This is a genomic window from Alteromonas sp. ABH4_454, from assembly GCF_056311775.1.
On record NZ_CM149972.1, the window covers coordinates 4,210,012 to 4,325,354 of the forward strand.

A 115,343-nucleotide genomic window follows, 5' to 3' on the forward strand; every position below is an offset into this window, starting at 1 on the left:
ACGTTTAAGTTCTGACGCTAATTTAATGCGCTGCGCCTCGCCGCCTGATAATTCAGTAGCACTTTGCCCCAGAGTTAAATAGCCAAGCCCTACATTCATTAGCGTTCGAAGCCCCCGCGTAATGACTTGATTACTCTTGAATATAGATAGTGCTTCTTCAACCGTAAGCGATAGTACGTCAGCGATAGAGTGTTCGTTGTAACCAACTTCCAGTACGTTATCGTTAAAACGCTGTCCGTTACAAACGGTACAGGGGGAATAAACACTCGGCATAAACAGTAGTTCTACCGATACCACGCCCAAGCCTTCACAATGTGGGCACCGCCCTTTTGCGACGTTAAACGAAAAATGACCCGCATCGTACCCACGGGCTTTCGCTTCTTCGGTTGAAGCAAATAAACTTCTGATTTGATCAAATATGCCGGTATAGGTTGCCAATGTTGAACGAGGTGTCCTGCCGATGGGAGACTGATCTACCACAACTATACGACTTAACTCATCAAGCCCGCTTTCAACATAGCCTTGCTGCGGCTCAGTTTCATGAGAAAAAGCGTCTTGAGCAAGGAGCGAATTGGCGTCAGTAAGCAGTTCTTTCGTTTTTCTCGTCTCTTTCGTTTCTTTCGCTCGCTTCTCTTCTTTCTCGACTGTACTTAAACCATCTTTGACTAACTCAACTAATGCTTGGCTAATCAAACTCGACTTTCCAGAGCCGGAAACGCCAGTAACACAGGTCATCACGCCAAGTGGAATATTAATATCAACATGGCTGACATTATTTTTGGAAACGTCTTTTAAACGCAATGCCTTTGATGATTTGCGTTTGCTACGCTGGCTTAGGGCTTTATTGTTAAAAACGTAGTCTGCCGTTGGGGAGCTTTTATTGCTTGCCAGTTCTTTAACCGGCCCACTATAAACCAGATCACCTCCGTTCACTCCCGCTCGCGGCCCTACGTCTACAACCCAGTTAGCGCCTTTGATAACATAAGGATTGTGCTCGACAACAAGCAACGAATTTCCCGTTTCGGTAATAGTGTGAAGCGCGCGAATAAGCCCTTCTACATCGCGAGGGTGAAGACCTGATGAGGGTTCATCCATCACAAATACAACGCCAAATAAGTTCGATTTAAGCTGGGTCGCCAGACGCAATCGCTGTAGTTCGCCTACTGAGATACTTGTTGTACTTCTATCTAACGACAGGTAATGAAGCCCAAGCGCTATTATCGGTTTCACTCTTTCAATAATGTCGCCCGTAATATTGCGTATTACCTGACCACGCTCTGAAGTATCGCCGTCGACTGACTTTCTTAACGCCTGAAGCTTTTCATGAACTTGCTGTAGTGGCAGCCTTGAAAAATCAATAATATCTAAGCCATCAACTTTCACTGCCAGCGCTTTTTGCTTAAGCTTTTTTCCACGGCAAACTGGACATGCTTCAACAGATATGAAGGGAGCGATTCGCTGCTTCATTTTCTCTTTTTGAGACGTTTTGAAGGTGTCGAGCACATGACGCCGCGCGCTGATAAACTTTCCATTGTAGCTAGCAGGTTCACCTTCTTGTTGTGCTTTACGAGTTTGCGCTAGATTGTAATTTCGATAGACGGGTACCTGTGGCATTTCGTCGGTATACAGGATCCAGTCGCGCGTTTTTTGAGGCAGTTCACGCCATGGAATATCAACATCAATATCAAGCGATAACAATACCCTTACTAGGTTTTTGCCCTGCCACGCCCCAGGCCAAGCTGCCACAGCGCCCTTCCGTATAGTAAGGCTATCGTCGGGTACAAGGCGATGAGCTTGTGTGTCAAAAACTTTTCCAATACCGTCACAGTGTTCACATGCACCTTCAGGCGTATTAGGAGAGAAACTGTCTGCGTAAACAATGTTCTGCCCTTCGGGATAGTCGCCTGCCCGGGAATAAAGCATTCGCAGGCTATTAGATAGCGTGGTGATACTGCCAACAGAAGAACGAACGGAAGGTGCGCCACGGCGCTGATGGAGGCCCACAGCAGGAGGTAGGCCTTCAATCGCGTCTACGTCAGGTTTCTCCACCTGCTCAATCAACCGCCGGGCATAAGGTGATATTGAATCTAAATAGCGGTGCTGAGCCTCGGCATAAAGCGTGCCGAAAGCCAAAGAAGATTTTCCTGAACCAGATACACCGGTGAACACCACCACTTCATTTCGCGGTATATCGATACTAATATTCTTTAAGTTGTGTACACGGGCACCGCGCACCGCGATATGCCCTTCGTTTATTTGCCCTTTAATCTGTTGCCTTTCATTATATTGCACCTACACACCTATTTCATTTTGCAATTAGCAGTTCTACCTTGTAGACACAAAGCTGTTAAATATAAATATGTGTAGGTTAAAAGCCGTTTTTCCGATCAATTATTTACACAGAAGTAGTCTTCACCGTTTAATCGGTAAAGTTCATACTTATACAGGCTATGCCTGCAGACACTTCAACATTTCGTTTTCGATTTGCGCCCAGTTCAAAGGCTCAGTGCTGATGATCTCAATGCGACTGTCTCGTCTATAGGCAACCTTATCGAAGTCATGCTCATCTTTTACGCGATTGTAAAATACCCAAACATTACCTATCTTTATTACCCCTTTGATACGGCTTATATGTTTAAGCTTGTTAAGCACGGTTTCAAGCTGCCAGTAGTCAAAGCAGTCGTTGCGATGGAAAACCCAGCCACAACTGTATAACCCATTCCCGTTACCCGTTTTACGCAAAGGTTTACCCGGCGCCGCTATATCATTGTAAGCGTCGTGTGAATGGCTATTTCTGCTCGACTCGTGGCTGCGTTGACTGGACTCATGGCTATGTTTACTGAGCTCATGGCTGTGCCCATGGTCGTGGTGATGATGTTGGTGAGCTTCTGGAAACTGCGCTTTGAGTTCCCCATTTCTTACTACATCAAGTAAACCAATATCAAATGCAGCACGCGTTACTCGACCAATAAACTGCTTGGGAGGAAACATTGCGTTTAAACTGTCTTCGGTGGCGGTAATCTGAGCTTCGCTTGCCAGGTCACACTTATTGATAAGTACCACATCGGCAAGGTTTAGTTGGTCGTGAAATGTTTCGTTATTGATTACCTCTGGCTCTCCCAGCGAACGAGGATCCAGCAAACAAATAGTCGCCCGTAAATCAAGCTTCCCACGAAACGCTGGCCCGCTTAAAGTATCAATAATACCCTCAGGATGACCTATACCTGTTGGTTCGATAATCAGCCGGTCGGGCCTAGCTTGTTCAATTAAGGCGCGCACTGTTTTACCTAGTGAAGCCCCTAAGGCACAGCAAATACAGCCTCCAGCCAACTCTTTAACAAAAAGGCCGTTTTTATCGGGAAACATTTCTTGATCAACGCCAACTTGGCCAAATTCATTAACGAGAATAGCCCAGTTTTCCTCCTCCGGCTTATTGCTTAATAGTGTGTTGATGGCTGTAGTTTTACCCACACCTAAAAAACCGGTCAAAATATTGGTGGGAATTAATGATGCATTCTGGGTCATAACTACTCTCTTACTAAACGGTAATTCACTGTCAGAAAAAAGGGTTGCTAGTTAGGCAATCTAATGATGATCAGCAACTAATATTAGGGGCTGTTAATCTATGCTGTATATCAGAGTTCAACAGACCCAAAGTATGTTATAACAAATGAGAGACATTCATCATTACACAATCTGTAAAATACTATTACTAAATAGATAACAAGCTCCCACTCACTCACTGACTCCCTTGACTTCAATGGGCATTAATATCAACAAGCATGGAAAAATCCAAGCTGAGCAGTGACTTCTCGATAAGTGTTCGATAGGTGTTCGATTGGGGCGGTTGAAAACATTGTAAATTTTACGTTGTACTGCTTGATAAGTGCCGTTAATATCACCTCCCCCTTTAGAAAAGTGGTACTAAAAAATGCTAGAAAATGTACATCAGGGTGTGGTGGATGCGTACCAAAACGCACTTAGCGCGCGAGAAAACTCTTACTCACCGTATTCTCATTTTAAAGTTGGTGCAGCAGTAAAATTTAAAGGTGTAGAGCAAATCTTTTACGGTTGTAACGTTGAAAATGCAAGCTATGGTGCAACGATTTGTGCCGAGCGAAATGCTATTTGGAGCGGTGTTGCCGCGGTAGGTAAGCGAGACATGGAGTACCTCATTGTTGTCGCCGACCAAGAAAATCCCGTCCCGCCATGCGCTCTATGTTTACAAGTAATATCTGAGTTCTATGATGCTGAGATGCCAATTTATTTAGGTAACCTAGACGGGCTACAAAAAATGTATCGCCTCAAAGAGATTCTACCTGTACCGTTTAACACTTTTGTTGCGTAATAGCGCACAGTATTAAGTGCTATTATCAGCGTGCGCGGGACTGACTATATTGTTAGTAAATTATGAGTTAACCAACTCAACTATCTGAAACAATATGCTGAGACAAGAAATCTACGAGTAATCTAATTTTTGGTGCGACATTTCGATTTGAAGGGAACACTGCCCAAATGGCTTCTTGTTTGTCCTTATATTGAGGGAATATCTCAATAAGTTCGCCCCTAGCCAACGCTTCGCGAACATAGAACCCTGGCAATTGGACAATCCCTAAACCGGCAACGGCAGCACTACACAGTGCGTTACCACTGTTGTAACGCACTCTTCCTTGAACCGGGATACTTTGTATTTCCTTATTCACTAGAAAACGCCAATACGGCTGCGATCCTATCAATAGAGCGTGGTCTTTAAGTTCTTCTAATGACCCTGGTTGGCCATTATCTTCAAAATAACTGCTGCTGCCACACACAAACAAGTGACGTGTCGCGAGTTTTTTAGCGACAAGCGTGGAGTCTTCAAGTTTACCTATTCGAATAGCCAAGTCGAGTCCCATGTCAACAATATCAAGCTTATCGTTAGAAAAAGTACACTGCACGCTAATACCTGCGTATTTGTGCATAAAATCATTGAGCAAAGGCGCTATAAATGCTTCTCCGAATGCCACTGGTGCCGTAAGTTTAATAAGACCCTGTGGAGAATCTTGCAGTGCACTCACCGAGAGACTGCGCATCTTCTAGCGCTTTTAGGGCTGGCAGCGCTTGCTCAAAGTACAGAGCGCCGGCTTCGGTAAGCGAGACACTGCGCGTTGTTCTTTGTAACAGCTTTACACCTAACTGCTTCTCAAGCGATGCTACCTTACGGCTGATTTGCGCTACAGATGTATCAAGCTTGTTTGAAGCGCCAGTAAAGTTGCCTACCTCGGCAACCGCACAAAACTCTGCAATACCCTCTAAATACTTCATCTTATTACCTTTCTATGCAGCTATGCGAAATGCTTCGCTGTTTGTCACTTTTAGTTAGCTTACGCTACCATAAATTATTACAGATATGAAAAACTGATTTACTTAATCTGTATTTATTATTTATCCCCCTTCTCCTATACTTTGGGCATAGATTATCTATATTCATTAATAATTACGGAGTCAGTATATGGCGTTCAAAGATTCATTACAGAAAGGTCAAACGCACATTAAGTCAAAAGCTGCGGTTGCTTGGGGCCCTGGTGTACCATTAAAGATGGAAGAGGTTGACGTAGAGCTTCCAAAGAAAGGTGAAGTCCTTGTACGCATCGTAGCAACAGGCGTATGCCACACCGACGCATTTACACTATCTGGCGATGACCCAGAAGGTGTATTCCCTTCGATCTTAGGTCACGAAGGTGGCGGTATTGTTGAAATGGTGGGTGAAGGCGTTACTAGTGTAGAGGTTGGCGATCACGTAATACCACTTTACACCGCAGAGTGCGGCGAATGTAAGTTCTGTAAATCAGGTAAGACTAACCTTTGCCAAGCAGTGCGCGAGACGCAAGGTAAAGGCCTAATGCCAGATGGCACAAGTCGTTTTTCTAAAGATGGCGAGCCAATTTATCATTATATGGGCTGTTCAACATTTTCTGAGTTCACGGTTCTGCCTGAAATATCGCTGGCTAAAGTTAACAAAAATGCACCGCTCGACGAGGTTTGCCTACTTGGTTGTGGTGTAACTACGGGTATGGGTGCAGTACTTAAAACAGCAAAAGTACAAGAAGGCGACACGGTTGCTATTTTTGGTTTAGGTGGTATCGGTCTATCTGCCATTATAGGTGCACGTATGGCGGGCGCTGGTCGCATTATTGGTATTGACCTTAACGAAAGTAAGTTTGACCTGGCGAAGCAGCTTGGCGCAACTGACGTGGTAAATCCACAGAATTTCGACAAGCCTATTCAGGAAGTGATTGTTGAAATGACTGACGGCGGCGTTGACTACTCATTTGAATGTATTGGCAACGTGAACGTTATGCGCTCTGCGCTTGAATGCTGCCACAAAGGTTGGGGTGAATCAGTAATCATCGGTGTTGCAGGCGCAGGACAAGAAATTTCAACGCGTCCATTCCAGTTAGTGACAGGTCGTGTATGGCGCGGCTCTGCGTTTGGTGGAGTTAAAGGTCGCTCAGAGCTACCAGGAATTGTTGAACAATACCTAAACGGTGATTTTGGCCTTCAAGAGTTTATCACTCATACCATGGGTCTTGATGAAATAAACGAAGCCTTTGATTTAATGCATAAAGGCGAAAGTATCCGCTCCGTTGTCCATATGGATAAATAAGCGTTAGAACCAAAGCGCAGATATTTTTTGAATGTAAAACAAAGGCCCGCATAAATGCGGGCCTTTTCGTAATTACTTCATATGTGAATTTACTTGGCTCTCTTGCGTCTTATCAGCGCCAAAGCCGATAGAGGTAGCAATATTGCTAAGCTTGCTGGTTCAGAAACAGAAACGCTGGAAACGCTCGCAGTAAAGCTAGGCGCTGCAGTTACCACGATATCGTCAACAAAATTGCCATAGGTTCCTGTATTAATGGTAGAGAAACGAATGGTAGTTAGAGCAGTTTGTGCAACAAAATCACCGTAGAACTCAGACCAGCTTTTAATGGCATGGTCATCAAACACCTGGCTGTATAAAACGCTATTGGTATCACTAAGTATGTCTAACTGGAAACTTTCTCCACTGCGTCGTGCTGCATAGGCAAATGACACATCGTAAGTATTTCCGGCCTCAGTAGAAAAAGTCTGAAAAATAGAATATCGACCGCCGTTTCCATTAGCATTTAGTTCAGCGTATTGGCTACCATCAAAAGCGTTTAAACGTTGAAAGTTATCCCATAACTCCATATTCGTGCCGCTCCAACCCTCTACGGTTCCAGAGGTAAAGGCTTTCCAGCTGTTACTTCTGATATCGTTATCTTCAAAACTACCATTTAATATCAAGTTAGCATGAGCGGACGTACTCACACCTAAAACTAAAAATAGAACTGTTAACCACTTGCTCATGTACTTCTCCAAAACCACGCGCGATTCTATAAGTATATTTTATCAAGTGGTCCAACCTGTGTATCTTATTCTTTAGCATGTCGTATAAAAGTATAACTAAATAACTCGGTGCTCTAATGCTTTGAGCACGGCTCTTGTTCTATCTCTCACGTCAGTATTTGATCTTCAACTGAAATAAGGCACCGTCTTTAAAGCCTAAGGCGGTAAAAAGCTGAGGGCTTAATCCAAAATATAACGGCAGTTATCTATGCTAGTGTTTTGGTCTTGTCGACCTTTATTTAAAATCAAAGGTCAACTAGCCCTAATTACAAAAGGGTGGCTTTACCGTTTGGACAACACGCAATCAAGTGTGTAACGTAAGACGTGGCAACATTGCCACCTTTAAACAGTGTCAACATTGAGCGCTAAATTATGAAAAAGCCCCAGCCAGCAGTAGATACAAGAATGAAAAAGTCACTATCGTTTAAAAAGCCTACATTTAGTTTTACTGTTACCGCTGCTTGTATCGGTCTAGGGCTAGGTTTAAGTGCACCTATGAACGCTCACGCTACAGCATCGAAAACAAGTGCCGACACGCAGGTTGAGACCACACCTACCCTTTCAACGCTCACTAACTACCAAAAAAACGCGCCCTTTATGTATTCTTCAGGCTTGCCTGATGCCTCTCATCTTTCTTTGTTAAAAGAGGAAGGGGTAACACACGTTATAGATTTGATCCCAGGAAATCGAGCGAGTGAGATTTTAACTACCTCAGAATTAGGCCTCGACTACTTTAATGTGCCCGTTGATTGGGAAGGCCCAACGCTCGCTAACTTTTTAAATTACGCAGCATTTATGCAAAGCGTAGATGTTAAGGAAGACAAGGTACTCACTCACTGTAAACTGAATTGGCGGGGTGCTGCTTTTACCTACCTTTATAGAATTAACGTACTGGGTGAAAGTGAACAAACCGCAAAGAAAGACCTTATGGCCATTTGGCACCCCAACCCTACATGGTACGCCTTTATGAACGAAGTTATCATCCACTACAATGGGGTAAACGGCAAACAAGTAGCGATGTCATTTGAGGCCGCCGTTCCTGAAAGCCAATAAAATTAAGCGCTTCCTTAGTTAGCTTTTAAACCACTTCATTTCTATTACACATATATGAAATTTCAGATGCGTTATTGACACATACGAAATTTCATATACGATATATCACATACGAAATTTCATATGTGATGTTTTTTATGTCGAATTGTTGTGAACCTGCGCAGTTAGCGCCCCTAGCATTTTTTAAATGTCTGTCGGAAGACACTCGCTTGAAGACGCTGCTTATGCTTAGTGTAAAAGGCGAGTTATGCGTGTGCGATCTCACCGATGCGCTCCAATTAAGCCAGCCAAAAATTTCGCGACATCTTGCAGATTTACGAAAATGCGGTTTAGTGCTCGATACCCGCAAGGGCAAGTGGGTGTATTACCAACTTCATCCTGACTTACCTGCTTGGGCGCTAGAGGTTATCAAAAACACGGCGTCGAATAATAGTGCATACATCGAAGAGCCATTAGCGAACTTACCCTGCGAGAATTGCTAACGCTCACATACTTTGATGTACATCACTAAGGTGGTTGCCCTTAGCACATTGCAAGCGGCTTACTTTTTAACTTTTTCAACTTTTTGATAGCTATTCAGAATAGCGTCAGCCATTTAAATAAGGTTTTTATATGAAGATTTTATACATTTGTACGCACAACCGTTGCCGCAGTATTCTTTGCGAGGCCATCACTAATGCCTCTAACGGTAATGTAGAAGCGCGCAGCGCGGGCAGTCAGCCTGTCGGTGAAGTTCACCCTCTCTCTCTTAAATACCTTGCAGAGCGCGGATTTGAGACCAACGGGCTTCAAAGCCAATCGTGGGATGAATTTGAAGATTATGGCGCTGACCTCGTTGTAACCGTTTGTGATTCAGCGGCGGGTGAGTCATGCCCCGTTTATTTCGGCAAATCGCTTAAGGTGCACTGGGGCTTAGAAGACCCGTCTAAGTTAGAAGGTAGCGAGCAAGAAAAAGCTGAAGCATTCAACAACACCATCAATATTATTGAAAAGCGTGTAGCGGCATTAGCAGAGCTTGCTGAGAAAAACTTAGATAAAGCAGCGCTTAAAGAGGCGCTATCAAAATTAGGCGCCCAGTAATGAGCAAAGGTCAATCAATGGAACAGGAAATAACAACAGCTGAAAGCCCCTCTGATAACGCAGTAATGGAGCAAATGCACAAGCCCATTATGGCAAACTTTGCAACAAGGTTTTCAGACCACAAGCCGCGCATTTTGTTGCTTTACGGTTCGCTTAGAGAACGCTCTTACAGCCGTCTAGTTATAGAAGAGTCAGCGCGTTTGCTTGAATACTTTGGCGCAGAGGCCAAAATTTTTGACCCTCGCGGTTTGCCGCAGCCCGATACTGAAGATGAATCACACCCAAAGGTTAAAGAACTGCGCGAGCTTATGATGTGGTCTGAAGGCCAAATTTGGTGCTCGCCAGAGCGTCACGGTAGCATGACCGGCATCATGAAAAGCATGATCGACTGGGTACCGCTTAGCCTTGGTGGCGTGCGCCCTACTCAAGGGAAAACGCTGGCCATTATGCAGGTATCAGGCGGTTCACAATCGTTCAATGCGGTGAACCAGATGCGCGTTTTAGGCCGCTGGATGCGCATGTTAACCATCCCTAACCAGTCTTCTGTGGCAAAAGCGTTTCTAGAATTTGAAGACGATGGTCGCATGAAACCATCACCTTACTACAACCGAATTGTAGACGTAGTTGAAGAACTGGTGAAATTCACATTGCTTACCCGCGACAACAAAGACTTTTTAGTTGATCGCTATTCTGAGCGCGTTGAAAGCGCAGAAGAAGTAAGCAAACGTGTTAATCAAAAATCGTTGTGAAATTAAGACAAAGGTGAGTAGAGATGGGTTTCTTTGAACGTTATTTATCAGTGTGGGTTGGCCTTTGTATTATTGCAGGGGTCGGCCTAGGCTATGCCTTGCCTGGCCTATTCGAGTCTATTGCAGCGCTTGAATATGCACACGTAAACCTTGTAGTGGCTGTACTTATTTGGCTAATGATATACCCAATGATGGTGCAAATAGACTTTGGCTCTATTAAAGATGTGGGTAAAAAGCCAAAAGGTCTGGTGCTAACCCTTGTGGTTAACTGGCTTATCAAGCCTTTCACTATGGCGCTATTAGGCTGGCTATTCTTTAAAGGTATTTTTGCCGACTGGGTAGACCCGCAAACCGCCACTGAATACATTGCAGGTATGATCTTACTTGGCGTCGCTCCTTGTACTGCCATGGTTTTTGTATGGAGCCACCTTACCAAAGGAGATGCTAACTACACCCTGGTTCAGGTATCAATTAACGACCTTATTATGGTCGTTGCCTTTGCACCGCTTACCGCCATGCTGTTGGGTGTAACAGATATCACGGTTCCTTGGGACACCCTGCTACTGTCTGTAGCGCTCTATGTAGTATTGCCGCTGGTAGCGGGTTATATCACGCGCCGCCACTTGGAAAACAAAAACGACAGCACACAGAAGGCAGGTTCAGGAAATAACGCGGTCGACGCGCTAGTAAGTAAATTTAAGCCGTTTTCCGTAATTGGGTTACTGCTGACAATTGTTATTTTGTTTGGACTTCAAGCAGAAACGATATTATCGCAGCCCCAAGATATCGTACTTATTGCGATACCCCTGCTTATACAAACTTACGGTATTTTTGCTATTGCCTACTTTGCCGCAAAGCGCATGAAACTGCCGCACAATGTAGCTGCACCAGCATGTATGATTGGTACGTCTAACTTCTTCGAGTTGGCGGTAGCCGTAGCCATTTCACTATTTGGTTTACACAGCGGCGCAGCACTTGCCACTGTGGTTGGCGTACTAGTTGAAGTGCCCGTTATGCTTTCGCTAGTGTGGTTTGCGAACAAAACGCGCCATTGGTTTGATTAAGCAGTGTTACCCCAGTCTGCACTGGTGACATTGCAAAAATAAAAAAGGGCGAGCCAATGGCTCGCCCTTCTCATTTTTTACATTATTAAACCGCAATGGGCGCTTTGTAAGTATCGGGAAGAATGAAACCAAAGCGTTGTAGAACCGACGTAAGTTCGTCGCGCTTAATTGGCTTTTCAATAAAACCTAATGCGCCTAATGACATCACTTTTTCTTGCATCAATGGCTGTATATCACCTGAAATAACAATAACAAAAGTCTCAAGTTTACGGCGTTTAATTTCGCTCAAAACGCTGAGACCGCCCAGCACAGGCATTGTTAAATCTAGTAATACAAGGTCAATAGTATGATGTGCTAATACTTCTAGAGCGTCCATACCATTTGACACTTCATAAATAGCTTCAGCGAACCCACTAGGCAAGTTACTTCTGGCCATTTTCCGTGCAAGTGCTGAATCGTCACAAATTAGAATATTAAAACCCATCAACTACAATCTTATAATTGGTTACTAATCAACCATTAGAATACATTAAACGAAAGTATAAGAAAATAATAAAAACATTGAATTATTGGCTACTTACTCGATAACTACACCAAACTCCCCTCTCTTAATAGCATGTTTTATGGTAGATATAAGGCGAAATAAAAAAGGAAAACATCCCTATGCAAGAGTTAGCTGCAAGCCAAGACAAAAACTTGGTGAGAAAAGTTGCCTATCAGATCCTGTCTCATTTCGATAAGAGTTACCGGTGGTTCACCCGAATTACACGGGGCGCTCAGGAAAGATTTGAAAAGGGTAATTGGAAAGAAACCCAGCTAGCCTCTAAAGAGCGCATTACCATTTATGAACAAAGCCTGTCAGATGCGGTTGCCGAAATTTATCAACTTACTCAGGTCCACCAAAAAGATGATGCTTTCTGGCAAGAGCTTAAAAAAGTGTTTGCGCTACAGCTAGAAGGCCACCCGCAGTTCGAATTGGCCGAAACCTTTTATAACTCAGTAATTGGCCGTTTGTTTAAGCACAGAAAAATAGACAACGACATGATGTTTGTCCTGCCTAGCCGCTGCTTTTTGCCGGGGCAAGACAGAGACAAAGTAGTCAATAGCTTTGACACCACCACTACCGTACGTGAAATGTACGAGTCGATATTCAAAATTTACCGATACAATATTCCGTTTGAAAACTTTGAAAGGGACTTACAAAGCCTTGAGACGGCCCTACGCGCTCGACTGAATAAAGAGCAACTAGCCAGTGTACAAGCCGTTGAGATCCTAAAGCCTACTTTTTTTCGTGGTAAAGCGGCTTATTTGATTGGTCGCATTTGTATGCCCGATGAAACCCTGCCGTTTGTCATCGCCATGCGAAGATACAACGAGCCACATATGTTCGTTGATGCCCTTCTGACCGACCGCAAAGACCTAAGCGTCATTTTTGGTTTTGCTCGTAGCTATTTTATGGCCGACACGCAAAACCCGGCCGAGGTTGCCGCTTTTTTACAAGAGTTATTGCCGAATAAAAAACACTTCGAATTATATATGTCGATGGGGCATTACAAACACGGCAAAACGGTTTTCTATCGCAACTTTTTAGCACACATGGACGAGACTGATGACAAGTTCGAAGCTGCGCCGGGAATTCGCGGCTTAGTGATGATGGTTTTCCATCTGCCCTCTTATGGCGTTGTTTTTAAAATTATTAAAGATGAATTTGCAGAAAGTAAGAAAATCACTCGTGACCACGTTAAGGAATGCTACAAGCTAGTAAAAATGTCAGACCGTGTGGGCCGAATGGCTGACACCCATGAATACGTTAATTTTAGGTTCCCGTTAAATAGGATTGAGCCTGAGCTTATTAGAGAGCTAAAAGAAACATGTGCATCGAGTTTAGAATTTACTGAGACAGAACTTATCATCAAGCACATGTACATTGAGCGGAAAATGACGCCGCTTAATATATATCTTCAAGAAGAAACCGACGAAGAAAAAATAACGCGTGCGCTCGATGAGCTTGGCTTATGTATTAAACAAATTGCTATGGCAAACATATTTCCTGGCGACATGCTACACAAAAACTTCGGCATTACCCGTCATGGTCGCGTGATCTTCTATGACTATGATGAAATTTGTTTAATGAACGAACGTAATTTCAGGGAGTTGCCAAAATCTGATGACCCCTATGCCATTGATTCACTTTCAGTAGCGCCTAACGACGTATTTCCCGAGCAATTCGAGCACTTCATCGTTGGTAAGAGAAAGTTCAAAGATATACTTAAGTCATTGCACGGCGACTTGATGACACCTGAGTACTGGCATGGTGTACAAAAGAAGTGTGCCCGTGGAGATGTGCAGCATTTTACCCCTTATAACCCGAGCATGCGCTTTGACAAAGGTGAATAGACTGGATACGTGAATAAAAAGCATCCTCCGTATCACCTTAAACTAACGTTCAAAGGGACATAGCGCTATATAAATAAGGACAAAATTTAGCTACATGCGAAAAAGCTTAAAAGTGATCGTTTTAAGTCGTATAGCTCGTAAAAGAGGCAAAGCGATATCGCTTTTTGACTGCTTGTTCTCGCTTGCTGTTTGTTAAATACCGCATATCGGTATCAGCAATGCCAAACAAGTGTGTGAATGTAGATAAATAGAAGAATCCTGATAATGAAAGTGCTACTTGTAGAAGATGATCCAAAGGTTGCCTCGCACATTGCAAATGGACTGTTGGGTGAAGGGCATGAATGTATTACTGTAGGTGATGGAACATCAGGCTACCAACAAGCCGCTAGTAACGAACTAGACGCGGTAATTTTAGACGTAATGTTACCCGAACTCGACGGTTTCACTGTGCTTGAGAAGCTTCGCGAAGAAGGTAACACGACCCCTGTTCTATTACTAAGCGCCAAGAGCCAAGTTGAAGATAAGGTTAAAGGCCTTCGCACCGGCGCTAACGACTATCTAACTAAACCCTTCGCCTTTGAAGAGCTGCTTGCTCGCGTTGAAGGTTTGGCTGGTCGCAATAAAGACGGCGATGACAAGACCTTGATAAAAGTTGGGGACCTCACGCTAGACTTAGTTAACCGTAAAGTATTGCGTGGCGATCAAGAAATTGATCTTCAATCAAAGGAATTCCAACTACTTGAATGTCTACTTCGTCATAAAGGTAAAGTTGTAACGCGGAGCATGTTGTTGGAGCAGGTTTGGAATTATCATTTTGACCCGCAAACTAACGTGATTGATGTTCACATTAGCCGTCTACGTCAGAAAGTGGATAAAGCGTTTAATGTTCCACTTATTGAAACCGTAAGAGGCACTGGCTACCGCATAGCGGACGAGCTTGCATGATAGCAATACGCGACTTTACGCGTAGTTCTAGTTTTCGCGTAGGCGTATTGCTCACCACCCTAGCTTGTATTGCCATTGTTTTAATTGTTTACTTTTGGCGATTAACGAGCAGTGACTTGTTTATTTCCGAGTCGAATGCTGCCGTTAATGCCAAAGCAAACGCGCTCGTAACTCTCTATGAAAACCTTGGTATTGATGCCGTTAAGTCGGCCATTGTAAACGATAATAACCACAACCGTTCTAGCGCGAAAACTCCCTCTCATTCATTCGAACATTTGCGATCCTTTGTCGTTCTGAGCAAAGATGAGCAAGTAGTTGCGGGGAACTTAGCATCTATCCCACTGGTATTAGAGCGGCACAAAGGGGCTAACTTTGATACTGCAGAAATTGTTATTACTCGGCCTAACAGCTCATCAAGGAAAACTTTGCGCCAAGCATTGATGAGGGAAGATGTACTTGGGGACTATACCCTCTATGTTGGGCGTGGTATCGATGACTTATATAGCGCGCAGTGGTTTGGCAAAACCTTTAGCTGGATCATTGTCGTGTTGCTTTGTGCCTTAAGTATTCTAAGCTTTGCTATTGCCGTGTATGTGGTCAATCGAATTAACCGCATGTCTCAAACTGCTGATAAGATTATAAAGACTGGCAACCTCGAAGAACGGCTAGAGATTGATAGCAATTGGGACGATCTCAGCAGTCTTTCCTTCGTTTTTAATCAAATGCTGGATACCATTGAAAGCTCGGTTAATAACATCAAGTCAGTCACAGACAGTATTGCTCATGACCTGCGCACACCGCTTTCAAGGCTTCGTAATACGCTAGAAAGAATTGAAGACGATCAGCTTCGAGAAGACACTACACAAGAAGCAGATAACCTGCTGAATATGTTCAACAGTTTATTGCGCATAAGCGGTCTTGAGACCACGAACAAAAAAGAGGGTTTCTGCAGTACCGATGCCCGAGCTATTGTTGAAGATGTGGTCGACCTTTACCACCCCCTTGCCGAGGAGCGCAATATTCAGCTGTCCAGTCAGCTTGAAAGCGTGACTATGCTTGCTGACCCTAACTTACTTTTCCAAGCTGTAGCCAACGTATTAGATAATGCTATCAAGTATTCAAATGAAAATAGTATGGTTGCGGTTCAGCTAATTACCACGGAAAAACACATCGTTATTGCCGTCAATGATGCAGGCATAGGCGTGGGTGAACACGAGATATTAAATCTAGAACGCCGCTTTTATCGCGCTGATGGCAGCAGAACGAGCAAAGGCAATGGGCTAGGCTTATCACTTGTCTCCGCAATAGTGAAGCTTCACGATGGGCAAACTTGGTTTGTGCACGACCCGCTAATGCAAGGACATGGTCTGGGTGTTGTTTTTTGTTTTCCGATTAATCTGCGTCAAAATCAGCTAGTCTGAATCAGCAAGTTGCAGGCACTATCTAGATATCGGGTGCGCTAAGTTGTACTCTCTAATTTTATTTTTCTGAATGCTGACCTATGGATGGTACAGGTCAGCAAACTTTCCAGATTTATATCTGTAAATTATCAATCAATTTGCTTTTGCATAAAGATAGTAACTTCTGCCATCACAATACCGAACTTACGAATGTACGAACGGTTCATCATGGTAGTGTCATCGAAAGCCCAAAACCAGTCATCAAATGTTACTGAATAAGTAGTATCATCTACCGGCAAATCCATCTGGTAGTGAAAATTGAAAGCGTTACCATAGCTCGTACCTTTTGCAGGACCATCAATATCACCCGCGTTACCGACAAAAGTGTTATCGCTTTGCTTTACTATTTTCCAAGTCCGAGATTCAGGCCCTTCACCTACGCCATAATCAAACGTTTCATCAAGTGTTAGGGTATTCCCCACTATTGAGCCATCAATGTTTACCACAAACCTTTGTACCACCTCACCTGAGCGGTTTTGTACTATGCCCCATGCCTTAACGTTTCCATCGAAAAACTGCTCAATATCAAAAACCGGAGATACCGACTGATAATCTTCACCATCGACCGACACAGAACATCCAGAAAGCCCTGCCATGGTCAATGCTGCAAACCCCACTCCTAAACACAACTTCATCATATTTTTTATCATTTTACTTATCCTGCTCAACTAACCCTGCTTGGGCTTTATATCTATAAAATCACTAAACTAATCTTTTCCGAGTAGCTTTCTTCTAAACTTAGGTTCCGATGTTTCATCACTTAACCAGATATCGAAAAAACGCTGCGTAAACGTTTTGTCACTTATCTCATCCGCTTTTTCGCCATTTACGTAAAACACGCTTGTGCCTTCTTTCGTTGCAATCCCTGTAATTACATCGCCCTCGCTAACGTCAGGAAAGATACGCTCCATTAGCGACAGCCATTTATCAGCATCATCGGCAGCGATATCTCCTTGCTTTTTCATTTCATCAATAGAGCGCTCGGCAATCTTTTTTCCTTCAAGATCCCGTTGGTAGGTCAAACGAAGTGCAAAAGGAGGCTGATCAGCGTATCTACCTTCAGAAGCAAAAAGCTCACCGGTATATACGTCCCAAAAGTAGTAAGAAAACATGCCTTTCCCCACTAGTTTCGCATTGGGAACATACTCATTAATGTTTTCTGAATCATACTCTTGCGCATAGGCGTTTTTTGACATGATGACAGCGCTCAGTGATATGGAAACAAACATAGCAAAGGTAAATGCCGCGGCTATTTTATTAACGTGAGACGTAAAAGAAGTGCTAGCGTTTTTTACGTAATGAAGAAAACCTGATGGGGTGTAAATCACAGGTTTTCGTAAAATAAAGTTTTTCTTAGTAACCATAAAAATGCTCTTATAAAGCGTAATAAAAATTACAGGTCTTTTATTGAATTTCTATCTGGTTATACTCTTGCCAATGTCCAATTGATCAACTGTCCCTAGGCTCTCATCGTGCTTTCCCTTGATGAATTTAAAACGTCACTCACTCTTCCCTCGCCTCTTATTCCTTTCAAACCGAACTGGGAGGGCGCAAGCAAGGTATCGCTTTATGTTAAGCGTGACGATGCTATTCACCCTGTGATGTCAGGAAACAAATGGCGAAAGCTAAGCCATGCACTAACTAGCCCTTTGCCAAACGCCGTCATCAGTTTCGGCGGCGGCTTTTCTAACCACCTTCATGCGTTGGGGTTTGCTTGTTACAAACTTGGAATTCCCCTTACCGCCATTATTCGCGGGGACTACAGTGCTTCACCATCGCCAATGATTAAGGACTTGATGCAGTGGAAGACTCGCATTGAATATGTAAACAGAATTACCTACAAAAAGCGTAACGATAGCGTCTATTTAGATGAACTAAAGCTGCAGTTCCCCAATGCGATCATCATTCCTGAAGGTGGAAGCCAGGCCCTGGCGCTTCAGGGGATAAAAGATATGGCCGATGAAATCGAGGTAGACTTTGATTTTATCGTTACGCCCGTCGCAAGCGGCGCGACATTGGCGGGAATTGTAAATGCATTAAATAAACGTAATAGTACAACGGCTACTGACTTTCGTTCTCGTTACAAAGCCATTGGCATAGGTGTACTAAAAGGTGAAGGCTATCTAGAGGGGTTGGTTGAGCAATTTCTTCCAATAACTAACCAAGCAAATTGGCATATTGATCATAGCTACCATTTTGGTGGCTACGCCAAAGCGCCAAGTGAGCTTCAAACCTTTTGCAACGATTTCAATAACACTATGGATTTTGAAATAGAGCCAGTTTACTCGGGCAAAGCTTTCTGGGCCGTTAAAGATATGCTGGCTAAAGGCAAGTTTGAGGACGGTTCACGCATCGTCGTATTGCACACGGGTGGTTTACAAGGTTCAAGGTAAAACCTTGTTATAAAAAAGTATTGTTTTAACTATGTATGAGTGATAAAACTAAATTCGTGGGCATGCTCACATCACTCATGAATAATAAATCAACGATAACAACAAGAAGTTTGTCGCAGGACGCGGCATAAAATTTAAAGCTTGCTACCTGCAAACTTCATCAAGGAATGATTATGAAAGATATTTTCTTCTTCGACTCAATGCTCACCCCTAAAATTATCACTTTCGTGTACTGGCTATTGCTTCTAGCGTCAGTGGTAAGTGGCGTAACAACAATGTTTGTAGGTTACGACGCAAGCTTCTTATACGGCCTATTTATTATCGTGTCTGGCTGTATTGGCGCAAGAATCTGGTGCGAACTACTTATCGTTCTCTTCAAAATTCACAGCAACCTTCAAAAAATTGCAAATAAAGAGTAGTGTTATGCGAATGCTATCGCTTCTTTAAATAGCGATAGCATTCCGTTTATCACTTAACTCAGACCTTTAATTCAATTTTCAACAGGATAGCCAAACAGTCTCTTAAACTTTGCTTTTACTCCTTTTGCCTGCTGAAGCTGTTCACGCAGCACGCCTAATTGACTGAAGTTGGCGCTGAGAGGATCGTCCTTAGGCATTTTTCCTACAATGCCGTACTTTATCGTTATCGTTTTGTCCTCTTTAGCGAAAGTGCCGAATAACTTATCCCATATAATAAGTACGCCGCCATAGTTTTTATCAATATAAGGCTTATTGGTTGCGTGATGAATGCGGTGATGAGTAGGCGTATTGAAGATATGCTCTACCCAGCCTAAATGACCAATCGTTTGCGTATGTACAAAAAACTGATAAGCAAGATTTATTGCGACAATGGCAAAGACCAGGCTCGGAGAAAAACCAATAAGTATCATTGGTACCCAGAACAGCCACATGCCCACAAATGGGTACAAAATACTTTGTCTAAACGCTGTGGTGAAATTCATTTTAGTTGAGCTGTGGTGCACCACATGGGCCAGCCAAAACCAGTGTATGTTGTGTGAAGCCCGATGAAACCAGTAGTACAAAAAGTCTTGTAGGATAAAACCCGCAAAAAGCGATACTGCCGTAAGTTCTATGTTAAATAAAGAAAACTGGTGCAGCCTAAGAAACAAAGGCATCAACAGTAGCAACACCAGAGCGTCAGAGCCCTGATGAAGCAGTGCAAGCAAAGCATTGTTCACACTGTCTTTTACATTATAGAACTGCCGTGCCTTTTTGAACTCCACAAAAACACACAGTAAAAAAACCGGGCTTAAGCCAAGTAAAATAAGTTCAACGGGGATCAAAACGTGCTCCTAACTTATTCAAACATTGCTCTACGTCGTTTTGTAAAAGGCGTGTCAGTAGCCAGTTGGGTATATACCAAGGCGCGCAACAGCTAATGCGATAAGAAACTTTGGTTAGGCTACCCTGTGCGGAAAACCTGATAACTCCCCGATGATCTTTTACTGGAAAGTCGTCAACAACACGATATTCAATACCATCTGTGTCTGCTTTCACAATCTCTTCTTTAAAGCTGACGCCTAGAATATTCACTTCTCTCACACAGCCCACTCCGCCACTGACTTCAGTATTATTTGCTGCCCTTAATACCTTAAACGAAGCGTTAAAGAAGTCGCTTAAATTTTGGTGGTCAAGCAGCGTATCGCGAAGCTCTCGTGGCGTTGCATTAATAACTTTCTGATAGTGAACGTCAACCATTTACAATGTGTCCTTTTCTTGTGGCTATTAGCATAAATTGACATTCATATATGATCTTGCGTTAATACGTCATGATTTTTGTTATTTTGCGACATAACCATGCCATCAGTTTCTTTTGCTTATATCCAAAGTATAGAAAGCTTTTTAATTAGCTTAGAGGTTGATGCAAAAGAAATGTCGCGACTCACGCAAAAGCATAGCTCACTTCCAGGTTCATCCCGTGTTTCCATGGAAGCCTACGTCGAGCTGTTAAACCAAGGTGCATCGCTCACCAACAATGCATTATTTGGGTTTGAGTTAGGCAAACATATTCAGGCAAAAGATTATGGAGTGTTGGGTTACCTCGTTGAAAGTTGCGAAAATTTAGCTCAAGCTATAAAGGCGCTTACTCGGTTTGATGCGCTAGTCGCTGATATCGGCACAACAAACGTACTTTTTGAGTCTAACAATGCCCGGGTTGAATGGGTGCCTAAAAGCCCAGATAACAAACAAATGGTGTTGCGCAATACCACTGCTTGGGTAGCAACCGTTTATAAAATATTGGGTTCAGCCTGCAAATTAAATGCTATTACCTTTACTTTCCCCTTAAGTACATTGGAAAAAAATACGTTAGCGCAGTGGTTTAACTGCGAGGTGATTGATTGCGCCCGCGCCAACGCCATTACCTTCCCCCTACACTTACTGCATGTGCCGTTTACCAGTGAAAATAAGGCTATGTTCAGCGCGCTTATAGAAGTGACAGAAAAAGAGATGAGCGAATGCAAAGGGGAACGATTTGCTCAAACTAACAAGCGCCATTTTTACCCTAATCCACGCGAAGATATCGCTCACAAAGTCGTTGCACTTTTAAAAGCCAACCCAACGCTAAAGGGGTGTGATCAAAAGCGTATGGCCGAAGCGCTATTCATAAGCCCGCGCACCCTGCAGCGAAAGTTGAAGCAAAGCAACACTAGTTTTCAGCAAATTCTTGATAGTGAGCGCAAATCTCGTTTAGACGACCTTCTTAAACAATACTCTATTGCCGACACCGCAGATTTATTGGGGTTTCAAGAGCAATCATCATTTACCCACGCGTTTAAAAAGTGGTTTTCCACCACACCGCTTAGGTATCAAAAACAGCTAATATCAGAAGAATAACCGTATTTCGTTATTAACCTTGCCGCACGCGTAATTGCGGTTTGAGAAAGGTGATGTGACTTATAATCTTTTAGTCTGAATAGGCAATTTTTTACTATCAAAATTTTGATTATTAAACTAATGTGACTGAGAACGCGTAGGTATTATCAGGTGTACAGCAACGCTAACTCACAGGAGATACGCTATGATCGACCGTCCAGTTACATTGCCAACGCAGTTAAATGCACTCGTGTCAAAGTCACTAAATCTATGTGAGCTTATGTTACCCGTGTGTGATGTGTTTTATCCTTTTGCTGCTATTTACGAAAATGGTCGCATCGGTTGTATTTTTGCCGACGAGTCTGGAACTAAAAAGCGCGAGTCACAGCTTATTGAACAGCTTCAGTGGCGAATAATCGATACCACAACAGATACAAATAGTTACAGTGTCTTAGTGTATGCTGCGGCAGTTAATACTCAAGACAGTAAAACCCTTGATGCGATTGCCATTGCAACTGCCACACCAAATCATGAAGAACGGCTCATACTTTATCCTTACTACAAGGTAGATGACAAAGTAGTCATTTCTCCGCCTATAGATACGGTAACGCGTTAGTGCAATACGGTAGTGAAAGCATTGTATTTCAAATTACCTAGTACAAACCGTGATCGGTTATTACAATAGCCTTAAGGTAGGTTCGCCAGTGCGTGCACTACCTTTTACATTCGTTGTTACGATTAAAATTTTTTGTCCTTTCATAGGCTGTCTTTGCTTGCCAAATCCCATTGGTCTGCTAGCATTCAGCCCAAAATTCATTAGCAAAATTAGGGATTAGTTATTATGTCTCGCGTTTTAATTATTGGTGCTGGCGGAGTTGCGTCGGTAACTGTGAAAAAATGTGCACGTTTACCGCAACATTTCGACGAAATTTACTTAGCAAGCCGCACGGTATCTAAGTGTGAAGCACTACAACAAGAAGTAGGTGCAGATCGCGTTAAGGGTGTTTTCGCTGTTGATGCTGACAACGCAAAAGAAGTTGAAGCACTTATTAACGAAGTAAAACCAGACCTAGTAATCAACCTAGCGTTGCCATACCAAGACCTGCCTATTATGGATGCGTGTCTTGCGACTAACACAGATTACTTAGACACTGCCAACTATGAGCCTAAAGACGAAGCGAAATTCGAATACTCGTGGCAGTGGGCTTACCAAGACAAGTTTAAAGACGCGGGCATTATGGCCCTTCTTGGCAGTGGCTTCGATCCAGGTGTAACGAACGTTTATACGGCGTACGCGGCAAAGCACTATTTTGACGAAATTCACTACCTTGATATTGTGGATTGTAACGGCGGCGACCACGGTCAAGCTTTCGCCACTAACTTCAACCCTGAAATCAATATACGTGAAATTACTCAACGCGGTCGTTTTTGGGAAAACGGCGAGTGGAAAGAAACCGATCCGCTAAGCGTACGTGAAGACCTAGATTACCAAAACATTGGGGTTCGTGCGTCTTATCTGATGTTCCACGAAGAGCTAGAGTCTATTGTTAAGCACTTCCCTACTCTGAAGCGCGCGCGCTTCTGGATGACCTTTGGTGATGCTTACCTTAACCACCTGCGCGTACTTGAAGGCATTGGTATGACTAGCATTGAGCCAGTTGAATTCCAAGGCCAGAAGATTGTGCCTCTAGAGTTCTTGAAAGCAGTACTGCCTAACCCAGGCTCACTTGCTGAAGGCTATAGCGGCATGACGTGTATTGGCACTTACATCACAGGTATTAAAGATGGCAAAGAAAAGACTATCTTTATTTACAACAACTGTGACCACGCGAAATGTAATGAAGAAGTGGGCGCACAAGCCGTATCTTACACCACAGGTGTTCCGGCGATGATTGGCGCGGCGCTTATGCTTAACGGTACATGGAAAGAGTCGGGCGTTTGGAACATGGAACAATTCGACCCAGATCCATTCATGGATATGCTTAACGAGCACGGTCTTCCATGGCACGTTCTTGAATGTGAAAGCAGCCCTTTCACCAAATAGTAGATACCCGGGCGCTTAATTCAAGCGCCCTTTTTTATTAACGCCACAGTTTAAACTAGACCAAATTATACGAACGTGTTATTCCGCGTAGTTTTGAGCTATGACATGTAATGTAATACATTGGGCGTTAGATAAATGTTGAAAGCAGTTTTATTTTTTGGAGCTTTACCCATTGACCGATTTAACTCAACGCACTGATATCCCTTCTCCTTGTTACGTGCTGGAAGAAGCAAAATTAATTAAAAACCTTGAGCTAATGAAACGGGTTCAAGATGAATCTGGCGCCCGCATTATTTTGGCGCTTAAAGGCTTTTCAATGTGGTCATGCTTCGACATTATTAAACAGTATTTACACGGTGCAACAGCAAGCTCGGTATGGGAAGCGAAACTTGCTGCAGAGATGGGTAAAGAAGTTCACGCTTATTCACCAGCGTATAAAGTTAATGACGCGAAGGAATTAGCGAGCCTTGTTAATCACCTGTCATTTAATAGTCTAACCCAGTGGAATACGCACAAAGAAGTACTAGCGGACGTGTCGTTAGGCCTTCGCATAAACCCTGAGCATCAAGAGGCTGATACGCCACTGTACGATCCAGCAGCGCCAGGCTCGCGCTTAGGCATACGCGCCAGTGAACTAGAAGGCGTGGATCTGACAGGTATAGAGGGTTTCCACTGCCACAACCTCTGTGAATGTGATTCTTTCGCTACTGCACGTACCCTTGAAGCTATCGAAAAGCGCTTTGGTAAATGGCTTGGTCAATTGAAATGGTTGAACCTAGGCGGTGGACACCTTATGACCCGTGAAGGTTATGATGTAGAGCACCTTATTAAAACGCTAAAAGACTTTAAAGCGCGTTACCCGCACTTAGACGTTATCTTAGAGCCAGGCTCTGCGGTTGCGTGGCAAACAGGCCCACTAATTTGTGAAGTGGTAGATATGGTAGAAAACGATGGTGATATTGCTATTCTAGATATCTCGGCTACCGCTCACATGCCGGACGTTTTGGAAATGCCTTACCGCCCTGCCATTTTAGGTGCAGGTATGCCAGATGAAAAAGCGTGTAACGTGAAGCTAGGCGGAAATTCATGTCTTGCTGGCGATGTTATTGATGTCTATTCATTTGACGCACCGTTAAAAGCTGGCGATCGTTTACAGTTCGAAGATATGATGCATTACACCATGGTAAAAACCACGTTCTTTAACGGTGTAGAGCACCCTGCTATTGGTATTTTACGAACTAATGGCGATTTCGAACTAGTTCGTGAGTTCAGTTACGAAGACTTTAAAGGCCGTTTGTCTTAGCCTTAACCCTTCACTAAAAAGTATACCAAAAGCTAATTGATCAATATTTGATCAATTAGCTTGTTCCCAATCTGCTCTAGTGCTATTTTGAGATTGTTGAGTAGTCAAAAGGGAATTTCGACCTACCAGTCCTTTCTGAGGTGAGTCCTTAATCTCCGTCGTCTTTTGTTCAACACCGAATTCAGGTGTTGTATCAAACCATCAAAAATTGCCTGTCTCGGTTATATCTTATCTTTATCAGAGGAATTGATCGTGAGAAGGAATAATCTAGGCTCAAACTGTGCAACTCAAGTACACACATTTGCCAAACCTATTGTATCTGCGCTTAGTGCGCTACTTTTAACCACGGCCTGTATGTCGACAACTCCTTCTATGGGAGGTGGAAGTTCAGGCGCAGTAAGTGGTGGCGCCGGCGGCGCTACGGCTTCAAACAATAATGCGCAATTAGAGAATTGTGACGAAACACTCGGTACATTAAGTGTTTTTGAAGATACAAGTTTGCCCTGGTGGTCAGAGTATCGCAGAACTTACCCAAAACTCGGCAGTACCATCCCTGTTATCAGGTTAATGATTCAACAGTCTAACTGTTTTGTCATTGTTGAGCGTGGCCGCGCTATGAATGCAATGAACACCGAGCGTCAGCTAATGCAATCTGGGCAACTTCGCTCTGGTTCAAATATTGGGGGCGGCCAAATGGTAGCAGCTGATTACACGCTCAGCCCATCTGTACTTTTTGCCGAAAAAACCCAGGGCGGTAAAGCCATAGCCGGTGCACTGTTTGGCACATTAGGCTCTATCGTTGGCGGAGGTTTTAGCAAGAATGAAGCGGCTACCTCGTTACTGCTTATAGATAACCGCTCCGGTGTTCAGGTTTCTGCTGCAACAGGTAGTGCTGCGAATCACGACTTTAGCTTGTTTGGCGGCATGTTTGCTGGCGCAGCAGCAGGTGGCGCTGGCGGCTTCTCAAAAACACCTGAAGGTAAAATGCTGGTCACTGCTTTCGCCGATTCTTTTAACCAGATGGTGGTCGCACTTCGCTCTTACAAAGCGCAGGAAGTTGAAGGGGGGCTAGGAAAAGGAGGAAGGTTAACAGTGGGGGGCGCTGATGATGCCATGCCAGATGCTACCGATGCGCCAGCGATAACTACCTCAACAACAACTACTGCCGTCTATGTCGACAACACCCCTTCTAGGGTCACCGTTTCAGACCGCAGGTCTTACAATTTTGACGTCGATGAATACGATGAAAAAGCCTTTAATAGGTACTATGACTGGCTGAAAAACTATGGCCCGTTAATGACTGCATTTGTTTCTTTCGACCCAGAGAATAATAACCCTAATTGGCCTGGCGGCATGTCCATGGCGGCAGCTGCTACTATGCTTTTAACTCAGCTAGACTCTCATCGCATTGAACTTGAAGCGTGGCCATATGAGGCTAGGGTGCAAGCATGGAGAAAAATGGGAAGAAGGTTGGAAAGCCACACTGAACTGTTTGAGCGAAACCGGACATTAGCGCTTCGAAATGAAAAACTTGACGACGAAGTTCGTCAAGTTATTGAAAGCATACAGGTAGTAACAAAAGAAAGTCTGTTCCCAGAGGGTATTTAGCTATTAGAACATTGAACCCGAAGCCGCAAATTGCGGCTTCGGCTCTCAATACTTTTGATAGTAGTAACACGTTATAGCTATACCACACCACTACCCGAAGCAGCTTCAGATTTGTCAATCTCTCCTTCAGCAAGGACATCATTACCTAATTCTATTTTAAAGGTTGTGCCAGGCTTCCCCTGCAAACTGTAGCGAAAGCCGTACATCTCACCTTCGTTCAATGAGACTTCTGTCACATCATTTGGATGGATTAAATCGTAAACGCCAGAGTCATTCGTTTGAGAGAATATATCTACCAGCCATTTGCCATCAGACATAGTGATTTTAAGAGTCTTTGTCATCTGCGCCTCCTTTAGTAACCAGCCCATTCATCTTGGACTGTCATACAGTGTACTACTTTGTATTTCGCCGATGACGCTTAAGATCAATCTTTCTTAGAGCAAATTACGCTTTTGCATCTAGCCCTGCTTGATACAGCGCATTCTTTTTCAAGTCATAATGACTTGCTACCACAGCCGCTGCTTTTTTCAACGGCATGTGCTCGCACAAGGTATTTAGGAGTGACATTGCTTCACTGGGTATTGCTTGGTCACTTACCTTAGCGGGACCAATCATCACAACGAACTCCCCTTTTTGGTGGGCGGCGTCCACATTGAGATAATCAATCACATCTTGTGCGTTACCACTTACATAGGTTTCAAAGGTTTTAGTCAATTCTTTAGCCACAACAATGTGGCGTTCGCCTAATACACGCTGAATGTCGGTAACTGTGTCTAGAATTCTACGAGGCGCTTCATAGTAAACCGTGGTGAAAGTTCTATCTAATAGCGCTGATAATACACCTTCACGCGCTTGGGTTTTAACTGGCAAAAAGCCTTCAAATGTAAATTTATCTGTAGGCAGTCCTGACGCGCTTAATGCAGTAATTGCGGCGCATGGTCCGGGCAAAGCACTAACTGGAATGCCTTGCTCACGGCATTTACGCACTAAAACAAAACCCGGGTCGCTGATAAGTGGCGTGCCCGCATCACTTATCAAAGCAACAGATTCACCACCTTTCAAACGTTCACAAAGCATAGCTGTACGCTTATCTTCATTATGCTCGTGAAGTGAAAGGGTCTTAGTTCCAATACTAAAGTGCTGTAGAAGTCGCGCGCTATGACGGGTGTCTTCGGCAGCAATCCAGTTAACTTCACTTAATACGCGAATTGCTCTAGCACTGATGTCATCTAAGTTGCCAATAGGCGTAGGAACAATATAAAGAGTGGCGGTGTCTGTCATAACAGTGGTTAAGTCTTACGTTAAATTGAAAGGTTATGCGTTAAGTGTATCACGCCATTAGTCCAGATTATGCTGGCAAGCGTAGATTTTCACACTGGTTAAGATAAACTTGACCAATAACGATGTAAAAGGAATGAAACTGTGCGTCATATCGGACAATCTGGAAAAATTTTTACGCTATCAGCCATTGCTACAGTATTGGTACTATCGGGTTGTGGGAGTACTCCAAAAACTCAGTCGAAACCTGTGGTAGTGGAACCGACTCCAATTGAAACCACCCAGGTTGAAGAGAACGTCACACCTTCGCACAAACTCCTAGAAGCTAAGAAGGTATGGGAACGTACCCGAGATAAAGAACAGCGTAATAGCTTATTACTGCAGGCCGCTGATTTATACCTTCAAAACCAGCAACCTGTATTAGCGCAGCAGGTGTTGTATGAAGTTAAAGAAGATGGTGTGTCAGAACGTAACTACTCGTACTATTCTCTTTTAGTTACCAAAGCCTATGCGGGGATGCCTGATGCGTCAGCAGACGAATTGCTGGCAATGCTCGATGGTGTAATGGGCACAGGGGAAACTGCATTCCAAAAAGCAGAACTTCAAACTCAGCTGTACTCACAGCAAGGTAATTTTGCAGCAGCAGCCAATAGCGTGCTACAAACCAACTTGCCAAACGAAGATAAAGTACAGCAGGTATGGCAGTGGCTCACTTCCATACCGACAGAAACGCTTTCAAAAGTAGGAAAAGCATATCCCGCTCTATCACCTTTCATCACGCTTCGCGAGTTGACTGAAGCGAATGCTTCATCGCCCGCAACATTAGCAAGAGAACTTCAAAAGTTTCAACAAGTTTATCGCGGGCACATTTTAGAAACGACTTTGCCTAACAATGTGCTTAAAGCAACACAGCTTACTGACGCTGGCGCCAATGATATTGCTGTACTACTTCCACTTTCCGGCCGCTTAGCGCGCACGGGGCAAGTAGTAAAAAATGGTATAATGTCGGCCTATTATACTGATGTTGAAAAACGTCAAGATGAGCACTTACTGCCGCGACTTCGTTTTATTGACACTAATGGCGTTGATACGCAGCACCTACTAAATGAAATTGGCGACACTAAATTCATTGTTGGCCCGCTGTTAAAAGATACCGTAGAAAGTTTAATTCCTAATTTACCGACAGGTGTGAACGTACTAGCATTGAATCGGCCAGAAGAACTGATAGACAAAGTAGTAGCAAATGATACGTCGACCAGCAATACGCTAGCGACATCGCCCAGTCCTGCGCTAAATAATGATTCAACTATGCCTGCCAACGTTTTGAAAGCCACCGAAACCCAAGGGGAGTTGGATGCATTAGGTCTAGCCACTTCGTTGAACTATTTCGGTCTTGCCCCAGAAGATGAAGCCAAGCAGCTTGCTGAATATATCTTCAATAAAGGCTACCGTGCTCCTATCGTAATTGCCGCCCAAAGCAGTTTATATCAGCGAATGGACACCACGTTTAAGACGCATTGGAGAGCGCTTAACAATAAAGAGAATAAGCGTCGCACTAACATAACATCGATTACTTTTAACGACAGTAACTCGCTTCGCGAGGGTATCACTCAAGCACTCGATGTTGCCCAAAGCAATGATCGCATTAATCAAATTGAGTACATGACCAACGATGAAGTGTACAACATGCCTCGCAGCAGACGTGATATTGACGCCATAGTCGCGTTTGCCTCTCCGCAAGACACAGAGCTGCTAAACCCAATAATTGAAGCAAGCTTAAACCCTTACGACGGTAAGCAAGTTCCTGTGTATGCCACATCTCGTTCGATGGATTACGACAGCGGAAAAAACCAATGGCGTGATTTACAAAACGTGCATTTTATCGATATGCCATGGTTGATGCCTTCACACAATTGGCAACCTCTTCAGCAAGAGGTGGAGCAAGCTTGGCAAAATCAGAATACCATGCAAAAACGTTTGTTTGCGTTTGGCTTCGATGCTTACCAGCTGCTGCCTCAGCTAGGCATGCTAAACACGCTTAAATACCTTTCACATGAAGGCTTGACCGGAACCCTTTCGCTTAATGAGAAAGGCGAAGTCATTCGCCAGCAGCCTCAAGCTATGATCCGTAACGAAAAAGTACAGATGCTGTCGGAGTAAAATATGTCAAAACTGCAAGGGAATGCAGCAGAAGACAAAGCCTGTCATTATCTTGAGGAACAAGGCCTTACCCTTCTGTGTCGAAACTACCGTACGCGACGTGGTGAGTTAGATATTGTAATGCAAGACGGCAATACTATTGTGTGTATTGAAGTCAAATATCGGAAAAGGAATCATTTTGGCAGTGCAATAGAATTTGTAACGGATAAAAAGCTAAATCGAATTCATGCTGCGTTTGGTTTCTATTTGTTAGATAATAACCTGAATCCAGCATCTACGCCCTTGCGGATAGACGTTATTGCCATAGACGGAAGCAACCTTCAGTGGCTGAAGAACGTGGGCTAAAGACTGACAATATCAGCTTTAAAACCGGTGTTGCCCAAAGAGGACGCTAAACGTACGCAACGATGGACGCGTCCGATATTAATGAAAATGTCTTTATGTCAGAAGTATTCCATTTGTTTTATCATAGTTTTACACGCTTTCTTCTATGTGACGAAAGTGTCTTAGGTTCCTACAAACAATGAGTCATCCCAACAACGAGATTTCGCCAAGCAGCGTTGATAACCAAGAAATTGAATTAATAGTTGGTAACTCTAGTGCCAACTTTTCTGGTGTAACGTCTACTATGCTGCAGGTGACATCTATTCAAAAGCACATGATCAATTTGCGGATCATGGGTAAACACTTTGTTTCAGATCCGTCAATGACGATAACATTCTGGGAAGTCGTTAAAATGTGTCAACGCCCGCTTAGCAATGGTAAGTGGCGTATTTTTCACGCACGCCGCGTTGACGAAATGATTCAGGGCGTGCTTCTGAAATACATTTTTCGCGCAAAGATAAAGCTTGTATTTAGCTCAGCGGCTCAACGGGAGCGTTCCGCTTCCACCGTATGGTTAAGCAACAGAATGGACGCTATTATTGCGATGAGTAACCGTTCTGCAAAGTACTTAAACAAACCTCCTGCCAAGATTAATCTTCACGGTGTGCAGATTGATAATTACAGACCAGCAGAAAACAAGCAGGAAGCTTGGCAGTCTCTGGGCTACGGAGGAAAATACGGAATAGGAATTTTAGGTAGAGTAAGAGAGCAAAAAGGGGTTCACCTTTTTGTGGAGGCCTGCATCAAAATATTACCTAAATACCCTGATGTAAATGCGGTTGTGGTGGGCGCCATTTCGCCAAGCAACCAAGGGTTTGTAAATCAACTCAAAGAAAAGGTGTCTGAAGCAGGTTTAACTGATCGCATTATTTTCACCGGTGAGTTGCCCTTTGAACAGATTCCTAGCATATTCAGTGCATTGTCTCTAGTAAGTGCGCTTAGCTACAACGAAGGCTTTGGTTTAACCGTACCTGAAGCCATGAGCGCAGGTGCGGCTGTACTAGCAACACAAGCGGGCGCATGGGAAGATATTGTCAGACCAGGTATTGATGGATATATAGTACCTACCAGAGACCAGCAAGCTGTAACTGAAAAAATGGACCTGCTACTTTCAGATATGGATAAACTTGCAGAAATGGGCAAAGCAGGTCGCGAACACATTCTAAAAAATTTCAAGGTTGAAGATGAAGCAAGAAACTTAGTCGAGTTCTTTCGCTCGCTTCAATAAATAACGCTTTGGCATTGCAGTAAAGGCCAATGTCACGTGGTATTTGATATTTGATTTTGATAATGCAAAGCATAAGCAAATATTTCTCAGATACTGATCATTATGTTTAGCCATGCGTTGTAACTTAGTGCTGCAACCACTAAATAATGATCAGTAGGCAGTTGAAAAAAAGAGATAACAGATGATTGAACAAATAAAAGCGAACTTTACCGAGAGCATTCAGACAAAAATTGCAGCATCGGAAATATTGCCAGAATATATTGAAAAAGCGGCGTACATGATGGTTGAAGCCTTGATAAGAGGCAATAAAGTACTGAGCTGTGGTAATGGTGGTTCTGCTGGCGATGCCCAGCACTTTTCATCAGAAATGTTAAACCGCTATGAACGTGACCGCCCTAGCCTACCTGCTATTGCGTTAAGCACAGACACGTCGACCATCACGTCTATCGCTAATGACTACAGTTACGACGAAATATTTGCCAAGCAGGTACGTGCGTTAGGCCAGCCGGGAGATATTCTTTTGGCTATCTCCACTAGCGGCAATTCACGTAATGTTATCGCGGCAATGGAAGCAGCACTTTCTCGAGACATGACCATAGTTGCGCTTACCGGTAAAGACGGCGGCGAAATGGCTGGTTTTTTAAGTGAGCATGACGTCGAAATTCGCGTCCCTTCTAACCGTACCGCACGTATTCAAGAAGTGCACCTTCTAGTTATTCACAACCTATGTGAATGCATTGACGACAGCTTATTCCCTGCTGATCATGGCGACGACTGATCAAACTAACTATGAGTAGACAAATAAAAAACTTAAGCCTGCTTGGCACTGTATTAGCCCTAATTTTAACATTACAAGGTTGCGTAGTGGCAGTCGGTGCTGCCGGCGCCATGGCTGCAAAAGTGGCTAACGATAGACGTACGGTAGGTACACAACTTGACGATCAAAATGCCGATGCAGCGGTGTCTTACCAATGGTCGAAAAGTGACGCGCTTAAAGAGCAGACTAACCTTCAGGTTGATGTTTATAACGGTGTTGCCTTACTTACCGGTCAAGCCCCCAACCAAGGGCTTATAGACGAAGCAGTTAGTCGTGCTCAGGAAGTCAGCTACATTAAGAAAATTCACAACCAAATACGCATTGGCGAACCAATAGGTGCTGGTACACAAGCCAACGACCTGTGGCTCGCGTCAAAAGTACGCACTAAGATAGTCGCTGATGAGCGCGTACCGGCGCTTCAGATTAAAGTGGTTGTGCAAGACTCAGAGGTATTTTTAATGGGTCGCTTAACTAACCTTGAAGCTACAGCAGCGGTCGATATTGCGCGTAATATTACGGGTGTAGCTCGCGTCGTTAGAGCCTTTGAAATTGTTCAATAAAGAGCTTGCCACTGCCCTTTTGGTAGCAGGGGCACTCTTTATGGAAATTCTGGACGCCACGGTAATTACCACGGCGCTCCCTGTTATTGCTGCTGACTTCAACGTGCCGGCAGCTCACCTTTCTATCGGCGTGTCGGCTTATTTGGTAGCCGTCACGCTCTTTATCCCTTTAAGCGGTTACGCTGCTGACAAATTTGGGGCTCGCACGATTTTTATAGCGGCGATTGCCATTTTTACTTTTGCTTCGGTTCTTTGTGGCTTAAGTACCAGCCTATTTGAATTTACGTTATCTCGCATTCTTCAAGGGTTAGGCGGTGCTATGATGGTGCCGGTTGGAAGATTAGTTGTATTGCGGGATTTGCCAAAAGAAAAACTAGTAAAAACCGTAGCGATTATTACATGGCCCGCCTTGAGTGCACCGCTATTAGGCCCAGTACTTGGCGGCTACATAGCCACACATTTTAGCTGGCAGTGGATTTTTTATATGAATATTCCGCTGGGTATTATCGCGATCCTCGCCTCTCTTTACCTATTGCGAAACACCAAAGGTGATGTAGGCAAGTTTGATATTAAAGGCTTTTTGCTTACTGGCGTAGGCTTTGCGCTTTTTATGGCTGGTATCGAGTTTCTTGCCAGTACCAGCGACAAACTTCTTCAGTCTCTTGGCGTCATTGCCGTTGGCTTAACACTCATGATTCTCGCATTACGACATGTTAAAAAAGCCAAAAACCCCCTATTTTCATTCGATGCCATGCAGCATAAAACCTTCAGACTTTCAGTCTACGGAGGCTCTGTTGTGCGAGTGGCACTTGGAAGTGCGCCTTTTCTTGTGCCGCTTATGCTACAGCTAGGTCTAGGTTACTCGCCTGTAGAGGCTGGTTCCCTTTTGCTGTGGCTTTTTGCAGGAAACTTAGCAATAAAGCCCGCTACAACGTGGATCATGAATACGTTTGGTTTCAAACGTGTACTTGTAGTGAACGGCGTGCTCATCGCTCTTGGGTTTGTCGCACTAGCAATGATAAATCACACTACATCGTCGTTTACCATTGCCGCTATCTTGTTTGCTAACGGTGTCACTCGTTCAATGCACTTAACGTTAATAAATACTATTGCTTTTGCCGACGTACCGCCTAATAAAATGCGAGATGCGAATACGCTAGGCGCTATTCTAATGCAAATGAATCGTGGCCTTGGTATTACCTTATCAGCGCTTGCCATCGCTGCTGCAGCCTTCATTCTTGGACAAAGCCCCGACACGCCAAATCTACAAACCTTCACCCTATCTATGATGTTTATGGGAGCTGTGGCGCTAGTGAGTATTTACGACAGCTTAATGCTTTCGAAAGAAGATGGTGACTCTGTCTTAAACAAGCGCAAGGCGAAAAAAGCGCGACAAAGCTAGCCCAAGCCCATGCTTGTAAATCTTGTGACAAATGTCACATGCGATTGGTGACGTTTGTGACTAACGCCATCTAAGACACTTTTGCATACTTTACCTATCGACGTTACAACATTAGGTAAAGAGCATGGAACATATAGTAGACCACACTTCTACAGCCAGTGTTCAGAGCAACCCTCTTTCGCTTGAACAACAGCGCGAAGACTTCAAAAAGAAAAGGTTTATTGCAATGCCGCTTGCAGGCACCCTTGTTTGGGCGTTGCTTGGTATAAGTGCACCCTTTGTATCTGAGCTGACCATAACCTGGATGCTTTATATCGGCACAGGGGCAATTTTCTATCTAGGCGCAGGTTTGTCTTACCTTACCGGTGAAAGATTCTTTGCGAAAAGCGCAGTAAATAACAGCTTCGAGCGCCTTTTCTTTGTTGGTATGTTTATGAGCCTACTGGTCTTTGCCATCGCCCTTCCGGTTGCAGCTATTGACCACACAACCGTGCCGTTGAGTATCGGCATTCTCGCTGGACTAATGTGGATGCCTTTATCGTGGGCTATAGAGCATTGGGTTGGCTATTTTCACACTATCGCAAGAACCTTCGGGATTGTTGTAGCTTGGTACCTGTTTCCCGAAGCACGAGTAGAAGCAATTTCGGCGTTAATTGTCGCGGTTTACATTGTGTCGCTCATCACTCTTGAACGCCGTTTTCAAACAATCAAATCTAACTAATTTCACTTTAACAAGAAGGAACATACGATGACTTACTTACTTTTAGCGGTTGCAATTATCACTGAGGTTACGGCTACCATGCTGCTTAAAATGTCGAACGGTTGGGAGAAATGGGCCTTTGGCTACGGCGCTATATTTTTTTATACCGTGTCAGGAATGTTGTTTGCCATGGTCCTAAAAAACATGGGAATTGGCGTTGCCTATGCGATATGGTCAGGGATGGGTATCGCGCTAATCACTGCTGCTTCGGTGATATTTTGGAAACAAACTTTCGACATTTATGCCGTGCTAGGTATTATGTTAATTATCTCTGGTACCTTGCTCATTACTAGCAAGTCAGCCGTTGTATTTCAGTAAGGACGAAGTACTCACAATGCGCAGCCATAACAGCATGCAAAATAACAACGACGCAGTGCCTACAGCTCATTTAAATGAAGGCACTGCGACAGTGGGTGGCTCAATAAATAATGTAGGCAAAAGCGATATGGCGCCGGTCATGCCATTGTTGGGAAGTGGTAGAAAAAAGCGCTGGTCTCATGCCAGCTTGTTTTTTTCGCTGTTCTTTTTTGTGCCCCTTATAATTTCCCGCCCTCTTCCCATCGAGGTATGGGTAATTCAAAGCTTGGGATACCTAAGCTTTATTGTTCTGTACATCAAAGCGATAAGCCAGCCTGTCAAAGCTATTCCTTCCTATTTATTGTCTATGTTTTTGCTTTCTGTCGCCTGTTGTTTTCAAAATCCAGGTGGCGCGACGATTATAGGTTTCATTGCATTCATTATTGGCTATTACAACTCGTTCAAAACGGGGTTAGCAAGCATAAGCATAATGATGATCGTGCTCTTCACCCTAAATATTACTATGTTTGAAAATGCACACTTCCTCTTAGGTGCTTCAATAATTAACAGTTTGGTATTGTTTGGTTTTGGCGTTATGGAGCGTAAGGAAACCCTTCATGGCCTAAAAGAAAGCCAGCAAGCTGAAGCCTTGCACGTATTATCCGCGATAGCTGAAAGAGAACGCATTGGCAGAGACTTACACGATGTTGCAGGTCACGCATTAAGCTCAATTTCATTGAAAGCTCAACTGGCTGATAAGCTTATTAGTAAGGATAAAATTGCTGACGCGCATAGGGAAGTAAAGGCGTTGGCGCAACTATCTCAAGCATTATTAAGCGACATTCGTCAGGCAGTATCAGACATTAAACAACTTTCCCTTGGCGATGAAATAGCGAAAGATAAAGCACTACTAGAAGAAAACGGCTTTAACGTTTCAACCACTATTGATGACAGCGCTTTGATGAAGCTGACTTCAAAGCAAGAAAGCCAGCTTGCGCTTATAGTAAAGGAATTAACCACCAATACCTTGCGCTATTCAAAGGGAAAGACGGTATCTATTAATTTTGACCTTAACGATAATCCGCAAACTTTGATCATGACCTATCAAGATGACGGTGTAGTTGAGGACAGCGGGTCAATTAAAGAAGGAAACGGATTAATGGGTATTAGAGAACGTGCAGCATCTATAAATGCAGATGTGAGCATTTCGTTTCACCCCCACCCTTCTGTAAACGTGCAGCTTATTATAGAAAACCCATCGTCTGAAAAGGTGGCGCTATGAATTTAAAAGCGAAAACAACCATTTTAATTGTTGAAGACCAATCGCTAATTCGAGATGCCATAGCCATGCTTCTGTCACTAGAGGACGACCTAACCATCGCAGCTAAATGCAGTAATGGGCAAGAAGCGATTAAGTATTTAAGCGATCACCCTGCGCCAGACATTATCCTAAGCGATATTGAAATGCCGCTGGTCTCAGGCCTAGATTTGGCCGCCCACGTGACAGAAAAATGCCTTAGTACCAAGGTAGTTTTAATGACTACATTTTCAAAACCGGGATATATTAAACGTGCATTAAGCTTAGGGGTTAAAGGTTTTATTTTAAAAGAGTCTGACAGCGACTACCTGATAGATGCCATACATAAAGTATCTGCGGGGGAAAAAGTGATTTCGACAGAGCTGGCTATCATGGCCCTCGACGACAACAATCCGCTTTCGCAGAAAGAAATGGCGGCACTTAAGCTTGCTTCTGACGGACTCAAAACCCAAGACATCGCGCAATCGTTGTTTTTATCAGAAGGTACAGTAAGAAACTATCTTTCCGAAGCGATATCAAAGCTTGATGCAACGAACCGTGTCGACGCAGCACGCATCGCGAAACAAAAAGGCTGGCTTTAATAGAAGCTTAAAACCACGTCGTAGAAATTGTCGTAGACGTGGGTATAGTTAATTTTTCTGACAAACCGGTAAGCACGCGCTCAGGACCGTAGAGTATTCCTTGATGCTTTGCAGTCCATACGCAGGTTAAAATGCTGGTACCTTTGCGTAATTCACACTGCCATTTAGCTGTGGTTTCAGCAAGTCGTTCATAGTCATCCTCAATTTCCCAACCTGCGTCAACATGCTCTACGATAAGTTGTTCGAATTGAGAGAACGGAATAGGCTGAATGATTACCCATTCGTTTTTCTTAAACTTTCTTTCTAACCGCGATTTTTTGAAACTGGTAAAAAAACCCACGCTCCATCTCCGTATGATTGAAAGGCTTAACGTGCAGCTAAAGCATTTCTAATATTTCGACACCGTTCCCATAATTTGCCCTGAAGGAGTCGGACAAGAACAAGACGTACCAACCATTTCACCGTTCGACGTGGGGCATGTGCCGTACTCGCCGTTACTACCATAGCGGCACTGGTTACCAAACTCAGGGTTGGCTAATGCTGCTCTTTCGTTGCGAGTGGCATTACCTGCTTCATCATCCGGTAGATATACAGTGTATGTGCAGCTAAAAAGCAGACTTGTCGCAAACATGGTGATTAAACGAGAAATTGATTTTAGCTTCATTGTTATTGGTCGATTACTTTTAATACAATTCTAAAACTATGCTAATAATGCAGATAAAACAAGAAAAAATAAGCAAAAAAAAGCCAGTCACAAGACTGGCTTTATTATTATAACTCGTTGTTGATATTAGAATTCAGTTGAGAACCTAACACCAAACTCGCTCGCATCGTTGCTTAAAATTTGCAGGATATAGTCACCTGTATTCAAGCGTGCGTTGTCGTAACGCTCATCGAAAATGTTGCGACCGTAAAGGGCTACGGTGTAAGCATCATTCGCTGGCGTGTAAGCAATGTCAAAGTTTACTAGCTCACGGCTATCTAGCTCGGTCATACGCTCAGGTGCAGACGTCGGCTCGCCATACATTTCAGCGCGGTATGAGTAATCAGCACGCACGCGAATTGAATCGCCACCATCAAGCTCGAAGGTATATTGCGGGCCAATTGCTAACGTTAGATCAGGCGTAAGCGGTGCAACAGGGTTGAAACCGTCTTGCTCTTCAACATCAACGTCCATATAACCAATACTGGTCATCATGCTGAAGTTACCATAACTAAATGTTGCATCAGCTTCTACGCCACGAGAAGTTTGTTCAACAACAAGGTTTGCTGTATCGAAACCACCTTCGCTAACTCGACTTACTTGGTAAGGAAGATCTTCAAACTCAGTGTTAAATACGGCAACACTGATATCGAAGTAGTCATTCACACGACCTTTAATACCCACTTCGTAGTTAGTAGCGGTAATATTGTCTGAAGCTGTGAAACAGTTGTTTGCACGAACTGCTGCTTGTGCACCTTCGATATCATCGAAGCCACCAGCACCAAAGAACTGGCCTATTAGGCAGTAAGGGCGCGCTGGGAACTGACCAGACTGATAACCAGATTGAATAGTCGCATAACCTGTCATGCCATTTTCAAACGTATAGTTTGTAGCAAGCTCCCAAGTTACTTCATCCCAATCGTTTGAATCGTAGATAGTTCCAAGTGCTGAGAATACGTTCGCAGACGCGTCTTTTTCATCTTTGGTGTAGCGAAGGCCACCAGATACGCTTAGCTCGTCAGTCAAATCATGACGTACATTTACATATACGGCTTTAGAGGTGGTTTCTTGATCTAGTTCTAGGAGGTTAGCCCCGCCGTCAAAACTAGAGTCATCACCTTGGCGGTTGCTACCTTCTTCGTTGAAGTAGTAAAGACCGGCTACGAAGTCCGTGTATTCGTTGATATAGCCGTTAAGCTGAAGCTCAATTGACGTTTGATCTGCTTCACCGCGCTCAGGGAACTGGTCTAGAGAGAAAACCGTGCCGTCATCGTCAAGGCCAGCCTTGTACTTTGATGTACGTTGGCTTGCTACCACTTTAGCTGTGTAGTCGTCGTTGATGTCCCATTCGGCAGTCAATGAAATGCCGCGCGCTTCGTTCGATACGCCAGTTACTGCTTCAGTACCTGTTGCGTTATCGTAGATATCAGCGCCTTCAGGCGTCACATCGCTATTACGCAGCTCTATACCAAGGCCATTACCACCACCAAAGTAACGTGCTGAGCCCACTTCATCAATAAGCACAGTGTATGGGCGAAGGCCGCCGTCGCCATTGTTAGCGTCTGCAGTTAATACCATACGGAAGTCATTTGAAGGCTCCCACTTAAGTGAAACACGACCTGAAATATCTTCAGTTTCACCTACGTCGTATTCAGCATTTGGCACGTTGATAAATTCGCCAAGCCCGTCGCGCTTGTTGAAAGCCAAATTCATATTGAACGCAACAGTTTCTGATAAAGCGTGGTTAACAAAAAGGTCTGCTTTTACGCGACCACGTGTACCAAACTCAGTATTGATTTTAGTTACATCGCCTTGGTCTGGCTCTTTAGTGATGATGTTTATTGCACCACCAATAGAGTTACGACCGTACAGGGTGCCTTGAGGACCACGAAGTACCTCAATACGCTCAATGTTGTTAAGGCTCCAGTTTTGACCAACTTGGCGGCCTAGGTAAACACCATCAACATAAACACTTACACCCGGGTCTGTAGTAATTAGGTGATCTTGAAGACCAATACCACGAATAAATGGGTTTACAGAAGACGTATGACCAGCAGAAAAACCAGTAACGTTTAGATTTGGTACAAACTTACCAACGTCTGTCAGGTCAGTAATACCTTGAGAAGCTAGCTTATCGCCGTCAAAAGCACTGATAGCAATTGGCACTTCATAAATAACTTGAGGGCGTTTTGTCGCTGTAACGGTAATGGCTTCAAACTGTTGTTCTTCAGTTGCTTCAGTTTCTTGAGCAACAGCAATGTTTGAAAGAGCTGGAACGGTCATCGCTACTGCTAGTGCGACAGGTGAAAGCTTACTGGCGAGTGTCTTAGACACGTCAGTATTGGATTTCATGGTGTAACCCCTTTTGCGTGAGTGTTAGGTATAAATTTGTTGTTATAAGCTGCTTCAAGTTCTTCTTTGGAACCTTGAAAGACTAAACTCATTGAACTAAGAGGCACACATAACCTTGTGCTAATACTGGATTACAGGCAATAAAAAAGTAAGTCGCAATAAAACATTACAAACTTACTTTCAATAAAACTCTGCTTTAAAAGTAGTGAATACTTTTCCAGTCCTCTAAAATTCAGTAGAAGAATTTAGGCTTGAAGACTGGAACGATATGTTACCGTTAGATTGCGACCTTGCAAAGTAAAATATTACACTTTTACTAAAATAAGACTTCAAAATTAGACTAATTGGTTAAGTTAAGCACCAAGACTCGAATTTCTTTGAAAGCCAAAAAAGAGAATGAATATCAAACAAATAAATATAACAACCACCTAACAAAGTCTGTTTAAAATGATAAATCAAAACCTAGACCAAGCGGACAAACTTTAATCAAATTACTCACTGCAGATATTTCTGTTGTGACGCTGGTTACCTTACGTAATTCCAATCAATACCCGCCCCAACTTTCAACCCCGCTGCGACAGCGTGCGAATGCGAGTTCCGACAACTAGTTTGCGTTCATATTCAGATAGAACCAAAGCTTTCTACACCTGGCTTAAGCAAAATTTTCAAACACCTCCATAAGACCAACAGCTTACGCTCGTTGTCGACAATTTGGGCTTAGAAAGGTTGAAAAAGACGTCTAACAGGCATATATTGTCGACATTAGTTAATCAAAGACGATGTAAAGTGTTAGTAAAAAGCGAACAAGCCATCACCAATGCCGACCGCACTTTCTTTCAATTAAGAAAGGATATTGTTGAGGGCATCATTCCAGCAGGCAGTAAGCTGAGTGAAATGGAATTGTCGACAAAGTATGAAGTTAGTCGCGCCGTTATACGTGAAGCTATAAACCGCCTAGCCACTTGCCACCTAGTAGAACGTAAAGCGAACGTAGGCGCTCGCGTGGTTGCACTTTCACCTGAAGGCCTTATTCAGCTATACCAAGTGCGCGAAGCATTAGAGGGTATGGCCGCCCGCTTGGCTGCACGCTACATGAGCGATGAAGAAATTGCCGATATGCAGGCATTGCTCGATAGCCACTTCGATAAAGTGAAAGGTGGCCAAAGCTACTACCAAGAAGCCGGCGATGTAGATTTTCACTACCGAATTGTAACTGGCAGCAAAAACGATCATCTCATTAGTGTGCTTGTAGACGGGCTTTACCATTTAGTGCGCATGTATCGCGTGCAGCTCGGTATGGCTGGCCCTCGCGTAAGCACTGCGTTTGATGAACACAGACACATCGTTAACGCCATTGCTAATCGCGACGAGGAACTGGCTGAAATGCTAATGCGTCGCCACATCCTATATTCCAAAAACAATATCGAGAAGAAGCTTAGTCATGGTTAACACTGATCAGTCTTCTTCATACCTAATTCACCTCTACCCTACTTTTAAATAAGCGAGTGATTATCATGAGTGCAGGAAAGAAATTCAGAACCGCATTAAAGAACAATAAACCGCTACAAATCGTGGGCACCATTAATGCCTATACCGCAATGATGGCCAAAGCCATTGGACACCAAGCTATTTATTTATCAGGTGGCGGCGTAGCTAATGCGTCTTACGGCCTACCCGATTTAGGCATGACATCGCTTAACGATGTGATTGCAGACGTTCAGCGAATTACCAGCGCATGCGACCTTCCGTTAATGGTAGATATCGACACAGGTTGGGGCGGTGCATTCAACATTGCCAAAACCATTCGCGACATGGAAAAAGCAGGCGCGGCGGCCGTTCATATGGAAGATCAGGTTGCACAAAAACGCTGTGGTCACCGCCCTAACAAAGAAATTGTAAGCACAGAAGAAATGGTGGACCGCATTAAAGCTGCAGTTGATGCCAGAACCGACCCCGACTTTTTCATTATGGCGCGCACCGACGCGTTTGCGCAAGAAGGTTTAGAAAAAGCTATTGAGCGTGCAAAAGCTTACGTTGCAGCAGGTGCCGACGGCATATTCGCAGAAGCGGTTCAAACTGAAGAGCACTACCGTGCATTCTCAGAGGCCCTAGACGTACCGATCCTTGCCAATATCACTGAGTTCGGCAAAACCGAACTATGGAACAAAGAAGAGCTTGGAGAATGGGGTGCCGATATGGTGCTTTACCCGCTAAGTGCATTCCGCGCCATGAATAAAGCAGCAGAAATGGTGTACAAATCTATACTTGAAAACGGCGACCAAAAAGCCGTTGTCGACAGTATGCAAACACGCATGGAACTGTACGATTATCTTGGCTACCACGAGTACGAGCAAAAGCTAGATGCGCTATTCGCAGAAGGCAAAAATTAGTAAATAAATTCAGCTTGAAGTTGGCCGGCGCGAAGATGCAGGGGTGAAGTACAGTTCCCTGCCCCTCTGAGGCATGGATGCCGAAGCGGAGCCCCCATGGATGGGTTTACGGCGTGGCAGGGAACTGTGCTTTGCTCCTGCAGCCAATGTGCCCGCCAACTTCAAGCGCCAAATGACGAAGATATCACACTAAAAAGTACCTTACATATTATACAAGACCGGAGACAACAAGATGGCTAAACAGTTAAGTGGCGCGGGTTTACGCGGCCAAGTTGCAGGTAAAACAGCATTATCAACCGTAGGTAAATCAGGTTCTGGTTTAACGTATCGTGGTTACGACGTAAAAGATTTAGCGCAAAACTGTCAATTTGAAGAAGTGGCGTACCTTATTCTTAAAGGCAAGCTACCTAACCAGCATGAACTAGACGCATATAAAACTAAGCTTCGCGGCATGCGCGGCCTTCCAACAGCACTTAAAGAAGTGCTAGAGCGCATTCCGAAGAATGCCCACCCAATGGACGTACTTCGTACAGGCTGTTCAATGCTGGGTAACCTTGAAATGGAAACCAGCTTCGAGCAACAACAAGACGTGACAGACCGTATGTTGGCGTGTTTCCCAAGCATCATTTGTTACTGGTACCGCTTCTCGCACGACGGCGTGCGCGTAGATGTTGAAACCGATGACGATTCAATTGGTGGGCACTTCCTTCACATGCTTCACGGTGAAAAGCCACGTGAACTTCATGAACAGGTCATGCATGTATCGTTAATTCTTTATGCAGAGCATGAATTTAACGCTTCTACCTTTACGGCGCGTGTTTGTGCTTCAACCTTGTCTGATATGCATTCTTGTGTAACAGGTGCTATCGGTTCTCTGCGTGGTCCACTTCACGGTGGTGCTAACGAAGCGGCCATGGAAATGATTGAAGGCTTTACGTCTGCCGATGATGCTGAAGAAAAAATGATGGGCATGCTTGAGCGTAAAGAGAAAATTATGGGCTTTGGTCACGCGATTTACTCAGAGTCTGACCCGCGTAATGAAATCATTAAACAATGGTCTGAAAAGCTAGCTGCCGATGTGGGCGACGACGTGCTTTACCCTGTATCAGTTCGTTGTGAAGAAGTGATGTGGCGCGAGAAGAAACTATTCTGTAACGCTGATTTCTTCCATGCCTCTGCGTACAACTTTATGGGTATTCCTACACCGCTATTTACGCCAATCTTCGTAATGTCTCGTCTAACAGGTTGGGCGGCACATGTTATGGAACAGCGCGCTGACAACCGTATTATTCGTCCGTCAGCAGAATACACAGGCGAAGAACTTCGCCCAGTGCCTGCTATCAGCGAACGCGCGTAAGGTTGAGGTTTTATGAATATTGATTACCGTAAACCGCTTCCAAACGCGGGGATCGATTTTTTCGATACCCGTGAAGCGGTAGATGCTATTGAGCCTGGCGCCTACGCCAAACTGCCTTATACGTCGCGTGTGCTGGCTGAAAACTTAGTGCGCAAATGCGCCCCTGAAATGCTTACCGACTCGCTTAAACAGCTTGTTTACCGCAAGCGCGACTTGGACTTTCCGTGGTTTCCTGCTCGCGTAGTGTGTCATGACATTTTGGGTCAAACGGCACTGGTAGACTTAGCGGGGCTTCGCGATGCTATTGCCGCAAAAGGCGGCGATCCGGCGAAGGTTAACCCAGTAGTTCCAACACAGTTGATTGTGGATCACTCATTAGCTGTAGAGCATGCTGGTTTTGAGAAAGACGCGTTTGAAAAAAACCGTGCAATTGAAGACAGACGTAACGACGACCGTTTCCACTTTATCAACTGGACAAAAACGGCATTTAAGAACGTGGATGTTATCCCCCCGGGTAACGGCATTATGCACCAAATCAACTTGGAGCGTATGTCGCCGGTTATTCAAGCTCGCGACGGCGTAGCCTTCCCTGACACGCTAGTAGGTACAGACAGCCATACGCCGCATGTTGATGCACTTGGCGTAATTGCCGTGGGTGTGGGCGGCCTTGAAGCGGAAAGCGTAATGCTGGGCCGCGCGTCATATATGCGATTACCTGATATTGTAGGTGTTGAGCTAACGGGCAAACCACAGCCGGGTATTACCGCTACTGACATTGTATTAGCGCTTACTGAATTTTTGCGTAAAGAACGCGTGGTATCTGCTTATCTTGAATTCTACGGTGAAGGTGCATCGCACTTAACGCTGGGTGACCGTGCTACCATTTCGAACATGACGCCGGAATACGGCGCCACTGCAGCGATGTTCTACATCGATCAGCAAACCATTGATTACTTGCGCCTAACGGGGCGTGAAGAAAAGCAAATTGCACTTGTTGAGCAATACGCTAAGCATACTGGTTTATGGGCAGAGGATTTAGAAACCGCCGAATACGAGCGCGTGCTTACATTCGACCTTTCTGCAGTTGGCCGTAACATGGCTGGCCCGTCTAACCCTCACGCACGTTTACCTACCAGCGATTTAGAAAGTCGCGGTATAGCAGCGAAATGGACCGAAGAAGAAGGCAAAATGCCTGATGGCGCGGTTATTATCGCGGCTATCACCAGCTGTACTAATACGTCAAACCCGCGCAATGTTATTGCAGCAGGCCTACTTGCGCGCAATGCCAACCAGCGCGGTCTAACCCGCAAACCGTGGGTTAAAAGCTCACTAGCACCAGGCTCTAAAGCCGTTAAGTTATATCTTGAAGAAGCTAACTTAATGAGCGAACTGGAAGATTTAGGCTTTGGCGTTGTGGCGTTTGCGTGTACTACCTGTAACGGTATGAGCGGCGCGCTAGACCCAAAAATTCAGCAAGAAATCATCGACCGCGATCTTTACTCAACAGCAGTATTGTCGGGTAACCGTAACTTCGACGGCCGTATTCACCCTTACGCAAAGCAAGCATTCCTAGCTTCGCCACCACTTGTTGTAGCTTACGCCATCGCCGGTACCGTGCGTTTTGATATTGAAAAAGACGTATTGGGCACTGACAAAGAAGGCAACCCAGTAACGCTTAAAGACATTTGGCCAAGCGACGAAGAAATTGATGCTATTGTTGCGAAGTCGGTAAAGCCTGAACACTTCAGAAAAGTGTACGAGCCAATGTTCGATTTAAGCGTGGACTATGGCAAAGACATTAACCCGCTTTATGACTGGCGTGAAATGAGCACCTACATTCGCCGCCCGCCCTACTGGGAAGGCGCAATGGATGCCGAGCGTACAATGAAAGGTATGCGTCCGTTAGCCATTTTGGGTGACAACATCACCACTGACCATCTATCACCTTCGAACGCCATTATGGCAAGCAGTGCTGCAGGTGAATACTTAGCAAAAATGGGGCTACCGGAAGAAGACTTCAACTCCTACGCTACCCACCGAGGCGATCATTTAACCGCACAGCGCGCTACTCTTGCGAACCCGAAAGTGTTCAACGAAATGGTGCTGGAAAACGGTGAAGTAAAACAAGGTTCACTGGCCCGCATTGAGCCCGAGGGTAAAGTAGTACGCATGTGGGAAGCTATCGAAACTTACATGAACCGTAAACAACCGCTGATTATTGTAGCAGGTGCTGATTATGGTCAGGGTTCATCACGTGACTGGGCAGCTAAAGGTGTACGTCTAGCAGGCGTTGAAGTAATTGTGGCAGAAGGCTTTGAGCGTATTCACCGCACTAACCTAATTGGTATGGGCGTATTACCGCTTGAGTTTAAACCGGGCACAACCCGTAAAACCCTTGAGCTAGATGGTACGGAAACCTATGACGTAAGCGGCGAACCGTCACCTGGCGCAACGCTTACGCTAATAGTAAACCGTAAAAACGGCGAGCAGCTAGAAGTGCCGGTAACCTGTCGTTTAGATACTGCAGAAGAAGTCTCTATTTACAGCGCAGGCGGCGTATTACAACGCTTCGCCAAGGACTTCTTAGAAGCGGAAGCTAGCTGATTCAGCTAGGAAGAACTGAGCCGGTTACGGGACACGCCGTAAATACATCCATGTAGGCTCCCAATTCGCATCCATGCGAATTGAGGGCCCCGTAACCGACTCAGTACTTCCTTTGCGGTCTAGTTCTCGGACGGTGGGGACGAATTAGTTATAGGGCACGCCGTGAATACGTCCTTGTAGGCTCCCAACTCGCATCCTTGCGAGTTGAAGGCCCTAAAACTAATCCACCACCTCCGTTGCTTGCATCAGCTAGTTGAGCTGGGAGAGATAAGTTAGCCACAGGGCACGCCGTAAATACGTCCCTGTAGGCTCCCAACTCGCATCCACGCGAGTTGAAGGCCTTGAAACTAACTCACCTCTCCCTTACTGGATTCGTTTAATAGTTTTGAGAAGGAAGTTGGTTACGATTTGAGACTTTCCAGCCGCAAGGATACGGCTGGGAAGCGCACACGGACGTGTTCACAGCGTGTTTCAAAACACAAACAGCTTCCAACCTTTAAAAACAGAAAAGGAAAAAGCATGACAAAGTATGCGCCACAACTTCGAGTACCGGCTACCTACATGCGTGGCGGTACCAGTAAAGGTGTGTTTTTTAATTTATCTGACTTGCCAGAGGCAGCACAAAAGCCGGGTCCGGCGCGCGATGCCCTACTTCTTCGTGTCATCGGAAGCCCAGATCCATACGGTAAACAAACCGACGGCATGGGCGGTGCTACCTCAAGCACCAGCAAAACAGTGATCTTAAGCAAAAGTGAACGTGAAGGTTACGATGTCGACTACCTGTTTGGACAAGTGGCTATCGACAAACCTTTTGTAGACTGGAGCGGAAACTGCGGAAATCTTACCGCAGCGGTTGGTGCTTTTGCTATCAGCAATGGCTTAGTTGATGAAAGTAAGATTCCGGAAAACGGCATTGCCACCGTCAACATTTGGCAGGCGAATATTAACAAAGCCATTATTGCAAAAGTACCAATGACTAATGGTGAAGTACAAGAAACGGGCGACTTTGAGCTAGACGGCGTTACTTTCCCAGCCGCAGAAGTAGAAGTGGCCTTTGTTGACCCAGCCGACGGTGAAGGCGCTATTTTCCCTACTGGACGCTTAGTCGACACACTGGAAGTCCCAGGCGTAGGTTCACTTCAGGCGACTATGATAAACGCGGGTATTCCGACTATTTTTATTAATGCGGAAGATCTTGGCTACACAGGCACTGAGCTGCAGGACGACATTAACAGTGATGCAGAGGCGCTTTCGAAGTTCGAAGCCATTCGTGCACACGGCGCGGTTCAAATGGGGCTAATCAAAGATGTCAGTGAAGCTGCAAACAGGCAGCATACACCTAAGGTTGCGTTTGTCGCCTCTCCGAGAGGTTATAAAGCGTCAAGCGGCAAAGATATATTAGGTTCCGACATAGACGTACTAGTACGCGCGCTTTCTATGGGGAAACTTCACCACGCCATGATGGGCACAGCAGCAGTAGCTATTGCCGCCGCTGCTGCCATTCCAGGAACCTTGGTGAATATAGCCGCAGGAGGTGAAGACAGAGAATCGGTGACTTTTGGCCACCCATCCGGAACGCTTCGAGTAGGCGCTAAAGCCACTTTTGAAAACGACAAGTGGAAAATCGAGCAAGCTGTAATGAGCAGAAGCGCCCGTGTTTTGATGGAAGGTAAGGTGCGCGTTCCCGTTGAGCAAAGTTAGTAGCGCCTTTCTAACCAATGCAATATAAGAAAAACCTTATTTAGACATAAGTATGAAACGCCCTCTCATTGAGGGCTTTTTTATATTTTATTGGTTATTATCATAAGTTAAATGCCTTGAGTAAATCACATGTATAAAGTTCTTGTAGTAGAAGACAGCTTAACTGTCCGAAAGATAGTAAACAAACTCATTGAGGATAACCCTCACTTTACCTGTGATCTTTGTGAAGACCTCGCTGAAGCCCGAAGTGCGCTTGAGAGCGATACCGAATACTTGGCAGCTATCGTCGACTTGAATCTTCCCGATGCTCCGAATGGCGAGAGCGTTGAGCTCGCGCTTTCTTACAACGTTCCAACTATCGTGCTAACTGGGAACTTTGACGAGTTCACTCGAGCCCAATTATTAGATCAAGGCGTACTGGACTACATTACAAAAGAATCTCGTTACTCATACCTTCAAGTTTCTAAATTAGTTGATCGCCTGCGGAAAAACCTAACGACTAAAGTTCTTGTTGTAGAAGATTCAAAAACGAGCCGCAATCACATTTGTTCATTACTTCGCAAATTCCAGTTTCAGGTGCATGAGGCCAACGACGGTCTTGAAGCGCTTGAGGTGCTGGAAAACCATCGCGATATCAAAATGGTGATCGCAGATCATAGAATGCCTAATATGGATGGCTATGAGCTAGTTAAAACGATTAGACACGAAAGGCGGATGCAAGACTTAGTTTTTATTGGCCTTTCAGCCACCGGCGACAGCGTGCTCACTTCTAAGTTTATTAAAAGCGGTGCTAATGACTTTTTATCTAAGCCGTTTTATCACGAAGAATTTTACTGCCGTGTAATGCAAAACCTTGAATCCCAAGAAATGATTCAAACCATTCGTAACTCGGCGAACTTAGACGCATTGACGAAAGTGTATAATCGCCGTTTTCTACACGAAAAAGCGGAGGAGCTTTTCGCCAATAGTACGTCTAGAAAAGACGTTATTGTATCTATGATTGATGCTGACAACTTTAAAAGCGTGAACGATACGTATGGCCACAAAACTGGCGACATGTTATTGCAGGAGTTCGCAGCGTTACTGAAAGATTACTTTCCTGACGACCTAATTGTGCGCTACGGCGGCGAAGAGTTTACGGTGGTATCGGTGAGGCCGCCTAAGGTGTATTTATCGGCGCTTTCAGCATTTATGGATGCAGTTCGCACTACGCTCTTTACCAGCCACAAATTTAACATTACGTGCAGTATCGGTGTGAGTACTGAAGAGCACAAATGTTTAGAGTCGCAGCTAGAAAAAGCCGACGCGCGTTTGTATAAAGCTAAACATGCCGGCAAAGATCAGATTATTCTTAGGGATGCAGTTGCACAAACTGCTTAAGCTTAAAATGTCAACGCTACTGCAGCCACCCTGGTATCAAATAACAGAAAACCACCAGTAAGCCGAAATAGCTTACTAACAAGGCGGCAATGGTTTTGTTTTTCAGTGCATTGCCTTCATTCTCTCGACGGGCATTGCTAGTGTTAGCTTTATCGCTAGGAACAAGCACCGAAAAAATAACCGCAGGTAACATTGTTCCCAAAAACCCTGTGACGTTCCACCAAAACCAGAATACGCCCTCTACAAAAAATGCGAAGCTTAGATTTGTTGCAACACCACATAAAAGCGCGAGGTTAACGTGCTTTGTATCTACTTTTTTAGTCAAAATACCAAGTAAAAAAACAGACAACACAGGACCGAAAAAGACTGAGCCCACCTTATTCACTGCTTCTATTACAGTGGGCGCTATGTCGCCGGCATTGAGCGAAAGCAACAAAATGATCACGCCCCATATCAATCCCGCGAGTTTAGCGCTGCGAAGGTAGCCTTCAGGTTTGGACTGCCTTCCCGTTAACTTGAAAAAATCTTCCAGTGATACTGCTGCGAGAGAATTTATTGCTGAGCTTAACGATGACATGGCGGCAGCAAGTATAGCGACGACTAACAAGCCTATAAGTCCGTGGGGCAAGTAGTTAAGAATAAATACTGGCATTAGCCAGTCTGGATTATCTTTGGGAATTTGAGATAACAAGTCGCCATCGTTGAACGCCAAAGTGCCAACCACTAAACCAGCTAAACAATAAAGAAGCGTAATTGGAAACCTAAATATTCCATTAGCTAACATCATCTTTTTAAGATCGTTTTCGGACTGAGCGGATAATGCTCGCTGCGCTTCAGATTGATCGCATCCATAATAGGAGGCATAAAGTATTACACCTCCTAACACCATGGGTAAAAAACCAAAACTATCGCCGTCGAAGCCTAGTGAGGAGAAGTTAATGGTCGATACCCGCTCACTGGGGAGGAGTTGCATAAAGGCGTCCCAGCCACCCAGTGCATTAAGACCAAACGCGATACAAACAGCGGTGCCCATCACGATAACGATCATTTGAACAGCGTCACCGTAAACGACCGCTTTCATACCGCCCTGTAAGGAATACAAAAGCGTAATAACACCAATTAGCAATATCGCCTGTGTAGCTGATACTTGCATCGTTCCTTGCAAGATAATAGACAAGGCGTAAACCATTATCCCGGTGGCGAACGCTCTACTGAATTGAAACACAATACTAATAAAAATACGCGTGGAGGTGGAAAAGCGGCGTTCAAGGTAGTCGTATATACTCACTACGCCACTTCGATACAGGGTTGGCAATACAACAGTAGCGAGTAACAGCATTGCTAAAGGCACAGCAAGTTCGTAAGAAAGCCAAATTAGCCCGCCCCCCTCGCGAAACCCAACAAACGCCGGAGCCGAAATAAAACTAACCGCTGAAAGTTGAGTCGCCATGATGGACAGCAATAGCGGCTTCCAACTTAAGCTTCTGCCAGCTAAAAAGTAGTCTTTCTTCGACTGCTGTCCTCGCAGACTAAAACCAATGATAAGTAAGATAATGAGGTAGATCGCAATAACACTGTAATCAAGAATATCCATATAGACGCAGGGTTGTGTAACTTAATCCCTACCTTTACACAAACTCGCGCTATTTGCATAAAAAAACAGCGTATAAAAACAGTACTTAAAACAGTGAATAGATAATTGCGCTATAGAAGTGCCTTACATTACATCCAAGACCTTCTGGTAGACTCCACTTCAAACAGCACACTATCTGCTAATTTATCGACGTATTCCTCTGGTAAAAACGGTACCGTCACCGCGCCTGAGGCCAGCACAAATTTTATCGTGGCAAGCTTATTACGCTTCATAAACACGCTTTGCTTAATAATCACTTGCTGTACTTTATAAGGTTCGAAACACTGATAATCGACACCTATACGACCTCGTCTTATATACACATATTTGTTATCGTAAGCTATTCCCCATCGCCACCATCTAAGTGTCAGCAAAAGCGCAACAGAGATAAAAATAGTAACTGCGCCAATCATAATGTCTAAATGGGAAGTGACGGCTCCCAGTGTGAAAAAACCAAAAACTGGCAACGCCCATGCTGCAAGCAACCAAAAGCTTATAAAGCGTTTGCTGATAACCTGATAAGGCTGACCACGTAAATCGCAACCAGGCATAACCTCTTGGCTAAGTTCAAAGGCTTCATTTTCAGTGACCGATGGCACAATAAGTTTATTTGGCGACATCAATTCTTGCATTTGCTGCCCAGCCGTAGAGTTCTGCTCAAAATACAAATTCACCCGCTTTAGTATTTTATCCAGCCAGTCTTGCTTCGCTGTAATCATTTGAATACGCGATGCACGCATACTTACTTCCAGCTTATTCAGTAAGCCGCTGCGACGGATATATCTGTCTCCCGATCGTGAAAGCGTGTAGCCATAGAACGTGAAAAGCGCGCCGCCTACGCTAAGTAGCGCCACTAACGCCATTAGCATCATTAGTATGACGAAGGCATACAGTCCAAACTGCCACCAAGCGACTGTTTGTTCACCGACCAACTGATTAAGCTGTAAGCCCTTATCAGCCAACCACTCTGACACAACCCCAAACACATCGTCATAAAAAGGCGCTGCTGCACCCAGTATGATCCAAACTCGATTGTTAGTGATGCCGTGAATAATAATGTCTTTGACAGACCGACGATTTAATACTTCTTCACTTGTATGGGCGTTACTTGCCGCTTTATCACTCATGCTTTTTGTACGTGAAATCGAACTTCCGTCAGCCAATTCACTATCAGAAAGGTTCTCACCAGTTAGTTCATCTATATCGCCCACGTCATGATGAGCTTTTTCATACAGCACCTGCTTCTTCAGTGCTTCAGCATAGTCTTGAGGCACCGCCACTATTTTTGCTTCTTCTTTACCGCTTCCTGCGGTATCAAGCACCACTAACGCATACCCAAACGGGCGATAATAGAAAGGGCGTTCTATTTTAACGTTTTGAATACGCCACAAAGGCAAGTTGGTATAGCGGCGCTGAAACACACCATGATGAATTTCGACGTGTTGGTTGTGCACACGAAACTTGTACATAAGAAAGCTTATTACGCCGCTACTACTAGTAGATAAAAACAGGATCCCGGCACCAATTAGCACTTCAGGCGACAGCAAGTTATCCCAAATATTAAACGATATGGCTAACGCGGGAATGGTGTAGATAAGTACTTGTGCCGAGGCGGAAAAATTACGAATGGTAAAGTACAGAATAGAAATAAGAGAAAGGCGCTGCCACTCATCACCCGTTTCTACCTTTAATGTCGGTGCTTGCACAGCAGCATCAGGTTTTATCTCATGTGACAGATTATGTTCTGACGCTTCGTTTGAGGACGTTTCTGATACCGACATTAGCGAGCACCAATATCTTTGTGAGCAAGTATAAATTCACGTAACTGCTCAGCCCTTTCAATACTTAGCCCGGGTATTTCAAAGGTGTGCATTTCACCGCCAGCCGAAAATACTTGAAGAGAAGCAAGACCCGCCCATCTATCAAACGGCCCGCGGTTAACTTCAACGTGCTGAACACGTAATATAGGCTGACACGAAAGCTTTCTAAAAATGAGCCCAGACTGTTTACTAATATCTTGCTCTCGTATTGCATAAAATATGCGGACATCAGCAAAGAAGTGGTACAGCGCCCACACGCTGCCTAAAGCGACGATACCTGCGATAACATATGGATAAGCGTGTAGTAACCCTTCTGGTAGTGACCAAAAGTTTTGTACTCGTAGTCCGGTGGCGATGCCTATTAGCACTAAAGCTATCAATCCAATTGAGAAAATATTCAGCGCTCGGTACTTTTTAGAAATAGGCAGTAACGCGAGCGTTTGAAGTGAGGGAATCTCGTCAACGCTTAACTGATCGTTTGAAAATACGGTTTCTTGTTGTGCGCTTATTGTCATCACATTAATTCCTTTTACCACTGAATAGATATAAAAAGCCTTCCGCCTTTTTGAGAGCCATTTAGCTACGTAGCAACGCTGTTCTTAACGTCTACTCTACCGCTATTTTTATAACAAAAAAGAGGGCAAGCCCTCTTTTTAACATTACAAATCAAAGAGCGCGTTGCGCTGACTAGTCGTCAACCTGTTGTTCGTTTAACCAATCGTGCAGCGCCTTCATGTCGTGTTGAACCGCCATTTGAAGCTCTTCTACCCAATCGTGCACGTTCTCCCACCACGTTGGGTGATCACCTTGTTGGATTTGATTAGCGATACGTTGTACGCGAGCCAAGCCTACAGAGCCAGCTGCACCTTTAATTTTGTGAGCCTGTGAGCACACTTCGGACTTTTCATCAGCGCTTAGGCTAAGCTGCAGTATTTCCATGTATTCAGGCATTTTTTCTTGGAATACTTTAACGCTAGCGCGCACCATCTCATCCCCTATGGTATCTACCAACATCTGCAATAAGTCCATATCTAAAATGTTACTTAATGTTTTAGTTGGTTCAGGGCGCTCTACTTCGCCGTCAACTTCTAGCGGAGCTGGAGGTGCATGGAACAGCTCGTTGAACACCTCAATTACCCGAGACTTCTTGATTGGCTTTGCAATCACATCGTCCATACCGTTTTCTAAATATTCATCACGCTTTTTAATTACGTTAGCCGTTAGCGCCACAATAGGCGTCTGCATGACCAAGTCTTCTTCAATAATAGTGCTCGCCACATCGAACCCAGTCATATCAGGCAGCTGAATGTCGAGCAGGATAAGGTCGTATTGGTTCTCCCTTACCTTATCAATAGCTTCTTGGCCCGTCATTGCAACATCAACCTTTTGCCCAAGCTTCTCAAGCAAGGCTTTGGCAACCATAACGTTCAGCTCAATATCTTCTACCAACAAGATATTAAGCCCCGTCACTTGAAGCTGTGCGACCTTCATTGGGCTGTTAGAGATTTGCACTGGCAGTACAATCTCAAAACGGGTGCCTTTACCCACGCTACTAGAAACGTGAATTTCACCTTTCATTAAATCGACCATTTGCTTACAAATAGCCAGACCGATACCTGTGCCTGTGGCTGACTGATGATCGGGGTGATCGACTTGGTAATACATAGCAAAAATCTTATCGATTTCGCTTTCAGGAATACCCACGCCGGTATCTTCAATAATGAAGGTAACGTATGCCTTATCACCATCAGGTTTCGTTGATGATACTGATAAACTCACGTGCCCCTTTTGTGTGAACTTCACTGCGTTAAACAATATATTCCACAAAATTTGGCGAAGACGGGTACCGTCAATTTCCACTAAACGGGGTAACGGCTCATTAATCGTCGTTTTTAGTTCAAGCTGTTTATCTGCCGCTAGCAGTCGAATAATACTGCTTAATTCTTCTGTGAAATCTTTTAGCGAAATCGTTTTAAGGCTTAGCTCTAGTTTATCTCTGTCTAATTTGTCGAGATCAATAATATCGTTGAAGATATTACCTAATGTAATAGCACTAGCGTAAATAGTACTTACCCAGCTAAATTGCTCATCGCTTAATTCGGTATCACGCAGCATGCGGCTTAGGCCTACAATACCGTTCAATGGGGTACGAAGTTCATGACTGATGGTCGCTATAAAGCGCGTCTTATCGGTGCTTGCTTTCGCCGCAGCGTTTTCGGCTTGTTTACGTTCCGTCATATCTCGACCGAAAGACAATAAACCTAAACGATTACCTTCTTTGTCGAAGAAAGGTACGCGCTTCATTTCAAAGTAGCGACGACGGCCGTCAGCGAAACGGAGCCACAACTCTTCTGTGATACTTGCGTTGGTTTCTAATACTTCATGGTCGCTTGCTACAATTTGGCGGGCTAACTCTTCTTCGTATACATCTTTTGGCGTCAACCCAAGCAACTCTTGCTCGGTTTTGCCCGTCATTAACTCGGCAATGCGGTTACAGCCTGCAAATCGACCCTCCTCATTGCGGTAGTAAATTAAGTCAGGCGACGCATCAATGATAGAGCGCAATAGCGTGGACAAACGTCGCGCTTGAGCCTCTTGCTCAGATTTGTCTTGAATTTCTCTTTCTAAATCTTTGAACAGAGCTTCTCGCTCTTCCTGCGCCTGTTTACGCTGTTCAATTTCATGATTAAGCTGACGAATATTGCTCTGTAGTTCTCGGTTAAGAAATACGTCTTCTTCACGTAAGCTTTCTAATTGGCTAACAACTTCTTTTAAGTTGGTACGCGAATTCTCTAGCTGCTTTATTAATTCACTGAAGAAGTAGAGTACCCAAGGCGCAGATAGCATCGTGAGAATGACTGCACTTATGAAATCGTCAGGTTGAACTTGGCTTCCCATACTCACGCGTATCACGTAAGAACCGCCTAGCGTGAACACCAGCGAAAGAACAACAAACAAAATGCTGAGCTTTAGAGTGCCAAAACGCTGAACAAATTGAGCAAAGCGGATTGCCCAAGAATCGTTTGGTGAATCTGAATGCATGTACGTCTAATCTAATCTTATTTTGCCTGTATCCTATCAGGCTTTAATCACTTCGGGAATGCGGTTTGTTGTAGCAAAGCGATGACACCACTTCACGATCACGATTTAAACGGCGACTTTTCCGTAACTTCGTGAATAAATGAGGTGTTTACCCATCCGACTTTAGTAAAAGATACTTTCGCCCAATCGCCCTGCCTCTCTAGTACTTTTAATATTTCTCCTTTATTTAAACCATTATCAATAATGGGAAATGAAGTGCCAGGCCCTTTTCTAACATTAAGCGCATTTGCACTCACATTCGCAATTTTCTTTATGGGGCTAGTTATGTCACGTCGGAATTGGTCGTGGGCTTCTCGCTGTGAATTGGTGTTATTTGAATCAGTTTCCCAAACGTTACTGTCGGGATGTAATGCGAGTTCTTTAAATTTTTGTAAGGGAAAGGCGGGGCCGGGGTCTACTTTACGCGAGGGCGCAATCTCTTCATGCCCTACAATGGTAGAAATTTGGTAGTGCTCACACAGTGCTTTACACAAGGTAAGGGTTCGCGAAATTTGAATATCAGAATACTTATGCCAATAGCCAGTGGCATGCTGGTTTTTCTTTTTAGCTTCGAATACTTCTTTTTTTTCAAATACTTTACCGAACCAACTCTCATAAGTGCCGTCACTTCTTTCTTTAAGTTGGCCTGCATTATCTAGTTCAATACCTATTGAATATTGGTTTAATCCGCTACGCCCTTCGAAATGGCTTTCCCCTGCATGCCATGCAATCTTATTGGTTGGCAACATTTGTACTATATTGCCACTGCGTCCCACGGCAAAGTGAGCCGACACGCCACTGCCTGGCCTGGTTAATACATTAACTGACGACGCTAGGCTACTGCCTGCGGTGAAGTGTATGACGATAGTGTCAGGAAAACCCTGCTCAAAAAGCCCTGAGCTATTGGGAGAAGGCGTAAAACTTACGTCTTCGCCGGTTATTATATGGTCGTTAATAATAAAGGTGCTGTTGGGGCTTGCCTGTAATGCAGTCATTCGATAGTCCTCACTGACCTGGTAGCATGAGCTTTCAGTGAATTTTTATTCTTTAACTAACGCTAATGCGTTCGTGGAAATTACACGAATGTCCTATCAAGTGAGACACAACCTTACATACGAATAATTTTTAACCAATATAGCAAACTACTTATATTAGTGGAACCGTAACTTTACGATTTAATAAAAATACAAACAAAAGGCATTTGACAACATAAAACGACACCATGAGAGCATAATTATTCACTTTAAAAAAGCGAATGAGAACCAATACCATTTACGCAACTAAAATTTATCATTTTTATCCGCTGATAACATTTTTGTTACAAACCTAAAAGTTCAACTGCAAATCTATGATTTTAATAAACTTATTTATATTTATACCAATTCTCTATAAACCTCGAATTTTTAGCGTTTGATTTTATTTTTCAATGTGGGTATTTTGTACGGCCCGCACAGCAATAATGCATAAACATGCGGAAAAGACTGGAATCCTCTAATAATAAATAACGACAAGAAAGGCGCATGCCGCGAGCAATACCGCTCGCAGGTTTAAAAGACGTCTAATAATGTTGTGATACGCAAACCTAGGCGCATCTACACGCAACGCATACCTTGCCCAGTCAAAAGGTTGAAGGAGTTAAGAGATGAGTTTATATAATCCCAATGATTCCCGGGACAACTGTGGGTTTGGCTTAATTGCTCACACTCATGGGGAAGCCAGTCACGAATTGGTAACTACTGCTATACACGGTCTTGACCGTATGCAGCATCGTGGCGGTATCGCCGCCGACGGGAAAACCGGTGACGGCTGTGGTTTATTACTACAGAAACCGGATGCGTTCTTCCATGCAATCGCCGAAGAAAATGGCTGGAAACTCAGCAAAAAATACGGCGTGGGCATGATTTTCTTAAGTCAGGACCCAGTACTTGCGCAAACTGCGCGTGAAGTACTTAATGAAGAACTTGAAAAAGAAACACTTTCAGTAGTGGGTTGGCGCGAAGTGCCTGTCGACCGCTCAGTACTGGGTGAATTAGCGCTTACAGGCGTTCCACAGATTGAACAGGTTTTTGTGAACGCTCCTGCGGGCTGGAGAAAACGCGACCTAGAGCGTCGTTTGTATATGATCCGTCGCCGCGCTGAAAAACGTCTTGAAAAAGATCCCGATTTTTACGTAGCTTGTTTATCAGGCTTGGTAACTATCTATAAAGGCTTGGTAATGCCAAAAGATTTACCCGCCTTTTATCACGATCTTGCCGATGAGCGTATGCAAAGCGCAATCTGCGTTTTCCACCAACGCTTTTCAACGAATACACTACCACGCTGGCCGCTAGCCCAACCTTTCCGTTTCCTTGCGCATAATGGTGAAATTAACACTATTAAAGGTAACCGCGATTGGGCGATGGCTCGTGCTGCTAAGTTTTCAACGCCGCTTATCCCCGACCTTAAAGATGCCGCACCTTTTGTAAATACTGAAGGTTCAGACTCATCGTCACTGGATAACATGCTGGAACTATTCTTAGCCGGTGGTATGGATTTATTCCGCGCCATGCGCTTGCTTGTTCCACCTGCATATCAAAATAACAAAACCATGGATGATGACCTTCGTGCATTCTACGAGTTTAACTCGATGCACATGGAACCATGGGATGGCCCTGCCGGCATCGTATTAACGAATGGCCGTCACGTTGCCTGTAACCTAGATAGAAATGGCCTACGTCCAGCACGTTACGTTATCACCAAAAACGGGTTTATTACTCTTGCCTCAGAAGTGGGTATTTGGGACTACGAGCAAGCTGACGTTATTGAGAAAGGCCGTGTAGGTCCTGGTGAAATGCTTGCTGTAGATACTTATACAGGCAAAATCTGGCGTTCTACAGAAATTGATGACGACTTAAAAGCGCGTCATCCATATAAAGAGTGGCTAGAAAAACACATTCGTCGTTTGACTCCAATCGAGCAGCTTGATGCCTCGCTAATTGGCAAACGCGTGTTTGACGATGATGCCATGGCGGTATATCACAAGCTACACGCCTACAGCTACGAAGAAATTCAGCAAGTGGTTAAAGTGCTTGCAAAAGACGGTCAAGAAGCCGTTGGTTCAATGGGTGACGACACCCCAATGGCGGTTATGTCATCGCGCCAGCGTACTGTTTACGATTACTTCCGTCAGCAATTTGCACAGGTTACTAACCCGCCTATCGACCCGCTACGTGAAAACCACGTTATGTCGTTAGCAACCTGTATTGGCCGCGAGCAAAACGTCTTTAGCGAAACTTCAGGTTACGCTGACCGCGTGTTGTTCGACTCGCCTGTATTAATGTATACCGATCTTAAGCAGCTGCGTGAATTTAACCCTGACAACTACTATTCAGAGGTTGTAGAGCTTCAATACGCACCGCAAGAAGGTTTAAAGAAAGCCATCGAGCGCGTGTGTAACGAAGTAGAAATGCTGGTTAAGAACAAGCGTGCAGCATTCGTTATTCTGTCTGACAGAAACATTAAGCAAAACCGCTTGGTTATTCCAGCAGCAATGGCGGTAGGTGCGGTACAGCGCCGTCTCGTTGAAAAGTCATTGCGCTGTGACGCGAACGTTGTTGTTGAAACAGCAAGTGCCCGCGACCCGCATCACTTTGCCGTGTTGATTGGTTTAGGTGCTACTGCGGTTTACCCATTCCTAGCATACGAAACCATTGAGCAGCTTTGCGAAAAAGGTGAGCTGGATATTTCTCCTATGCAGGCCACGTTGAACTACCGTAAGGGTATCAACAAAGGCTTGTATAAGATTATGTCTAAGATGGGTATTAGCACCGTTGCTAGCTACCGTAGCTCTAAGCTATTTGAAGCGGTGGGCGTAAACAATGAAGTAATGAACCTTTGCTTTAAAGGTGTGACTTCACGCATTCAAGGTGCGGGCTTTGATGATTTCCATCAAGACCTTGTGAACCTTAACCGTATTGCATGGCTTAAGCGTAAGTCTGTCGATCACGGCGGCTTGCTTAAATACGTTCACGGTGGCGAATATCACGCGTATAACCCAGACGTAGTGAGTACGCTTCAAAAGGCTGTGGTGTCAGGTAACTACGATGACTATCAGCAATATGCCAAGCTTGTTAACGACCGTGCGCCAGCACACATTCGCGACTTGCTAGCTATTAACCCTGATTGCGACCCTATTGATGTTAGCGAAGTAGAGGCAGCGGAGAACTTATTCCCGCGCTTTGATACCGCAGCCATGTCAATTGGTGCACTAAGCCCTGAAGCGCACGAAGCGCTGGCTATTGCCATGAACCGCTTAGGCGGTCAGTCTAACTCGGGTGAAGGTGGCGAACACCCTTCTCGTTTTGGTACTGAAAAGAATTCTAAAATTAAGCAGGTTGCGTCAGGTCGCTTCGGTGTAACACCTCACTATTTGGTAAACGCTAACGTTATTCAGATAAAAGTAGCGCAAGGTGCTAAACCAGGTGAAGGTGGTCAGCTTCCTGGTGATAAAGTAAATAAGTACATCGCACAGCTTCGTTTCTCTGTACCAGGTGTAACCCTTATTTCACCACCACCGCACCACGATATCTATTCAATTGAAGATTTGGCTCAGCTAATTTTCGATTTGAAACAGGTTAATCCAACGGCACTTATATCGGTTAAGCTGGTATCTGAGCCTGGTGTAGGCACCATTGCAACAGGTGTAGCAAAAGCTTATGCCGACCTTATTACCGTTTCAGGCTACGACGGCGGTACAGGAGCAAGCCCATTAACGTCTGTTAAGTACGCCGGTAGTCCGTTCGAACTAGGCCTATCTGAAACGCAACAAGCCCTAATTGAAAACGGCTTGCGTCATAAAGTACGCGTTCAAACCGACGGTGGTTTGAAGACCGGTCTTGACGTAGTTAAGGCAGGTATTTTAGGTGCTGAGAGCTTTGGTTTTGGTACAGGCCCAATGGTAGCGCTTGGTTGTAAATACTTACGAATTTGCCACTTAAACAACTGTGCGACCGGTGTAGCAACGCAAGATCAAAAGCTGCGTGACGATCACTTTATTGGCTTACCTGACATGGTGATGAACTACTTCAAGTTTATCGCTCAGGAAGTACGTGAGATCATGGCGTCTATGGGTGTGGCTAAGTTCGACGACTTAGTTGGCCGCACAGAGCTACTTAAAGTGCTAGACGGCATTACTGCTAAACAAAATCGCTTGGACCTGTCGCCACTACTTGCGCAGCCTAAAGCGGGCGACCACACTCGCCTATTTTGTTCGCAAACCACTAACGCGCCTATCGATAAAGGCGAGTTAAATGCTCAGATGCTTAAAGATGCTCAGCAAGCTGTGGTAGATGGTGAGTCAATTACCCTCAAATACCCAGTACGCAATACAGACCGCTCTGTAGGCGCTCTGCTATCAGGTGAAATTGCTAAACATCACGGTAATCACGACTTTGAAGATACACCTATAAAGGTTGAACTTACCGGTACAGCGGGCCAGAGCTTTGGCGTATGGAACGCTGGCGGCCTACATATGCATCTTGAAGGCGATGCCAACGATTACGTAGGTAAAGGTATGACTGGCGGTAAGCTTGTTATCCACCCGCCGCGCGATATCTCGTATGACGCCCACGATAGTGCCATTATGGGTAACACCTGCCTTTACGGCGCAACTGGCGGTAAGTTGTTTGCTGCTGGCCGCGCTGGTGAACGTTTTGGGGTACGTAACTCAGGTGCTATTGCAGTAGTTGAAGGCATTGGTGATAACGGCTGTGAATATATGACAGGCGGTATCGTGGCAGTTCTTGGTCCGGTTGGTGTGAATTTCGGCGCAGGTATGACAGGTGGTTTTGCTTATCTTATGGATGATGGCGACGACCTTGATAACCGCGTAAATGCCGAACTAGTCGATGTAATGCCAATTGAAGATAAAGCGATTCTTGCTGAACACTTACGTGGCTTAATCAATCAGCATTACGAAGAAACAGGAAGCGAGCACTCGTTGTCGCTGCTTACTGATTTCGCCGCAACGCTGAAACGCTTCAAGCTTATTAAGCCCAAAACCAGTGATGTGAAAAACCTGCTTGGTCACATCAGTCGTTCAAGTGCTGAATTACGCATTCAGGCTCAGTAGGAGGATTTAGTTTATGGCAAAGAACGTATATCAATTTGTCGATGTTGAACGTATTGATCCGCCTAAAAAGCCGATCATGGTACGTAAACATGAGTTCGCGGAAATTTATCAGCCGCTAAGCCAATCTCAAACCGAAGGCCAAGCAGATCGCTGCTTGGACTGCGGTAACCCATACTGTGAATGGAAGTGCCCTGTGCACAACTACATTCCCCAATGGTTAAGCTTGGCAAATGAAGGCCGTATTCTAGAAGCGGCAGAACTTTCTCATAAAACCAACAGCTTGCCGGAAGTATGTGGTCGCGTATGCCCGCAGGACAGACTTTGCGAAGGTGCGTGTACGCTGAATGACGATTTTGGTGCTGTTACCATCGGTAGTATTGAAAAATACATTACCGATACGGCATTCAAAATGGGCTGGCGCCCAGATATGTCTGACGTGGTATGGACCGACAAGAAAGTGGCGATTGTAGGTGCAGGCCCTGCGGGTCTTGCATGTGCTGATATTCTCGTTCGCAACGGCGTTAAACCTGTTGTTTACGATAAATACGAAGAAATTGGTGGCCTACTTACATTTGGTATTCCGTCTTTTAAATTAGAGAAAGACGTAATTAAGCTACGCCGCCAAATTTTTACCGAGATGGGTGTTGAGTTCGTACTCAATACCGAAATTGGTAAAGACATCCAGTTCCAGGATTTGCTTGATAAATACGATGCAGTATTTCTGGGCATGGGTACGTACAAGTCGATGCAAGGTGGTTTCGATAACGAACACGTTGAAGGCGTATATGACGCACTTCCTTTCCTTATCGCCAACACCAACCGCGTAATGGGTCTTGAAAAAGACCCTGCTGACTTTGTTGACATGAAAGGCAAGCGTGTTGTTGTGCTAGGTGGTGGTGATACCACTATGGACTGTGTACGCACCTCTATTCGTCAAGAAGCTGCGCAAGTAACCTGTGCGTATCGTCGTGACGAAGAAAGTATGCCTGGTTCACGCCGCGAAGTAGTTAACGCTAAAGAAGAGGGTGTTGAATTCAAATTCAATCTACAGCCTCTTGATATAGCCGTTGATGAAAACGGAAAAGCCTGTGGCGTTAAGTTCGTAAAAACAGAAATGGGGCCGCCAGATGTAAATGGTCGCCGCCGCCCTGTTGAAGTAGAAGGTTCTGAACACGTACTTGAAGCAGATGCAGTTATCATTGCATTTGGTTTCCAACCAAGCCCTGCACCATGGTTTGCCGATTTCGGCATTATGCTTGATGAGAAAGGTCGTGTACGCGCGCCTTCTGCTGGTAAGTTTGCCTTCCAAACCTCACACCCTCAAGTTTTTGCTGGTGGTGATATGGTGCGTGGTAGTGACCTGGTTGTTACCGCTATCGACGAAGGCCGTAAGGCTGCCGAAGGTATCATGGATTATATTGGCGTTTAACCTTCGCGAATATTCCTGGTCATTAAAAGCTCGATAGCCTCGCTATCGAGCTTTTTTGTTTTACACGCCACAGAAGATACGAAAAGCTCTACTTACATACCTTAATAGACCAAGGTTTAGTTGAAGCAAAAGCGCAACGCCTCTAGTATCGTAACAAGGAATTAAGAATATCGCCCACTGGATGAAGAACCTACCTATGAAGCACGTCAACACTAAGAAGCTTTTATTTTGTTTAGCATTAGCCTCAGGAAGTGCCTGTTTTGCAGACACTCTTTCAGTAGATTCTTCGTCGAACGCCCAAGTTAATGAGCAAAAAGTTAACCAGGGTGCGATGCCGTCTTTAAGCCAACCTTCTATTGTGTCGTGCCCCGCCGAGTTCCAGCAGGTGAAAATATCTAATGATGCAAGACAGTGCCAAGCCTTCGAAAAAGACACGTCGGCAGTTATGGTTTATCACTCACCACGCTCCCCAAGTGAGATACTTAGCGAATACCAAGGCGCTCACCCACTACTTAAGCCCCATCCAGCTATTAGAGGCCGTACATTATTGTCCTCTCAAGATAATGCCGTAAGGGTAGTTATAAGCCCTGACAATGCCGGTTCTCAGGTTGATATTCTAGTCACCTCAAAAAATCAATAAATACATCGTAGAAATTTGCCAACAAAGCTAATGTTGGCACCCGCTTTGCAATTTCATCAATAACTACTTCATGACAGCAATAAGCGTCATTTTTATGACGCCTATGCCGTAAACGAAGCTAATGCCGCTAAGCTATATACACCGGGCTAGGCTGACCTTCAGTTACTCATGTCATGACTTTTTCTATTGATATTTGCGAGGGTTACGATGGAATTGGCAATTATTTTAATGATGTTACTTATAGTCGTTGCACTAGGTGCCATAAAGTTGTCAGACGGTGGAGTGGCATTTCCATTTAGGCGGAAAGCACAACTATTCACTCCGGTAGAGCATACTTTTTTAAACCTTATTGAACAGGCCATGGGTCGAGAGTTTAGAATAGTGTGCCGCGTACGTCTTAATGACCTTGTATCAGTACGTCAATCAACCAACAAGAAGACAGCAAGCCAAGCGCTTAGCAGAGCATCTAGCAGACAACTCGACTTTGTACTGGTCGATAAACAAGATATGAGCCCTGTTATGGCTATCGATTTGGTTCACAGCCAAGGGAAAGAAGGCTATAAAACGCAAAAAGATTGGTTTGTAACGGGCGCTTTAGATGCTGCAGGCCTTCCGCACGCAAGGATTAAAGTTAAATCTGGCTACACGGTTGACGATATTCGCGAGTGCTTGGAAAACAAACTGATTCCTTATCGCCGTTTACAAAATAAAATGGCACAGCTACCTACGCACAACCCAGAACCACCCAAGCGCCCTACCCGTCCTGTGCGTTCAAGCAGACCAGCTGCCGCCTGATACGGTTAATTAGAGCTTCCCCTAGCCTTTGTTACTTTGCTGTTTTCTTACTCTCAAATAGCGGTAACAAAGGCATTTTTCTGTCAGTTTCTCTATTTTCCTTATACAATTAGTGCATTCAATAGCGTGTTCACGCTTTTAACTCTCTTAACACCCTCGGTAATGTTATGAAAAAAATTGGTATTTTAGGTGCAATGGATGAAGAAGTTGCGCTACTTAAAGCATCGCTTTGGAACGTAAAAGAAACAAAGTGGAAACACCTTACATTTTATGAAGGCACACTCAACGACATTGAAGTGGTGTTGGTTAAATGCGGCATTGGTAAGGTGGCAGCGGCTATCGCTACCACTGTATTGATTGAGCAGTACGCTCCTGATGCAGTTGTTAATACAGGCTCTGCAGGTGGTTTCGACAAGAACCTGAATATTGGTGACTTAGTGATAGCAAGTCACGTTATTCACCACGACGCCGATTTAACCCATTTTGGTTACAAGCTGGGTCAATGTGCAGGTATGCCTGAAGATTTTCGCTGTGATACCGCATTAATGGAAACAGCGCGTAGTGCAGCTGCAGAGATTTCATCATTGCAATCGACAACGGGCTTGATTTGCACCGGTGATGCTTTTATCGGGAGCGATGAAGCGGTGGCGGAATTACGTGAAAACTTCCCCGATATGAAAGCGGTGGAAATGGAAGGCGCAGCTATCGGTCAAACCTGTCATATGCTTGATACACCGTTTCTTGTGATTCGCTCGTTATCTGATATCGCTGGAAAAACATCGTCAGTAAGCTTCAAAGAATATTTAGACACTGCTGCTAAGCATTCTGCACAGCTAGTTATGGCGATGATCAAGGCCCTCGCAAAATAATATGACAGAGGTAATTAGCGACCCGCAATATCAGTCGCTATTGGTACTTTGGCTGGCTATTGCCGTAGATGCCTTGTGGCGTTGGCCCCAAAGTACTCACCCCCTAACGCTTATGCGCTACCTCGTTTTGCAAATGGGGCGTAAGGTAGTGCCATCACGAGACTTCGGTCCATCTCAGCACTACATTTCGGGTTCGTTAGCCGCACTAGTCTTACTTGCGCCTTTAGTAGTTTGTATCGCCATTTTAGTATATATGGCCCAGTACCCCGTTTTCTTTGAAGCCATTATTCTTGTCGTGCTGCTCGATTTTGGCTACCAGCGCCAGCAGTATAAAAAAGTACTGGCAAGTGTAGGTAGAAACAAAAAGTCTCTTGCCCGAGAAATGGTCCAAACCATTACCGCACGACAATGTAACTCTTTAACAGATATCGGTATTGCTAAAGCAGCGATTGAGTCGCTTTGGCTTAAATTTCTTTACCTGTATTGCGGCGTTATTTTTTACTTTGTGGTTGCAGGGCCAATAGGTGCACTGATCTATCGGTTACTTTTGCTTACATCGTGGCAATGGCACTACCGCACGCCTGGTATGGCACTCTTTGCGAAACCTGTTCGTAAACTGGTTTATTTACTTTCCCTTCCACCCGCTGCTATTGGCGGCCTTATAACTTTGTTAATTAGCCATCCCGTAAAAGGCATTAGCGCTATAAAACGCTCACCAGTAAAAGATAAGACGTCACTACTTCTGGCGCTTATGGGTGGTGTACTAGATGTAAAACTGGGGGGCCCTGCCATTTATGCCAATAAGAAAATCCGATATGCCCGCGTAGGAGGCATAAATGACGTTAAGTATTCTCACATGTTAAAAGCTAAAAACACGGTTACTTTGGCAATGATAGCAACGAGTGCATTTGCATCTTTAACCCTGTTTGCCATGGCCGTTGCCCTATGAAAATATTGCGCGCACTAAGCGCTTTTTCTTTTTTTCTGCTGTGCTCAATGCCTATTTGCGCACATGCCAACAAAGCAACAGAGCCTACCGTCGGGACAAGAAAAATTACCAACGAAGAGCAACTTCCTTCCGGCGGTTTAAATGAACAATTGGATGCGGAACCTTCCGACTTAAAAATAATTAGCCTTGCTCCACACCTTACAGAATGGGCATTTAGTTTAGGTTTGGGTTCAAACCTTGTAGGTGTAAGTGACTACAGTGACTATCCAGAACCAGCCAAGAGTATTCAACGGATAGCCGACTTTCAAGGTGCTGACATTGCGGCAATAGTGGCGTTAGAACCAGATTTAATACTTGCTTGGGACGGAGGTAACAAACCTCAGGATATACATAAACTTTCTTCAATGGGGCTTAATGTATTTACCAGCAAGGTTGGAAATATCACAGATATTGCTAGTGAAATAAAAAGGCTTGGTGCACTTACTAACACGCCAAAAAAAGCCACCCAGCTCGCCAATGATTTTCTCAGCGAGTTAAAAAACCTAATACAAAAATACGATAAGAAGCCACGTAAATCAGTGTTTTACTATTCATGGACGGCGCCACTTATGACTATTGGCCCCAATGCATGGGGAAATAAACTATTAAATGTTTGCGGGGCACAAACGCTATTTCACGATAGCCCGATAGATTACCCTCAAGTAGCGGTTAAAGACGTGCTAGTTCGCCAACCTCATGCACTCATTGCCGCCTCCAAGAGTCCACACGAAGACCTAGAAGTATTCTGGCGCGCTCATCGCGGGTTTCTTGATGCACCGCTTATTGTGGTCGACCCGGATGTCACTAGCCGCTTTTCACTACGATTAATAAATGAACTAAAATCATTATGTGAAGGTATTAAATAAAACGCATAAGCGTTATACTTAAGTCTAAAATATCAGTAAGAAGGTAAGAGCATCATTTCATGCGGATTGTTGTTGCGGGTTTTCTAGTTATTGTTAGTGTTGCATTATTCGTTTCGCTTCAGTGTACAGCGAAAGCGACCGCACAAGCTTCTGTTGCCGCTTCGCCTTATCTTATCGAACGTGTGGCTAATAATGACTGGCTGCTTATTGATGTTCGCTCACCTAAAGAATTTGCCGATGGCCACATTCCTGGTGCCGTGAATATGCCCCACGAGAACATCAATGACTACCTCAGCGAATTAGAAGGCCACAAAAACAAACCTATCATCATTTACTGCCGTTCCGGTAGACGCGCTAAATTGGCGATGAAAGTGTTGGAAGAACTCGATTTTTCCGAAGTCATGCATTTAGAAGGCGACATGTTAGGCTGGAGCGCGGCAGGCATGACAGTTGACAGAATGTAGTCTAGTTGCTTTCCCCTGAAAACCACGCAATGCGCTAAAAACCAAGCGCTTAGCTGATGACTGTGTGTAACGCATCCCCTGTGATACACTTCTTTTATTCGACGATTGCATGAAACACCTATGAAAATAGATATTGCTACTCCGGCTATGTTATTTCCGGCAATTTCTTTATTGCTTCTAGCCTATACCAATCGCTTTTTAACCCTTGCGACTATCATCCGAAACTTTTCAAAAGAAGAGAAAGATGACAATACTCAAGCGCAAATAAAAAACCTTCGGTTGCGCATTCAACTGATTAAACGTATGCAGATCGCAGGGGTGGGCAGCTTTTTTCTTTGTGTGGTCTCAATGTTGGCCATTTACCTTACATATCAACAAGTAGGCAACTGGGTATTCGCTGCAAGCTTAGTGTCGCTACTATATTCACTATGGATGTCGGTAAGAGAAATTCTGATTTCTGTAGAAGCGTTAGATGTTCACCTTGATGGGATGAAAAATGCCCCTCATAAAGAAAAAACATGACGCCAACCAATCACATGAATCATTTAATTCAAAGCGATATAACTTACGAGCATTTAGCGCCTGAGTTTTTTCAAGGCGTGATTTCTCTTGGTAATTACGTACATGGTGACAACTACCTCACTAGCGAGTTACTAGCTGACTACTATGCTAAAAGCTTTATTGGCGACATTAATGCTAGCTGGGTAGCGCTATACAAAAATAAGGTAGTGGGTTTCAGACTGACCTTCGCACATACGCAGTGGCAAACCGATGAGTGGTGTACGCCTACTCTTTGGCCCGTAGAGTCAAATACCGTATGTTATTTTAAATGCAACACTGTAGACCCCGCCATGCAGGGTTGTGGAATTGGCAGTGCGCTATTACGCAAGTCTATAAAGTGTGCGGAAGCTCAAGGTGCAGAAGCGGGTTTAGCACATATTTGGTTGGCAAGCCCGGGCAATAGTGCATTTAAATACTTCACCAAAAATGGCGGCCAATTGATAAAAAAACACGCCAACAAATGGCGCTACGCATCTATTCACGAGGGCTATGATTGCCCAGTCTGTGAGGGCTACTGTGAATGTGAAGGTGCGGAAATGCTACTACAATTCTAATGCCCAACATGACGTAAACGCTCACAGCCATCTTATTTTATGACCTACGATCCTCTTATTTCTCGCGGCGTTTCATCAATGCTTCCCGCGCCCAAAAGCTACTGGCATGCTACGCATAAAGTGCCAACACTACCGCCTTTGAACAAAAAGGTTAATTCCGAATACCTCGTTATAGGTGGTGGCTATACGGGCCTATCCGCTGCAATCACGCTTGCTCAAGCTAAGCAGGATGTTACGCTACTTGATGCAAACTCGCTCGGATTTGGCTGTGCAGGCCGCAACGGCGGTTTTATCCTCTCTGGAAGCGGTAGACTGTCATTAAGCGCTATAGAAGATAAATGGGGTCATACAATCGCCACGGGCATGCAGGCCGAGTTTGATGGTGCCGTGGATTTGCTTAAAAAGCGTATTACAGACTTTGATATGCAGGTCGATTTAGTAGAAGGACCTTATTTAAAATTGGCCCATAACGTCAAGCAAGCCGAGCAACTATGCGCCAGTGCTAATCGTCTAGCATCAAACTTCAATGTACCAAGCACTCCCCTCTCTTCAAAAGACCTTGCAACCCATTTTGATATAAACGGGGCTTACGGTGGCGTTGAACTTGAAGGTGCATGCTTACACCCTTTAAAGCTGGCAAGTGAATATGCAAGAGTAGCTAAAGAACTTGGTGCCACGCTTTTTTACGACTCTCCTGCCATTCGCATCGAAAAGCAAAAAACAGGGTTCCTTGTCACCACGCCAAGCGGCTCAGTATCAGCTAAGCATATACTCATTGCTACTAACGCCTATACTCCCAAACGCTTTCACGACAGCGTAGACAATAAGCAATTCCCCGTACAGTCGAGCATTTTTGTTACCGCCCCTTTAAATAAGGAACAACGCGCTTCGACCGGGTTGACCACCCCCATGAGCTTTATGGATACGCGGATGATGAAGTATTACTACCGTGTGCTGCCAGATGGCAGATTGTTATTCGGTGGTCGTGGTGCCGTAAAAGGCAAAGATGCAGATAACGCTTCAGAAAAACAGCGCTTATACCGCGCTATAGTTAAAAGCTTCCCCTCACTTAGCGGAATCGCCATGGATTATTTTTGGAGTGGTTGGGTGAGCGTGTCGCTAGATAGCATGCCACGTATTTTCGTAGACAGTGAAGCCAGCAGTAATAACGCAAACCGTTCTGCTTATTCCATCGGTTATGCTATGGGGTATTGTGGTTCAGGGGTTTCCTTTGCCGCCTTTGCCGGGCAGCGGCTTGCTCAACGAATGATGGGCACAAGCGACCTCGACTTATCTCTTCCTATTTATCAATCGCCCCTTAAAAAATACCCATTTCCCAAGGCAAGAAGACTAGCGCTGCACGGTTTATATCAGTGGGCTAAAATTGCAGAGCGTTAGTCTTAGTAGATTGTTTACGAAAAGTCTGCCGTATTCACCATTGCGCACTGTTCGTTATTTAGGCTATGTTAGTATTCTAATCACTGACGGAGCCACCTCATGTCATACATCGATGCCTTTGCTGTAGCCGTTCCCACAGAAAACAAAGCGTTATACATTGAACACGCCAAACTCGCTGGCGATATTTTTAAAGAGTATGGTGCCACTAAAATTCTTGAAGCTTGGGGTGACGATGTACCCGACGGTGAGATAACGTCTTTTCCTTTAGCGGTACAAGCCAAAGAAAATGAAACCGTGGTGTTTTCTATCGCGTTCTGGCCATCAAAAGAAGTACGCGATACTGCGTGGAAAAAAGTAATGGAAGATCCACGAATGCAGGAGAACGAAAACCCCATGCCTTTTGACGGTAAACGCCTTATTTACGGGGGCTTCGTACCAATGCTGGAATTATAACACTATCAGTTTCAGCTATTTCATATCCTCTATTTTCTTTAGCGCCGACGGCAAATCGGCGTTTAGCTTTTTGTACCTGCGGTATACGATATAGACGACCACGCTGTTTATCACCAGCTGCGTGCCCCACAGAGTATAGGCGTTGAACATGAATACGTTGAAAATGGCTAATACAAATAACCCACACCAAAGTGCTGCACACCCATAAAGACTAATTTTCCAGTAATGTAACTGCTGCTGTAGCTGGGTTTGTTTAAATGACAGCATCGAATGCACATCTAACGTTTGAGCTTTCCACTGTTTTTGTCTTACCCGATATCCCCATACCCCAAAAGCGGCAGGGATAGGCGCCAGTACCGTGAATAACAAAAATTGGTACGTGGAGAGCGGCTCAAACAATACCAAAGTCAAACACCACACTGAAACCGCAAGCCCGAGTAGCAAATCAACGGCACCTTTTAGTTTTAGTTTAAACCTCACGCTTTTGATTTCTTTAAACAGTGAATCTGTATCTACCGAAGGGGTTGCATTCTTATAGGCACTTTGCCACTGTGAAAATTGCTTATCTAACTCGCTCATTTGCGGGCTGTTGGCGCTAGTATCTGATTCTTGGTCACGCACACCTTCTCTGTATTCGCTAACGAGTTTTTTATCCTCGCTAATAGCTTTTTTATCTTCGCTAATCACTTTTTTGTTGTCGCTCATGGCTGCTGCTCCATTACCTGAGTAAGCTGTTGGCGGGCTCGAGCTATTCGCTTGGCGACAGCGCCCTCGTTGATGCCCAACATATTGGCTATTTCTATCTGACTGAACCCTTCTAGCATCATAGAAAGTACCTGTCTGTACTTTATTTCTAGCTGACGTAAGCCTGTCATAAGATCCATCGCATTCTCTTGCATCGTCGCATCACGAGATGAACCGGCGCCCGATGCATTAGAGGGGTCAAATTCTCCGTCGTGGGTGAACTCTTTGTGTCGCTGCTCTTTAATTACGTGGTCTACCGCCTTGTTATGCGCAATTTTGGCCACAAAGGTTTTCACACTCGCCTCACCGCGAAAGCCACTATCACTACCTTTCGAAGCTCCAACAAAGGCGCGCCAGACCGCCAGTGACATTTCTTGTATCAGTTCATCTTGAAGTGATTTATTGGCCTCAAACGTTGCGGCAATACGCGCCATAAGCGGCGCGTATTCACTGAGCAGTTTTTCTATTTGAATGGTTTCTTTCACTGCAATTCCATTTTTATTCTTATTAATTCCACGCATTAAATAGCTGGTAACTTTTTTGTTGTCGATTAGCGAAACAAACGTTGGTAAGCAATAAAGCACACACAAGAAACAACAGGGCCGAACACTAACCCCGACAGTGCGAAGGTATAAGGTGCAAGTGCAACTGTTAAGAAAATCATGGCACCTATTACCAACATTGGCTTATAAGCTCCCGCTACTGTAGCAATACTATTTGAAAATGACGCTGAAAGTGAAAGATGCTTTAAAATAAGCAACATAGGTACAAATAAAAGCAGTAGGTTTATTGGTGTTGCCGAGCCCATCATTAGGCTTACTTTCCACGCCGGTACTTCTACCACATTACCGCTTGCTAATGCCGCTACTGGTTCTGCTCCCATTAACATAGCGCCAATTTGAAACTGCATCCATGCGATCAACGGACCGGTTAAACTCCAAAGTGCGATGTTTGCCCATGAACGTACGGTTCCGCCCGTTAAGCTTACCTTGCCTTTTACCGCTAAATTAGCAATGGCCAACCACATTACTGTGGCTAAAAGCGGGCTTACCCATTTAGATATCCCTAAACCTACAGGACCTGCCAAAGCCTGCATAAGGCCAGCAGTAAGTAGCGTAGCAAATGAGAGCCCTAATAGTTTAAATGGCGCTTTTGCAAAAAGCTGCCAGCCCTCTTTAAGCCATGTGAGCGCTTCTTTAGCTGGAAGACTTTGGTTAACTTGTTGGTATGTTGCACGGGTTGTAGTTACAGTTGTCATCACATTATCCTTTCGCATTGCGTAAGCGTATATTTAAAGGTCAGTTGACCTAAGTATCATTGGAATTTCACCCAGGCTGCTACGCGTAAACTGCTCATCGTACAGTTGGGATTATTGTTTAACTTTTCCCCTATAGACGATGGCTATGACAAAAAACTGACAAACTTTTTTCAAAAAAAGTGAATAAAATTAAAAATACAATTAAATCAACCATTTAAACAATAAAAAGCAAATCCCTCACGCCCAAACGGGAAGTACAACGCTGTTGCATATCAGCAAAAAATCCTTTTTTTAGAAAGTTCGCCCTTTCTTGAACGAGATATTTAAGGCAAAAAAAAGCCCGCTTAAATAAGCGGGCTTTCCAATACTAGCTTAGTGAAGCGTTAAGCTAACGTGATACGGGCAAACTTGCGCTTACCTACCTGATAAACGTTTTCACCTTTTTCAGTGAGCACTAAACGGGTGTCTTCTACTTTGTCGCCGTTTATTTTAACTGCGCCCTGTTTGATCATGCGCATGGCATCTGACGTTGAACCAACAAGTTTCGCTTCTTTTAATAAATTGCCGATAGCGATGCCTTCTTCACCTAGCGCTACTTCAAGCTCTGGCATGTCATCAGGAATAGCATTTTTCTGGAAGCGTTGAATAAAGTCTTGGTGCGCGCCTTCAGCGGCAGCATCGTCGTGGAAACGAGCGATAATTTCTTTTGCCAACATGATTTTGATATCACGCGGATTTTCACCGCCTTCAACGCGCGCTTTAAGCTCTGCTATCTCTTCTAACGGACGGAAGCTGATAAGGTCGTAGTAACGCCACATCAAGTCATCAGAGATAGACATCACTTTACCAAACATATCGTTTGGCGCGTCTGTGATACCAATGTAGTTGTTCAATGACTTCGACATCTTTTGAACACCGTCTAAGCCTTCAAGTAGCGGAACCATCACAATTGACTGCTGCTTTTGGCCTTGCTCTTTTTGAAGCTCACGGCCCATTAGCAAGTTGAAACGCTGGTCAGTACCGCCCATTTCAACGTCTGACTCAAGGGCTACCGAGTCCCAACCTTGCACCAGTGGATATAGGAATTCGTGGATAGCAATAGGCTGGCCGTTGTTGTAGCGCTTCTTAAAATCATCACGCTCTAGCATACGCGCCACGGTTTGGCTTGCCGCAAGTTTGATCATACCCGCCGCACCAAGACCGTCCATCCACTCAGAGTTAAAACGAATTTCCGTTTTATCTTCATCAAGGATCTTGAACACTTGTTCTTGATACGTTTTAGCGTTTTCTAATACCTGTTCTTTACTTAAAGGCTTGCGTGTGACATTTTTACCTGTAGGATCGCCAATTAGGCCAGTAAAATCACCAATAAGAAAAACAACTTTGTGGCCTAGTTGCTGGAATGTACGCAACTTGTTGAGCAACACAGTATGACCTAGATGCAGATCAGGCGCAGTTGGATCAAAACCCGCTTTAATGGTTAGGGTTTTGCCGGATTTTAGTTTTTCAATTAAATCCTCTTCGGGGAGTATTTCATCAACGCCCCGTTTAATCTCAGCTATCGCTGTTTGCCAATCTTTCATTTGTTAATCACACTCTACATAACTGTACATTCAATATTGGCGGGCATTTTACGCGTACAACGGAACCATTAAAAGCTTTGCGCGTCAAAAAAGGATTACAAACAGTCATGTTGTTAAACCCAACAGCTTTGAACGCAAAATTAGCGTATTAATATAGCTGAACTGAAAGAGAGGGGAAGGGCTTTCGCAAACACGCGGTAACCCCACCCATGGGCGCTCCGCCACCGCTTCCCTGCGGTGGAAAGTTTGCTCCAACCCTCCCCTTACATTCACTGATATTTAGATAGCGCATTATGTAATTGCGAGTTTAAGAGCTATTGGGTGTAACAATTTGCGCTAACAAAATAATGAGAAAAGTTGCATTTTTAAGCAACGTATGTGAAATAGTGTTGTGCACATAACATTTCTCAGGTGGGTTGTAGTATGAGAAAGAAATTAGACGCTTCTAAAGCGCTACATTTATATAAAAATTTACCTAAGCAACATAGAACCGGCATTGCTATCGCAAGCTTGTTTCTTGGCGGGCTTATCCTTTTGCCGTCGGAGTCTGTAGAGGCTAGCCGTCATCAAGAGGCACATATCTTAGACGCAGGTGTCCGCTACCCTGTAGATCTTAACATTACACCGTCAACCGACGTTTTTTCGAATGAAGAAGAGTCTACTTGGCAAACGTATAAAGTGCGAAGTGGCGATACCCTAGCAAAGCTTTTTAAGCGTGCAGGGTTCACATCGCGCGATGTTTACAATGTGACTCAGGCTGGTGAACTAACAAAAACGCTTGTTACTTTACTGCCTGGCGACGAATTATCGTTTAAAGCGAACAAAAACGGTAGCTTCGGCGAGTTAAAGTACAAGCTATCTTCAACAGAAACACTGTTTGTACGTCCGGATTCGACTGATGAGAACAGCGCCTTAACTGCTGAGCTTGAAAAGCGAGATGTCGACATTCGCTACAACTTCGCCCAGGGTGAAATTCACTCAAGCTTTTGGAATGCCGCGAGAGATGCTGGGCTTACCAGCAACCAAATTATGAATTTGGCAGGTATTTTCGGCTGGGATATTGATTTCGCGATGGAGATTCGTTCAGGCGATACGTTCAACGTTATTTTTGAAGAGCAATATATTGATGGCGAATTCGTAGGATACGGCGATATCGTAGCGGCTGAATTTACCAACCAAGGCGAACAGTTCAGTGCAATCCTTCATGAAGACGGTACCTACTACACCCCGGAAGGTCGTAGTATGCGCAAGAGCTTCTTACGTGCGCCGGTTAATTTCAGATATGTCAGCTCTAACTTCACGAAGGCACGTTTCCACCCAGTACAAAAACGCTGGAAAGCACACCGTGGTACCGACTACGTAGCAGCCGTTGGTACACCAATTATGGCCGCTGGCGATGGAAAAGTTATCAAAGCAGGCTATGATAAATATAACGGTCACCATGTATTTATTCAGCACGGCGAGAAATACACCACTAAGTACCTTCACTTTAAAAAACGTGCGGTCAAAGTCGGCGACATCGTTAAACAGGGTCAAACGGTAGGTTACCTTGGAAGTTCTGGCATGGTGACTGGTGCGCATCTTCACTATGAATTTTTGGTAGATGGTGTGCATAGAAATCCACGCACCGTAGAACTGCCAAAAGCTTTACCCATAGCAAAGGAAGAGCGAGAAAGATTTATGGAAATTGCAAAACTTCGTCAGCAGCAACTCAATAACAACAAACGTATTATGCTCGCGATGAAATAGTTGCGCTATGGCGAAATATATTGGCTTGATGTCAGGCACTAGCATGGACGGCGTTGACGCCGTCCTATGTGACATCACTGCAACGACGTGCAAAACGCTTTCAGCACATACAATTCCCTACCCTAGCGAACTGCTTCACGCGCTTAATGATTTGTGTAATGAAGGCCCTGACGAGCTCAATACGCTCGGCATTGCAGATAGACTCGTTGCAGAAGCCTTCTCAGAAGTTACTCTAGCGTTACTTGATAAAAACAATCTTAAAGCATCAGATATCACTGCCATTGGCTCTCATGGTCAAACAGTGCGTCACTATCCAAATTCTGACGTGATGTCTGCCCATTTTTCTAGCCCTTCTATCCGAGGCTTCACTTGTCAGATTGGCGACCCTAACACTATCGCTGCGCTCACCGGCATTGATGTTATCGCCGATTTTAGGCGCAAAGATATTGCGTTAGGCGGGCAAGGTGCGCCCCTGGTCCCCGCCTTTCACAATGCGGTCTTCGCCAGTGAAAATAGATATCGAGCGCTGGTAAATATTGGCGGCATCGCAAACATTTCATTGCTTGCGCCAAAGCAAGATAACATACCACCTAGAGGGTTTGATATCGGGCCAGGTAATACCTTAATGGACCAATGGATTAGCCTACATTTAAATGAAAGTTTCGATAAAGACGGGAAATGGGCCGCGACAGGACAATGCCATAGCGGCTTACTAGGCAGGTTTTTATTAGATAACTACTTTTCTTTACCCGCACCTAAGAGTACAGGTAGAGAGCATTTCAATATTGATTGGTTAAGCAACGCCCTTGCTGATTATTTTCCCTCTAGTGCAGACCTGCAAAGCGAAGAAGAAAACAACAATTTAGCTCCAGAAGATGTTCAAGCCACTTTGCTTAGCCTTACCGGCAGCACCATCGCTCAGGAAATAATGAAACACCTCCCAAAAGCGAGCAATGCGAACTTACAAAGTGAAGTGATTGTGTGCGGTGGCGGCGCGTTTAATAAAGCGTTAATGGTCTATTTAAACAACGCTTTGAGCGACTATGCCGTAGCTGACAGTTATGCTCTGGGCATACATCCACAGCATGTAGAAGGCACTGCGTTTGCGTGGTTTGCACATGCTTATTTGCATGATATTCCCGGTAATGTGCCTACAGTGACTGGCGCTTCAAAAGCAGCGGTTTTAGGTGCGCTATTTAAAAAAGCATAAAAAAGAGCCACTGATGCAATCAGCGGCTCTTTGATACCATTCATTCAGAAGTACTATTTAGCGATTTCCATTTCCATATCTTTTAGTGTGCTAACATCACTATCAGACTGTGGTTTAGCAATGCTCTTTTTGGCTCGCATATCGAAATAACCATAACCGCCCACAAGTAAAAAGCAGATGGCTGGTACGACATAAGATACAACCACACCAGCACTGTCAATAATGGCTGCTTGGAAGAGTGGCATGATAGCGCCGCCGAGAATCGCCATCACAAGGCCAGCTGCGCCTAGTTTGGTATCTTCACCCAGCCCTTCAAGCGCAATGCCGTAAATCGTTGGAAACATTAGTGACAAACAAGCAGAGATAGATACCAATGCGATTACGCCTGCTAAATTAGGAGACTGTGTCATGAAGATACATAGCGCCATGGCAACCAGTGACATGATCATTAGTAGTCTAGCTGGGTAGAGATATTGCATTACCCACGTCATCACAAAGCGAGAAATTAGAAATACAATCATGCTGTACTGTAAGATTTCGCCACCACTCACCTCATTGCCGCCAGTCGCTTTCATCGCATATTGAATAGTGAAGGTCCACACGCATGTTTGTGCGCCAACGTTGAAGAACTGAGCCAATACACCAAAACGGTAATGCCTGTTAGCAACTAAGCGCTTAAGCGATGCGCCCAATTTAACGTCTTCCACACTTGACTCAACCGATTCTTGAATTGGCGCTTTAATTAGGAAGATAGCAACCCAAACTAAAACAAGCACACATGCCATACCTACGTAAGGAAGCATTACTGCATCAAGCTCCGCCCCTATCACGTTTTTAAGCTCGCTTACTGACATGGCGGCACGCTCTTGTGCAGATGCTTGATTCAAATTTGGCAATATAAGTGTTGCGGCCAAAAATACACCTAAATTGGTACCGACAGGGTTAAACGCTTGCGCTAAATTTAAACGACGTGTCGCACTTTTTTGATTTCCCATCGCCATAACGTAAGGGTTGGCCGACGTTTCAAGAATAGATAAGCCACCAGCCAATACAAAAAGAGCGGCTAGAAAAAAACCATAAGTCATAGTTTGGCTAGCAGGGTAGAAAAGAAATGCTCCCGCGGCCGCGCAGCCTAATCCTGTCAAAACGCCTGTTTTGTAAGAAAAGCGCTTGTTAATAAAAGCAGCAGGAATGGCTAAGCAAAAATATGCGCCATAGTAAGCAAATTGAACCAGTGCCGATTGCAGAGACGACATAGTAAATATCTTACTAAATACCTTTACCAAAGGGTCTGTCATGTTCGCAGCCACACCCCATGCAGCAAAGCAAATCGTTAACAATACAAAGGGAATCAGTGTGTCTTTGGAAACCAAAGGGGCGTTGTTTTTCATAAAAACGGCCTTTCGCTTGTAAAAAATTAGTTAAGCAATTTAAGCACCGACCATTTCCCCTGTCAATAAATCAATTTAATTTATTTATACTAAAATACGTTAAGAATTAGACTTTATATTTAGATGAGTATTAACAAAATAATTCCACCCACTTCTATTCATTACACCAACAAATAAAAATCCATTTAATAATCAGCATGATACATGGACAAGCTAACTAACCGAAAAAATTTTTTCGTGACGCGTTCATTTCCAAGAAACCATTTTTTTATTAACCAAAAATACACAAAATTAGAAAATCAAGTAAATAAACATGGTTGATTTAATGACAAAGGTTCGTTAAATTTCGTCAAAAGCATAGACATGTTAAAACGCTGTAACGAGAGCCCGCTCTGATTTATCTAGCGTCAACAAAGAGTTAGCAAAGAATGTGTAGATGCCATCAGTCACACGCTCGTAACAAGCTACGGCTCATAAACATTTTTAATTGAGAGAATAACGATGAAAACAACTACAGCTACACGTCGCCTTTCTAGATATAAGAGAGGGTCATACACCACAATACTCGCTGGTACCGTTCTTTTTGCTGCCACCGCGTCAGCATCACAAAGTAAGTTTCAAGAAGCGTTTGACTTTCAAGCAAGTTACACAGGCGAGTCAGCAACCAACATTGACGGTGGTGAGCGCAGAGGTAGTGCCTATGCTGGTCAGCTTTTTGTAGGTGGAGAACTCGACTTAAATACGTTAGCAGGTTGGGATGACACTAAAATTCATATTGCCATGACAAATCGACACGGTAAAAACTTAGCCGAGCACTACATCGGAAACAGCACATCTGTACAAGAGATCTTTGGCGGTCAAAATACCCGTCTTGCACGGTTTACGATTTCTTCCACATTTCTTGATGGCGATTTAGAACTAGAAGGTGGCCGTACTGTAGCGAATATCAGCTTTTTAGGCTCTGAACTTTGCCAGTACTTTCAAACCAATGCTGCCTGTGGGAACCCGACTTTTGTATTTAGAACCAGTAATTTTACTTGGTGGCCGGTTTCGAGTTGGGGTGGCCATGCTAAATACAGGCTTTCACCAAAAACATACTTTCATACCGGCGTGTACGAAGATAATACCAGTCATCAGGACTTAGGCGATCACGGCTTCGATTGGGCGACTAATGAAGCTACTGGCGTTGTTGTTCCGTTCACTCTAGGGTATCAAACTACTTGGGATAATGACGAACTACCAAGAAGATATGAAATTGGCGGTTGGTATGATGGCGCAGACTACACCGATCCTGTCTTTGATGATGAAGGCAACTATGCGGCGCAAACAGGTAATGATTACGCTGTTAGAAACGGTCGCTCGGGTATATTTGCTCGATTTGAACAAACTGTTACTCGCCCTAACCCGCTCACGAAAGAAGGGTTAACGCTTTTCGGCGCCGTGCTAACCGGTACATCTGGCGAATTGATTGAAGACTATTATGTCAAAGCAGGCTTTGTACTAAGAGGTACCATGGCGTCACGTCCTGACGATACTCTGGGCTTCGTGTTTACCCGTCAGCAATACAGTGATGAAGCGCTAGAGGATCAGCGTATATTAAGAGCCATAAACGGCGGGGTTGGTACTCCAGCAAGTAGCCAAACCATGTTAGAACTGAGTTATGGCTATCAACTCAACGACCACGTAAGAATTCAGCCAAACGTTCACTACATCATCAATCCCGACCAATTCGCAGAGCGCGACAGAGTAATGGCACTTGATGATGCTATTGTTCTAGGCCTACGGTTCGACGTCAACCTAGCAGCTTTACTGTAAAGTTTTTCTCCCTGCAATACACTCAATAGCGCCTTCGGGCGCTCTTTTATAAATCCAACTCCCCGCTATTCCTGTATTCAATACTTATCTTCTGGCGTTTATAGCGCTAACAAGCGTAACGCTTCATCAACAAACTCTTCTTCGTTGAATAAGGAATACGAATGACAGACTCAGTACTTTTCAGTCTCGTTCGATTGGGCAGGTAACACATTGCAAAATCGCATGGTATTAGCACCTATGACAAGAGGTAGAGCGGGCGCCGATCGCATACCCAATAAAATTATGGGCGATCACTATGTTCAGCGTGCAGATGCAGGGCTTATTATCACTGAAGCGACGACCATATCAGAGGAAGGCATTGGTTGGGTTGATACTCCTGGAATTTATACTGACGAGATGGTTGAAGGCTGGCGCTCAATCGTAGACCGCGTTCATGAAGCGGGTGGAAAAATCGTACTTCAACTCTGGCACACCGGGCGCGCATCTCACAGCGACTTTCACAACGGTAATTTACCTCTTTCAGCATCTGCTATCAAAATTGAAGGCGATGAGATTCACACGCCTAAAGGCAAAAAGCCCTACGAAGTGCCTAAAGCCATGACGTTTGATGATATAAAGCGCACTGTTGAAGACTTCAAGAAGGCAGCTATTAACGCCAAAGCTGCAGGGTTTGATGGCGTGGAAGTCCATGCGGCAAATGGCTACCTTATAAACCAATTCTTAGATAGCCGTAGCAACCAACGTAACGATAATTACGGTGGCAGTCTAGACAACCGATATCGATTCTTAAGCGAGGTGATGGACGCAGTATTGAGCGTATGGGAAAAAGAGCATGTCGGTGTAAGGTTGTCGCCAAACGGCGCGTTTAACGATATGGGTGCCGATGATTTTCGTGAAACTTTTACTTATGTAGCCCAACAGCTAAATAAATTAAAAATAGGCTATTTACATGTAATGGATGGCTTAGCATTCGGGTTTCATGAGCGTGGTGAAGCCATGACGTTAGCAGAATTCAGGGCCCTTTTTGACGGTATGTTGATGGGGAATTGTGGCTATACAAAAGAAGAAGCGGAAAAGCGATTATCTGACGGTGATGGAGACATGATTGCTTTTGGAAGACCTTGGATCACAAACCCGGATCTACCTACTCGCTTCAAGCACGGTTATCCGTTAGCTTCGTTTGACGATCCGTCTGCATGGTACGGGGGAGGTGAAGAAGGCTATAACGACTTTGACACTTACCGAGAAAAAAGCGGAAAAGACGCGATGACGTCGCTAACCTAAATTAGCTAAGGGCAGAGCAAGCCGCTCTGCCCTTGCCTTGCGCCCACTGAATTTTAATCAAACAGTTTGTATCAAACACTGTGCCCCATGTATACGCGTCGCTCTTAATACTATACCTGATCTATACCTGATCTATGCCTAAACTAGGCTTAAACTAGGCCTAACTTGCAGAAAGCTGGTGACTGCAGAAAAATGGTTAATTAAACGATTTCGTCCTAGCTGCTAACACGGCAAGTTTTTCCAAGCACGACATCCACGCGAAGTTGTGCTGATCGCACTCTTGCTTGTTTAAAAAGCCCTGTTGAATAAGAACTAGCCTTACGTTGTCTTCTTCGGTGTTTTCGAAGTGAATGTCCACCGATGTCATTACCGACTCTTCCATGTCATCTTCCCACGCCCAGGAAAACGACAGCTGCTCATTCGCTAAAATGGTCACGTATTCACCGGTCAATGACATTTCTATACCGCTGGGATCCATCATTTTTATCCGATAACGTCCGCCCTCTTTGAAGTCACTCATAATTTGTGTAACTGAACAATCGCCTGGTGCAAACCACTCTGAGAGATACTCAGGTTCGTGAAATGCTGTAAAAATAAAGGGCAATGATGCATCTAGCGTTACATCAATTTTAAACTCGTGCATAAAGCCGCCTTAGTTATTTTATGAAGGTAAGGGTTTTAGTGTCTTTTCACTTTATAGCAAAGAGAATCGCTCATCATCACTAATAAGCTTTGCCAAAAATAAAAAATCCCGAGCCCGCGTAAGGAAAGGCCCGGGAGAAGGAGAACATCCTCAATATGTTTTATCGACAGTTCAAGACAAATTCTTGAACTAAAAGTGCACCTAAGCCCCTTTCATCAGTGAATCCATACTGGCCTTGCTGCCAAAATGCTGTGAGCTTACTCTCTCACTTACTGATAAATACAAGTTATCAATGTCGGCGTTTGCCATAAACTTCTCACAAAAACCAGGCGCATGAGGTTCGATAAAATGCTTGGCGGCCAACATGAAATGAGCAATAAGCTGCTTAACATTGTCTGTACCCATTGCAATGCGCATAGTCGTTAATTCTATTCCGGCTTTTTTCTGTTCGTCGCCACTGAGCTCTGAATGAGACGTCAGCGCAGGACACAAAATTATTGTATTGTTTTGACCTATGCTTACTTGGTGGCTAAAGGCCGGCTCTAGGGCATCGAAAAAGCGCACAAACACGTCGCGAGGTAAATTCGCGGGCGCCATGTCTACAGTGAATAAGGTACAAGGCCAGCCGTGCGTATGCTGCTTCTCGCGCAAACCTGCATTGCTGTGTTCAGGCAACGCATGACAGTTAACGCGAATTTGGTCGTGGGCATTTAGGAATGAGGTAAAGACTTGAGTATTGATAACCTTAGTCATCATGCGCTGTTCCAAGGTCTTCATACCGTTTAATACATCAAACGCCTTTTCAGAATCTAGGAATGCACCTTTGATGTAGTACACATCCCAGAACATGGTTTCGGACCAGTCTACCCCGTTTACTGAGCTGCCTTTTGGCTGGAACATGCGATGTCCCTCGCCTATCACAACGCCCGCTGTGGTTGCGCCACTACCACACAGATCTTTGGTGTAGCTGTGGATGACATAATCGGGACGTGAGGCTTTGTTTTTATGCTGTAGCGGTTGGTGCAACACAGGCGTAGCAAGCGTAGAGTCCAACATAACTAACGCATTTTGTGCGTGTGCTAACTCACATATTCCGGGTACGTCCAGTACGTAACCATGTGGGTTGCATGGCGACTCTAGATACACATGCATTTTGGCGCCATTGTCTAAACGTGAGGCATGCTCGGCCTTTGTTTGCTGCATAAATGACGCAAAGCTTTGTGCGTCATAGCCATCAAACCATGCAATTTGAATATCCATACGGTTGCTGCGAGCGAAGTAATCATGAAGCAGCTGATACACCCCACCATATACGTTTCTAGAAACAATGAGCACATCGCCATGACTCAGCACGTTCGATAAACAGGCATCAATTGCCGCCATGCCCGAATTAAAATTCCACGCCAAGTATTCAGCGGCGTAAGGGCCCGCTTCCATATCTACAATTGCGTTGGCAAGGGAGATGTTGGTAGGGTTTAATAATCGCGAATAAATTTGATGGGTAAACTCTTTTCCTTGAAAAGCATCGTCTACCCATTCAGTACAGGCATACACATAGGTTGCTGTTCTTACCACCACGGGTGTAGCTGAAAAAAGTGCAGTGACATTGTCGAACAGCGGATAGTGCCCTTGTGAGCCGTTGCCGCTCGACAAGCTTTGGTATGTGGCTCGAAACGGGTTTTGCAGCGTATCTAATATCTTAGCAATTTGAAAAGACAAAAACTTTTTGGCATTGAAGTAGGCAAGTCTGTCTTCTTTATCAAGTTCTTGCAACGTGTTGCTAGTAATATCCCAAAGCTGCATAACGCTGGCCTGAGCACCGTACAAGTGATGAGCCGTATTGGCGAGTGCCTTGCCATAGTCGCTTTCGGCGCTTATGCCGAAATGTGAAAGTTGCTCTTCAACTAAAGCCTGCGATGTTGAGGCTTGGGTCGTGTTACGCTTAGGTGATAGCACTTTAGCGTGCATTACATCAACATCTATTGAATTTTGGAATTTGTTTTCTGACTGCATAGCGATTCCGTTGCAATTTAACTTCAGGTGTAAATACATAACACCGACAATGTTTACAAAAATGTAAAACTTAAATCACATTTTTAGAACAACCAGCTTGACGATAATGCATTCAGGCAGAGGAAAGAAAAGTTTACTTTAGGAGTGTTAGGCCAATGACAGCAAGGAGTTCGAAGGTGATTGAACTTACTATTTTAAGCAATGAAGCTAACGATATTGCAGATGCACTTCGAGAAAAAATAGCAGATAACGATAGCTTTATCGGGGCCGATGGCTGCCCACTTATAACGCTTAAACAAATAACTACGCGTTCAGAAGATGTAGATACCAAAGACGTCAGCGTGATGCTCGCAGACCCTGATCTCGCTTCTAATATCATCCACAGCTGTGCAGCGATTACTTGGTGTCAATCAACGTGGGCGGGCAATGCCCCGCTGCTGAATGCGAATAAATCAGACTACACACTTACTGGGCTAAAAGGAATTTTCGGTAAGTTAATGCGGGAATACGTTTTTGCCTATTTACTGGAGCATGCTAGAAATACAAAAGCGTTTGAACAAAATCAGCGCGCCGCCCAGCCGAAGTGGGAGGCATCAAAACGGGTACCTTTAAATGGTCAAACGCTGGGTATAGTCGGACTTGGCAGTATAGGGCAAGCACTAATTCCGGTTGCTCACGCCTTCGGCATGCAGGTTGTAGGTCTAACGAGAAGCGGGAAAGAAGTGGAAGGCGCTAATGCTGTTTACACTCCTGACGACATCGACGGGTTTGCCAGTGCATGTGATCACGTCGTGAATTTAATGCCAGATACTCCCACAACGCAAAACTTGCTATCTCACGGCTTTTTTAATGCACTTAAACCTCATAGTGTCTTCATTAACGCGGGTAGAGGCAGTGCAGTTGACGACGATGCGCTTTTGCAAGCTTTAGACAAAGGCGCTTTGGCGCATGCAGTATTGGACGTATTTCGCAGCGAGCCCCTCGACCCCGTTCACCCGTTTTGGCAGCACCCTAATATTTCAGTGACTGCTCACACGGCCGCAGAATCTCAACCTAGCGATGTGGCAGATGTGTTTTTAGACAATGCGCTGCGCTATATCAAAGGCGAACCGCTTAAATACCAGTTTAATTTTGATAAGGGCTATTAATTGTTTAGTAGCCCTTATTTTAGCACCCCTTTCTATAGCACATTCAAAAACTTGGTTGAGCGTAGCTATAGAGTGGTGATTGTAAGTTAGGACAACCTTACCTATTTATACCTAATTTACCTACATTTACCTGGCCATGATATCTGACTAAATTTAACTACGCGGGTCAGTTGCGGTTACTTCAATTCTGTCATGGTGCTTTTCATGGAACGCTAACAATTGTGGGTAGTCTTTCATGCTGTGTAATTCGCGGAAAAGCACCCAGTCGATCATGCTATACAAACAGATTTCCGGGTAAGTCCACCCACTAAAGCCACCCGCATCGAGTTGTTCTGACAACGCATCCAATACTGCTTCAATCCGCTCATTTTGAAGTCGGTAATACATTTTATCTTCGCTAATATCAAAATCTGAACGCTTTAGAAGCATAAGCTGAACAAATGAATCGTTAGCGGCGTCAATTAATGTTAGCTGATTCTCTTCTTCCCAACTTAACCCATCATGATCAAGCTTATCGGCAAGATAACTATAGATAATGCGAGAATCGAATATCATTTGCCCATCGTCTTCAAGGCAAGGTACTTTTAAGGTTGGGTTGCGCGAAGCAAGCAGTTCGCGATCTTCACCTGAAAAGATTTGAAGATTTAAAAATTCGTGTTCTGTAGACGCTAATACAATGCGAATGCGGCGTACATAGGGAGAAGTAGTAGAGCCATATAATTTCATAAACGCTGTCCTAAACTATGGTCGTTTGTTGAAATCAGTGTAGCCAGAATTTGAAATTAAAAGGAAGTATTGTAAGTAGAACAACCGACAGGCATACAAAATGATGCGATGTATGCCTATCGCTTAAACTGCAAATGGTTATAAATGCAGACTTTCGTGTTTTAAGCGCTCAGCGTTTAGCTCGCTTTTAAACGAACTTACTTAAACGCTAAAGCTTGCGCCACAGCCACAGGTAGTCGTGGCATTAGGGTTTTGAACTAAAAAGCGTGACCCTTCAAGGCCATCCACGTAATCAACTATTCCACCTACTAGATATTGTAGGCTCATTGGGTCGACAACCATAGTTACTGTGTCTTTCTCAATAGTCATATCGCCTTCGTTCACCTTCTCATCGAATGTGAAACCATATTGAAAGCCCGAACAACCACCACCTGTTACGTATACACGTAATTTCAAATCAGGATTTTCTTCTTCTGAAACAAGGGCTTTCACTTTCGCTGCTGCAGCGTCTGAAAACTCAATTGGCAACGCCGTTTCTACAGACATACCCACCTCTACAATAATCTCGTGCTAACGCACTTTCTGCTTGCTCGCAATTATCTAATACTTGCGGATAGTTAGCAATTATTGGGGCAAAACTTAACGATTCAACCACAGCCATGAGTTAACAATCAAACCATGAGATAAAAATTAAGCCATGTGATAGCACTTGAACCAACTAGTAACACCTGAATTAACTCTAGTAGCTCTCGAACTATCCAAACAACGACTGTGGCTAACCTGCATTAAAGCGTAAATTTACTGATAGTGTTATCCAACGCTTTCGCCTCTTCATCAAGCTCATTGACCAAACTATAGCTTCTTTCCATACTGCGAGATGTTTCCTCTGCGGTTTGCGAAATGACAGAAATATTTTCGCTGATCTCACCGGTAGCCGCAGATTGCTCCCGTGTTGCTGAAGCTACATGGGTATTAGCTTCGGTTAACTTGCTTACCTCGGCCGATATGTTTGAGAGAGCCTGCACACAGGTTGATAAGAACTCAGACGTGGCTTGTGTACTTTCGTTACCTCGCAAGATATCAGCTACAGTGTCCGACGTGCGCTTGTTTAGTTCATCCATAAGCTGGCTAATTTCTGTCGTAGACTCGTTTGTTCTACTTGCGAGGTTCCTAACCTCGTCGGCGACTACAGCGAAACCTCTGCCCTGCTCCCCTGCTCTAGCCGCTTCAATCGCTGCATTTAACGCAAGTAAATTGGTCTGCTCAGAAATGCCTCTAATCTCATCTAAAATAGAAGAAATAGAATTAATACTGCTAGAGAGCTCGTTAACTGAGTTGACCGACTTTGTCATGACACCGCTAAGCTCACTCATGTTTTGCATAGCCTTGTCTATTGTATTGGCACTAGCGCTGACGTTTTCTTCGGTAGTATTAGCGACTTCAGATGCGCCCTGAGCACTGTTTGATATTTCACGTACGGTCAAGTCCATTTCTTCAATTGCTGCAGCTACCGAGTTGGTGCTGTCGGTTTGTCTTGAAGAGTAGCTTTGGGAAAGCTCTATTTGTTCGTAAACTTGGGCAGCTATGCCCTTTACGTGCTGCGCGCTTTCTGAAACTTGGATGAACATGGCATGGAGCTTTTCCAAAAATAAATCTATTTGAGCAGATAAAGCGCCAACCTCGTTATCTTCACTGATATTCAAGCGAGCAGTAAGGTCACCATCCCGTTCGTTTAACGAAGTAACAGCGGCGGTAATAGTATCAATAGGTGCAAAAATCTTGTTCGACAAGAATCTCATTCCCACCAAACCTAGCGCTATGATAACAAGCGCAATGAGTATGTTAGTTAAAACAGCCGTGTTAATGGCTCCGTAAAGCTCACCGGTTGGAACTTCTGTAACTAAATACCAATCCAAGGAATTCAGTTTTACTGCAAGTCGTGTTACATCACTGCCAGACACTTCTAGTTCACTGGGATTGTTCACAAATGCACTTGCATTCAACTTTTCGCCACGCTTTGACATGTTTGGGTGCAAAGCAATACTACCGGCGTCGTCAACTAGATAAACAATGCCACTCTCAGCAACTTTATAGGAAGCTATCAGCTTAGACATTGCATCTAACGATAAACCCACGCCTGCCAGTGCTACGCGCTCACCTTCAATTTTTATCGCATAGTTAATAAACGCCGAAGCAACACCGTTCGATTTGTTGATATCAATAGCTATTTCAAAAGGCTGGCTACTATTAATAAAGGTTTGAAACCAAGCGTCGCCTTGAGGTGTGATCTGGCGATCTATACCATCATGGGTATAGTAATTATCAGAATTTCCTGACACAACATAAGCACTAATGGCATTACTTTCTCGCTTTATTTCTGCAAGGTGGCTGGTGAGTACGTTAACGCCTTCTGAAGGCTCACCATTTTGCATCCAACGCTTTATGTACATATTATTAGCCAATGAACGGCTTGGGAGTATTGTACTCTGCAAATCTAGTTCAACAGCATTCTTGACCTCTTCAAGGGCGGTAGGTAGGTCTGATGTCTCTACCTTATTAGTAAGAAAAGTTAAAATAGACGTTGCAAATACGGCCGTGGTAATAACCACAGGTACAATAAGCGCGGAAATTAACGCAATGAAAAGCAGACGCTTTAATTGCATATTATTTACTCCAAATTAATTGAATAACTATCAACACTAAGTGTGGCTTAAAAACGCCATACTGCCAGCGCTTGAACAACGCTGTCTTCTTCTTGCGTTCCTAGCTTATTGTTCCAATACTGATACTCTACCCCTAGAAACAACCTGTCCTTCACATTGAAGAAAGCCTGACCAGCGTCCCATCGCGCTTGGATTTGAGCCAATACCCACGACTCGACTACAGCGCCAGGTATTTCAGACGTTCTTTCATCGATGTACTCTGCATGTCCTTCAATATAAAATTGCTGTGAATAAAGACTTAGGGGGTATCGCCAAGCAATATCAACCATCCAGCTGTCGTCTTCTTTAGGTGCTCCACCAGCACTGAGCCCCTCGCTATCATCTAAATATGCGGTGACAAGCACATTCAAAAACTGGAAGCCTTCAACGTCGAGATGAAATTGAATGCCTGGTAGATATTTTAAAACGTCTGACTCTGGCGCCATATTTACGCCCATGACAAAACTGATGTCGCTTAGAAGGCCGCTGTAATTAGCATCAAATAGAGCTTTAGAGCTGAAAGTGGGGTACCACTCTGCATATAGTTCATCACCGGCAGAAGTGCTTGAATAGTCAGCAAAAAAGAAGTTTCCTCCATACTCCCACCCGCTGGCGTGCTGGAATGTAAAAATTGTCGTAGTAAGTTCAGTACCCGAGGCCTCGGCAAAAGGCTGATTGAGCTTCCCGTGCTGGATATGAAGCTCGTTTTCACTCCACGTTGCACTACGGGTATTAAAAGAAAAAAGAAAAATTGCCGTCAAAAGAACCAACGAATAAACGTTGAACTGCATACTAATATCCTGTTAGCGTAATTTGACAGGTAAGTGTAGACGCTCTTTTCAATTCTGCATGTAATTTCTAAAAAATTAATAATTCGCGGTTAACATTCTGATATCTATCTGAAATATAGGTTATTTATATGAGCTCTTCTCATTCAAAAACTTCCGTTACCTTGTTTGACGATTTCGGTCGTTCTCGATTTAGTGAGAAAGAAGAATACAAAAATCAGTTAAGTGCATGCCAAGAATCTCTTTTTCATGTTCAGCAGTCCTACTATCACCAAAAAAGACGCGCGCTTATCGTTTTTGAAGGTTGGGATGCGTCAGGCAAAGGTGGTGTTATACGACGTATCACAGAAAAGTTAGATCCTCGCTCCGTAAACGTGTGTCCAGTAGCTGCACCAACAAAGGAAGAGCGTGAAAAACACTTTCTTTATCGTTTTTGGAAACAGATCCCTTCACCTGGAAAGCTCACAATTTTTGACCGTTCCCACTATGGACGAGTGCTGGTAGAGCGTGTTGACGGGCTAACCCCGGCCACAGACTGGCAGCGTAGTTATAAAGAGATAAACGAATTTGAAAAAACGCTTAGCGATAATGGAGTTCGCATCATAAAGTTGTTTATGCATATCTCTGCCGACGAGCAGCGCGAAAGGTTTGAAGAGCGCTTACACAACCCTTTTAAGCGTTGGAAGCTCACTGAAGAGGATTTACATAATCGTCGCATGCGCGAACATTACGTTGAAGCTATCAACGATATGTTCGAGAAGACTCATACCGATTACGCCCCATGGCATATTATAAATGGAGAGTACAAGTGGCAGGCGAGAGTTGACGTACTTGAGACCCTCGTTCAAGCATTAAGTGAAGGGGTAGATATTACCCCTCCCCCTTTAGATGAGAAGCTCATTGCTATGGCTTCAAAACAACTAGACGTTAATGAGGAAAAGCTAAGAAGCACCGATAAAGAATAATCTATTACTATTTTCTATCGGTTATTACCAACTAGTTTTCCGGAAGCGTTACGTTTAGCTCTAGTACGCTGCATTCGTCATTATTATCAAGCTGAACTGATACCTGATCATCTGCGATAGAAACGTATTTTCTAATCACTTGAATGATCTCTTGCTGCATCATGGGCAAGTAGTCAGGCTCGGTACGCTTTTTACGTTCATGTGCAACGATAATTTGTAACCGCTCTTTAGCTACAGCGGCAGTGCTCGGCTTTTGCTTCTTTTTGAGCAGGTCGAAAATTCCCATTACTTCCCTCCTAGAAGACGCTTAAAGAACCCTTTCTTTTCTGCTTCAAGGAAACGATGTGGAACAGTTTCGCCTAGCAGACGTTTAACGGCGTCAGCATAAGCTTGTCCTGCATTAGCCTCTTCGTCAAGAATAACCGGCTGCCCTTGGTTAGACGCTTTAAGCACTGATTCTGATTCTGGAATTACCCCCAAAAGTGGAATAGCCAAAATTTCTTCCACATCGGCAACACTCAACATTTCCGCACTTTCTACACGCATTGGGTTGTAGCGAGTAAGAAGCAGATGCTCTTTAACCGGTTCGCCTTTTTCTGCGCGCATCGATTTGCTTTGTAAAATACCTAAAATACGATCTGAGTCACGTACCGACGATACTTCCGGATTGGTTACTACAATGGCTTCATCAGCAAAATAAAGCGCCATTTGAGCACCTTGTTCGATACCTGCTGGCGAATCACAAATGATATACTCGAAGTCTTTCTTAAGCTCATCTAATACTGCTTGTACACCCTCTACAGTGAGTGCATCTTTATCGCGAGTTTGAGAAGCGGGAAGGATGAAAAGATTTTCTGTTCTTTTATCTTTAATTAGCGCTTGTTTTAGTGACGCTTCTTTGTTGATAACGTTAACAAAATCGTAAACAACGCGGCGCTCACAACCCATGATAAGGTCAAGGTTTCGCAAGCCTACATCGAAATCTATCACTACCGTTTTATGACCTGCTAACGCAAGCCCCGTACTTATTGCTGCACTCGATGTAGTTTTACCTACACCACCTTTTCCTGAGGTTACTACGATAATCTTTGCCATCTATTCTTTCCTATTAGTGCGTACAAAGCATTAAGCTAACGGCTCTATACGTAATGTTTCTTCTTCTAAATACACTTGTGCAGGCTTCTTCCAGCACTCACCCTTCACGGTGTCGTGCATAATGAATTGCCCAGCAATTGAAATGAGTTCTGCGTCTAATGACTGACAAAATACACGAGCCCCTGTGTTGCCTTTAACGCCAGCTAACGCGCGTCCGCGCAACGTACCGTAAACATGAATGTTGCCATCAGCCAAAAGCTCAGCACCTTCGCTCACTGACGCAGTTACTACTAAGTCACAGCCTTCAGCATAAACTTGCTGACCAGAACGTACAGGACGATTGACAACTTTAGCAGGCTTAAGTGCTGGGACTGCTGTAGGAGCAGGCTCGCTTTTAGGAGGCTCGGCAGATGCTTGCGGCTGGCGCTCGTTGCTATGAGCTTTGTCGCTGCCGCTTTCAGTGCCGTTATTAGCGCTCTCTTTTTGTGAGCGAAGCGCGCTGTCTGTAAATTTGCTTTGGCTTACATCTGCTAATCCCAAATCATTAATGGTCGGTTTCAGCTCTACCACTTCACCTTTCACTGCCATAGGCTGCAATTGCAAACGACGGCAAATGGCCACTAGCAGTTCGAACTCGGTAGCAGACAAAGGCTTTATCAAATGCAAAATCAGTGAGGAACGGGTAAAGAACTGCGGCGCGCTCGCAACTTTCTTAGATAGCTGAGCTTCGAAGTTATCTGGCTCAAAATCTATTACTTCTAACACAATACTGGTGAGCGTAGTGCCCTTCATGCGAAAGCAAGTTTCTGTCATTTTTTCATCCCGAAAAGGCGTTACTTTTTTCCTAGCAATTCGCCATCAAAATAAGTAAAACCTATTAGCGCTAATGTCTGTCGCTGTCTTACGCAGCTATACAAATAATTTATAACATCACTGTACCAAAATTCCTGTTCACATACAGCAACTCTATACCGGTTAAAACAGGTTTTACCTAAGCTTTTTAGCTAGGAACGTGCCAACCATCGAATAGTTTTTAGGCAAGCAGGCGCTGTGCGATTTTTTTACCCAATTTCCTCTGAGTCAAACCACAAAAAAGTGCGATGGTAAATCGCACTTCTTTCAGTCCACATCTGTTTCTAGACCTTTTTTAAGCGCTTTACAGCTAAGTGAGTTTTCTAGGGTCTAGTAGGGCTTCCAGCTCATCCCGGGAGATATCTGTCATTGCTTCAGCCACATCGATAACAGGCTTATTCTCCTTATACGCTGCCTTGGCAATTTCCGCAGCTTTTGCATAGCCAATGACAGGGTTAAGCGCGGTGACGAGAACAGGGTTTCTGTAAAGTGGCGCTTCAATGTTATTTTGGTTGACCGTGAATCCTTCAATTGCTTGTTCGCCAATAAGCGTCGCACTGTTGGTCATTAGCGACAAGCTTGATAACAAATTGCTGGCAATCATAGGCAGCATGACGTTGAGCTCAAAGTTTCCAGACTGCCCGCCTACGGTAATTGCCGCGTCGTTACCTATCACCTGTGCTGAAGCCATTGCCACCGCTTCAGGAATAACTGGGTTAACCTTGCCTGGCATAATCGATGATCCAGGCTGTAACGCAGGCAATGCTATTTCACCCAAACCTGCTAGCGGACCGGAATTCATCCAACGCAGGTCGTTAGCAATCTTCATAAGTGTTACAGCCAGGCTTTTCGTCGCACCTGAAAGCGTTACTGCAGTGTCTTGAGAGCCAATTAGCGCGAAGAAATTATCTGCTGGTTTAAACGCGATATCGGTCAGTTCTCCTAGCGTATCTGAAAATGTTGTTGCAAAGTCAGCATGGGCGTTTACACCCGTACCCACTGCCGTACCTCCCTGAGCAAGGGTTTGGATAGCAGGTTGCACAGCACGAAGATTTTTTAACTGCTGCTTAAGCTGAGATGCCCAAGCTAGTAGACTTTGATCCATTCTTACTGGCATCGCATCCATAAGGTGAGTGCGCCCGGTTTTACAATATTGCGCGACAGACTTTGCTTTCGTTTCAATAATGCTAACCAAACCTTCCACAGCAGGCACTAGCTCATTTGATAAGGCAATAGCCGCGCTTACGTGAATGGTTGTTGGTATTACATCATTTGAACTTTGCCCGTAATTTACATGATCGTTCGGGTGAACCTCTTCGCTTGAATAACCAGATGCCAAACGGGCTACTACTTCGTTGGCATTCATGTTTGTGCTGGTACCGGACCCCGTCTGAAAGACATCTACCGGAAAGTGCTGCATAACATCGTCAAGGGCTAACAGTTCATCGCAGGCTTTAACTATCGCCAAACCGCGATCGCTATCTAGTGCTTTCAGCTTCATATTTGCTTGCGCTGCGGCTTTTTTCACAGTGAGCAACGCGCGTATAAAAGCTTCAGGCATGCGCTGCCCACTGACCGGAAAGTTTTGAATAGCACGTTGAGTTTGTGCGCCGTAAAGTGCATCTTCAGGCACTTGTAACTCACCCATGCTGTCGCGTTCTGTGCGTGTTGCTGTCATAACTCGTATCCTTGTGTTGATGTAACTGAATTTTTGGCGTGTTTATCACGCTGTCATCAAAGGTCTACTCGGGCTACTAAGTGCAAACTAAGAGTACTGAGTAGGTATCTCCCTCGCTAGCCGCTCATAAAAAATGGGGGACTAGCACATGCATATTTATTTTTAATCTTGCAAGCGTAATTCGATCACTCTCATTACAGGCGTAACGCTCAGCGTTAAGTAAAGGCTTGTATAAGTGGTCTAAACAGGCATAACGCCACTCTTTACAGACTAGCGGGTCACAAATGACTTCATACAGCAATTCGACTGCATTTTTATAAATCGTAAATTTGTCGCTTTTCTGTGGTAGTACACTAGCAATGCAGGCCACACTGTCTAGATAGTTAACCAATACATTCAGTTCACCACCGTTGTGTCCAAAACGAATTTGTTTACGTGTATTTCGTATCGATGACATTAGCTTTTTCGTTTATCAAGAGTGCATCAAAAAATAACGCGGTGAATAGGCAAGAACTATTGATAGCAAACTCACCTTAAAAACTCAAATGATAATTATTAGCATTTAACATGATCCAGTGCTATGCTTTTTCGTATTGAAAATGGAATCTTCTAATTCCACCGAAAGGTGCGGTTAATCTATATTCAAAGGATATTATTCATGATGAAGAAACTACTTGGCGGCACAGCCCTTTTCATTTTAGCTTCCAGTGCATTTGCTAACGAATGTGAGACTACTGTGGAATCAAATGACGCGATGCAGTTCAATACAAAAAACATAACGATTCCTGCAAACTGCAGCGAATTTACCGTAACGCTTAAGCATACTGGTCAACTCCCGAAGCAATCTATGGGTCATAACTGGGTAATGACCACCAAGGCCAATGGGCAAGCGGTAGCAACAGATGGCATGAGTGCTGGACTCGATAATGACTACATTAAGCCTGGTGACGAACGTGTAATTGGCGCTACAGAGATTATTGGTGGTGGCGAACAAACCTCTACTACGTTTTCTGTTGAAGGTCTAAGCAAAGACGAAGAATACATGTTCTTCTGCTCATTCCCCGGTCATATCGGAATTATGCAAGGCACGGTTACCCTTTCTAGCTAAGCGAATGCAATTTGCCGATAGGCAAACGGAAGGCGCACTTTCAATTGTGCGCCTTCAAAATAGTGTTCAGTAATTTAAGAGTGAAGTGGTAATGGATACAGCGCCCCAAACATCGAAAAGTTCAAGAACGTTGGAGCGCGATAAGTCTCGACCACATCTTCTAAGTGGCTTTACTCAAGCTTTCATTAAAAGCACTCTTTACCCGCTGTTAGCTAATAAGCGACTGTTGATGCCGCTTTTAGTTTTAATCCCACTTACTCATAGCAGTACCCATTTTGTAACGCTTTCAGTTTTATCAGACGCATACTTCCAAGTAGCAGCATTTGTTTATGCATCGCTTGCACTTTATTACTTGACCACATTGCGGGTCTCAGCCGATGCTATTGGCAACTATATGAAAACCCACCCCGTCCACGAGGTAGGCCTTTCGGCACTGCTTGGTGCTTTACCCGGCTGTGGTGGCGCAATTATTGTGGTAACGCAGTACACACGAGGTGTTACCAGTTTTGGAGCCGTGGTAGCGGTATTAACCAGCACCATGGGAGATGCGGCGTTTCTATTACTAGCCCAAGCACCATTAGATGCGTTAACGGTAATGGCAGTAAGTGTTATCGTAGGCGCTGCAACGGGATTAGTGGTTAGTAAATTCCATAATTATCGAGCACCTGAAACTGTTGATTCTAACCAAGAGCCCCTGAACACAGATAAACCGAAAGCACTAAGCCATAAAGCCGCTTCACTATCTACAGCATTCTGGATGATTATGAGCTTACCGTCGCTAGCAGTTGCCTTGGCTCTGGCGTTTCAACTCCCCGTTCACAGTTACTTGGCTATCAGTGAGAATACGCTAACACTAATTGGCGCTTCTTTATGTATAGCAAGTTTGGTGCTTTGGTCACTATGTGGTTCTGGAAGCGGATACGCTTCAGTCACCAAAGAAGACGTCATTCCGCCCCCGCCTAAGTGGCAGGAAAAAGCCGCATTAGATACGCAATTTGTATTGGCATGGGTGATACTCGCATTTTTGATTTTCGAGCTTTCTGTTGTCTGGTTTGGACTAGACATAGCGGGAATGCTTAAAGCTATGGGACCGGGCTTGGTCGGCTTGGCTATTGTTATAGGTTTTTTACCCGGCTGCGGCCCTCAAATATTGGTCACCAGTTTGTATTTAAATGGCGCAGTCCCTTTTTCAGCTCAGTTAGGCAACGCGATTAGTAACGATGGCGATGCCTTGTTTCCCGCTATCGCGCTTTCACCAAAGGCAGCCCTTATCGCTACTGTCTACTCTGCCATTCCAGCTTTTCTTGTAGGCTATGGCTACTGGTACCTGTTTGAATATTAACAAGATCATGCCCTAGAAATTATTAAGCTTTTACTTACCAAAACCATGGGCGTGAATAAATCAATATGTGTGGAAAACCTAAGTATACCTAGCTATGTGCTTAGCTAAACTATGGTTGTTAGAGACTTACTCTACATCAACTGAAAGCGCTTCGCTCCATGAGACACTAACCTCATAGTTGCCCTTGCGGGTTTTATATTGATAAACCCGTGTAGTAAAATCGATAGATTCTACATCTATATCCTCTTCGATATTAAGCGTTACGTTAACCGCTTGGAAAAAACGAAAACGATACTTAACGTCTTCAGCAAGTAGGCTTGAACTGCCAGATTCTAGCCTAACAGGCTTTCCATCTCTTTTGCCTACAATAGCAATATCTAAGTTGCCATTTATCACTGCTTTTCTCTGTTTAGATTGCAGTAAGACTAACCTGAGCTGATATGATGTATCGCTTAATTTAAAGATCTCTACCCCTTCAATAGCAAAGCCTTCATCGGTTTTCTCGGGCGCCATAACACGCTCATAGAAGCTTAACAGCTCTTGTTGTGCTTCTAGCTCTTTCTTCTGTTCACTTAACGTTTTTGCGATATTTTCAGACTCGAGTGTGGCAAGTTCCACGGCTACTTCAAGCTGGTTTACTTTCGTCGTTAGCGCATTATTCTCTTTTGACAAAATAGCAATAGTTTCCTTTTGAGCCTGCACTTTCTTGCTGTCGCCTTCGTCAATAATTCGCGCCAGCTTGAAACCGAATCCAATCATGACGAACATGATAAGCGCGACCATCAAGGTCCATTTATAGTTGCCTAATAATTCTTTTAATTGGTCTGTCGTCATAATTTCTTCAGTAAAAAACCACAAAAACGCTAACGCGTTCTAAATATTATGAATTTTAAGTGTTTATGGTAAGCTGCTAGCTACGTTAATCTACTGTACCACAACATGCGCTTGCAGGCTTTAAGAGAGGAGTTAGCTCATCCACGCACTACTATTCAGTTGTGCATGCTGGGCATTGTAGGGGGAACCTGCGCGGCGCTTATTATCATACTGTTTCGACTATGCGTTGAATGGCTTCAAGAAACAGGGGTATCGTCGCTTAAGTCAGTTCTTGCTTACGACTGGTTAGTGTGGCTTATCATGCCGCTTATTAGTGTTGGCTTAATACTATTCATTGCTTTTCTCACTGGCTTCAAACACTACCGCTTGGGTATTCCTTTCGTTATTCACCGGGTAAAATACTATTACGGTCATATTCCGTTTCGAACGACCATCAATCAGTTCTTTGGCGGTATGCTAGCGCTTGCTGGAGGCTTCGTCGTAGGAAGAGAAGGTCCTTCTGTTCATATGGGAGCATCGGGCAGTAGTTTTCTTGGGCAATGGCTTCGTCTGCCCTATAACAGTATTAGAATTCTTGCAGGCTGTGGCATTGCTGCGGGCATTTCTGCATCGTTTAATACCCCTTTCGCTGCCGTTATCTTTGTAATGGAAGTGGTGCTGCGAGAATACAAAATCCATATATTTGTACCTATCATGCTGGCCGCAGCCTGTGGCTCTGTGCTTACCCGTATTGTATTTGGAGAGGTCAACGAACTTTCGTTCTTATCTTTCAATGCCTTTAGCCAGTGGATGTATTTCTATTTAGTACTGTTAGGCATTTTACTGGGTATGTTGGCTGTGCTTTTTAATAGCCAACTTATGCGTGTTATGACCTGGTTCCGACCGGTTTCTATGGTGTGGCGTTTAATACTTGCAGCGCTAATTACCGGTACTATAGGTATGTTCATACCTGAGGCACTTGGGGCGAATTTTATCGATGTAGAGCACTTATTCGATAGTTCACCTGGCGCGCTATTGTTGGTATCTACCCTTGTGTTTAAGGTTATCTTAGCGGTATTTGCTATCGGCCTTGGTATTCCTGGAGGGATCATAGGCCCGGTGATGGTTATCGGTATGCTCGCTGGTGCCGTGCTTTTATTGCCGCTATCCTACTTTATCAACGTGCCTGAGTTCACTAACAGCTTCGCATTGCTTGGTATTGCGGGTATGTTGACGGCGGTATTACACGCGCCTCTCGCTGCACTATCTGCGGTTATGGAGCTTTCTTATAGCCCTCAAATCATTCTGCCAGCCATGCTGGTGATAGTACCTGCTTACGTAACTTCAACGCAGTTTTTCGGCAACCGCTCTATTTTTATACGTCAGCTTGACTATCAGAATCTACCATACGCCATTTCATCTATCCGAGAGGCTCTTGAAAAGACCGGTGTACTGGCAGCAATGAATACAGATTATAAGCTTTTTCACGATGCTCCAGAACAAGCGCTAATTAACTATTTAGAAGGCGATCCGACAAAAATTGTCATTCAGAAATCAAAATTTGAAATAGATGTGCAGTATAAACTGGTCCAATACAATGTAAGTTTGGAACACGATGCCTCCGCGTTAAACTATTATGAAATGGAAGGCATCAGCGCGCAGTCTACGCTGCACGAAGTATACGAACATCTTAAAAATTCGCGCTCTGGCGCAGTTTATATTTACGATCAGGAGCTTAACGATATCATTGGCGTAGTAACCTGGAATATTTTGCAAAGCTTCTTACAAAAGGCACACTACTAATATGTACATTTTATGGTTTAAGGCACTGCACATCTTTTTCATGCTGGCGTGGATGGCAGGGCTTTTCTATTTACCACGACTTTTTGTTTATCACGCCACGACTAAGTCTCAAATAGTTAAAGATGAATTTAAAGTTATGGAGCGCCGATTGTGGCTCTTCGTTACTCCATTCGCCTTATTAACTCTGGCATTCGGCGTTGCGCTTATTGTCAGCTATGGTGGCACCTGGTTTAAAATGTCAGGATGGCTTCACATAAAATTGCTGCTGCTATTTGCTATTTACGCTTACCACTTCTATTTGTTTAAGTTGATGAAGCAGTTCGCACGAGATGAAAATAGGCACACTCCCCGCTTCTATCGCTTTTTGAATGAAGCCCCAGTGTTAATTATTCTCGCAGTTGTATGTCTAGCTGTAGTTAAACCCTTCTAGGGCTTAACTACACGCAGACATCCATAGACAGTAAGGAAGTCAGTACTCAAGGAATTCGTACTACAGTGTGATGCAAAAAAGTTTTTGAATCTTTATGTAGAGAGTGTTGTAGACATCACACATAGCCGCCCGAGAGTCACGATATATCGGGTTTATTGAATTGTTTTTATCGGAATGTTTACCATGGATGACAGTAATCAACACCTCAAACACCTACTACAACAGACGGATATTGCGTTTAAGGCGCTAATGAGAGAGCCAGCCTCTATACTGTTAAATGAGCAATACGAGAAGGCGAAACTTGAGCTAGATAGCTACACGGCTTCGCTAAAACACACGTTAAATCAACGTCACCAACAGCAACGGCAGCGTTAACCAGCTACGGTGAGACCGATTATATTAAGCCTTAAGTAACTTTGTTAAAGGTTTCGAATTGATTGGGTAGTGCTTGCGCCAGCTCTCCGGATAACTTTGTGTAATCTGCGAGTACCGATGGCAACTGCTTAACAAGCATGTGTATATTACTTTCAAGCTGTGCAACTTGCGTTTCGTTTCTGTAGGACAAAGCTAATTCTATATTGGCAAGCGTTGAAAAAAGTTTTAAACAACGGGACAACCTCGCCTCCGCAGGTTCAGCTAGTTTATCCTCTTCTAGTTTATTCTTGTCGTCACTTGTATTCTGTGCAGAGCGCTTATCAAGATGGTTCCAAGCATTTTGCCACACTGGCTCTAACTGCTTATGTACTTGTAAAAGCCCGTTCAGCCAGCTTTCTAGCTCATTTGAAGGCCTCATCACTCCTTTCACTTCTATCGCTTCGGTGAGTTCAATAGATAAAGGTGATTTACTCTGGCGCATTAAATCTAAATGGGAGCGCAAGCCGTTCATCAGGGTATCTGCAAGCTTATCGACATCTTTATCTACTAGCTTGCTATCACTAGATTGAATGAGCCAAGGCATCCATTGTTCGGGCATGGGGATTTCTGGTGCGGCGGCAACCGCAAAGATCATCCCATCAACCTGATAAGCATTCGGAAGTACATTTTTGAAATTGGGATGCGAAACAATATCGCTGATGATGTGTACTGGAAACCCGTCTTTCATCATTACCTTCCTTTTTTAATTTGCGTTCTCTTTCTCGAAACGGTAGTCTGCGCGGCCACTTTGCAGAGGGCGTGTTTTCTGACCTTATACTTCTCCCACATAGTTGGGGTTAGGCACGCAGAAAAAATAAGTCCTTTGCACTGGGTACGCGACAATAGGTTTAAAACCAATCTGTTACTGTATTGGTTTAGCGGTACTGTTGCGTGCTCGCCCACCTATTGTCATGATAGCAAAACTTAACTAAGAGTCGTTGCAATGGCAAAAGATAAATCAGGATATATCATCGCGGCCGCCTTCATTGGCCCTGGAACAGTAACCACAGCAAGCTTGGCGGGTGCAAACTTTGGTTTTCACTTGGTATGGGCGCTACTTTTTTCCATTTTTGCAACCATAGTATTGCAAGACATGGCGGCACGTCTTGGTGTTGCAAGTGGTCAAGGCTTGGCAAGCGCAATGAAAAACATGGCGTATAAGCCATGGCTTAAAAACGCCTTCATTGTACTCATCGTTAGCGCTATTGGCATCGGTAACGCAGCCTATGAATCGGGCAACCTAACCGGCGCTGCAATCGGTCTAGACGCGTTTATCAATTTAGGCATTGGTCAGTGGGCCAGCATATTGGGCACTATCGCAATTGTGTTGCTATGGTCAGGCAGCTACAAGTGGATAGAGACAGTATTGGTTTACCTTGTCTTTATCATGGCGGGTGTATTTTTAGTGACGTTGCTCGTAGCCAAGCCTGATATTGCTGCTATGTTTAGCCAGTTTACTTCACCGCGACTAGACGCAGATGCTATTACCACTGTGCTAGCCCTTATAGGTACAACCATTGTGCCATACAACTTATTCCTTCACGCCAGCCTAGTTGCCAAATCATCAAAAGGACAGGATAAAAATGACGCCGTAATAGCCTGTCGAAACCAGTCGGCTAGAGCAATTAGCATGGGTGGACTTATTACGCTAATTGTTATGGCCACAGCTATGATGGCGTTCTTCAACCAAGCAGCCACTATGGACGCGTCTAACATGGGCGAGCAGCTAAAACCGGTTTTAGGTGACAAAGCACAGTGGTTCTTTGCATTAGGTTTGTTCGCGGCCGGTTTAACCAGCGCCATTACCGCGCCTTTAGCCGCCGCTTATGCCGTAACTGGCGCGCTAGGACTATCTGATGATATGCAAAGTAAAAGCTTTAAAGCTGTTTGGTTCATTATCATTGTAGTTGGGGTAAGTGTTGCAGCACTTGGCTTTAAGCCTCTACCCGCTATTTTGTTTGCCCAGGCAACAAATGCCTTACTGCTACCTATTATCGCAATATTTTTGCTGGTCGTTATGAATAAAAGCACAGCGCTGGGTGAGTTTAGAAACACGTGGAAAAGTAATCTCGCAGGCTTTGTGGTAGTAGGCACAGTGATTGGTTTAGGCCTATATAAACTGATCGGTGTTTTCAGCTAACATCTTTGAGGTGTGGGGTCAGAGTCCTGACTCTGACCCCACAGTTTTTTTAGCTGGCGAGGCGTTGGAGTATGTCTTGAAGCATGGATTTGCTGCAGCCAAAATTGATTCTGAAATGATCCGCTTTGTGGAAATCAATACCCGGAGATGGGCCAACGCCCTTCTCTTCCGCCCATTCCTGTACGTTTTCTACGCCAAGCCCGCTGGCGTCTACCCACGCAAGAAACGTCGCATCGGCTTTTAGCATTTTAAGCCCGTCAATACTGTTGATGGTGTTAAACACCATGTCTCTGTTTTCACGTAAGTAGCTAAGCTGCTGCTGATGCCAATCGTCACACTGAGTAAATGCAGCTTCTGTTGCCGCTAAGCCTAATACGGTTACCCACGGCACTATGCCTGCTGCGGCATTAGTAAATGCCTGACGCAGTTGGCGATTAGGAATAATGGCAAAAGACGTACCTAACCCCGCAATATTGAATGTTTTACTGGCAGCCATAAGCGTTACGCTATTTTCAGCAAGATTAGCCTCGCGGCCTGCCGGGATATGCTGCTTCCCGTCTTCTAAAATAAGGTCACAGTGTATTTCATCAGAGCAAAGCTTAACATTGTTCGCATTACAGATTTCGGCAATGCGGTCCAGCTCCGCTTTTGAAAGTACCGAACCTACAGGGTTCATTGGGTTACAAAGAATAAACAGCTTGCACTTAGGATCCGCAGCTTCTTTTTCTAACGCGTCAAAGTCCAGTGTATAGCGCGCTCCGTTGACTTCACTGATACTATCTAAACGTTCACCGTTCGCGCTTTCTACAACCGTACCTATATCTACTCGCTCTAGGCCGTTTAGCTTTGGCGCCGCCAGCAGTGGCGGGTAATTAGGCGTTTGAATAAGCACTTTATCGCCGGGGTCACAATACGCTTTGCACGCTACGTTGAACGCAGGTACAACTCCTGGTGTCCACACTAGCCACTCGGGCTGGATTTCCCAATTATGCTTATCTTTAAGCCATCGTACTACAGCCTGAATAGCACCAGCGTGATGGGCAGGCAGTATATACCCCATATTGCCATGTTCAACTTGACCAGAGATGGCATCTAAGATTGGCTGAGCACATCGAAACTCGGTATCAGCCACCCAAGCAGGAATGATGTCTTTTCCTTTGTACTTTTGCCATTTGAATGAAAACGTATCTTTTCTAGAAGGGGTATTATCGAATAAGGCGCTCACATTACATCCTGTTGCTCAAAAACTTATGACACCAGTGTAGAATTTTAGCGCCTCATAAACTAGGGGCTTAAGATGAATTAACTCAGATTTGCTATATCGAAATGTACTTTTATAGAGGTAAAGTTTAGGCGCTAGATGAGCAATGGCAAGGTGGACTCTTCCATTTCATACCCGGCTACGGTGAAAGCCTGTTTACTTTCGTTATTGTGTGTTCGTTATTAAGTGGTCGCGTCAGTGAAACCGTACCATGTCAAAAAAGCTTTAAGGCTAACTTGCTTGTGTGACTGCTTCTTTCGACTTTTGAACCAGCTCTTCCATATTCAGGGGTTTAGCTAAAAAGCCTGATACTTGAAGTTTACGTGCTTCAATAACGAGCTCTTTGTTAGGGTCGGCAGTAATAAGCAAAAAAGGGACGTCCAAACCAGACGACTGACAAGTTTTTAAAAGGCTAAGCCCGTCATAATCCGGCATTACTTGGTCGCTTATGATCAAGCTTATAGTGTCGGAAGTTTGTTGCAGCAAGAAATCTCTTGCAAATTTACTACGCGTAAATGGAAAAACAGTAGCGTCTAACTGCGTCTCTAAGGCATCAGTAATAAGGTCTAGCGTAATAGGATCATCTTCAACAACGGCTACAGAAAACACTATCCTTCCCCTCTTGTTAGGTCATTAGCCGTCGATATTACAACGACTTAGCTTACGAGTTAATGCGTAAACATGTACTTGAATAAGGATAGAAGCTCTAAGCATGTTTGACCACTAACCTTTGGTCGATATTTACGCTTTTCGATGTTCACCATTACAGTGAAGTAACTGAGTTGGAGAGTTCGAAAGGAAAACTTTAAACCTTCAAAAGTTAGCGAAGGCTAGCGGCAAATACTAGATTAACAAAGTTCAAACGCTTAATAAAAAATGCCAGCATAAGCTGGCATTTTTAAGATTGTTAAAGTCTTAAAGAGTATTAAGACTTAGGTGCGCGAGATGCACGCTTACGTTCGTTTTCTGTAAGAAGCTTCTTACGAATACGGATAGATTCAGGTGTTACTTCTACTAGTTCGTCGTCATCAATAAACTCAAGCGCTTGCTCAAGTGACATCTTGATTGGTGGAACTAGGGTTTGCGCTTCGTCAGTACCAGAGGCACGAACGTTTGTAAGCTGCTTACCTTTAAGTGCGTTTACAGTTAGGTCATTGTCACGGCTGTGAATACCAATAACCATACCTTCGTACACTTCAACACCGTGACCGATAAATAGGCGACCACGCTCTTGCAAGTTAAACAGGGCGTTAGTTAATGCTTTACCGTTTGCGTTTGCGATAAGTACACCGTTTTTACGCTTACCGATAATACCGCCCTTGTACGGACCGTAGTGATCGAACGTGTGGTAAAGCAAACCAGAGCCAGACGTCATTGTCATAAAGTCTGTTTGGAAACCAATTAGGCCACGGCTTGGAATAATGAAGTCGATACGTACACGACCTTTGCCATCTGGAGACATATCGGTCATTTCAGCTTTACGAAGACCAAGCTGTTCCATGATTGAGCCTTGGTGCTCTTCTTCACAGTCAATCGTTAGTGTTTCGTAAGGTTCTTGTGTTTCGCCATCAACTTCTTTCAGAATTACTTCTGGACGAGATACAGCAAGCTCGTAACCTTCACGACGCATGTTTTCAATAAGAATACCTAGGTGAAGTTCACCACGACCTGATACGCGGAACTTATCAGGGTCTTGAGTTTCTTCAACGCGAAGCGCAACGTTGTGTACTAGTTCGTCGTTAAGACGCTCTAGGATATTACGTGACGTTACATACTTACCTTCTTTACCCGCAAACGGAGACGTGTTTACCTGGAAAGTCATAGTTACAGTAGGCTCATCAACCGTAAGCGGAGGCAGCGCTTCAACTGTGTTTTGGTCACAGATTGTGTCAGAGATCTTAAGTTCGCCAAGACCTGTAATAGCAATGATGTCGCCAGCATGCGCTGATTCAACTTCATGACGTGCAAGACCAAGATAGCCGTAAACTAACCCAACTTTACCATTACGTTTTTCGCCATCAGCAGTAACAACAGTCACTTGTTGGTTTGGCTTAACTGAACCGCGCTTAACGCGACCTACACCGATTACACCCACGTATGAGTTGTAATCAAGCTGAGAAATCTGCATTTGGAAAGGACCGTCGATGTCAGCATCTGGCGCAGAAACTTGCTCAACGATAGTTTCAAATAGCGCAGTCATGTCTTCTTGAGGCGCGTCTGCATCGTGTGATGCCCAGCCATTTAGTGCAGAAGCGTAAACAACTTGGAAGTCAAGCTGCTCATCAGTTGCGCCTAAGTTATCGAAAAGGTCGAATACTTGATCCATTACCCAATCAGGGCGTGCGCCAGGCTTGTCGATTTTATTAATAACAACAATTGGCTTAAGACCTTGAGCAAATGCCTTTTGCGTAACGAAACGCGTTTGTGGCATTGGACCTTCTTGTGCATCTACAAGTAGAAGTACAGAGTCAGCCATTGACATTACACGTTCTACTTCACCACCGAAGTCAGCGTGTCCTGGAGTATCTACGATGTTGATACGGTAGTCGTTCCAGTTAATCGCTGTGTTCTTAGCTAGGATGGTAATGCCACGTTCTTTCTCGATGTCGTTCGAGTCCATTACGCGCTCTTCTTGCTCGCCTCGAGATTCAAGGGTGCCAGACTGCTGTAACAGTTTGTCTACCAGGGTGGTTTTACCGTGGTCAACGTGGGCGATGATTGCGATGTTACGCAATTTACTAATATCAGTGGTATTCATGCTTATATAGAGCCTGTGTAAATCGATGCCAACTTAATTCGGGAATCGAATAAGTCTGCATTAGATTTGTTGCAAAAAAATGCAGATAGAGAAATTTGCGCGGATTGTACAGAAAAACCACGACGTTTGCGCACCTTTTTTTGATAAGAAGTCACTTTTATTAGAATTAACTCTTTAGTTTAAAAAATAGACAATATTATTTGCACCGAATTGAACATATACAGTGGTGGTGTGATACAAAGTGATCTAGGCTAGATGACATAAAAGTAACAATTAAGCACCACCATGGAGCATTGACGCACCCTTCTGGTGCATTGCAATTCAAATGGAAGTGATAGATGCCTGTCCATGCCACAAAAACCGGCATGCTTGTAAATGGCATGATAATCGCTTTCACTTTTGCCACTGTTGGAGTGAAGCTGATCATTCCGCATTTTTACATTAAACCTGGAGGACACGATGTCAGTAGATAAGGCATTAGAACTGATTAAAGAAAGTGAAGCGAAGTTTGTAGATTTACGTTTTACCGACACCAAAGGTAAAGAACAACACGTATCAATTCCTGCAAGTGTTGTTGATGAAGAATTCTTCGAAGAAGGTAAAATGTTCGACGGTTCTTCAATTGCTGGTTGGAAAGGCATCAACGAATCAGATATGGTTCTTCTTCCAGACGCAGACAGCTGCGTAGTAGACCCTTTCGCAGAAGAAACACAAGTAAACATCCGTTGTGACATTGTTGAGCCTTCAACAATGGAAGGTTACGAGCGTGACCCACGCTCTGTTGCACGTCGCGCAGAAGAGTACTTGAAATCTACAGGTATCGGCGACACATGCTTCTTCGGCCCAGAGCCAGAGTTCTTCCTTTTCGACGACGTGCGTTTCCACACAGATATGGCAGGCTCGTTCTACAAGATTGACTCTTCAGAAGCAAAGTGGAACTCAGGTGAAGAATTCGAAGGCGGCAACATGGCTCACCGCCCTGGCGTTAAAGGCGGCTACTTCCCAGTACCTCCGGTAGATTCTGCTCACGACATTCGTGCTGCTATGTGTATGGTTATGGAAGAAATGGGCCTTGTTATTGAAGCTCACCACCACGAAGTAGCGACAGCGGGTCAAAACGAAATCGCTTGTGAATTCAACACGCTAGTTAAGAAAGCGGATGAAATTCAAGTTTACAAGTATGTGGTACACAACGTTGCGCACGCATACGGCCAAACTGCTACCTTTATGCCTAAGCCACTCGTTGGCGATAACGGTTCTGGTATGCACTGTCACCAGTCTATCTCTAAAGACGGCGTGAACATCTTCGCAGGTGATAAATATGCAGGTCTTTCTGAAGAAGCGCTTTACTACATCGGTGGTATCATCAAGCACGCGCGTGCAATCAATGCCTTCGCTAACGCTTCTACTAACTCTTACAAGCGTCTAGTTCCTGGCTTCGAAGCGCCGGTAATGCTTGCATACTCTGCACGTAACCGTTCTGCATCAATTCGTATTCCTCACGTAACTAGCGATAAAGCGCGTCGTATTGAAGTACGTTTCCCTGACCCTACAGCTAACCCTTACCTTGCATTCTCTGCAATGCTAATGGCTGGCCTTGACGGTATCAAAAACAAAATCCACCCTGGCGATGCTATGGATAAAGACTTGTACGATCTACCTGCAGAAGAAGCGGCTGAAATTCCAACTGTTGCAAGCTCGCTTGAAATGGCACTTGAAGCACTTGATAACGACCGTGACTTCCTTAAAGCCGGTGGCGTAATGACTGACGACATGATTGATGCTTACATCGACCTTAAGTCTGAAGAAGTGACTAAGCTTAACATGACAACTCACCCAGTTGAGTTCGACATGTACTACAGCGTGTAATAACACACTGTATAGCGATATATACTAAAGCCCGCTCTGCGGGCTTTTTTTATGTTTGCAATTTAACTACTATGTCATTGTGTCTGCGCTAAAAGTGGCTTATACGTTTGCTTACCTTGGGCAGTAAACTAAGGGCTGCCTTATTTGAGTACCGCTTAAAAGATTTAGCCACAGGCCTCTTATGATAAAAGTAGTAAGCTGGCAGTTTTCAAATACAATGATTAGGTAACAACACGTGCAAAACATGATGCGATATATCTGCTTAACTTCCCTATTATTGTGTTGCAGTAATGGAGTGTTACCTTTGCAAGCCGCTACGCTTGGTTTAGAGCAAGACAATGCGCAGCAAGAACCACTGACGAACGAGGCAGAACGAGCTCCCGATGCATCGACTACGACGTCCCCATCGACTACAACAATCTATAAGGTGGTAGGAAAAGACGGCTCTATTACTTTCACCGATAAGCCGCAAAAAAATGCTGAGCCGCTGGCATTCGATGATAAAACGCAAAACGTAGTTACAGCAGCCAAAGTTGCCCCCCCACCACCGCTTAAGCCTGATGCCCCTAAAGCAAATTATCGCGTAGTTATCAAATCTCCTGCACCAGAAGCAACTATTAGAAATAATCTAGGTGAGTTAATTATTTCTGCGGCACAAACTGGTGCACCCAAAGCGCCCATCTATCGCTTAATTTTCGATAACGCCCCATTTGCAAGCAATAGTTCAGGCGTATTTAAACTTTCAGGTATCCATCGTGGAGCACATACTTACAAAGTTGAGCTAACGAACAATACGGGCAAGACTCTTGCATCGTCTCCAGAACAAACCCTTTACCTACATCAGGCATCGGCGTTAATTAATAACTAATAGCGTGCAACCATTGTTCTGTAAGCGCACCACCGAGGTTCAGTAGACTACATTTGCTTAGCCTCTTACTCGCGCATCGCATCATTGCAAGCTACAATGCACAATTATGGTGCAAAGGAGACGAGCTCGGATGCATTCCACCGAGTTAGAAACACAACAGCTTATAAACAGCCTAAACACAGCGTTGGTAATGGTAGATAACAAACTTACCATTGTTTACGCTAACCACGCGGGTGAAGCTTTGTTCGAAACAGGCTTGAAGCAACTTATCGGGCACCCGCTTCAAGACTTTTTCTTACCGGGAACAATAGAGACTACCCGACTAAAAGCGGCCATTAGAAAAGGTGAAGACTTTACCGAGAACGAAATTAAACTAGCGTTCAGAGACAACCGCTATGTTTCTGCGGATTTGACCGTTACCAACTTACACTTTGACGATGGCCCTCGACTGCTGTTCGAAGTCAAAAAGATTGATCAACAAAAACGAATTTCTCGCGAAAACTTACAAAACGCACAGCATTATGCGGCTCGAGAGCTAGTACGTGGTTTAGCGCATGAGATAAAAAATCCACTAGGTGGCATTCGCGGCGCGGCGCAGCTTTTAGAAAAGGAACTGTCGGAAGAACATAAAGAATTCACCCGTATGATCATTGAGCAGTCTGACCGTCTGCGCAACCTGGTAGACCGTTTGCTAGGACCGAATTCACTGCCTAGATTCGAAGAAAGCAATGTGCATCAAGCACTTGAAAAAATACGTAGTCTTATGCGTTTTGATTCAGACAACCCTATAACCATAGTTCGCGACTATGACCCTAGCATACCACCACTTTTACTAGACCCAGACATGATTCAGCAGGCGGTGCTCAATATAGTCAGGAATAGTATTCAGGCTTTAACCGAGAGCCAAACCCCTAACCCAGAAATTAGGCTAGTTACGCGAATAGAGCGCCAGATGACGATTCAAACAAAACGTCATGCGCTGGTAGCAAAAATAAAAATTATAGATAACGGCCCGGGTATTCCCGCTGAAATTAAAGACACACTTTTCTATCCCATGGTCACAAGTAAACAAAATGGCTCTGGGCTGGGTTTGTCTATTTCACAAACCCTTATTAACCACCACGGCGGCAAAATAGATGTAGACAGCTACCCTGGTCACACTGAGTTCGTAATTTACCTACCAATAGATCGTAAGGAGACAGACGATGACGAATGAGTCTGTGTGGATTGTCGATGATGACAGTTCTATTCGTTGGGTGCTGCAAAAGGCCTTACAAGCCGCTGACATCAGCTGCTTGAGTTTTGAAAACCCTGAAGATTTATTGCTTCAACTTCAAAGCGGCCAAGCCCCCGAAGTCATCATTTCAGACATAAGAATGCCACAAATGGACGGCATGACATTACTGAACGAGGTGCACGCTTCCCATCCGTTGCTTCCCGTTATCATTATGACGGCGCATTCGGATTTAGACAGTGCGGTAAACGCTTATCAAAAAGGGGCATTTGAATACTTGCCAAAACCTTTTGATATTGACGAAGCGGTAACCTTAACCCAGCGCGCCCTTGCTCATGCAAGAGAGCAGTCGACGGTATCCAAATCACAAGTTGAAGACGTTGTAACCGAGATAATTGGTGAAGCACCTGCTATGCAGGAAGTTTTCCGTGCTATAGGTCGACTTTCACGTTCTTCGATAAGCGTGCTTATCAACGGCCAATCAGGTACGGGTAAAGAACTGGTAGCGCACGCACTTCACAGACACAGCCCTAGATCGAGTAAGCCTTTCATTGCGCTTAATATGGCGGCCATACCTGCAGATCTTGTAGAATCTGAACTGTTTGGTCATGAAAAAGGCGCCTTTACCGGTGCACAAGCGGCACGCCAAGGGCGTTTTGAGCAAGCTGACGGCGGTACACTTTTCTTAGATGAAATAGGCGATATGCCGTTAGATGTGCAAACCCGCCTTTTGCGAGTACTCGCGGATGGTCAGTTTTATCGCGTAGGTGGCCATCAGTCGGTAAGCGTTGATGTACGCATTATTGCAGCAACCCACCAAAACCTAGAGCAGCGCGTTGCTGAAGGAAAATTTAGGGAAGATTTATTTCACCGCCTAAACGTTATTCGTGTGCACCTTCCATCGCTGAACGAGCGCCGAGAAGATATTCCTTTGTTAACGCGTCACTTCCTTCGCCGAGCAGCCAAAGAACTTGATGTGGAGGCGAAAAGCATTTCAAAAGAAGCTGAGCGCGTTATGTCTCAGTTACCGTGGCCGGGTAACGTACGGCAGTTAGAAAACGTGTGCCGCTGGCTAACAGTGATGGCAAGTGGACAAGAAGTCTTACCGAGCGATCTGCCGCCAGAAATTCATAGCGATAGCAGTATTGAAAAACCTAGTGCCGAATCGGGTGATTGGCCAGATTTACTTGCGAGCTGGACCGACAAACAGCTTCGCGACGGCCATCACAACATTCTAAACGATGCGATGCTTACATTTGAGCGCGTTATGCTTGAGCGAGCACTCCAGCACACGCACGGTCACAAGCAAGATGCGGCTAAGCGTTTAGGTTGGGGGCGAAATACCCTTACCCGTAAACTAAAGGAATTAGGGGTAAATTAAACCTGCTTCGCTTCTTGAAGTAGCTGAGAAGCCTTTAGCTGAATTAGGCTCTCAGCCAACATCACGTAGCAAGATTAGGGCGGTGTTTACTGCCCTTTAGTCAATAGCGCTGTCATAGCCTGATTAAACAGCCTCACCCACTTCATACTGAACTGTCCTTTGGCACTGCGATTTATCTCGATCACCGCTTCTTTTTTGGAAAGCACATTATCTTCATTGTGCGCTCTGGGGTGCGTCATTGCATCGTAGGTATCGACAATGGCAAGTAGCTTCGCGCCTTCACAGATATCGTCTTCTTTTATGCCTAGCGGATAACCGGTCCCATCCGTGCGCTCATGGTGTTGCATCACTATTTTACGTGCCATGTCCCATTGATCTAGGTGCTCTAACAAACGGGCGCTTTTGTAAACATGAGATCGCATCAGATTAAACTCGATATCAGTCAATTCATCGCCTTTATGCAGCAGCTTTAACGGCATGAAGGCCATGCCAAAATCATGAACGTAACTGGCTACCGCCAGCTGGTCTTCGTCAATTGGATTTTCAGCGACATCGTTAATGTACATGGCCAACTTAGCAATGCGATCACCTCGTCCAACCCAATAGTTAGAACGCCGCTCAATGGTTTGCATAAGATCGCGGAAAAACAAAATATCTTGTTTCTTCTCGCTGCTAATGTCTTTAGGTATACCTGTCGCAGCTAATGTGGGCGGCTTTATTTGCACGTTTTCGGGGTCGTCGCCGTCAGCGACAATGTCTAACGCAGGGTTGAGTAACAACACAGCTTCAGTAAGACGTTTTTCATGTTCAGCAGAATTGTCAGGCGTAACACGACTGATAGCCAGCACTAGCTGGTTGTGAAGATTGTCATCATACTCGGCCTTACCGTCAGCCATTACAGCTTCGACAAAGGCTTTTACCCTGTCCATGGTAAGAAGTACCAAATCACTCATAGTGCTGGTATATGCCACCTGCCCTTTGCGCAAATAATCGAGTAAATCTTCAACATGCTGCAAAAGGGGGATCATAGGAGAGAAATTAACCAAGCCTAAATCGCCCTTAATAGTGTGGATTGAACGAAACAGGGCCCGTTGCAACTCGTTATCTTCCGGCCGAAGCTCTAATTCAATCAAAGTTTGCTCACTTGATTCATAGAGTTCGTTAATTTCCTCCATAAGGTCAGCAAGAATATCTTCTTCTAGGTCGTCTGGAGTAAATGTCTGCATGTAATGAATACCGAGTTAGGTTCTATTAAGCTTTCTATTATTGTAATTCGGTATCGGCAAAATTTCCTCATACTAAAGGTGATAAAGAAGGAACTTTCATAAGTGATGACCGATTAAATCTAAACACTGTAAAAACTCATCGGACAAGTGTACGCTGAAACTTCATCTATACTGCGCGCGTCAATTGTATCTAGGAGTTGTTTTGATCGCTTTATTTCGCATACCGGCACTATTTATCGCCTTTTTATTAATCAACATTATTTTGCTGATCATTTGTATCGTGCGCCCTTTTCACAAAGATAACGTGCATGCTGCCGGTAGTTTGTATTCGCTTATGGCTAAAATAGTGGGCCTCAAAATTATTATAAAAAGAGACCCCGCTGTAAAAACGAACGAGCCCTATGTTTTCATTGCAAATCACCAAAACAGCTTTGACGTTATTACAATTTGTAAGGCAGCACTTCCCGGCGTAGTTACCATCGGTAAAAAGAGTTTGAAATGGATCCCTATTTTCGGCCAAATTTATTGGCTGTCGGGGAATATCATGATCGATAGAAAAAATTCAGGAAAAGCGCGAAACACCTTAGATATTGCCGCTAACCGCATAGCTAAAAAGAAAACGTCTGTATGGTTATTCCCTGAAGGTACCAGAAGTTACGGCAGAGGCATTCTGCCATTTAAACAAGGGGCTTTTCGTTTAGCCAAAACCACGAATGAACCTGTTGTTATGGTTACAGCGAGCAACCTGCATAAGAAGGTTAAATGGAACCGCTGGAACAATGGAATTGTGCTGATTGATATTGCAGCGCCTCAACCACTGACCGAAGAACATACAATTAAAGAGTGGATGGTGCACTTCAATGATGAAATGAAACAAAAGTTTGATGTGCTTAATACACAGGTCGATGAACTGGAAAAAAGCAGGTAAACTTGCGCCTAAATTGCTAACGAGTGTTTATTATGACCCAGTTCGATGAAAGAGAAGAGTGGTACGAGTTTAACCAAGAAACTATTGATGCCCTTCTAGAAGATGGCAGTCAAGCAGATGCCGACTATACCATTGAGCACCATTTCGCCAGTACCGACTTCGACGTATTAGAAAAAGCCGCTGTAGATGCCTTTAAAGCGGGCTTTGAGGTGACTGACGCCGAAGAGCTAATTCTTGATGACGGCGAAACCATTTTTTGCTTCGACGCCGTGGTAGAAAGAAAGCTAGATATTGAAAAGCTTAATGCTGATTCAGACGCACTGTTAAAAATTGCCGACAAACACGATGTAACCTACGATGGATGGGGCACCTATTTTGAACCGCGTGAAGAAGGCGAGTACGAAGAAGAAGACTATCACTTCGACGACTAATTCTTAAATTCCCCGATAAAGCTGAAGGGGTATTAAGTTACTCTTCAGCTTTTGTTCATCTTTTTTATTCAACAATGACCCTGTCATTATCGATTGGAAAAGGATGGACAGATGAAAAACTTAGTATCAGCACTTACAGCATATTCTGCTATCGTCACATTACAGCTTGCGTTTTTGTCACCTGTGCATGCAAATACTGATAATAGTTCAGAAGAAAAACAGGTTACCTCAACCGAATTCCGTTACGACAAACCTTTTGTCGCCGATGAATCACTACAGCCGAAAACCACAATTGAATCGGTCAATGATAGTGTTGTCGAGCAGTCTACCGATAAGATCAACGCACAACAAACTACACACGCTCAAACGAATAAACATCAACAACACCTAGGTTTAACCAAGTCATCAAGCGACATTGTAG

103 protein-coding genes and 2 pseudogenes (2 of these 105 only partly in view) are annotated in these 115,343 nt (G+C 44.4%); 64 read left to right on the top strand and 41 right to left on the bottom strand.

Translation table 11 applies throughout. The annotated features are described in order from the left end of the window. Both ACYX4W_RS18365 and ACYX4W_RS18370 read right to left on the bottom strand, forming a co-directional pair. Window positions 1-2,292, bottom strand: the 5' portion of a protein-coding gene (locus tag ACYX4W_RS18365; protein ID WP_476074144.1) for an excinuclease ABC subunit UvrA. Its footprint begins 288 nt before the window's first position; the window shows 2,292 of its 2,580 coding nt (coding positions 1-2,292); it begins with the start codon at window positions 2,290-2,292; the stop codon falls past the left edge of the window. A 156-nt stretch (window positions 2,293-2,448) separates the two neighbouring features. Next, entirely contained in the window at window positions 2,449-3,525 is a 1,077-nt protein-coding gene (locus ACYX4W_RS18370; RefSeq protein WP_476074145.1) for a CobW family GTP-binding protein, read from the bottom strand. 406 nt (window positions 3,526-3,931) lie between these two features. Here ACYX4W_RS18370 and cdd point away from each other — a divergent pair, with 406 nt between their 5' ends. Next, window positions 3,932-4,348 carry a cytidine deaminase gene (gene cdd, locus ACYX4W_RS18375; protein ID WP_476074146.1) on the top strand — a complete coding sequence of 139 codons (417 nt, stop codon included), beginning with the start codon at window positions 3,932-3,934 and terminating at the stop codon, window positions 4,346-4,348. Between the two features lie 76 nt (window positions 4,349-4,424). Here cdd and ACYX4W_RS18380 read toward each other — a convergent pair. After that, window positions 4,425-5,304 (bottom strand): annotated as a pseudogene (locus tag ACYX4W_RS18380) (LysR substrate-binding domain-containing protein). A gap of 187 nt (window positions 5,305-5,491) precedes the next feature. On the opposite strand from ACYX4W_RS18380, the gene ACYX4W_RS18385 reads away from it, so the two are divergent. After that, complete coding sequence (locus ACYX4W_RS18385; RefSeq protein WP_476074147.1) at window positions 5,492-6,646, top strand: S-(hydroxymethyl)glutathione dehydrogenase/class III alcohol dehydrogenase; 1,155 nt, start codon at window positions 5,492-5,494, stop codon at window positions 6,644-6,646. Between the two features lie 89 nt (window positions 6,647-6,735). Here the strand turns inward: ACYX4W_RS18385 and ACYX4W_RS18390 are convergent, their stop codons facing one another. Next, entirely contained in the window at window positions 6,736-7,371 is a 636-nt protein-coding gene (locus ACYX4W_RS18390; protein WP_476074148.1) for a DUF642 domain-containing protein, read from the bottom strand. Between the two features lie 411 nt (window positions 7,372-7,782). On the opposite strand from ACYX4W_RS18390, the gene ACYX4W_RS18395 reads away from it, so the two are divergent. The 5 genes from ACYX4W_RS18395 to arsB all read left to right on the top strand — a co-directional run bounded on the left by ACYX4W_RS18395 (window position 7,783) and on the right by arsB (window position 11,356). Next, on the top strand, window positions 7,783-8,463 hold the full coding sequence (locus tag ACYX4W_RS18395) for a protein-tyrosine phosphatase family protein (RefSeq protein WP_476074149.1): 681 nt from the start codon (window positions 7,783-7,785) through the stop codon (window positions 8,461-8,463). A 128-nt stretch (window positions 8,464-8,591) separates the two neighbouring features. Further along, window positions 8,592-8,945, top strand: a complete 354-nt coding sequence (locus ACYX4W_RS18400) for a metalloregulator ArsR/SmtB family transcription factor (RefSeq protein WP_476075499.1) — start codon at window positions 8,592-8,594, stop codon at window positions 8,943-8,945. A gap of 130 nt (window positions 8,946-9,075) precedes the next feature. Next, a complete protein-coding gene (locus ACYX4W_RS18405) occupies window positions 9,076-9,543 on the top strand; it encodes an arsenate reductase ArsC (protein WP_476074150.1) in 468 nt (155 codons plus the stop codon). A 65-nt stretch (window positions 9,544-9,608) separates the two neighbouring features. Continuing rightward, window positions 9,609-10,292, top strand: a complete 684-nt coding sequence (gene arsH / locus ACYX4W_RS18410; RefSeq protein ID WP_476075500.1) for an arsenical resistance protein ArsH — start codon at window positions 9,609-9,611, stop codon at window positions 10,290-10,292. A 23-nt stretch (window positions 10,293-10,315) separates the two neighbouring features. Further along, window positions 10,316-11,356 (top strand): ACR3 family arsenite efflux transporter, encoded by a 1,041-nt coding sequence (gene arsB, locus ACYX4W_RS18415; RefSeq protein ID WP_476074151.1) that lies wholly within the window; start codon window positions 10,316-10,318, stop codon window positions 11,354-11,356. 85 nt (window positions 11,357-11,441) lie between these two features. Here arsB and ACYX4W_RS18420 read toward each other — a convergent pair whose 3' ends face one another. After that, on the bottom strand, window positions 11,442-11,840 hold the full coding sequence (locus tag ACYX4W_RS18420; protein ID WP_025256222.1) for a response regulator: 399 nt from the start codon (window positions 11,838-11,840) through the stop codon (window positions 11,442-11,444). Between the two features lie 179 nt (window positions 11,841-12,019). On the opposite strand from ACYX4W_RS18420, the gene aceK reads away from it, so the two are divergent. The 3 genes from aceK (at window position 12,020) to ACYX4W_RS18435 (ending at window position 16,119) form a co-directional block, all read left to right on the top strand. Beyond that, window positions 12,020-13,753: a bifunctional isocitrate dehydrogenase kinase/phosphatase gene (aceK, locus tag ACYX4W_RS18425; RefSeq protein WP_476074152.1), complete on the top strand. Its 1,734-nt coding sequence runs from the start codon at window positions 12,020-12,022 to the stop codon at window positions 13,751-13,753. Window positions 13,754-14,017: 264 nt separating this feature from the next. Further along, window positions 14,018-14,698: a response regulator transcription factor gene (locus tag ACYX4W_RS18430; protein ID WP_474805288.1), complete on the top strand. Its 681-nt coding sequence runs from the start codon at window positions 14,018-14,020 to the stop codon at window positions 14,696-14,698. Then, on the top strand, window positions 14,695-16,119 hold the full coding sequence (locus ACYX4W_RS18435) for a HAMP domain-containing sensor histidine kinase (protein ID WP_476074153.1): 1,425 nt from the start codon (window positions 14,695-14,697) through the stop codon (window positions 16,117-16,119). The genes ACYX4W_RS18430 and ACYX4W_RS18435 overlap by 4 nt, the downstream gene beginning before the upstream one ends. 128 nt (window positions 16,120-16,247) lie before the next feature. On the opposite strand, the gene ACYX4W_RS18440 is transcribed toward ACYX4W_RS18435, so the two are convergent. Together ACYX4W_RS18440 and ACYX4W_RS18445 are read right to left on the bottom strand one after the other, a co-directional pair. Then, window positions 16,248-16,808 carry a DUF3833 domain-containing protein gene (locus ACYX4W_RS18440; protein ID WP_474805286.1) on the bottom strand — a complete coding sequence of 187 codons (561 nt, stop codon included), beginning with the start codon at window positions 16,806-16,808 and terminating at the stop codon, window positions 16,248-16,250. Between the two features lie 57 nt (window positions 16,809-16,865). Next, window positions 16,866-17,354, bottom strand: a complete 489-nt coding sequence (locus ACYX4W_RS18445; RefSeq protein ID WP_476074154.1) for a chalcone isomerase family protein — start codon at window positions 17,352-17,354, stop codon at window positions 16,866-16,868. A 276-nt stretch (window positions 17,355-17,630) separates the two neighbouring features. On the opposite strand from ACYX4W_RS18445, the gene ACYX4W_RS18450 reads away from it, so the two are divergent. Both ACYX4W_RS18450 and ACYX4W_RS18455 read left to right on the top strand, forming a co-directional pair. After that, window positions 17,631-18,551 (top strand): 1-aminocyclopropane-1-carboxylate deaminase/D-cysteine desulfhydrase, encoded by a 921-nt coding sequence (locus tag ACYX4W_RS18450; protein ID WP_476074155.1) that lies wholly within the window; start codon window positions 17,631-17,633, stop codon window positions 18,549-18,551. A gap of 173 nt (window positions 18,552-18,724) precedes the next feature. Beyond that, entirely contained in the window at window positions 18,725-18,970 is a 246-nt protein-coding gene (locus ACYX4W_RS18455) for a DUF4282 domain-containing protein (RefSeq protein ID WP_476074156.1), read from the top strand. A 71-nt stretch (window positions 18,971-19,041) separates the two neighbouring features. Here ACYX4W_RS18455 and ACYX4W_RS18460 read toward each other — a convergent pair whose 3' ends face one another. Both ACYX4W_RS18460 and ACYX4W_RS18465 read right to left on the bottom strand, forming a co-directional pair. Further along, entirely contained in the window at window positions 19,042-19,854 is an 813-nt protein-coding gene (locus ACYX4W_RS18460; RefSeq protein WP_476074157.1) for a sterol desaturase family protein, read from the bottom strand. Continuing rightward, window positions 19,841-20,269: an SRPBCC family protein gene (locus ACYX4W_RS18465; RefSeq protein WP_476074158.1), complete on the bottom strand. Its 429-nt coding sequence runs from the start codon at window positions 20,267-20,269 to the stop codon at window positions 19,841-19,843. The genes ACYX4W_RS18460 and ACYX4W_RS18465 overlap by 14 nt, the downstream gene beginning before the upstream one ends. A gap of 99 nt (window positions 20,270-20,368) precedes the next feature. Here ACYX4W_RS18465 and ACYX4W_RS18470 point away from each other — a divergent pair, with 99 nt between their 5' ends. The 5 genes from ACYX4W_RS18470 to ACYX4W_RS18490 all read left to right on the top strand — a co-directional run bounded on the left by ACYX4W_RS18470 (window position 20,369) and on the right by ACYX4W_RS18490 (window position 26,340). Then, complete coding sequence (locus ACYX4W_RS18470) at window positions 20,369-21,406, top strand: AraC family transcriptional regulator ligand-binding domain-containing protein (RefSeq protein WP_476074159.1); 1,038 nt, start codon at window positions 20,369-20,371, stop codon at window positions 21,404-21,406. A gap of 184 nt (window positions 21,407-21,590) precedes the next feature. Next, window positions 21,591-22,001 (top strand): hypothetical protein, encoded by a 411-nt coding sequence (locus ACYX4W_RS18475; protein WP_476055961.1) that lies wholly within the window; start codon window positions 21,591-21,593, stop codon window positions 21,999-22,001. Between the two features lie 225 nt (window positions 22,002-22,226). Beyond that, entirely contained in the window at window positions 22,227-23,429 is a 1,203-nt protein-coding gene (locus ACYX4W_RS18480) for a saccharopine dehydrogenase family protein (RefSeq protein ID WP_269916754.1), read from the top strand. A gap of 172 nt (window positions 23,430-23,601) precedes the next feature. Further along, the gene (nspC, locus tag ACYX4W_RS18485) at window positions 23,602-24,732 is read left to right on the top strand and encodes a carboxynorspermidine decarboxylase (RefSeq protein WP_476074160.1); all 1,131 of its coding nucleotides are present in this window, start codon (window positions 23,602-23,604) and stop codon (window positions 24,730-24,732) included. 252 nt (window positions 24,733-24,984) lie between these two features. After that, window positions 24,985-26,340 carry a CsgG/HfaB family protein gene (locus tag ACYX4W_RS18490; RefSeq protein WP_474805278.1) on the top strand — a complete coding sequence of 452 codons (1,356 nt, stop codon included), beginning with the start codon at window positions 24,985-24,987 and terminating at the stop codon, window positions 26,338-26,340. A 77-nt stretch (window positions 26,341-26,417) separates the two neighbouring features. On the opposite strand, the gene ACYX4W_RS18495 is transcribed toward ACYX4W_RS18490, so the two are convergent. Together ACYX4W_RS18495 and rsmI are read right to left on the bottom strand one after the other, a co-directional pair. Beyond that, window positions 26,418-26,681 (bottom strand): hypothetical protein, encoded by a 264-nt coding sequence (locus ACYX4W_RS18495; protein ID WP_474805277.1) that lies wholly within the window; start codon window positions 26,679-26,681, stop codon window positions 26,418-26,420. A 103-nt stretch (window positions 26,682-26,784) separates the two neighbouring features. Further along, window positions 26,785-27,621 (bottom strand): 16S rRNA (cytidine(1402)-2'-O)-methyltransferase, encoded by an 837-nt coding sequence (rsmI, locus tag ACYX4W_RS18500; RefSeq protein ID WP_476074161.1) that lies wholly within the window; start codon window positions 27,619-27,621, stop codon window positions 26,785-26,787. A gap of 141 nt (window positions 27,622-27,762) precedes the next feature. Between rsmI and ACYX4W_RS18505 the strand changes: the two genes are divergently transcribed. The 10 genes from ACYX4W_RS18505 (at window position 27,763) to ACYX4W_RS18550 (ending at window position 37,125) form a co-directional block, all read left to right on the top strand. After that, entirely contained in the window at window positions 27,763-29,778 is a 2,016-nt protein-coding gene (locus ACYX4W_RS18505) for a penicillin-binding protein activator (RefSeq protein ID WP_476074162.1), read from the top strand. Between the two features lie 3 nt (window positions 29,779-29,781). Beyond that, window positions 29,782-30,123, top strand: coding sequence for a YraN family protein (locus tag ACYX4W_RS18510; protein WP_476055957.1), 342 nt, complete (start codon window positions 29,782-29,784; stop codon window positions 30,121-30,123). 178 nt (window positions 30,124-30,301) lie between these two features. Beyond that, window positions 30,302-31,390 (top strand): glycosyltransferase family 4 protein, encoded by a 1,089-nt coding sequence (locus ACYX4W_RS18515; RefSeq protein ID WP_476074163.1) that lies wholly within the window; start codon window positions 30,302-30,304, stop codon window positions 31,388-31,390. A gap of 181 nt (window positions 31,391-31,571) precedes the next feature. Next, complete coding sequence (locus tag ACYX4W_RS18520; RefSeq protein WP_118492632.1) at window positions 31,572-32,168, top strand: phosphoheptose isomerase; 597 nt, start codon at window positions 31,572-31,574, stop codon at window positions 32,166-32,168. Window positions 32,169-32,191: 23 nt separating this feature from the next. Then, window positions 32,192-32,767 (top strand): BON domain-containing protein, encoded by a 576-nt coding sequence (locus ACYX4W_RS18525; RefSeq protein ID WP_474809221.1) that lies wholly within the window; start codon window positions 32,192-32,194, stop codon window positions 32,765-32,767. Between the two features lie 19 nt (window positions 32,768-32,786). Then, window positions 32,787-34,169, top strand: a complete 1,383-nt coding sequence (locus tag ACYX4W_RS18530) for an MFS transporter (RefSeq protein ID WP_476075501.1) — start codon at window positions 32,787-32,789, stop codon at window positions 34,167-34,169. A gap of 124 nt (window positions 34,170-34,293) precedes the next feature. Further along, window positions 34,294-34,890: a DUF7010 family protein gene (locus ACYX4W_RS18535; protein ID WP_476074164.1), complete on the top strand. Its 597-nt coding sequence runs from the start codon at window positions 34,294-34,296 to the stop codon at window positions 34,888-34,890. A 27-nt stretch (window positions 34,891-34,917) separates the two neighbouring features. Beyond that, entirely contained in the window at window positions 34,918-35,247 is a 330-nt protein-coding gene (locus ACYX4W_RS18540) for a DMT family transporter (protein WP_474805271.1), read from the top strand. A 16-nt stretch (window positions 35,248-35,263) separates the two neighbouring features. Continuing rightward, the gene (locus ACYX4W_RS18545) at window positions 35,264-36,508 is read left to right on the top strand and encodes a sensor histidine kinase (protein ID WP_476074165.1); all 1,245 of its coding nucleotides are present in this window, start codon (window positions 35,264-35,266) and stop codon (window positions 36,506-36,508) included. Then, complete coding sequence (locus ACYX4W_RS18550; protein WP_476074166.1) at window positions 36,505-37,125, top strand: response regulator transcription factor; 621 nt, start codon at window positions 36,505-36,507, stop codon at window positions 37,123-37,125. The genes ACYX4W_RS18545 and ACYX4W_RS18550 overlap by 4 nt, the downstream gene beginning before the upstream one ends. Before the next feature lie 7 nt (window positions 37,126-37,132). Here the strand turns inward: ACYX4W_RS18550 and ACYX4W_RS18555 are convergent, their stop codons facing one another. The 3 genes from ACYX4W_RS18555 to ACYX4W_RS18565 form a co-directional block, all read right to left on the bottom strand. Continuing rightward, on the bottom strand, window positions 37,133-37,465 hold the full coding sequence (locus ACYX4W_RS18555; protein WP_474805268.1) for a hypothetical protein: 333 nt from the start codon (window positions 37,463-37,465) through the stop codon (window positions 37,133-37,135). 48 nt (window positions 37,466-37,513) lie between these two features. Beyond that, window positions 37,514-37,789 carry a hypothetical protein gene (locus tag ACYX4W_RS18560; protein WP_474805267.1) on the bottom strand — a complete coding sequence of 92 codons (276 nt, stop codon included), beginning with the start codon at window positions 37,787-37,789 and terminating at the stop codon, window positions 37,514-37,516. A 126-nt stretch (window positions 37,790-37,915) separates the two neighbouring features. Further along, window positions 37,916-40,180 carry a TonB-dependent receptor gene (locus ACYX4W_RS18565; RefSeq protein WP_476074167.1) on the bottom strand — a complete coding sequence of 755 codons (2,265 nt, stop codon included), beginning with the start codon at window positions 40,178-40,180 and terminating at the stop codon, window positions 37,916-37,918. Window positions 40,181-40,966: 786 nt separating this feature from the next. Here ACYX4W_RS18565 and ACYX4W_RS18570 point away from each other — a divergent pair. The 6 genes from ACYX4W_RS18570 (at window position 40,967) to ACYX4W_RS18595 (ending at window position 49,612) form a co-directional block, all read left to right on the top strand. Then, a complete protein-coding gene (locus tag ACYX4W_RS18570) occupies window positions 40,967-41,629 on the top strand; it encodes a GntR family transcriptional regulator (RefSeq protein ID WP_474854843.1) in 663 nt (220 codons plus the stop codon). 65 nt (window positions 41,630-41,694) lie between these two features. Continuing rightward, complete coding sequence (gene prpB / locus ACYX4W_RS18575; RefSeq protein ID WP_476074168.1) at window positions 41,695-42,570, top strand: methylisocitrate lyase; 876 nt, start codon at window positions 41,695-41,697, stop codon at window positions 42,568-42,570. 232 nt (window positions 42,571-42,802) lie between these two features. After that, entirely contained in the window at window positions 42,803-43,927 is a 1,125-nt protein-coding gene (prpC, locus tag ACYX4W_RS18580; RefSeq protein WP_476074169.1) for a bifunctional 2-methylcitrate synthase/citrate synthase, read from the top strand. 12 nt (window positions 43,928-43,939) lie between these two features. Beyond that, window positions 43,940-46,531: a Fe/S-dependent 2-methylisocitrate dehydratase AcnD gene (gene acnD, locus ACYX4W_RS18585; RefSeq protein WP_476074170.1), complete on the top strand. Its 2,592-nt coding sequence runs from the start codon at window positions 43,940-43,942 to the stop codon at window positions 46,529-46,531. 519 nt (window positions 46,532-47,050) lie between these two features. Continuing rightward, window positions 47,051-48,232, top strand: a complete 1,182-nt coding sequence (gene prpF / locus ACYX4W_RS18590) for a 2-methylaconitate cis-trans isomerase PrpF (protein WP_476074171.1) — start codon at window positions 47,051-47,053, stop codon at window positions 48,230-48,232. A 129-nt stretch (window positions 48,233-48,361) separates the two neighbouring features. Beyond that, complete coding sequence (locus ACYX4W_RS18595) at window positions 48,362-49,612, top strand: diguanylate cyclase (RefSeq protein ID WP_474805260.1); 1,251 nt, start codon at window positions 48,362-48,364, stop codon at window positions 49,610-49,612. A gap of 16 nt (window positions 49,613-49,628) precedes the next feature. On the opposite strand, the gene ACYX4W_RS18600 is transcribed toward ACYX4W_RS18595, so the two are convergent. From ACYX4W_RS18600 to ACYX4W_RS18620, 5 genes are all read right to left on the bottom strand, one after another. Continuing rightward, entirely contained in the window at window positions 49,629-51,206 is a 1,578-nt protein-coding gene (locus tag ACYX4W_RS18600; RefSeq protein WP_476074172.1) for a sodium:solute symporter family transporter, read from the bottom strand. 128 nt (window positions 51,207-51,334) lie between these two features. Further along, window positions 51,335-53,026 carry a PH domain-containing protein gene (locus tag ACYX4W_RS18605; RefSeq protein ID WP_476074173.1) on the bottom strand — a complete coding sequence of 564 codons (1,692 nt, stop codon included), beginning with the start codon at window positions 53,024-53,026 and terminating at the stop codon, window positions 51,335-51,337. After that, on the bottom strand, window positions 53,026-53,580 hold the full coding sequence (locus ACYX4W_RS18610; RefSeq protein ID WP_476075502.1) for a PH domain-containing protein: 555 nt from the start codon (window positions 53,578-53,580) through the stop codon (window positions 53,026-53,028). The genes ACYX4W_RS18605 and ACYX4W_RS18610 overlap by 1 nt, the downstream gene beginning before the upstream one ends. A 172-nt stretch (window positions 53,581-53,752) precedes the next feature. Further along, on the bottom strand, window positions 53,753-56,107 hold the full coding sequence (gene arcB / locus ACYX4W_RS18615; protein ID WP_474805257.1) for an aerobic respiration two-component sensor histidine kinase ArcB: 2,355 nt from the start codon (window positions 56,105-56,107) through the stop codon (window positions 53,753-53,755). Between the two features lie 98 nt (window positions 56,108-56,205). Next, window positions 56,206-57,141: an N-acetylmuramoyl-L-alanine amidase gene (locus ACYX4W_RS18620; RefSeq protein WP_476074174.1), complete on the bottom strand. Its 936-nt coding sequence runs from the start codon at window positions 57,139-57,141 to the stop codon at window positions 56,206-56,208. 647 nt (window positions 57,142-57,788) lie between these two features. Between ACYX4W_RS18620 and gltB the strand changes: the two genes are divergently transcribed. The 12 genes from gltB (at window position 57,789) to ACYX4W_RS18680 (ending at window position 71,272) form a co-directional block, all read left to right on the top strand. Next, complete coding sequence (gene gltB / locus ACYX4W_RS18625; protein ID WP_476074175.1) at window positions 57,789-62,255, top strand: glutamate synthase large subunit; 4,467 nt, start codon at window positions 57,789-57,791, stop codon at window positions 62,253-62,255. A 13-nt stretch (window positions 62,256-62,268) separates the two neighbouring features. Further along, window positions 62,269-63,684: an FAD-dependent oxidoreductase gene (locus ACYX4W_RS18630; protein WP_476074176.1), complete on the top strand. Its 1,416-nt coding sequence runs from the start codon at window positions 62,269-62,271 to the stop codon at window positions 63,682-63,684. A gap of 196 nt (window positions 63,685-63,880) precedes the next feature. Next, complete coding sequence (locus tag ACYX4W_RS18635; protein ID WP_474805254.1) at window positions 63,881-64,324, top strand: hypothetical protein; 444 nt, start codon at window positions 63,881-63,883, stop codon at window positions 64,322-64,324. Window positions 64,325-64,531: 207 nt separating this feature from the next. After that, entirely contained in the window at window positions 64,532-65,119 is a 588-nt protein-coding gene (locus tag ACYX4W_RS18640) for a DUF2726 domain-containing protein (protein ID WP_269916726.1), read from the top strand. 167 nt (window positions 65,120-65,286) lie between these two features. After that, a complete protein-coding gene (locus ACYX4W_RS18645) occupies window positions 65,287-65,988 on the top strand; it encodes a 5'-methylthioadenosine/adenosylhomocysteine nucleosidase (RefSeq protein WP_476074177.1) in 702 nt (233 codons plus the stop codon). A 1-nt stretch (window position 65,989) separates the two neighbouring features. Continuing rightward, a complete protein-coding gene (locus ACYX4W_RS18650; RefSeq protein ID WP_476074178.1) occupies window positions 65,990-66,937 on the top strand; it encodes a cobalamin biosynthesis protein CobD/CbiB in 948 nt (315 codons plus the stop codon). Next, window positions 66,934-67,842, top strand: a complete 909-nt coding sequence (locus ACYX4W_RS18655; protein ID WP_476074179.1) for a cobalamin-binding protein — start codon at window positions 66,934-66,936, stop codon at window positions 67,840-67,842. Before ACYX4W_RS18650 ends, ACYX4W_RS18655 begins: the two co-directional genes overlap by 4 nt. A gap of 59 nt (window positions 67,843-67,901) precedes the next feature. Further along, on the top strand, window positions 67,902-68,306 hold the full coding sequence (locus ACYX4W_RS18660; RefSeq protein WP_474805249.1) for a rhodanese-like domain-containing protein: 405 nt from the start codon (window positions 67,902-67,904) through the stop codon (window positions 68,304-68,306). Window positions 68,307-68,426: 120 nt separating this feature from the next. Further along, window positions 68,427-68,828, top strand: a complete 402-nt coding sequence (locus ACYX4W_RS18665; protein WP_071952535.1) for a DUF2721 domain-containing protein — start codon at window positions 68,427-68,429, stop codon at window positions 68,826-68,828. Next, window positions 68,825-69,421: a GNAT family N-acetyltransferase gene (locus ACYX4W_RS18670; RefSeq protein ID WP_476074180.1), complete on the top strand. Its 597-nt coding sequence runs from the start codon at window positions 68,825-68,827 to the stop codon at window positions 69,419-69,421. Before ACYX4W_RS18665 ends, ACYX4W_RS18670 begins: the two co-directional genes overlap by 4 nt. Before the next feature lie 39 nt (window positions 69,422-69,460). Next, window positions 69,461-70,819, top strand: a complete 1,359-nt coding sequence (locus ACYX4W_RS18675) for an NAD(P)/FAD-dependent oxidoreductase (protein ID WP_476074181.1) — start codon at window positions 69,461-69,463, stop codon at window positions 70,817-70,819. Window positions 70,820-70,918: 99 nt separating this feature from the next. Beyond that, the gene (locus ACYX4W_RS18680; RefSeq protein ID WP_474805242.1) at window positions 70,919-71,272 is read left to right on the top strand and encodes a DUF1428 domain-containing protein; all 354 of its coding nucleotides are present in this window, start codon (window positions 70,919-70,921) and stop codon (window positions 71,270-71,272) included. Between the two features lie 15 nt (window positions 71,273-71,287). Here ACYX4W_RS18680 and ACYX4W_RS18685 read toward each other — a convergent pair whose 3' ends face one another. From ACYX4W_RS18685 to tyrS, 4 genes are all read right to left on the bottom strand, one after another. Continuing rightward, window positions 71,288-71,977 (bottom strand): hypothetical protein, encoded by a 690-nt coding sequence (locus ACYX4W_RS18685; protein WP_476074182.1) that lies wholly within the window; start codon window positions 71,975-71,977, stop codon window positions 71,288-71,290. Continuing rightward, a complete protein-coding gene (locus ACYX4W_RS18690; RefSeq protein ID WP_476074183.1) occupies window positions 71,974-72,501 on the bottom strand; it encodes an RNA polymerase sigma factor in 528 nt (175 codons plus the stop codon). The genes ACYX4W_RS18685 and ACYX4W_RS18690 overlap by 4 nt, the downstream gene beginning before the upstream one ends. 65 nt (window positions 72,502-72,566) lie before the next feature. Next, window positions 72,567-73,274 carry a hypothetical protein gene (locus ACYX4W_RS18695; RefSeq protein ID WP_476074184.1) on the bottom strand — a complete coding sequence of 236 codons (708 nt, stop codon included), beginning with the start codon at window positions 73,272-73,274 and terminating at the stop codon, window positions 72,567-72,569. 383 nt (window positions 73,275-73,657) lie between these two features. Next, window positions 73,658-74,857 carry a tyrosine--tRNA ligase gene (gene tyrS, locus ACYX4W_RS18700; protein WP_474805235.1) on the bottom strand — a complete coding sequence of 400 codons (1,200 nt, stop codon included), beginning with the start codon at window positions 74,855-74,857 and terminating at the stop codon, window positions 73,658-73,660. 423 nt (window positions 74,858-75,280) lie between these two features. Here tyrS and ACYX4W_RS18705 point away from each other — a divergent pair, with 423 nt between their 5' ends. After that, entirely contained in the window at window positions 75,281-76,606 is a 1,326-nt protein-coding gene (locus ACYX4W_RS18705; protein WP_476074185.1) for an OapA family protein, read from the top strand. A 7-nt stretch (window positions 76,607-76,613) separates the two neighbouring features. Further along, entirely contained in the window at window positions 76,614-77,816 is a 1,203-nt protein-coding gene (locus tag ACYX4W_RS18710; RefSeq protein ID WP_476074186.1) for an anhydro-N-acetylmuramic acid kinase, read from the top strand. A 53-nt stretch (window positions 77,817-77,869) separates the two neighbouring features. Here ACYX4W_RS18710 and fucP read toward each other — a convergent pair whose 3' ends face one another. Further along, window positions 77,870-79,207, bottom strand: coding sequence for an L-fucose:H+ symporter permease (gene fucP, locus ACYX4W_RS18715; RefSeq protein WP_476055935.1), 1,338 nt, complete (start codon window positions 79,205-79,207; stop codon window positions 77,870-77,872). Between the two features lie 501 nt (window positions 79,208-79,708). Here fucP and ACYX4W_RS18720 point away from each other — a divergent pair. Together ACYX4W_RS18720 and ACYX4W_RS18725 are read left to right on the top strand one after the other, a co-directional pair. Next, window positions 79,709-81,022, top strand: coding sequence for a carbohydrate porin (locus ACYX4W_RS18720; RefSeq protein WP_476074187.1), 1,314 nt, complete (start codon window positions 79,709-79,711; stop codon window positions 81,020-81,022). 161 nt (window positions 81,023-81,183) lie between these two features. Then, window positions 81,184-82,306 (top strand): annotated as a pseudogene (locus ACYX4W_RS18725) (alkene reductase). A gap of 196 nt (window positions 82,307-82,502) precedes the next feature. Here ACYX4W_RS18725 and ACYX4W_RS18730 read toward each other — a convergent pair. Continuing rightward, the gene (locus ACYX4W_RS18730) at window positions 82,503-82,949 is read right to left on the bottom strand and encodes an SRPBCC family protein (protein ID WP_476074188.1); all 447 of its coding nucleotides are present in this window, start codon (window positions 82,947-82,949) and stop codon (window positions 82,503-82,505) included. Window positions 82,950-83,150: 201 nt separating this feature from the next. Continuing rightward, complete coding sequence (locus ACYX4W_RS18735; RefSeq protein ID WP_476074189.1) at window positions 83,151-84,962, bottom strand: trans-sulfuration enzyme family protein; 1,812 nt, start codon at window positions 84,960-84,962, stop codon at window positions 83,151-83,153. Between the two features lie 176 nt (window positions 84,963-85,138). Between ACYX4W_RS18735 and ACYX4W_RS18740 the strand changes: the two genes are divergently transcribed. Then, window positions 85,139-86,110 carry a D-2-hydroxyacid dehydrogenase gene (locus ACYX4W_RS18740; protein WP_476074190.1) on the top strand — a complete coding sequence of 324 codons (972 nt, stop codon included), beginning with the start codon at window positions 85,139-85,141 and terminating at the stop codon, window positions 86,108-86,110. Between the two features lie 153 nt (window positions 86,111-86,263). Here the strand turns inward: ACYX4W_RS18740 and ACYX4W_RS18745 are convergent, their stop codons facing one another. The 4 genes from ACYX4W_RS18745 to ACYX4W_RS18760 all read right to left on the bottom strand — a co-directional run bounded on the left by ACYX4W_RS18745 (window position 86,264) and on the right by ACYX4W_RS18760 (window position 90,329). Then, the gene (locus ACYX4W_RS18745; RefSeq protein WP_474805219.1) at window positions 86,264-86,836 is read right to left on the bottom strand and encodes a glutathione S-transferase family protein; all 573 of its coding nucleotides are present in this window, start codon (window positions 86,834-86,836) and stop codon (window positions 86,264-86,266) included. A 201-nt stretch (window positions 86,837-87,037) separates the two neighbouring features. Then, the gene (gene erpA, locus ACYX4W_RS18750; RefSeq protein ID WP_025256292.1) at window positions 87,038-87,382 is read right to left on the bottom strand and encodes an iron-sulfur cluster insertion protein ErpA; all 345 of its coding nucleotides are present in this window, start codon (window positions 87,380-87,382) and stop codon (window positions 87,038-87,040) included. A 239-nt stretch (window positions 87,383-87,621) separates the two neighbouring features. After that, on the bottom strand, window positions 87,622-89,499 hold the full coding sequence (locus ACYX4W_RS18755; protein WP_476074191.1) for a methyl-accepting chemotaxis protein: 1,878 nt from the start codon (window positions 89,497-89,499) through the stop codon (window positions 87,622-87,624). Window positions 89,500-89,546: 47 nt separating this feature from the next. Then, complete coding sequence (locus ACYX4W_RS18760) at window positions 89,547-90,329, bottom strand: hypothetical protein (protein WP_476074192.1); 783 nt, start codon at window positions 90,327-90,329, stop codon at window positions 89,547-89,549. Between the two features lie 128 nt (window positions 90,330-90,457). Here ACYX4W_RS18760 and ACYX4W_RS18765 point away from each other — a divergent pair, with 128 nt between their 5' ends. After that, window positions 90,458-91,291: a polyphosphate kinase 2 family protein gene (locus tag ACYX4W_RS18765; protein ID WP_474805212.1), complete on the top strand. Its 834-nt coding sequence runs from the start codon at window positions 90,458-90,460 to the stop codon at window positions 91,289-91,291. A gap of 31 nt (window positions 91,292-91,322) precedes the next feature. Here the strand turns inward: ACYX4W_RS18765 and minE are convergent, their stop codons facing one another. The 5 genes from minE to ACYX4W_RS18790 form a co-directional block, all read right to left on the bottom strand. Further along, window positions 91,323-91,577 (bottom strand): cell division topological specificity factor MinE, encoded by a 255-nt coding sequence (minE, locus tag ACYX4W_RS18770; RefSeq protein WP_118492536.1) that lies wholly within the window; start codon window positions 91,575-91,577, stop codon window positions 91,323-91,325. Beyond that, entirely contained in the window at window positions 91,577-92,386 is an 810-nt protein-coding gene (gene minD / locus ACYX4W_RS18775; RefSeq protein ID WP_269916709.1) for a septum site-determining protein MinD, read from the bottom strand. Before minD ends, minE begins: the two co-directional genes overlap by 1 nt. Window positions 92,387-92,416: 30 nt before the next feature. Further along, window positions 92,417-93,199, bottom strand: a complete 783-nt coding sequence (gene minC / locus ACYX4W_RS18780) for a septum site-determining protein MinC (RefSeq protein WP_476074193.1) — start codon at window positions 93,197-93,199, stop codon at window positions 92,417-92,419. Between the two features lie 349 nt (window positions 93,200-93,548). Further along, window positions 93,549-94,916 (bottom strand): class II fumarate hydratase, encoded by a 1,368-nt coding sequence (locus ACYX4W_RS18785; protein ID WP_476074194.1) that lies wholly within the window; start codon window positions 94,914-94,916, stop codon window positions 93,549-93,551. 124 nt (window positions 94,917-95,040) lie between these two features. Next, a complete protein-coding gene (locus tag ACYX4W_RS18790; RefSeq protein WP_476074195.1) occupies window positions 95,041-95,373 on the bottom strand; it encodes a hypothetical protein in 333 nt (110 codons plus the stop codon). A gap of 201 nt (window positions 95,374-95,574) precedes the next feature. Between ACYX4W_RS18790 and azu the strand changes: the two genes are divergently transcribed. Together azu and ACYX4W_RS18800 are read left to right on the top strand one after the other, a co-directional pair. Continuing rightward, window positions 95,575-96,024 carry an azurin gene (azu, locus tag ACYX4W_RS18795; protein WP_476074196.1) on the top strand — a complete coding sequence of 150 codons (450 nt, stop codon included), beginning with the start codon at window positions 95,575-95,577 and terminating at the stop codon, window positions 96,022-96,024. A 91-nt stretch (window positions 96,025-96,115) separates the two neighbouring features. Further along, window positions 96,116-97,366 carry a putative manganese transporter gene (locus tag ACYX4W_RS18800; protein ID WP_476074197.1) on the top strand — a complete coding sequence of 417 codons (1,251 nt, stop codon included), beginning with the start codon at window positions 96,116-96,118 and terminating at the stop codon, window positions 97,364-97,366. 126 nt (window positions 97,367-97,492) lie between these two features. Here the strand turns inward: ACYX4W_RS18800 and ACYX4W_RS18805 are convergent, their stop codons facing one another. Continuing rightward, window positions 97,493-98,200, bottom strand: a complete 708-nt coding sequence (locus tag ACYX4W_RS18805; RefSeq protein WP_476074198.1) for a DUF6776 family protein — start codon at window positions 98,198-98,200, stop codon at window positions 97,493-97,495. A 105-nt stretch (window positions 98,201-98,305) separates the two neighbouring features. Between ACYX4W_RS18805 and ACYX4W_RS18810 the strand changes: the two genes are divergently transcribed. The 3 genes from ACYX4W_RS18810 to ACYX4W_RS18820 all read left to right on the top strand — a co-directional run bounded on the left by ACYX4W_RS18810 (window position 98,306) and on the right by ACYX4W_RS18820 (window position 100,787). Then, window positions 98,306-99,982, top strand: a complete 1,677-nt coding sequence (locus ACYX4W_RS18810; protein WP_476074199.1) for a chloride channel protein — start codon at window positions 98,306-98,308, stop codon at window positions 99,980-99,982. Window position 99,983: 1 nt separating this feature from the next. Beyond that, complete coding sequence (locus ACYX4W_RS18815; RefSeq protein WP_476074200.1) at window positions 99,984-100,412, top strand: CopD family protein; 429 nt, start codon at window positions 99,984-99,986, stop codon at window positions 100,410-100,412. A gap of 183 nt (window positions 100,413-100,595) precedes the next feature. After that, the gene (locus ACYX4W_RS18820) at window positions 100,596-100,787 is read left to right on the top strand and encodes a hypothetical protein (protein WP_474805194.1); all 192 of its coding nucleotides are present in this window, start codon (window positions 100,596-100,598) and stop codon (window positions 100,785-100,787) included. A gap of 31 nt (window positions 100,788-100,818) precedes the next feature. Here the strand turns inward: ACYX4W_RS18820 and ACYX4W_RS18825 are convergent, their stop codons facing one another. Further along, window positions 100,819-101,517: a UPF0149 family protein gene (locus tag ACYX4W_RS18825; RefSeq protein WP_476074201.1), complete on the bottom strand. Its 699-nt coding sequence runs from the start codon at window positions 101,515-101,517 to the stop codon at window positions 100,819-100,821. A gap of 252 nt (window positions 101,518-101,769) precedes the next feature. Here ACYX4W_RS18825 and ACYX4W_RS18830 point away from each other — a divergent pair, with 252 nt between their 5' ends. Then, window positions 101,770-102,966 (top strand): Nramp family divalent metal transporter, encoded by a 1,197-nt coding sequence (locus ACYX4W_RS18830; RefSeq protein WP_476074202.1) that lies wholly within the window; start codon window positions 101,770-101,772, stop codon window positions 102,964-102,966. A 49-nt stretch (window positions 102,967-103,015) separates the two neighbouring features. Here ACYX4W_RS18830 and ACYX4W_RS18835 read toward each other — a convergent pair whose 3' ends face one another. The 3 genes from ACYX4W_RS18835 to typA all read right to left on the bottom strand — a co-directional run bounded on the left by ACYX4W_RS18835 (window position 103,016) and on the right by typA (window position 106,985). Continuing rightward, the gene (locus tag ACYX4W_RS18835; RefSeq protein ID WP_476074203.1) at window positions 103,016-104,191 is read right to left on the bottom strand and encodes a MalY/PatB family protein; all 1,176 of its coding nucleotides are present in this window, start codon (window positions 104,189-104,191) and stop codon (window positions 103,016-103,018) included. A gap of 267 nt (window positions 104,192-104,458) precedes the next feature. Then, on the bottom strand, window positions 104,459-104,836 hold the full coding sequence (locus ACYX4W_RS18840) for a response regulator (protein WP_474805186.1): 378 nt from the start codon (window positions 104,834-104,836) through the stop codon (window positions 104,459-104,461). 316 nt (window positions 104,837-105,152) lie between these two features. Next, complete coding sequence (gene typA, locus ACYX4W_RS18845; RefSeq protein WP_476074204.1) at window positions 105,153-106,985, bottom strand: translational GTPase TypA; 1,833 nt, start codon at window positions 106,983-106,985, stop codon at window positions 105,153-105,155. A gap of 459 nt (window positions 106,986-107,444) precedes the next feature. Between typA and glnA the strand changes: the two genes are divergently transcribed. The 4 genes from glnA (at window position 107,445) to glnG (ending at window position 112,337) form a co-directional block, all read left to right on the top strand. Then, window positions 107,445-108,854, top strand: a complete 1,410-nt coding sequence (gene glnA / locus ACYX4W_RS18850; RefSeq protein ID WP_020746516.1) for a glutamate--ammonia ligase — start codon at window positions 107,445-107,447, stop codon at window positions 108,852-108,854. 295 nt (window positions 108,855-109,149) lie between these two features. Continuing rightward, complete coding sequence (locus ACYX4W_RS18855; protein WP_476074205.1) at window positions 109,150-109,722, top strand: DUF4124 domain-containing protein; 573 nt, start codon at window positions 109,150-109,152, stop codon at window positions 109,720-109,722. 130 nt (window positions 109,723-109,852) lie between these two features. Next, window positions 109,853-110,938 (top strand): nitrogen regulation protein NR(II), encoded by a 1,086-nt coding sequence (gene glnL / locus ACYX4W_RS18860; RefSeq protein ID WP_474805181.1) that lies wholly within the window; start codon window positions 109,853-109,855, stop codon window positions 110,936-110,938. Then, window positions 110,928-112,337: a nitrogen regulation protein NR(I) gene (gene glnG, locus ACYX4W_RS18865; RefSeq protein ID WP_476074206.1), complete on the top strand. Its 1,410-nt coding sequence runs from the start codon at window positions 110,928-110,930 to the stop codon at window positions 112,335-112,337. The genes glnL and glnG overlap by 11 nt, the downstream gene beginning before the upstream one ends. An 86-nt stretch (window positions 112,338-112,423) precedes the next feature. On the opposite strand, the gene ACYX4W_RS18870 is transcribed toward glnG, so the two are convergent. After that, complete coding sequence (locus ACYX4W_RS18870) at window positions 112,424-113,563, bottom strand: HD-GYP domain-containing protein (RefSeq protein WP_476055916.1); 1,140 nt, start codon at window positions 113,561-113,563, stop codon at window positions 112,424-112,426. A gap of 202 nt (window positions 113,564-113,765) precedes the next feature. On the opposite strand from ACYX4W_RS18870, the gene ACYX4W_RS18875 reads away from it, so the two are divergent. From ACYX4W_RS18875 to ACYX4W_RS18885, 3 genes are all read left to right on the top strand, one after another. After that, a complete protein-coding gene (locus ACYX4W_RS18875) occupies window positions 113,766-114,491 on the top strand; it encodes a 1-acylglycerol-3-phosphate O-acyltransferase (RefSeq protein ID WP_476055915.1) in 726 nt (241 codons plus the stop codon). A 32-nt stretch (window positions 114,492-114,523) separates the two neighbouring features. Further along, entirely contained in the window at window positions 114,524-114,922 is a 399-nt protein-coding gene (gene rraB / locus ACYX4W_RS18880) for a ribonuclease E inhibitor RraB (RefSeq protein WP_474805173.1), read from the top strand. Window positions 114,923-115,033: 111 nt separating this feature from the next. After that, window positions 115,034-115,343: the start of a choice-of-anchor H family protein gene (locus tag ACYX4W_RS18885; protein ID WP_476074207.1), read on the top strand. The gene runs 506 nt beyond the window's last position; only the first 310 of its 816 coding nucleotides appear in the window; it begins with the start codon at window positions 115,034-115,036; the stop codon falls past the right edge of the window.

What these genes read in the sequence shown, in the direction of transcription:
- prpF (WP_476074171.1), top strand. Translation starts at nt 47,051, where the DNA reads ATGACAAAGTATGCGCCACAACTTCGAGTACCGGCTACCTACATGCGT.
- glnG (WP_476074206.1), top strand. Translation starts at nt 110,928, where the DNA reads ATGACGAATGAGTCTGTGTGGATTGTCGATGATGACAGTTCTATTCGT.
- ACYX4W_RS18605 (WP_476074173.1), bottom strand. Translation starts at nt 53,026, where the DNA reads ATGTCGGTATCAGAAACGTCCTCAAACGAAGCGTCAGAACATAATCTG.
- ACYX4W_RS18420 (WP_025256222.1), bottom strand. Translation starts at nt 11,840, where the DNA reads ATGGGTTTTAATATTCTAATTTGTGACGATTCAGCACTTGCACGGAAA.
- ACYX4W_RS18695 (WP_476074184.1), bottom strand. Translation starts at nt 73,274, where the DNA reads ATGACAACTGTAACTACAACCCGTGCAACATACCAACAAGTTAACCAA.
- ACYX4W_RS18785 (WP_476074194.1), bottom strand. Translation starts at nt 94,916, where the DNA reads ATGACAGCAACACGCACAGAACGCGACAGCATGGGTGAGTTACAAGTG.
- ACYX4W_RS18630 (WP_476074176.1), top strand. Translation starts at nt 62,269, where the DNA reads ATGGCAAAGAACGTATATCAATTTGTCGATGTTGAACGTATTGATCCG.
- ACYX4W_RS18535 (WP_476074164.1), top strand. Translation starts at nt 34,294, where the DNA reads ATGGAACATATAGTAGACCACACTTCTACAGCCAGTGTTCAGAGCAAC.
- ACYX4W_RS18635 (WP_474805254.1), top strand. Translation starts at nt 63,881, where the DNA reads ATGAAGCACGTCAACACTAAGAAGCTTTTATTTTGTTTAGCATTAGCC.
- ACYX4W_RS18640 (WP_269916726.1), top strand. Translation starts at nt 64,532, where the DNA reads ATGGAATTGGCAATTATTTTAATGATGTTACTTATAGTCGTTGCACTA.
- ACYX4W_RS18655 (WP_476074179.1), top strand. Translation starts at nt 66,934, where the DNA reads ATGAAAATATTGCGCGCACTAAGCGCTTTTTCTTTTTTTCTGCTGTGC.
- ACYX4W_RS18730 (WP_476074188.1), bottom strand. Translation starts at nt 82,949, where the DNA reads ATGCACGAGTTTAAAATTGATGTAACGCTAGATGCATCATTGCCCTTT.
- ACYX4W_RS18390 (WP_476074148.1), bottom strand. Translation starts at nt 7,371, where the DNA reads ATGAGCAAGTGGTTAACAGTTCTATTTTTAGTTTTAGGTGTGAGTACG.
- ACYX4W_RS18710 (WP_476074186.1), top strand. Translation starts at nt 76,614, where the DNA reads ATGGCGAAATATATTGGCTTGATGTCAGGCACTAGCATGGACGGCGTT.
- ACYX4W_RS18515 (WP_476074163.1), top strand. Translation starts at nt 30,302, where the DNA reads ATGAGTCATCCCAACAACGAGATTTCGCCAAGCAGCGTTGATAACCAA.
- ACYX4W_RS18560 (WP_474805267.1), bottom strand. Translation starts at nt 37,789, where the DNA reads ATGAAGCTAAAATCAATTTCTCGTTTAATCACCATGTTTGCGACAAGT.
- ACYX4W_RS18805 (WP_476074198.1), bottom strand. Translation starts at nt 98,200, where the DNA reads ATGACGACAGACCAATTAAAAGAATTATTAGGCAACTATAAATGGACC.
- acnD (WP_476074170.1), top strand. Translation starts at nt 43,940, where the DNA reads ATGAATATTGATTACCGTAAACCGCTTCCAAACGCGGGGATCGATTTT.
- tyrS (WP_474805235.1), bottom strand. Translation starts at nt 74,857, where the DNA reads ATGAAAGATTGGCAAACAGCGATAGCTGAGATTAAACGGGGCGTTGAT.
- rraB (WP_474805173.1), top strand. Translation starts at nt 114,524, where the DNA reads ATGACCCAGTTCGATGAAAGAGAAGAGTGGTACGAGTTTAACCAAGAA.
- ACYX4W_RS18550 (WP_476074166.1), top strand. Translation starts at nt 36,505, where the DNA reads ATGAATTTAAAAGCGAAAACAACCATTTTAATTGTTGAAGACCAATCG.
- ACYX4W_RS18610 (WP_476075502.1), bottom strand. Translation starts at nt 53,580, where the DNA reads ATGACAATAAGCGCACAACAAGAAACCGTATTTTCAAACGATCAGTTA.
- ACYX4W_RS18810 (WP_476074199.1), top strand. Translation starts at nt 98,306, where the DNA reads ATGCGCTTGCAGGCTTTAAGAGAGGAGTTAGCTCATCCACGCACTACT.
- rsmI (WP_476074161.1), bottom strand. Translation starts at nt 27,621, where the DNA reads ATGACAGACACCGCCACTCTTTATATTGTTCCTACGCCTATTGGCAAC.
- ACYX4W_RS18735 (WP_476074189.1), bottom strand. Translation starts at nt 84,962, where the DNA reads ATGCAGTCAGAAAACAAATTCCAAAATTCAATAGATGTTGATGTAATG.
- arcB (WP_474805257.1), bottom strand. Translation starts at nt 56,107, where the DNA reads ATGCATTCAGATTCACCAAACGATTCTTGGGCAATCCGCTTTGCTCAA.
- ACYX4W_RS18685 (WP_476074182.1), bottom strand. Translation starts at nt 71,977, where the DNA reads ATGAGCGACAACAAAAAAGTGATTAGCGAAGATAAAAAAGCTATTAGC.
- ACYX4W_RS18370 (WP_476074145.1), bottom strand. Translation starts at nt 3,525, where the DNA reads ATGACCCAGAATGCATCATTAATTCCCACCAATATTTTGACCGGTTTT.
- azu (WP_476074196.1), top strand. Translation starts at nt 95,575, where the DNA reads ATGATGAAGAAACTACTTGGCGGCACAGCCCTTTTCATTTTAGCTTCC.
- cdd (WP_476074146.1), top strand. Translation starts at nt 3,932, where the DNA reads ATGCTAGAAAATGTACATCAGGGTGTGGTGGATGCGTACCAAAACGCA.
- ACYX4W_RS18405 (WP_476074150.1), top strand. Translation starts at nt 9,076, where the DNA reads ATGAAGATTTTATACATTTGTACGCACAACCGTTGCCGCAGTATTCTT.
- ACYX4W_RS18430 (WP_474805288.1), top strand. Translation starts at nt 14,018, where the DNA reads ATGAAAGTGCTACTTGTAGAAGATGATCCAAAGGTTGCCTCGCACATT.
- ACYX4W_RS18445 (WP_476074154.1), bottom strand. Translation starts at nt 17,354, where the DNA reads ATGTCAAAAAACGCCTATGCGCAAGAGTATGATTCAGAAAACATTAAT.
- ACYX4W_RS18475 (WP_476055961.1), top strand. Translation starts at nt 21,591, where the DNA reads ATGATCGACCGTCCAGTTACATTGCCAACGCAGTTAAATGCACTCGTG.
- ACYX4W_RS18675 (WP_476074181.1), top strand. Translation starts at nt 69,461, where the DNA reads ATGACCTACGATCCTCTTATTTCTCGCGGCGTTTCATCAATGCTTCCC.
- ACYX4W_RS18595 (WP_474805260.1), top strand. Translation starts at nt 48,362, where the DNA reads ATGTATAAAGTTCTTGTAGTAGAAGACAGCTTAACTGTCCGAAAGATA.
- ACYX4W_RS18680 (WP_474805242.1), top strand. Translation starts at nt 70,919, where the DNA reads ATGTCATACATCGATGCCTTTGCTGTAGCCGTTCCCACAGAAAACAAA.
- glnL (WP_474805181.1), top strand. Translation starts at nt 109,853, where the DNA reads ATGCATTCCACCGAGTTAGAAACACAACAGCTTATAAACAGCCTAAAC.
- ACYX4W_RS18800 (WP_476074197.1), top strand. Translation starts at nt 96,116, where the DNA reads ATGGATACAGCGCCCCAAACATCGAAAAGTTCAAGAACGTTGGAGCGC.
- ACYX4W_RS18435 (WP_476074153.1), top strand. Translation starts at nt 14,695, where the DNA reads ATGATAGCAATACGCGACTTTACGCGTAGTTCTAGTTTTCGCGTAGGC.
- ACYX4W_RS18565 (WP_476074167.1), bottom strand. Translation starts at nt 40,180, where the DNA reads ATGAAATCCAATACTGACGTGTCTAAGACACTCGCCAGTAAGCTTTCA.
- ACYX4W_RS18765 (WP_474805212.1), top strand. Translation starts at nt 90,458, where the DNA reads ATGAGCTCTTCTCATTCAAAAACTTCCGTTACCTTGTTTGACGATTTC.
- ACYX4W_RS18470 (WP_476074159.1), top strand. Translation starts at nt 20,369, where the DNA reads ATGCCATCAGTTTCTTTTGCTTATATCCAAAGTATAGAAAGCTTTTTA.
- ACYX4W_RS18760 (WP_476074192.1), bottom strand. Translation starts at nt 90,329, where the DNA reads ATGCAGTTCAACGTTTATTCGTTGGTTCTTTTGACGGCAATTTTTCTT.
- erpA (WP_025256292.1), bottom strand. Translation starts at nt 87,382, where the DNA reads ATGTCTGTAGAAACGGCGTTGCCAATTGAGTTTTCAGACGCTGCAGCA.
- minE (WP_118492536.1), bottom strand. Translation starts at nt 91,577, where the DNA reads ATGGGAATTTTCGACCTGCTCAAAAAGAAGCAAAAGCCGAGCACTGCC.
- arsB (WP_476074151.1), top strand. Translation starts at nt 10,316, where the DNA reads ATGGGTTTCTTTGAACGTTATTTATCAGTGTGGGTTGGCCTTTGTATT.
- ACYX4W_RS18480 (WP_269916754.1), top strand. Translation starts at nt 22,227, where the DNA reads ATGTCTCGCGTTTTAATTATTGGTGCTGGCGGAGTTGCGTCGGTAACT.
- gltB (WP_476074175.1), top strand. Translation starts at nt 57,789, where the DNA reads ATGAGTTTATATAATCCCAATGATTCCCGGGACAACTGTGGGTTTGGC.
- minD (WP_269916709.1), bottom strand. Translation starts at nt 92,386, where the DNA reads ATGGCAAAGATTATCGTAGTAACCTCAGGAAAAGGTGGTGTAGGTAAA.
- aceK (WP_476074152.1), top strand. Translation starts at nt 12,020, where the DNA reads ATGCAAGAGTTAGCTGCAAGCCAAGACAAAAACTTGGTGAGAAAAGTT.
- ACYX4W_RS18510 (WP_476055957.1), top strand. Translation starts at nt 29,782, where the DNA reads ATGTCAAAACTGCAAGGGAATGCAGCAGAAGACAAAGCCTGTCATTAT.
- typA (WP_476074204.1), bottom strand. Translation starts at nt 106,985, where the DNA reads ATGAATACCACTGATATTAGTAAATTGCGTAACATCGCAATCATCGCC.
- ACYX4W_RS18385 (WP_476074147.1), top strand. Translation starts at nt 5,492, where the DNA reads ATGGCGTTCAAAGATTCATTACAGAAAGGTCAAACGCACATTAAGTCA.
- ACYX4W_RS18645 (WP_476074177.1), top strand. Translation starts at nt 65,287, where the DNA reads ATGAAAAAAATTGGTATTTTAGGTGCAATGGATGAAGAAGTTGCGCTA.
- ACYX4W_RS18455 (WP_476074156.1), top strand. Translation starts at nt 18,725, where the DNA reads ATGAAAGATATTTTCTTCTTCGACTCAATGCTCACCCCTAAAATTATC.
- prpB (WP_476074168.1), top strand. Translation starts at nt 41,695, where the DNA reads ATGAGTGCAGGAAAGAAATTCAGAACCGCATTAAAGAACAATAAACCG.
- glnA (WP_020746516.1), top strand. Translation starts at nt 107,445, where the DNA reads ATGTCAGTAGATAAGGCATTAGAACTGATTAAAGAAAGTGAAGCGAAG.
- ACYX4W_RS18665 (WP_071952535.1), top strand. Translation starts at nt 68,427, where the DNA reads ATGAAAATAGATATTGCTACTCCGGCTATGTTATTTCCGGCAATTTCT.
- ACYX4W_RS18650 (WP_476074178.1), top strand. Translation starts at nt 65,990, where the DNA reads ATGACAGAGGTAATTAGCGACCCGCAATATCAGTCGCTATTGGTACTT.
- ACYX4W_RS18440 (WP_474805286.1), bottom strand. Translation starts at nt 16,808, where the DNA reads ATGATAAAAAATATGATGAAGTTGTGTTTAGGAGTGGGGTTTGCAGCA.
- ACYX4W_RS18820 (WP_474805194.1), top strand. Translation starts at nt 100,596, where the DNA reads ATGGATGACAGTAATCAACACCTCAAACACCTACTACAACAGACGGAT.
- fucP (WP_476055935.1), bottom strand. Translation starts at nt 79,207, where the DNA reads ATGAAAAACAACGCCCCTTTGGTTTCCAAAGACACACTGATTCCCTTT.
- ACYX4W_RS18670 (WP_476074180.1), top strand. Translation starts at nt 68,825, where the DNA reads ATGACGCCAACCAATCACATGAATCATTTAATTCAAAGCGATATAACT.
- ACYX4W_RS18720 (WP_476074187.1), top strand. Translation starts at nt 79,709, where the DNA reads ATGAAAACAACTACAGCTACACGTCGCCTTTCTAGATATAAGAGAGGG.
- ACYX4W_RS18520 (WP_118492632.1), top strand. Translation starts at nt 31,572, where the DNA reads ATGATTGAACAAATAAAAGCGAACTTTACCGAGAGCATTCAGACAAAA.
- ACYX4W_RS18620 (WP_476074174.1), bottom strand. Translation starts at nt 57,141, where the DNA reads ATGACTGCATTACAGGCAAGCCCCAACAGCACCTTTATTATTAACGAC.
- ACYX4W_RS18825 (WP_476074201.1), bottom strand. Translation starts at nt 101,517, where the DNA reads ATGATGAAAGACGGGTTTCCAGTACACATCATCAGCGATATTGTTTCG.
- ACYX4W_RS18870 (WP_476055916.1), bottom strand. Translation starts at nt 113,563, where the DNA reads ATGCAGACATTTACTCCAGACGACCTAGAAGAAGATATTCTTGCTGAC.
- ACYX4W_RS18755 (WP_476074191.1), bottom strand. Translation starts at nt 89,499, where the DNA reads ATGCAATTAAAGCGTCTGCTTTTCATTGCGTTAATTTCCGCGCTTATT.
- ACYX4W_RS18395 (WP_476074149.1), top strand. Translation starts at nt 7,783, where the DNA reads ATGAAAAAGCCCCAGCCAGCAGTAGATACAAGAATGAAAAAGTCACTA.
- ACYX4W_RS18495 (WP_474805277.1), bottom strand. Translation starts at nt 26,681, where the DNA reads ATGACAAAGACTCTTAAAATCACTATGTCTGATGGCAAATGGCTGGTA.
- minC (WP_476074193.1), bottom strand. Translation starts at nt 93,199, where the DNA reads ATGACAGAAACTTGCTTTCGCATGAAGGGCACTACGCTCACCAGTATT.
- ACYX4W_RS18815 (WP_476074200.1), top strand. Translation starts at nt 99,984, where the DNA reads ATGTACATTTTATGGTTTAAGGCACTGCACATCTTTTTCATGCTGGCG.
- ACYX4W_RS18540 (WP_474805271.1), top strand. Translation starts at nt 34,918, where the DNA reads ATGACTTACTTACTTTTAGCGGTTGCAATTATCACTGAGGTTACGGCT.
- ACYX4W_RS18660 (WP_474805249.1), top strand. Translation starts at nt 67,902, where the DNA reads ATGCGGATTGTTGTTGCGGGTTTTCTAGTTATTGTTAGTGTTGCATTA.
- ACYX4W_RS18790 (WP_476074195.1), bottom strand. Translation starts at nt 95,373, where the DNA reads ATGTCATCGATACGAAATACACGTAAACAAATTCGTTTTGGACACAAC.
- ACYX4W_RS18465 (WP_476074158.1), bottom strand. Translation starts at nt 20,269, where the DNA reads ATGGTTGACGTTCACTATCAGAAAGTTATTAATGCAACGCCACGAGAG.
- ACYX4W_RS18745 (WP_474805219.1), bottom strand. Translation starts at nt 86,836, where the DNA reads ATGAAATTATATGGCTCTACTACTTCTCCCTATGTACGCCGCATTCGC.
- prpC (WP_476074169.1), top strand. Translation starts at nt 42,803, where the DNA reads ATGGCTAAACAGTTAAGTGGCGCGGGTTTACGCGGCCAAGTTGCAGGT.
- arsH (WP_476075500.1), top strand. Translation starts at nt 9,609, where the DNA reads ATGGAGCAAATGCACAAGCCCATTATGGCAAACTTTGCAACAAGGTTT.
- ACYX4W_RS18545 (WP_476074165.1), top strand. Translation starts at nt 35,264, where the DNA reads ATGCGCAGCCATAACAGCATGCAAAATAACAACGACGCAGTGCCTACA.
- ACYX4W_RS18830 (WP_476074202.1), top strand. Translation starts at nt 101,770, where the DNA reads ATGGCAAAAGATAAATCAGGATATATCATCGCGGCCGCCTTCATTGGC.
- ACYX4W_RS18600 (WP_476074172.1), bottom strand. Translation starts at nt 51,206, where the DNA reads ATGGATATTCTTGATTACAGTGTTATTGCGATCTACCTCATTATCTTA.
- ACYX4W_RS18400 (WP_476075499.1), top strand. Translation starts at nt 8,592, where the DNA reads ATGTTTTTTATGTCGAATTGTTGTGAACCTGCGCAGTTAGCGCCCCTA.
- ACYX4W_RS18705 (WP_476074185.1), top strand. Translation starts at nt 75,281, where the DNA reads ATGAGAAAGAAATTAGACGCTTCTAAAGCGCTACATTTATATAAAAAT.